Annotated in this window: 87 protein-coding genes and 2 pseudogenes (1 of these 89 only partly in view); 41 read left to right on the plus strand and 48 right to left on the minus strand. The window is 51.9% G+C overall.

Features of this window, described 5'->3' with window-relative positions:
• The 10 genes from LX98_RS06370 to LX98_RS06415 form a co-directional block, all read left to right on the plus strand.
• A protein-coding gene (locus LX98_RS06370) for a TIGR03862 family flavoprotein (RefSeq protein WP_496428104.1) crosses the window boundary here: on the plus strand, positions 1-1,149 show its 3' portion. 117 nt of this gene lie to the left of the window's left edge; the window shows 1,149 of its 1,266 coding nt (coding positions 118-1,266); its start codon lies beyond the left edge, outside the window; the stop codon is at positions 1,147-1,149.
• A 206-nt stretch (positions 1,150-1,355) separates the two neighbouring features.
• Positions 1,356-2,006 carry a tetratricopeptide repeat protein gene (locus LX98_RS06375; protein WP_496428105.1) on the plus strand — a complete coding sequence of 217 codons (651 nt, stop codon included), beginning with the start codon at positions 1,356-1,358 and terminating at the stop codon, positions 2,004-2,006.
• A 195-nt stretch (positions 2,007-2,201) separates the two neighbouring features.
• Positions 2,202-2,765 (plus strand): uracil-DNA glycosylase family protein, encoded by a 564-nt coding sequence (locus tag LX98_RS06380; protein WP_496428106.1) that lies wholly within the window; start codon positions 2,202-2,204, stop codon positions 2,763-2,765.
• Between the two features lie 154 nt (positions 2,766-2,919).
• Positions 2,920-3,984: a trypsin-like peptidase domain-containing protein gene (locus LX98_RS06385; protein WP_496428107.1), complete on the plus strand. Its 1,065-nt coding sequence runs from the start codon at positions 2,920-2,922 to the stop codon at positions 3,982-3,984.
• Between the two features lie 267 nt (positions 3,985-4,251).
• The gene (locus LX98_RS06390) at positions 4,252-4,590 is read left to right on the plus strand and encodes an anti-sigma factor antagonist (protein WP_496428108.1); all 339 of its coding nucleotides are present in this window, start codon (positions 4,252-4,254) and stop codon (positions 4,588-4,590) included.
• A 339-nt stretch (positions 4,591-4,929) separates the two neighbouring features.
• Positions 4,930-6,129: a geranylgeranyl reductase family protein gene (locus LX98_RS06395; RefSeq protein ID WP_496428109.1), complete on the plus strand. Its 1,200-nt coding sequence runs from the start codon at positions 4,930-4,932 to the stop codon at positions 6,127-6,129.
• Positions 6,130-6,446: 317 nt separating this feature from the next.
• Positions 6,447-8,255: an ATP-binding cassette domain-containing protein gene (locus tag LX98_RS06400; RefSeq protein ID WP_496428110.1), complete on the plus strand. Its 1,809-nt coding sequence runs from the start codon at positions 6,447-6,449 to the stop codon at positions 8,253-8,255.
• Between the two features lie 90 nt (positions 8,256-8,345).
• A complete protein-coding gene (locus LX98_RS06405) occupies positions 8,346-8,945 on the plus strand; it encodes a tetratricopeptide repeat protein (RefSeq protein ID WP_496428111.1) in 600 nt (199 codons plus the stop codon).
• Positions 8,946-9,318: 373 nt separating this feature from the next.
• Positions 9,319-9,588 carry a hypothetical protein gene (locus LX98_RS06410; RefSeq protein WP_496428112.1) on the plus strand — a complete coding sequence of 90 codons (270 nt, stop codon included), beginning with the start codon at positions 9,319-9,321 and terminating at the stop codon, positions 9,586-9,588.
• A 165-nt stretch (positions 9,589-9,753) separates the two neighbouring features.
• The gene (locus tag LX98_RS06415) at positions 9,754-9,942 is read left to right on the plus strand and encodes a hypothetical protein (RefSeq protein ID WP_312642316.1); all 189 of its coding nucleotides are present in this window, start codon (positions 9,754-9,756) and stop codon (positions 9,940-9,942) included.
• A 364-nt stretch (positions 9,943-10,306) separates the two neighbouring features.
• On the opposite strand, the gene LX98_RS06420 is transcribed toward LX98_RS06415, so the two are convergent.
• Entirely contained in the window at positions 10,307-11,098 is a 792-nt protein-coding gene (locus tag LX98_RS06420; protein WP_496428113.1) for a response regulator, read from the minus strand.
• Positions 11,061-11,276, minus strand: a complete 216-nt coding sequence (locus LX98_RS06425) for a hypothetical protein (protein ID WP_496428114.1) — start codon at positions 11,274-11,276, stop codon at positions 11,061-11,063. The genes LX98_RS06420 and LX98_RS06425 overlap by 38 nt, the downstream gene beginning before the upstream one ends.
• A gap of 160 nt (positions 11,277-11,436) precedes the next feature.
• On the opposite strand from LX98_RS06425, the gene LX98_RS06430 reads away from it, so the two are divergent.
• Positions 11,437-11,814 (plus strand): response regulator, encoded by a 378-nt coding sequence (locus tag LX98_RS06430; RefSeq protein ID WP_496428115.1) that lies wholly within the window; start codon positions 11,437-11,439, stop codon positions 11,812-11,814.
• Positions 11,815-12,491: 677 nt separating this feature from the next.
• On the opposite strand, the gene LX98_RS06435 is transcribed toward LX98_RS06430, so the two are convergent.
• Positions 12,492-12,692, minus strand: a complete 201-nt coding sequence (locus LX98_RS06435) for a hypothetical protein (RefSeq protein ID WP_496428116.1) — start codon at positions 12,690-12,692, stop codon at positions 12,492-12,494.
• Positions 12,693-12,853: 161 nt separating this feature from the next.
• On the opposite strand from LX98_RS06435, the gene LX98_RS06440 reads away from it, so the two are divergent.
• Together LX98_RS06440 and LX98_RS06445 are read left to right on the plus strand one after the other, a co-directional pair.
• Positions 12,854-13,414, plus strand: coding sequence for a Slp family lipoprotein (locus tag LX98_RS06440; RefSeq protein ID WP_496428117.1), 561 nt, complete (start codon positions 12,854-12,856; stop codon positions 13,412-13,414).
• A gap of 320 nt (positions 13,415-13,734) precedes the next feature.
• Positions 13,735-14,391 carry a pyridoxamine 5'-phosphate oxidase family protein gene (locus tag LX98_RS06445; protein ID WP_496428118.1) on the plus strand — a complete coding sequence of 219 codons (657 nt, stop codon included), beginning with the start codon at positions 13,735-13,737 and terminating at the stop codon, positions 14,389-14,391.
• A 226-nt stretch (positions 14,392-14,617) separates the two neighbouring features.
• On the opposite strand, the gene amt is transcribed toward LX98_RS06445, so the two are convergent.
• Entirely contained in the window at positions 14,618-18,571 is a 3,954-nt protein-coding gene (gene amt / locus LX98_RS06450) for an ammonium transporter (protein ID WP_496428119.1), read from the minus strand.
• A gap of 515 nt (positions 18,572-19,086) precedes the next feature.
• On the opposite strand from amt, the gene LX98_RS06455 reads away from it, so the two are divergent.
• The 3 genes from LX98_RS06455 to LX98_RS06465 all read left to right on the plus strand — a co-directional run bounded on the left by LX98_RS06455 (position 19,087) and on the right by LX98_RS06465 (position 24,412).
• Positions 19,087-19,872 (plus strand): plastocyanin/azurin family copper-binding protein, encoded by a 786-nt coding sequence (locus LX98_RS06455; protein WP_496428120.1) that lies wholly within the window; start codon positions 19,087-19,089, stop codon positions 19,870-19,872.
• Between the two features lie 542 nt (positions 19,873-20,414).
• Positions 20,415-23,951: an SNF2-related protein gene (locus LX98_RS06460; RefSeq protein WP_496428121.1), complete on the plus strand. Its 3,537-nt coding sequence runs from the start codon at positions 20,415-20,417 to the stop codon at positions 23,949-23,951.
• Between the two features lie 23 nt (positions 23,952-23,974).
• Complete coding sequence (locus tag LX98_RS06465) at positions 23,975-24,412, plus strand: ion channel (protein WP_496428122.1); 438 nt, start codon at positions 23,975-23,977, stop codon at positions 24,410-24,412.
• A gap of 78 nt (positions 24,413-24,490) precedes the next feature.
• Here the strand turns inward: LX98_RS06465 and LX98_RS06470 are convergent, their stop codons facing one another.
• Positions 24,491-26,983 (minus strand): heavy metal translocating P-type ATPase, encoded by a 2,493-nt coding sequence (locus tag LX98_RS06470; RefSeq protein ID WP_496428123.1) that lies wholly within the window; start codon positions 26,981-26,983, stop codon positions 24,491-24,493.
• A 643-nt stretch (positions 26,984-27,626) separates the two neighbouring features.
• Between LX98_RS06470 and LX98_RS06475 the strand changes: the two genes are divergently transcribed.
• Positions 27,627-36,233 carry a GH36-type glycosyl hydrolase domain-containing protein gene (locus LX98_RS06475; RefSeq protein ID WP_496428124.1) on the plus strand — a complete coding sequence of 2,869 codons (8,607 nt, stop codon included), beginning with the start codon at positions 27,627-27,629 and terminating at the stop codon, positions 36,231-36,233.
• 94 nt (positions 36,234-36,327) lie between these two features.
• On the opposite strand, the gene LX98_RS06480 is transcribed toward LX98_RS06475, so the two are convergent.
• The 15 genes and pseudogenes from LX98_RS06480 to LX98_RS06550 all read right to left on the minus strand — a co-directional run bounded on the left by LX98_RS06480 (position 36,328) and on the right by LX98_RS06550 (position 54,812).
• Positions 36,328-36,693, minus strand: coding sequence for a hypothetical protein (locus LX98_RS06480; protein WP_496428125.1), 366 nt, complete (start codon positions 36,691-36,693; stop codon positions 36,328-36,330).
• Positions 36,694-37,071: 378 nt separating this feature from the next.
• Entirely contained in the window at positions 37,072-38,508 is a 1,437-nt protein-coding gene (locus LX98_RS06485; protein WP_496428126.1) for a multicopper oxidase domain-containing protein, read from the minus strand.
• 45 nt (positions 38,509-38,553) lie between these two features.
• On the minus strand, positions 38,554-39,999 hold the full coding sequence (locus tag LX98_RS06490) for a TolC family protein (protein WP_496428127.1): 1,446 nt from the start codon (positions 39,997-39,999) through the stop codon (positions 38,554-38,556).
• Positions 40,000-40,286: 287 nt separating this feature from the next.
• Positions 40,287-40,631, minus strand: a complete 345-nt coding sequence (locus LX98_RS06495) for a four-helix bundle copper-binding protein (protein ID WP_496428128.1) — start codon at positions 40,629-40,631, stop codon at positions 40,287-40,289.
• Positions 40,632-40,851: 220 nt separating this feature from the next.
• A complete protein-coding gene (locus LX98_RS06500) occupies positions 40,852-41,760 on the minus strand; it encodes a copper resistance protein B (RefSeq protein WP_496428129.1) in 909 nt (302 codons plus the stop codon).
• Positions 41,757-43,604: pseudogene (locus LX98_RS06505) on the minus strand (copper resistance system multicopper oxidase). Before LX98_RS06505 ends, LX98_RS06500 begins: the two are co-directional and overlap by 4 nt.
• Before the next feature lie 81 nt (positions 43,605-43,685).
• The gene (locus LX98_RS06510) at positions 43,686-43,907 is read right to left on the minus strand and encodes a hypothetical protein (RefSeq protein ID WP_496428130.1); all 222 of its coding nucleotides are present in this window, start codon (positions 43,905-43,907) and stop codon (positions 43,686-43,688) included.
• 16 nt (positions 43,908-43,923) lie between these two features.
• On the minus strand, positions 43,924-47,046 hold the full coding sequence (locus LX98_RS06515; protein ID WP_496428131.1) for a CusA/CzcA family heavy metal efflux RND transporter: 3,123 nt from the start codon (positions 47,044-47,046) through the stop codon (positions 43,924-43,926).
• Between the two features lie 10 nt (positions 47,047-47,056).
• Positions 47,057-48,745, minus strand: a complete 1,689-nt coding sequence (locus LX98_RS06520) for a FixH family protein (RefSeq protein ID WP_496428132.1) — start codon at positions 48,743-48,745, stop codon at positions 47,057-47,059.
• Positions 48,746-48,759: 14 nt separating this feature from the next.
• The gene (locus LX98_RS06525; protein WP_496428133.1) at positions 48,760-50,034 is read right to left on the minus strand and encodes a TolC family protein; all 1,275 of its coding nucleotides are present in this window, start codon (positions 50,032-50,034) and stop codon (positions 48,760-48,762) included.
• A 172-nt stretch (positions 50,035-50,206) separates the two neighbouring features.
• Positions 50,207-50,569 carry a hypothetical protein gene (locus LX98_RS06530; protein ID WP_496428134.1) on the minus strand — a complete coding sequence of 121 codons (363 nt, stop codon included), beginning with the start codon at positions 50,567-50,569 and terminating at the stop codon, positions 50,207-50,209.
• A gap of 439 nt (positions 50,570-51,008) precedes the next feature.
• Positions 51,009-52,169: an IS30 family transposase gene (locus tag LX98_RS06535; RefSeq protein ID WP_496428135.1), complete on the minus strand. Its 1,161-nt coding sequence runs from the start codon at positions 52,167-52,169 to the stop codon at positions 51,009-51,011.
• 143 nt (positions 52,170-52,312) lie between these two features.
• A pseudogene (locus LX98_RS06540) lies at positions 52,313-52,808 on the minus strand (lactoylglutathione lyase family protein).
• Between the two features lie 759 nt (positions 52,809-53,567).
• Positions 53,568-54,302, minus strand: coding sequence for a hypothetical protein (locus LX98_RS06545; RefSeq protein ID WP_496428136.1), 735 nt, complete (start codon positions 54,300-54,302; stop codon positions 53,568-53,570).
• A gap of 294 nt (positions 54,303-54,596) precedes the next feature.
• Positions 54,597-54,812, minus strand: coding sequence for a transposase (locus LX98_RS06550; protein ID WP_496428137.1), 216 nt, complete (start codon positions 54,810-54,812; stop codon positions 54,597-54,599).
• A 168-nt stretch (positions 54,813-54,980) separates the two neighbouring features.
• Here LX98_RS06550 and LX98_RS06555 point away from each other — a divergent pair, with 168 nt between their 5' ends.
• The 3 genes from LX98_RS06555 to LX98_RS06565 all read left to right on the plus strand — a co-directional run bounded on the left by LX98_RS06555 (position 54,981) and on the right by LX98_RS06565 (position 56,567).
• Positions 54,981-55,400 carry a 2Fe-2S iron-sulfur cluster-binding protein gene (locus LX98_RS06555; RefSeq protein WP_496428138.1) on the plus strand — a complete coding sequence of 140 codons (420 nt, stop codon included), beginning with the start codon at positions 54,981-54,983 and terminating at the stop codon, positions 55,398-55,400.
• 200 nt (positions 55,401-55,600) lie between these two features.
• Positions 55,601-56,155, plus strand: a complete 555-nt coding sequence (locus tag LX98_RS06560; protein WP_496428139.1) for a hypothetical protein — start codon at positions 55,601-55,603, stop codon at positions 56,153-56,155.
• Between the two features lie 10 nt (positions 56,156-56,165).
• Positions 56,166-56,567 carry a hypothetical protein gene (locus tag LX98_RS06565; RefSeq protein WP_496428140.1) on the plus strand — a complete coding sequence of 134 codons (402 nt, stop codon included), beginning with the start codon at positions 56,166-56,168 and terminating at the stop codon, positions 56,565-56,567.
• Positions 56,568-56,748: 181 nt separating this feature from the next.
• Here the strand turns inward: LX98_RS06565 and LX98_RS06570 are convergent, their stop codons facing one another.
• Positions 56,749-58,809 (minus strand): FAD-dependent oxidoreductase, encoded by a 2,061-nt coding sequence (locus tag LX98_RS06570; RefSeq protein ID WP_496428141.1) that lies wholly within the window; start codon positions 58,807-58,809, stop codon positions 56,749-56,751.
• Between the two features lie 418 nt (positions 58,810-59,227).
• Here LX98_RS06570 and LX98_RS06575 point away from each other — a divergent pair, with 418 nt between their 5' ends.
• The 3 genes from LX98_RS06575 (at position 59,228) to LX98_RS06585 (ending at position 62,074) form a co-directional block, all read left to right on the plus strand.
• Positions 59,228-59,602 (plus strand): VOC family protein, encoded by a 375-nt coding sequence (locus tag LX98_RS06575; protein WP_496428142.1) that lies wholly within the window; start codon positions 59,228-59,230, stop codon positions 59,600-59,602.
• A gap of 435 nt (positions 59,603-60,037) precedes the next feature.
• Positions 60,038-61,426: a glucose-6-phosphate dehydrogenase gene (zwf, locus tag LX98_RS06580; protein ID WP_496428143.1), complete on the plus strand. Its 1,389-nt coding sequence runs from the start codon at positions 60,038-60,040 to the stop codon at positions 61,424-61,426.
• A 174-nt stretch (positions 61,427-61,600) separates the two neighbouring features.
• Entirely contained in the window at positions 61,601-62,074 is a 474-nt protein-coding gene (locus LX98_RS06585) for a hypothetical protein (RefSeq protein ID WP_496428144.1), read from the plus strand.
• A 197-nt stretch (positions 62,075-62,271) separates the two neighbouring features.
• Here LX98_RS06585 and LX98_RS06590 read toward each other — a convergent pair whose 3' ends face one another.
• Both LX98_RS06590 and LX98_RS06595 read right to left on the minus strand, forming a co-directional pair.
• Complete coding sequence (locus tag LX98_RS06590) at positions 62,272-62,814, minus strand: hypothetical protein (protein ID WP_496428145.1); 543 nt, start codon at positions 62,812-62,814, stop codon at positions 62,272-62,274.
• A 36-nt stretch (positions 62,815-62,850) separates the two neighbouring features.
• Positions 62,851-63,063, minus strand: coding sequence for a GDCCVxC domain-containing (seleno)protein (locus tag LX98_RS06595; protein ID WP_496428146.1), 213 nt, complete (start codon positions 63,061-63,063; stop codon positions 62,851-62,853).
• A gap of 165 nt (positions 63,064-63,228) precedes the next feature.
• Between LX98_RS06595 and LX98_RS06600 the strand changes: the two genes are divergently transcribed.
• On the plus strand, positions 63,229-63,645 hold the full coding sequence (locus LX98_RS06600) for a MerR family transcriptional regulator (RefSeq protein WP_496428147.1): 417 nt from the start codon (positions 63,229-63,231) through the stop codon (positions 63,643-63,645).
• A 69-nt stretch (positions 63,646-63,714) separates the two neighbouring features.
• Here LX98_RS06600 and LX98_RS06605 read toward each other — a convergent pair whose 3' ends face one another.
• From LX98_RS06605 to LX98_RS06620, 4 genes are all read right to left on the minus strand, one after another.
• Positions 63,715-63,945: a hypothetical protein gene (locus LX98_RS06605; protein ID WP_496428148.1), complete on the minus strand. Its 231-nt coding sequence runs from the start codon at positions 63,943-63,945 to the stop codon at positions 63,715-63,717.
• A gap of 139 nt (positions 63,946-64,084) precedes the next feature.
• Complete coding sequence (locus LX98_RS06610) at positions 64,085-64,840, minus strand: methyltransferase (protein ID WP_496428149.1); 756 nt, start codon at positions 64,838-64,840, stop codon at positions 64,085-64,087.
• 81 nt (positions 64,841-64,921) lie between these two features.
• Positions 64,922-66,022: an AI-2E family transporter gene (locus LX98_RS06615; RefSeq protein ID WP_496428150.1), complete on the minus strand. Its 1,101-nt coding sequence runs from the start codon at positions 66,020-66,022 to the stop codon at positions 64,922-64,924.
• A gap of 194 nt (positions 66,023-66,216) precedes the next feature.
• Positions 66,217-68,604, minus strand: a complete 2,388-nt coding sequence (locus tag LX98_RS06620) for a fatty acid cis/trans isomerase (protein WP_496428151.1) — start codon at positions 68,602-68,604, stop codon at positions 66,217-66,219.
• Positions 68,605-68,843: 239 nt separating this feature from the next.
• Between LX98_RS06620 and LX98_RS06625 the strand changes: the two genes are divergently transcribed.
• The 4 genes from LX98_RS06625 (at position 68,844) to LX98_RS06640 (ending at position 73,099) form a co-directional block, all read left to right on the plus strand.
• The gene (locus tag LX98_RS06625) at positions 68,844-69,512 is read left to right on the plus strand and encodes a YSC84-related protein (RefSeq protein ID WP_496428152.1); all 669 of its coding nucleotides are present in this window, start codon (positions 68,844-68,846) and stop codon (positions 69,510-69,512) included.
• Between the two features lie 154 nt (positions 69,513-69,666).
• Positions 69,667-70,416, plus strand: a complete 750-nt coding sequence (locus tag LX98_RS06630) for a DUF3313 family protein (RefSeq protein ID WP_496428153.1) — start codon at positions 69,667-69,669, stop codon at positions 70,414-70,416.
• Positions 70,417-70,764: 348 nt separating this feature from the next.
• The gene (locus LX98_RS06635) at positions 70,765-72,213 is read left to right on the plus strand and encodes a phospholipase D-like domain-containing protein (protein WP_496428154.1); all 1,449 of its coding nucleotides are present in this window, start codon (positions 70,765-70,767) and stop codon (positions 72,211-72,213) included.
• A 157-nt stretch (positions 72,214-72,370) separates the two neighbouring features.
• Positions 72,371-73,099 (plus strand): alpha/beta fold hydrolase, encoded by a 729-nt coding sequence (locus tag LX98_RS06640; protein WP_496428155.1) that lies wholly within the window; start codon positions 72,371-72,373, stop codon positions 73,097-73,099.
• A gap of 208 nt (positions 73,100-73,307) precedes the next feature.
• Here LX98_RS06640 and LX98_RS06645 read toward each other — a convergent pair whose 3' ends face one another.
• On the minus strand, positions 73,308-73,985 hold the full coding sequence (locus LX98_RS06645) for an ion channel (RefSeq protein ID WP_496428156.1): 678 nt from the start codon (positions 73,983-73,985) through the stop codon (positions 73,308-73,310).
• A 658-nt stretch (positions 73,986-74,643) separates the two neighbouring features.
• Between LX98_RS06645 and LX98_RS06650 the strand changes: the two genes are divergently transcribed.
• The 8 genes from LX98_RS06650 to LX98_RS06685 all read left to right on the plus strand — a co-directional run bounded on the left by LX98_RS06650 (position 74,644) and on the right by LX98_RS06685 (position 85,492).
• Positions 74,644-75,021 carry a hypothetical protein gene (locus tag LX98_RS06650; protein WP_496428157.1) on the plus strand — a complete coding sequence of 126 codons (378 nt, stop codon included), beginning with the start codon at positions 74,644-74,646 and terminating at the stop codon, positions 75,019-75,021.
• 448 nt (positions 75,022-75,469) lie between these two features.
• Positions 75,470-76,111, plus strand: coding sequence for a paraquat-inducible protein A (locus LX98_RS06655; RefSeq protein ID WP_496428158.1), 642 nt, complete (start codon positions 75,470-75,472; stop codon positions 76,109-76,111).
• Entirely contained in the window at positions 76,108-76,743 is a 636-nt protein-coding gene (locus tag LX98_RS06660) for a paraquat-inducible protein A (protein ID WP_496428159.1), read from the plus strand. Before LX98_RS06655 ends, LX98_RS06660 begins: the two co-directional genes overlap by 4 nt.
• Positions 76,740-78,401 (plus strand): MlaD family protein, encoded by a 1,662-nt coding sequence (locus LX98_RS06665; protein ID WP_496428160.1) that lies wholly within the window; start codon positions 76,740-76,742, stop codon positions 78,399-78,401. Before LX98_RS06660 ends, LX98_RS06665 begins: the two co-directional genes overlap by 4 nt.
• 11 nt (positions 78,402-78,412) lie before the next feature.
• Positions 78,413-79,048 (plus strand): ABC-type transport auxiliary lipoprotein family protein, encoded by a 636-nt coding sequence (locus LX98_RS06670; RefSeq protein WP_496428161.1) that lies wholly within the window; start codon positions 78,413-78,415, stop codon positions 79,046-79,048.
• 194 nt (positions 79,049-79,242) lie between these two features.
• Positions 79,243-79,740: a hypothetical protein gene (locus LX98_RS06675; RefSeq protein WP_496428162.1), complete on the plus strand. Its 498-nt coding sequence runs from the start codon at positions 79,243-79,245 to the stop codon at positions 79,738-79,740.
• 294 nt (positions 79,741-80,034) lie between these two features.
• Positions 80,035-84,072, plus strand: a complete 4,038-nt coding sequence (locus LX98_RS06680; RefSeq protein ID WP_496428163.1) for an AsmA family protein — start codon at positions 80,035-80,037, stop codon at positions 84,070-84,072.
• A gap of 406 nt (positions 84,073-84,478) precedes the next feature.
• Positions 84,479-85,492: a hypothetical protein gene (locus LX98_RS06685; protein WP_496428164.1), complete on the plus strand. Its 1,014-nt coding sequence runs from the start codon at positions 84,479-84,481 to the stop codon at positions 85,490-85,492.
• A 530-nt stretch (positions 85,493-86,022) separates the two neighbouring features.
• On the opposite strand, the gene LX98_RS06690 is transcribed toward LX98_RS06685, so the two are convergent.
• From LX98_RS06690 to LX98_RS06725, 8 genes are all read right to left on the minus strand, one after another.
• A complete protein-coding gene (locus LX98_RS06690) occupies positions 86,023-87,051 on the minus strand; it encodes a hypothetical protein (RefSeq protein ID WP_496428165.1) in 1,029 nt (342 codons plus the stop codon).
• Positions 87,052-87,112: 61 nt separating this feature from the next.
• Positions 87,113-87,736, minus strand: coding sequence for a hypothetical protein (locus LX98_RS06695; RefSeq protein ID WP_496428166.1), 624 nt, complete (start codon positions 87,734-87,736; stop codon positions 87,113-87,115).
• A gap of 51 nt (positions 87,737-87,787) precedes the next feature.
• Positions 87,788-90,055 carry an MlaA family lipoprotein gene (locus LX98_RS06700; protein WP_496428167.1) on the minus strand — a complete coding sequence of 756 codons (2,268 nt, stop codon included), beginning with the start codon at positions 90,053-90,055 and terminating at the stop codon, positions 87,788-87,790.
• 437 nt (positions 90,056-90,492) lie between these two features.
• Positions 90,493-91,941, minus strand: coding sequence for an efflux transporter outer membrane subunit (locus tag LX98_RS06705; RefSeq protein ID WP_496428168.1), 1,449 nt, complete (start codon positions 91,939-91,941; stop codon positions 90,493-90,495).
• Position 91,942: 1 nt separating this feature from the next.
• Positions 91,943-95,182, minus strand: coding sequence for a multidrug efflux RND transporter permease subunit (locus LX98_RS06710; RefSeq protein ID WP_496428169.1), 3,240 nt, complete (start codon positions 95,180-95,182; stop codon positions 91,943-91,945).
• Positions 95,183-95,205: 23 nt separating this feature from the next.
• Complete coding sequence (locus tag LX98_RS06715; RefSeq protein WP_496430574.1) at positions 95,206-96,387, minus strand: efflux RND transporter periplasmic adaptor subunit; 1,182 nt, start codon at positions 96,385-96,387, stop codon at positions 95,206-95,208.
• 342 nt (positions 96,388-96,729) lie between these two features.
• Complete coding sequence (locus LX98_RS06720; protein ID WP_496428170.1) at positions 96,730-98,274, minus strand: alginate export family protein; 1,545 nt, start codon at positions 98,272-98,274, stop codon at positions 96,730-96,732.
• A 378-nt stretch (positions 98,275-98,652) separates the two neighbouring features.
• Positions 98,653-99,660: a hypothetical protein gene (locus tag LX98_RS06725; protein ID WP_496428171.1), complete on the minus strand. Its 1,008-nt coding sequence runs from the start codon at positions 99,658-99,660 to the stop codon at positions 98,653-98,655.
• A 518-nt stretch (positions 99,661-100,178) separates the two neighbouring features.
• Between LX98_RS06725 and LX98_RS06730 the strand changes: the two genes are divergently transcribed.
• Together LX98_RS06730 and LX98_RS06735 are read left to right on the plus strand one after the other, a co-directional pair.
• Positions 100,179-100,715 carry a DUF4136 domain-containing protein gene (locus tag LX98_RS06730; RefSeq protein ID WP_496428172.1) on the plus strand — a complete coding sequence of 179 codons (537 nt, stop codon included), beginning with the start codon at positions 100,179-100,181 and terminating at the stop codon, positions 100,713-100,715.
• Positions 100,716-100,966: 251 nt separating this feature from the next.
• Entirely contained in the window at positions 100,967-101,215 is a 249-nt protein-coding gene (locus tag LX98_RS06735) for a DUF5132 domain-containing protein (protein WP_496428173.1), read from the plus strand.
• 628 nt (positions 101,216-101,843) lie between these two features.
• Here LX98_RS06735 and LX98_RS06740 read toward each other — a convergent pair.
• The 12 genes from LX98_RS06740 to cax all read right to left on the minus strand — a co-directional run bounded on the left by LX98_RS06740 (position 101,844) and on the right by cax (position 110,955).
• Positions 101,844-102,425, minus strand: coding sequence for a hypothetical protein (locus LX98_RS06740; RefSeq protein WP_496428174.1), 582 nt, complete (start codon positions 102,423-102,425; stop codon positions 101,844-101,846).
• 15 nt (positions 102,426-102,440) lie between these two features.
• Entirely contained in the window at positions 102,441-102,908 is a 468-nt protein-coding gene (locus LX98_RS06745) for a hypothetical protein (RefSeq protein WP_496428175.1), read from the minus strand.
• Between the two features lie 695 nt (positions 102,909-103,603).
• Complete coding sequence (locus LX98_RS06750) at positions 103,604-103,729, minus strand: hypothetical protein (RefSeq protein ID WP_496428176.1); 126 nt, start codon at positions 103,727-103,729, stop codon at positions 103,604-103,606.
• 415 nt (positions 103,730-104,144) lie between these two features.
• Positions 104,145-104,480: a hypothetical protein gene (locus LX98_RS06755; protein WP_496428177.1), complete on the minus strand. Its 336-nt coding sequence runs from the start codon at positions 104,478-104,480 to the stop codon at positions 104,145-104,147.
• A gap of 139 nt (positions 104,481-104,619) precedes the next feature.
• Positions 104,620-104,832, minus strand: a complete 213-nt coding sequence (locus LX98_RS06760; RefSeq protein WP_496428178.1) for a hypothetical protein — start codon at positions 104,830-104,832, stop codon at positions 104,620-104,622.
• A 64-nt stretch (positions 104,833-104,896) separates the two neighbouring features.
• Positions 104,897-105,136 (minus strand): DUF5132 domain-containing protein, encoded by a 240-nt coding sequence (locus LX98_RS06765; protein WP_496428179.1) that lies wholly within the window; start codon positions 105,134-105,136, stop codon positions 104,897-104,899.
• A gap of 81 nt (positions 105,137-105,217) precedes the next feature.
• Positions 105,218-107,821, minus strand: a complete 2,604-nt coding sequence (locus LX98_RS06770; RefSeq protein WP_496428180.1) for a heavy metal translocating P-type ATPase — start codon at positions 107,819-107,821, stop codon at positions 105,218-105,220.
• 137 nt (positions 107,822-107,958) lie between these two features.
• Positions 107,959-108,348, minus strand: coding sequence for an HMA2 domain-containing protein (locus tag LX98_RS06775; RefSeq protein ID WP_496428181.1), 390 nt, complete (start codon positions 108,346-108,348; stop codon positions 107,959-107,961).
• Between the two features lie 26 nt (positions 108,349-108,374).
• Positions 108,375-108,677, minus strand: coding sequence for a hypothetical protein (locus LX98_RS06780; RefSeq protein ID WP_496428182.1), 303 nt, complete (start codon positions 108,675-108,677; stop codon positions 108,375-108,377).
• A gap of 18 nt (positions 108,678-108,695) precedes the next feature.
• A complete protein-coding gene (locus LX98_RS06785) occupies positions 108,696-108,935 on the minus strand; it encodes a DUF5132 domain-containing protein (RefSeq protein ID WP_496428183.1) in 240 nt (79 codons plus the stop codon).
• A 220-nt stretch (positions 108,936-109,155) separates the two neighbouring features.
• On the minus strand, positions 109,156-109,875 hold the full coding sequence (locus LX98_RS06790) for an LCIB family protein (RefSeq protein ID WP_496428184.1): 720 nt from the start codon (positions 109,873-109,875) through the stop codon (positions 109,156-109,158).
• Between the two features lie 12 nt (positions 109,876-109,887).
• Positions 109,888-110,955, minus strand: a complete 1,068-nt coding sequence (gene cax, locus LX98_RS06795; RefSeq protein WP_496428185.1) for a calcium/proton exchanger — start codon at positions 110,953-110,955, stop codon at positions 109,888-109,890.
• 722 nt (positions 110,956-111,677) lie between these two features.
• Here cax and LX98_RS06800 point away from each other — a divergent pair.
• From LX98_RS06800 to LX98_RS06810, 3 genes are all read left to right on the plus strand, one after another.
• Positions 111,678-113,027: a TolC family protein gene (locus tag LX98_RS06800; RefSeq protein ID WP_496428186.1), complete on the plus strand. Its 1,350-nt coding sequence runs from the start codon at positions 111,678-111,680 to the stop codon at positions 113,025-113,027.
• 111 nt (positions 113,028-113,138) lie between these two features.
• Positions 113,139-114,407 (plus strand): TolC family protein, encoded by a 1,269-nt coding sequence (locus LX98_RS06805; RefSeq protein ID WP_496428187.1) that lies wholly within the window; start codon positions 113,139-113,141, stop codon positions 114,405-114,407.
• Between the two features lie 133 nt (positions 114,408-114,540).
• The gene (locus tag LX98_RS06810; protein ID WP_496428188.1) at positions 114,541-115,311 is read left to right on the plus strand and encodes an AAA family ATPase; all 771 of its coding nucleotides are present in this window, start codon (positions 114,541-114,543) and stop codon (positions 115,309-115,311) included.
• Positions 115,312-115,343 lie beyond the last annotated feature (32 nt).

Here is a 115,343-nt window from a genome sequence, read left to right on the forward strand (position 1 = left end):
GCCTCCGTCGGTCGAAAATTTTTGCTGGCGGGGAAGGGTGGGCTCAACTTGACGCATTCTGAACCATTGGAGAGATTTCTTGCACGATATGGGACCAGACAGGGACAATTCCAATCGTTGCTCGCCGGATTTGGCCCGGATGCATTACGCGAGTGGGCTCATGAACTGGGTGTTGAGACGTTTATCGGAACATCCGGCCGGGTGTTTCCCACAGACCTCAAGTCTGCACCTCTTTTGCGGGCGTGGCTGCGCCGGTTGCGCCAGCACGGTATGGTAATTCACGTTCGGCATCGCTGGGTTGGATGGACCGAGACCGGATCCCTACGGTTTGCCACGCCGCAAGGCGATCGTGACGTTTCTGCTGATGCGGTGGTGTTGGCGTTGGGTGGTGGCAGTTGGTCCAGGTTCGGCTCAGATGGGGCGTGGGTGCCGTTGCTCGCCGGGCGTGGTGTTCACATTGAACCACTAATGCCTGCGAATTGTGGGTTTGATGTTGCTTGGAGTCCGCACCTCCGCGGTCGCTACGCCGGCCATCCCGTGAAGCCGGTTGCCGTTGCGGGAACCACTCACGAGGGTGTTGAGTTCCGGCAACAGGGCGAATTCGTTCTGACGGAGACCGGTCTTGAGGGAGGAGTGATTTATGCGATTTCGGCATGGTTACGCGACGAGATCGTGAAAACAGGCACGGCGCTTCTTCGATTGGATCTGGCGCCCGACCGTGATGTGTCGCGGCTCATTGCAGAGTTATCACGGCCGCGTGGTTCACGCTCGATGGCTAGCCACCTACAGCGCCGGGTTGGTATTTCAGGGGTAAAAGCCGGCCTTCTGAGGGAATGTGTGTCAAAACAAGATTTTGCGGACCCCGTGCTGCTCGGGTCGGCCATCAAATCGCTGCCCGTGCTTCTCGTTGCGCCCCGTCCGTTAGAGGAAGCGATTAGCACGGCTGGCGGAGTGGCTTTCGAAGCCTTGAACCAGCGACTGATGATTCGTACCGTGCCGGGAGTATTTTGTGCGGGAGAGATGCTGGATTGGGAAGCCCCAACCGGTGGCTATCTTCTGACTGCCTGTTTTGCCAGTGGCCATGCTGCGGGTATTGGGGCGGTAAGATGGCTTCAATCGATGCGGAATTCCATTTCGGGAACGTCCTGACAACCGCTTCACTGCATGATCTCTGCTCATAAACTCCTTCTCGTTGCCCCAAACGTAAATGTTTCTCCTTTGTGTAACCGTAAGGTGAAAATCCTAATTCTAGGCGTTGGCATAAGCGATTGACTTGGTATAAAATATTTATTTGCTTTGTCTGACCCTTCATTGGTTGGAATTCACCGGAGCAACGCACAAAGGACTTGTACAAGATGACCGTTACTCATCGAATGCTTTATATTTTATTGGCCACTTTGCTGCTTTCCTGGTGGGTGATCCCTGGAGTCTGGGCTGAAGATTCTTCTCAGGTTCTGACAAAACAGGCGATGGATGAATGCCATGAAGGGAGGCGGGCGACGGAGGAAACGGTTCGGGTTGATCATTTTGAGCGGGGGCGGAAGTTGGCGGAAAAGGCTGTGGGACTGGACGAGCGTTCAGCCGATGCGCATTTTGCCCTGTTCTGTAATATCGGCGAGCGGATGCGCGCCAACGGAGAAGTTCTTTTCTCGGTGTTCGAATATGGACGGATGATGGAAGCACTGGACAAGACCCTGTTGCTCAATCCTAATCATATGGATGCCCTTTCTTCTAAAGGGACGATTCTCATCGAAGTCCCCGGGTTATTTGGAGGAGATTCCGAAAAAGGCGAAGCGATGCTGAGGCAGGTGATTCAGCAGGATCCTCAATCCATTAATGCTCGCATGGTCGTGGCGCGTTCGTGTGCCGAGCGGGGAGAGGATCAAGAGGCTTTTGATTTAGCGAAAAAGGCGCTCGAGCTTGCCAGGGCGGGGAATCGGGATGATCTTCTCCCTGAGGCTGAGAAGACATTTTCGGAGATTCAGACGAAACTGGCTTCCAAGTAAGTCACGATTCGGGTTTTACCCGGTGGCCGGTTGGGATGAAATTCTTCTCCAAGCATTTCCGTTTTATACTCCACAATCTCCTCGTATTCTCCGATCCATTGTCGCAGCCGTGCTAGAGGCCACACAGCACAATTCCGGGCTTTCTATATTCAAGATATGCAGACGCGTGTAGGTGTATCCAACGATCGAGGACGAATGACCACAAGTCATCCGCATTCAGGTCTTCCTGATTATTTGGTCCCCGGGTTATCCATTCTCTTTGTTGGAATTAACCCGGGTCTGCGCTCTGCTGAGGTCGGGCATCATTTTGCCGGGCCTTCCAACCGGTTTTGGAAATTACTGTTTGACGCCAAGCTGATTCCCGTTCCCATGACCTATCAGGATGATTGGCACTTGCCCGCATTCGGATATGGCCTTACCAATCTGATTGCTCGGCCGACCGCCGGTGTTCAGGATTTGGAAAAACGGGATTTTCTGGAGGGGCATCAGGCATTAGTGACAAAAATCACGAGATATCAACCTCGACTCGTGGCTTTGTTAGGAGTCAGTATGGCTCGCATGCTTCTCTCGTCCAGGAAGGCGACCAAGGCTGTCAAACGGTTGTCTGAACTCCCTATTCAGGTTGGTCTGCAATCTCTTACCCTTGGGGATACTCCTGTTTGTGTGTTGCCAAACCCGAGTGGAAGAAATGCCCATTATTCCTATCAGCATATGAAAGCTTTATTTAGTGGGTTAAAGGATTGGGGTCAACCTGCGTGATCCGCAGGTATGGCTGGCCAGTTGCCGGCAAATACCAGTCGTTCGCATTCAGCAGAGAGGAACACGTTGATCTCGCGAATGAGGTGTTCAGAGATAAGTCTTAGCTATCTGTGTTCTTGTGGAATATCATTAAGAGAGGGAGTCGGTTCGAAAGATGAGTATTGATGCGTGCTATGCGGGCCATCATGAAACGCTGGGGGTACGGATGAGTGCTGACAGGTCGGTTTTCCTTGGACTTGTTTTTTTTGTAGGGCTTGGCTACTTAGTGGGGTTGGGAGAGGCTTCGGCCATGCCGATTTCCCAGGCCATTGAACAGGCGAAGGTGGCGACAGTCGGGATACTGCAGGCTGATCAACTTGAGATTCCAGACAATGGCTATGGGCTACCGGTCAGTATTCGCGGATCGGGAATCCATATTGGCCGGGGAGTGATTGTGACGGCACGGCATGCGGTAGAGCGAACCGAGGGAGGGAAAGTCATAATCCCGGACACCATTCATGTGGTGACGGACGACATTTTTGAATTGGCGGCCGCTCGCAAGGGAGCCAATGCATACCTGGATGTGGCCGTGTATCAACTCCAGGGTTCCGAATCGGATTGGCCACAAGCGCATGTCACGTTTGCCGATGAAGATGTGACATATGGCGATCAGGTCTTTACCGTCGGGTATCCACTGGGTTGGGGGCCGGCTGTTAACTTTGGTATGACAGGAAATCCCAATACGTTTTTGCCGACGGTGAACAGTCGATTAATGCAGGTGGATATGTCCGTGTGTAGCGGCAATTCTGGCGGGGGGCTGTTGAATCAACATGGACAACTGGTAGGGCTTATGCATGCCATCATTCAAACGGAAACGCAGCATGACGATCGACGGTGTGCCCGATTGGCTTTTGTGCTCCCGGGCCGGTTGGTTCAACGGGTGGTGACCGCCGTTTTGGCTGACAGGGTGCCGGGGTTTTCGGTGCTGGGGATTCAGCTCCAGACATTGAGGATGGGAAGTCGTTGGGCGCTGGTCGTGGCCAAAGTCACCGGTCCCTCACGCCATGCGGGATTTCAAAAAGGCGATGTGTTGATGGCCATTAATGATGTCCTGATTACCACACCGGCACAATTGAAAAATTATTTGATTGAGCGAACGGAACCCGGCCAAGTTGTCGAGCTCAGGGTTCAGCGTGGAGATTCTCAGGAGCTGCTCTCGGTGACGTTGGGTCGTTCCTGAGTGGGCCTTCAGATTGAGAATAAATGGGTTCCGTTTGTTTGGCTTTCGGTCAGGTGTTTGCCTGTCTTTCCCTTTCACTGATTTTTGAGCGTCCATATCTCATCCTCGGAAAAGGCCCAAGATATACGTAACGCTGGTGAAAGGTCATGAATCAGCCATAACCCTCAAGATACCCTCTAAATGTTCCGATAGGTCCACCAAAGCCAAGAAACATGGGATAATCTACGTGCGAGCGGGTCATGGAAAGAGAAGGAACAATGCCCAGCCATGATTATTAAAGAACGAAACATGAATGGCTTGCCGGTCGTGAGTCTTTCTGGAAAGTTGGATATTTTTTCTAAAAACGCTTTTAAGGAGACTGCAGAAAAATATACAGACTCGAATTCACAAGGGCTTATCCTGGATTTTCAAGGAGTGACCTTTTTGGATAGTGTGGGGTTAGGGGCTTTGGTGGTCCTTGCCAAGAAGTTCCAGAAACTCAAAGGCCGCATGATTATCGTGAATCCTCAGGATCCGGTGAAGACCCTATTATCCGAAATGCATATGGAGAAAATCATCCCTATGTATACAACGGATTCGCAATTTTCGACATTTTCTGTGCTCTAGCTCTCCTATCTCTCTTTTCTTCTTCCTTTCCCCATTGTCTGTTTTGGTACGGGGTATTTGGGGATTCTCTGACGGCTCAGCCACCTACCCGGTCTCTTCCAGCGTTTGAGGGGCAATGTGATGAATCACTCTTTATTCCGGGGTTATCACGCTCCACTGTTGGCGCCTGGTTCTGTCATTGAGAGCGGTAAAGGGGTAGTCAACCTAGGGAGAATTCCAGTACAGTAGGAAAAGATTTTTAAAAGAGGACACAGTTTTCGTAACCGGATAGCTTCCTCCTCACTAACCTGTTCAGGTTTGTCTCGTAAACCCATTTTCACCACGGTTCATCTCTGACCTGTGACTCCTCCTCTTCATTCCTTTCAGTACGATGTGATTGTTGTGGGCATGGGGCCTTCAGGAGCTTCGACTGCATATGAGTTGAGCCGATTGGGAATGTCCGTGTTGGCGTTTGAAAAGCAGGTTCACCCCCGGTACAAAGTCTGTGGCGGAGGGCTCTCCGCCAGAATTGAACAAATTCTTCCGGCCGATTTCAAAACGATTATTGAAGGGACGGTGAATCGTGTGCAATTTATTTACGGGGGAACGGATTCCTTTATTGTCGAATCTCCGCGTCCCGTCGCCTACATGGTCATGCGTAAGACCTTCGATCACTGGTTGGTCGAGAAAGCCCGGCAGGTTGGAGTAGAAATCCGGGAAGAGGAGTCCGTCGTCGCCATTCAGGAATTAGAGGATGGGGTCGAAGTGACCACTGGGAAAGGACGGTATCGCGGCCGGATGGTCATCGGAGCCGATGGAGCGATGAGTGTGGTGGCTCAACAATGTTTCCCTGAGCGAGAGGTCGTAAATATTCCTGCTTTGGAAAGTGAATATCATGGAGACACACCTCATGCATTTCAGTGCTCACAAACGGTATTAATCAGTTTACGCGCAGCAAAAAAAGGATACGGCTGGGTCTTTCCGAAGGAAAAAGGCCTATCGCTGGGTGTGGGCGAATTTATTCGTGGCAGAAATCGTCCTAAACGCAGTTTTGAGGATTTTATCAGTCATGAATCTGCTTTGGCCGGGCTTTCCATTCCTTCCCCCCTAGGACACCCCCTCCCAATTGCCCATTATCCGGCGTATCGCCCTGGACATCGGTGGACTGGAAGGTTGGTGCGGCATCGAGCCGTATTGGTCGGCGATGCGGGTCATTTGGTTGATCCGTTACTGGGAGAAGGGATTTATTATGCTGTCCGATCCGGACAATTGGCGGCAGTCAGTGTGGCTTCCACTATCAGGGATCCAAGGCATCGGTTGGAGGAATATGAAAGGAATGCGGAAGCTGAATTCGGATTGGAATTTCGAGTGGCTTCTCGATTAGGAGCCATCATTTATGGATTACCTCGATCTTGCCATTGGTGGGCGGGCCGGACTTTTCCCGACGCCTATCAACGGGTGCTTGGGCGCTATTGTGAACTCTTACAGGGACGTGAAACGTATCAGACGCTTTGGGCCAAAATTCTCCAACGACTGAAACGTCCATTTGGCTGTATATAGCCAGGGAGGTGAAGTGTGAGAATGGTGGACAGGACAGAGAGTGAAAATCGTCTGTGGTCGGGATAATGATGTTTGAGATTGGCACCGACCAACGTCCTTTGCCATTCATAAAATTTGAATAGAAGAGTGCGTGAGGTCGTCCTTTAGCAAACAGATCCCCCAGCTTGGTTTCTGCCTCTGGAGACAGGTATGTTGGTTGAAAGGGGTCATTTCTTGCGTGAGTCCGGTCTGGCAGGAATAGGGGCGTTCCCCAGGTGGGAAGGAATAATATTGATGTCCGGTTTATGAAGGTCGGACTATTAAGGAGTGTGATACGTATGTCAGCGCTGATTTATGGACAGAAACTTACCAAAGCCTATGGGACCAAGCGTCTCTTCCAGGAACTTACCCTAGGCGTTTCAGAAAAAGACCGGATCGGGATTATCGGACCGAATGGATCGGGGAAAAGTACCCTCCTTCGAATTTTTGCCGGGCTTGAACAGCCGGATGAGGGAAGAGTCACTCGACGGCAGCATCTTCGCATTGCCTATATTCCCCAACAGGCCGATTTCGATTCGGAGTCGACGGTCGCCGAGGAAATTGAACGAGCAGCCTTGGCATCCGGCCTCCACGCGCATGATTGTGTGGCACGGGTGCAGGAGACGTTGGGACGCATGGGGTTTGCTCAAGGCGATCAGCTCGTGGGCCCTCTTTCAGGCGGATGGAAAAAACGGCTCGCCATTGCCTGTGGGTTTGTTCAGGCGCCGGATGTCATGCTGGTGGATGAGCCGACGAACCATCTCGATCTGGAAGGGATGCGATGGTTGGAGCAGGTGATGTCCCAGGCTCCATGGCCGTGGATCATGGTGAGCCATGATCGATGGTTTCTTGGGCATGCCACAAATAAGATTGCTGAAATCAATCGGAGATATCCTGATGGGATTTTTCTTGTTCCGGGAAGCTATGAGGAGTTTCTGGTCAAGCGGGAAGAATTTCTGAATAGCCAAACTCAACAGGCTCAGGCATTGGCGGGCAAGGTTCGTAGGGAAGAAGAGTGGCTTCGTCGAGGGCCCAAGGCTCGATCCACTAAAGCGAAGTCTCGCATAGATTCCGCCCATGCATTGCAGGCTGAATTAGCTGAGACTCAGGTGCGCTTGCGACAAGAGGAAACCTCCATCGATTTTGTCGGCTCGGGTCGTCGCACAAAACAGTTAATGGTTGTCCATCAGCTTCGAAAGACGTTCGGCCCGCGAACCATTATCCAAAAATTGGACTGGGTCATCTCACCGGGAACCGCCACAGGGGTCTTAGGTCATAATGGCTCGGGGAAGTCCACCCTGTTAAAATTACTTGCCAAGGAATTGGAGCCTGATCAGGGAAGCGTGACGTATGCGGATAAATTGCAAGTCGTATATTTTGATCAAAATCGTGATCAACTCGATCCAAAGATGACCCTGCGGCGGACGTTGTCGGATTCGGGGCATACCGTCATGTACCGGGGCCAGACCGTGCATCTGGCTGGATGGGCCAAACGGTTTCAGTTTCAGCCTGAACAATTGGATCTCCCTATTGAGTTGCTTTCCGGTGGCGAACAAGCCCGGGCGGTCATTGCCAGGTTAATGCTGCAGTCCGCCGACGTGTTGATTGTGGATGAGCCTACAAACGACTTGGATATTCCGACGAGAGAAGTGTTGGAAGAAAGTTTAAAGGAATTTCCCGGAGCCTTGATCCTGGTGACCCACGATCGTTACATGATGGAGGAAGTGTGTACGGATTTTGTAGGATTGGACGGGCAGGGAGGATATGGGCAATTTGCGGATTATGGACAATGGGAATCCTGGCTTCGCCGGCAACGGTCAGGCAAAGATCAAACCGGCACTCAATCCAAGAGTGTCCGTGCCACGGCTGACCGGCCAAAAGCAAAAAAACTGTCGTTTCGTGACCAGCAAGAATATGACACAATAGAAAAACGGGTCCTTGATGCCGAGGCGGTCCTCGAATTGTGTCGTATCGAAACAGAAAATCCCAAAATTGCTGCGAATCATCATAAGCTGCAGGAAGCCTATGAAAATCTCCAGTCCGCCGAACAGGAAGTGGAACGCCTGTATACCCGATGGGCGGAACTTGAAGCCAAGCAACAGGCATAGAGTACGATGGGTACATGAACGTCTGTCAGGGTCAGTCGTTACCCGATAGTAAGTTTGACCCTGATGTGGGGCAAAGGGAGTCATGACATTATGATCCTTTCGGCTATCACCCTGAGAATAAGCCTAATTCTCTTGCTCTGTTGGGTGGGAGTAGCGTGGGCCGGGTATGAGGAAGGAGAGGAGGCATATCTGCAGGAAAATTTTCCCGCCGCTCTGTCTGAATGGCGACCCTTAGCGGAAGAGGGACATACCGAGGCGCAGAATATGTTGGGCTATATGTACCGGTACGGGCAGGGAGTGCCACAGGATTTTGAGCAGGCTCGACTGTGGTACCGTCGGGCAGCCGATCTCGGGAATGCCAGGGCTCAGAACAATCTCGGGGCGATGTACCGCCAGGGTTTGGGGGTCCCGCAGGATTTTCAAGAAGCTTTTCGATGGTTTCTGCGGGCTGCCGAACAGGGCAATGGTGGTGCCCAAAATCATGTTGGCCTCATGTACTATAAAGGAGAAGGGGTCCGGCAGGACCTGGTGCAAGCCTATATGTGGGCATATCTGGCCGCGCAGCAGGGCATAGATCCGTCGATCCAAGCATTAGATCTACTCTCACAGGAGATGACCGCTGCTCAGATCACTGAGGCAACAGATCTTGCACGGAATTGGAAACCCAAAGGTGAAGAGGTTGCTCTTTAGATACCTGTCCGACGTCCCTGCATTAAGAGGAGAATTTTCCCCCTTGTCCCTGTGACGTGAGTGATTCCGGTCGTTGAGAGGCAAGGACTCTGGAAGACGCGAGGTGGTTGGAAGGTTAAGCCTAAACTCCGTGACTACAATCTCTCCCTATATTTGACTCCCTCCCAGTGGAGTGCTACCCTGAATCACGGCACAAGCGATGGTGGTTCTCCTGCCTTTCCTGCCTTTTCATTCCTAGGAGGATTGATCTCGACGATCATTTCGTGAGGGGAGTATGGCCTTCATTCCTCCTCGCTTTCCGTACCGTTTTAAAAGGACGGTGTGTGTTCTTTGTCATGATTCGCATGGTTCTTTAGACAGAAGGAGGCTTCTTATGAAGCTGACAATGAAGTGGGGTGGCAAGGTTAGAAATAGAAAAACATTCAAACCTGAGCCGAAAATCCGTTGGGATCTCCTTGGCCTCGCTGATCCTTCTAAAGAAAAAATTCCCATGCCGATTGATGAGGTTCGCCGACAAGTTCTGATGATGTCGAGTCCCGGGTTCGATCAGGATAGCGCGACTCGTCTTGATGTGGTGCCTCAAAAAGTTTCCCGTTCCTCGCCCTCAGGAAAGCCGCCCAAGGCACGCAGGGAGTCCACGTAACGCAGGTATGCTGCTTGGCCGGACGAGAGTCGGCACCTGGAGACCCGTGAGGACCGGTGCCTCACACTAGATAGTCCGGGGAAGAGGCATAGCCTAGGAAAGCTTTCCAGCTCATCAAATGATGGAGCCGGAGGCGTGATACCCTATTCGAAAGGAGGAAGATAAATGGGACGACCGACAAAAGTGACCCAGGCCAAACGAAACCGTGAGATGGTCAAAAGAATGAAGCAACAGGATAAGGAAGCCCGACGTGAGCAACGCAAGTCGGAAAGCGAAGAACCTCCTCGAGTGCTTGATGGAGAAGATCCCGATTTAGTTGGGATACGCCCAGGCCCGCAACCACCGCAATACTAGTGAGTGCTGCAATTTCTCACTAATCGTTTGGTACAAATACCGGTTTTCTTCTTGGAGTATTTTCCCAATCCAAGCCTGTTCTGACAAAAATGGCAGTATTACTTGAAATAGTTGCCTCCCTTTACGTTCCTGCCACCTCTGATCCTCTCTGTATGGCATAAAAAGCGGCATATCAGAACACCAGTCTTTTTTAAACCCATATTGTAGTTGCCGTCACATTCCTAAAAGGAAAGGGAAGAAGAGCCGGAATCCTTCCAGGCTGTCTTTATTGGATGGCCCCATTGTCCGTAGCTTCTGTTCCCGTCAATCTGAGGACAGCTTCAACTACCAGAAATTTATGTAGAGTGTTGGACCACTTTATGCTCTAATGCATATTGTACTCGAGCCAACTCTTGCTTGAGAGCAGATATTTTGTGCCTGGCCCTGCCAAATGATCATGGCGATCGTGTTGCTCCAATGCCAAAGCCAACTCGGCCAATTTTTGCACTCCCACGTTTCGGCAGATTCCCTTGAGCCCATGGGCCGCTAGCGTTAAATCTTCCCAATTTTCTGTCGTGACAGCCTCTTGAACCTGCGAGACGCATTCCAATGCTTCGCGAATGAAATTTTTCAAGATTTTGCATACAAATTCGTTCCCCTCCAGCGTACGCCATTCGGCCAATCGCTCAGCATCTAACAATTGAGTTGCGCCAGACACGGTTGTGAGAGGATCGGAATTCGTGAGGGGCTTTTGAAGGAGTACGCCGTCGTCAATATGATTGAGTGGAAGGGCCATTCGTTCCTCTCGTGGTAACCAGCGACGGAGCATGTCCCGGAGTTTATCCGGTTTAATGGGTTTGGGTAAGTAATCATCCATGCCCGCGGCAAGACATTTTTCTCGTTCCCCGGACATGGCGTTGGCCGTCACCGCAATTATCGGGGTATGGCGTTGTTCTTTTTCCCAGGCTCGAATCGCTTTGGTGGCCGCATATCCATCCATACCCGGCATCTGACAATCCATCAGGATGAGGGCAAAGGCCCTTTTCTGAATGGTTTCAATCGCTGCCTTACCATCGGGTACCTGAACGCGTATATCGATGTGGTTCGGGCTTGTCGAACGCGCCGAGGTGGCGGCAGCCTCAGACGGCTTTACGCTGGAAGGCGCAACCGTGGCCATCGAGGGTTTTGGGAATGCCGGGAAGCATGCCGCCCTCTGTCCCCGGAACGAGTCCTGAAAGTGATGACATTCCTGTCCAATGAATAACAATAGCCATCTCTGGTGGCACTCGTGACAACGGATGAGCGGGTGGGTCGAGCTGGTGGTAACTGACCGGATTGTCTCCGGTATTCCACATGATGTGGCGTGATTCTCATCAGCATCTGATTCTTGACGTAGCTGATATGATTAACATAGAAGCAAAGATCATGATCCCCAAGATTTGGCAGGGTTTCATGTGATACACAAAAACAACCATTACCCCGTCAAGACATGAGAGAGCAGGGACGAGGGAAGTGATGAAACGTATTCTCCTGGTCGATGACCATCAGATGGCCCGTGAAGCCTTAAAGCAAGTCCTTGAGGCTCAAGGGTATAGCATTGAAGAAGCGGAAAACGGGGCGGTCGGGTTGGCCCTGATTCAGCAAGGGAGGTCCTTCGATCTTGTGATTTCCGACAATCAGATGCCCGTGATGACGGGGCTGGAATTCGTCCAACGACTGGCACAGCAATCCTATATCTCCACCCATCCCTTGATCCTATACTCTGGCCAGCTGACTACGGAGCTAGAACAACAGGTCCGTGCCTTAGGGGTCTATGCGGTTCTCCAAAAACCCTACAATTTACAAGATCTGCTCGTTATTGTTCGTCAGGCCATTTCAGATTCTGACGCTTGAAGCCAAGAACGCGTTCTTACGTCAGTAGTCCGGCTAGGACCGGTCCTTTCTCCCCATTGTTGTTCATATTGGCTATTTTCACTTGTCAGCATTAGGGTCGTTTCGCTCCACACGGATGACCAAAAATAGTAGAGGAAATCTTCAGCAATGTGAAGTGGAAAATATCGTGTCAACCGGCCGGCAGCACCTCCCGTTGGGGTAGAGAGTCAGCTTCATCGATCAAAGAATGAACAAAAAGTCGGATTCAGATGAAGTGAAAGCCCGGGGAACGTTGGAGTATTGAAGGACGATTATTCCGGACTTTAGGCGAGAATGAATGCGGTGGTAGTGGCCGCGGTTATCAAAAGAGTTCGAAGGCCCGCCCAAAGCCGGAACGTGTGACTGATTCGTCCCAGGTACCCGCCAAGCAGAAAAATGATCTCAAGGTCAGGACGAGCGCCGATTCCAAAGGAAAAAGAAATTGTGGCATTAGCAGTGGAGCTGCCCACAAGGGCAGTAGAATCCCCAGTGAAATGGCCAAGGGAGCGATTCCATTTACCAGGCCATGACGACCGGAAGGAGTCGGGCGGCTCGTCCAGGGGCCGAATGTCTCAATTCGCTCACCATGGCTTTTTCAAGCTCCCTGAGTTGCCTGCACTTTTTCGCAGCCTCGCTAATATAGGCGCTACTGATGCCGCTCATCCCCAGGGCGATGGCCACCCGAGGCAGGCACTGATGACCACAAACAATTTGACTTCGTCGCTCACATAGAATCCCCCTAACAAACCCAGCATCGTGAGTGCGCCGTCAAATCCATTGACGGCAAAGTACCGGCGTGCGATGAGATGGGAACGTGTGAGTGTGAGAAGTCGGGGAGGCTTTGCAGTCAGGGACGCCATGGGTAAGCGGGTTCAGAATCGGCCGGTCCATTCTCCACATCAACTTCGTCGATACTGTGGATCGATTCAAGAGGGCTTTTGATCAGGTTCATCTGGAATGATGGGTGGCCGGTCAGGTCCCACACTCAAATTGGTCAATCGGCTTATGATAGAATATGCTGATGAAACTAAAAAATATCATATGTTGTTTGGTGCTCGCTCTAGGGAGTGCGGGGGGATGCGCCTCCTCGCCTGTGAAGATACCGGAAATTCTTCAGAATCAAATTGATCCCACGCTCACATTTTCGGATGTGATTCAACATCCTGGGAGCTATCTGGGAAAGATGCTCGTGCTTGGAGGGGAAGTTCTGTCGGCCAAGCGTCTTGCGGAAGGTACCCGGCTTGAGGTGTTGCAATTACCCTTGGATGAATACCAACGACCCGTGGCAACTCGCACCGACTCACAAGGCCGGTTTATTGCCATGGAGAAAGCCTTTCTTGACCCGGCCATGTTCCCGGCGAATACTCAGGTCACTCTCGTGGGGGAGGTGACAGGGACGGTTTCCGCCAAGCTTGATGAAATGGACTATCAGTTTCCCGCAGTGGTGATCAGGCACTTATATGTGTGGAAAGATTCGGCATTGATTCAGGAAAGCAAATCTGGTCCCTGGTACAGCATCTTTGGTGGTGGCAGCACCGGAGGCCGGGTCGGTGGCGGGGTAGGGGTGGGCATCGGTTTTTAGTGTCGATTTGCTCTCTCCGTCATACCTTTTGCTCCTCATCACGCATTCGGCTAGGCGTTTGGGGATAAATCCTCATAGTAGTACTCCGAGTTATTCAGGTTTTCTTTCTCACTTCTCCGCACAATCTTTAGCTTTCCCATACAAAAATTGAAGGTGTCTCACATCCTTCATATTCTGAGGTGTGACGGGGCATGTAGTTCTTTCCTTAGGCACGCCTGTGGCTCTAAGATAGCGAGTGAATCTCCCTCCGGAGGTTTGCAATAATTTTGGGCGGCAAGGCAGGACCTGGCTTGGCATTTGCCAATAAACAAAGGCGTGAGATGAACAACGAGCAGGAAGAATTGACACCGTATGTGAATTCTGAGGGGGAGGGTCGAGCTCAAGGCATGTTTGGAACAGCCAGACGGGCTAGGGCTTTTTATCGGAATCAGATGACGAAAGAATTAAACGACAACATGCAGTCGTTTATTGCCAGACAGGAGATGGTGTTTCTTTCGACCGCCAATGCCAACGGCGAATGTGATTGCTCGTATCGAGCAGGGACTGCCGGGTTCGTCAGAGTGCTCAATGCCAAAATGTTGGCCTATCCCGAATATCGCGGGAACGGGGTGATGGCGAGTGTCGGCAACATTCTTGAAAATCCCCGGATCGGCCTGCTGTTCATCGATTTTTTACAAAGTACGGTCGGTTTGCATGTGAATGGACAGGCACGTGTGATGACCAATGAAGAAGTGGTTGCCATACCAGAAATTCCACAGTCCCTGGTTAACGCTTCGCACATGAAAGGGGGCCAACATCCCGAATGTTGGGTAATGGTAGAAGTGGATGAAGCCTATATTCACTGTTCCAAGCATGTTCCTCTGATGAAAAAGGTTGAGAAGGAACTGCATTGGGGAACGGACGACGAATGGCATAAAGGCGGGGATTTTTTTCAGGTTCAATCCAACCAATCAAATCCCCTTTCATCTGAAGAATAGAAAAAGTCCGTTTGGATGGAGAGGGTATAAGGCTCACGTCAAGGATAGCCTATGGACGTGTTAAACCGTGAAAAGAAAGGCACGGACATCCGCTTGAAAAATAATCAGGCGAGACGGGTGTTGTTTGGTCATTGTAGATCTGGCTTGGGACCAATCCTTGTTCTTAAACCTCCGTTCAGATGGATAGCTCCTTTTGTCAGGACTCGGAGGACCTGCTTTTCTCATATTATGGAAGGGTCGCAGAGAACTTCTTTAATTCATCTTGCAGAGCGGCTTGCACCCGCTCGAATTCAGATTGCAACGATACGAAGATGGCTTGAGCTTTTTCAAGGTCGTGGGTCTGTCCTATTTGCTCAAGTTGGAAGGCTAATTCGGCGAGTGGTTTGGCGCCAATGGTTCGTGAGCAACCTTTGAACGCATGCGCCACCTTCCTGAGGGCATCACCCTTGTTTTCCTGAATTGCCAGATTGATTCCATCCATGTGTGTAACCGAATCCTGACAATATTGCTCGATAACGGAAATGACAAATGCGGGATCCTCATCTCCTCCCAATCGGTGGAGGTCTGCGAGAATCGCCGAATCCAAGGGTGGCGAAAGGTCCGGTGCGGATGTTCCGGATCGGAGTGAGGTTTCTCGATTGTCTGGTTGAGGAGATCCCTCTTCATCCTCATGGTTTCTCGTTGAAGAAGGTTGAATGAGCCATTTTCCCAAGACACGTTTCAAATCTTCTAATTTCACCGGTTTGGATAAAAAATCATTCATGCCGGCTTCCAAACATTTTTCCCGATCACCAGCTATGGCGGTGGCCGTCATGGCAATGATAGGCAGGTGTGGGGAGGTACGTTCTCGTTTTCGAATTTCCCTGGTAGCCTCAAATCCGTCCATCTCCGGCATTTGACAGTCCATGAGCACACCGGCATAGGCGGTTCGTGTGATGGCTTCAACCCCTTCACGTCCATTTGCTGCAACATCCACCTGATATCCGAGTGTGCTCAGCATGCGAACGCCGACTTGTTGGTTGACGAGGTTATCATCGACCAGGAGGAGTCGTTGCCCTGAGCCGTTGCGCATGTTCTTCGCGGGCAATTGAATCGTGGGGGGCGAATGGGCCACGTCAGCCCTTCTCATGACATTTAATAGACATTGATGCAATTGCTTGTAGCGAACCGGTTTGTTGACAAAGGCCGCAAAGTGCCTTTGAGTGAGGCTGTGGGAATTATCGACCCGGTTAACCAAAGGATTGAGCAAAATCAAACGCATGGACGTCAACTGCGGATCAGCTTTTATCGCTTTTGCCAGTTCGAGACCATCCATACCAGGCATGTTCATATCGATGAGAGCAAGGTGACAGGGTTCTCCATTCAAGGCGCATTCCCGGATTAAGGCCAGGGCCTTCTCGCCATTTTCCGCTTGAATACTTTGCATGCCCCAATAGCTTGTATATTGTTGAAGTAGCATTCGATTGGTGTCGTTATCATCGATGAGAACAATACGCACACCCTCTAGGTCGCGAGGCAGAACCTTATCGAGTTTCCGGTGAGACTTTTGGCTGCCTAATCGGATGGTGAACCAGAAGCAGCTCCCTTGACCTAATTCGCTGTGGACTCCGATCCTTCCTCCCATGAGTTCAGCCAGCATTTTGCTTATGGAGAGGCCTAATCCTGTTCCTCCGAATTTTCGAGTTGTGGAGCTGTCTTCCTGGCTGAAGGCCTGGAACAGTCGATTCTGGCCTTCAGGGGATATCCCAATACCCGTGTCGGTAATCATGAATCGTAAGCGGCCGGTTCCAGAGGTGTCTTCTTCGGGTACAACCTGAACCACAATTTCACCCTGAGCGGTGAACTTAATCGCATTGCCAATAAGGTTCATCAAGATCTGGCGAAGGCGTACGGGATCACCTTGGACGGTGGTGGGAATTTCCGGATTGATCAAGCTGATCAATTCTATCTGCTTTTCCTGCGCCTTAAGGCCTAACAGATCAACCACGGCATCCACCGTCTCTCGAAAGTCAAAGTCTATCGTCTCAAGAGTCAGCTTGCCCGCTTCAATTTTTGAGAAATCGAGAATGTCATTGATAATCGTGAGGAGCGCATCACCCGAATCCTTGATCGTGAGCAGACAGGCTTGCTGGTCCTCGCTGAGATGTGTGCCGAGCAAAATATCCGATATGCCGATGATGCCGTTCAACGGTGTTCGGATTTCATGACTCATCATGGCCAGGAAATCGGCTTTCGTTTTCGTCGCGGCCTCGGCTTCAGCTTTGGCATGAATCAAGATGGCTTCTCCTCGTTTGCGTTCCACCACACGGCCAAGTTGTGCTCCAACATACCCCATGACCTCCAATAATTTGGCGTCCGGCTCCATCGTTTCCGGCGAAAAAAACTCCAACACGCCTACCACCTGTTTCCCGATGACAATTGGAAATCCAAATCCAGCCCTCACGCCAATATCTTTTGCTACTTGAGCTCTGGGGAAATTGGGATCTTGTGTCACATCCCGAATCCACCCTGGTTTTCCACTGGCCAACACCCGACCGGGAAGACCCACGCCGGTTTCAAAAACGGTTTGTTCGGTAATGGAACGAAAGGTCTCAAAGCAGTCCGGATGTTCCAAATGCCAGATGGCAGTGGGAATGAGAGTGTGGCTGGTCTCTTCAGATAGAAGGTATAAGTGTCCGACAGGCCATCCGGTATTCTGACAAATCAACTCCAGAGTGAGTTGCATCGCGTCCTCAATTGTCGAGGATTCGTTTGTGGCCTTTGCGATCTCCTGAAAGAGGGTATCAAGTCTGGCCCCATAGGCCAGGGCGGCATCCATTTCCTGGCGTCGTCCTTGCTCCGTATTGATCGTGTCTAATACCCGGTTATATTCTTCCGCGATCTGGCCAACCTCCGTATGAGGCTCTGAGAGGACATGACGGGTAAAGTCATGACTGTTTCGTTGCTCTTCCATTTGGACAAGGAGATCCAGAATAGCCGTGCCGGCGCCATGTTCTGCCATGTTGAGCCCGATGCGTTCTTCCTCGGTCGTGACACGCAGGGGAACCCATTGATTGATCAGCCAGAGGATGGCGAAGCCTATACCAAATGCCCAAAAGAAACAGACGGTGCTGCCGAGGATTTGTATGCCCGCTTGTTCCCAGACGGTGAGCCCTGTGCCCCAGGAGTCCGGAGTACTCAAGAAAGGAAAAACAACGGTGCCCCACACCCCTACGCAGGCATGAACGGGTACGACGCCAATTGCGTCGTCAATGTGCAAACGTTCAAGAATGATGGTCGCGCCGACACAGATAATTCCGGCCCCGATGCCGATGAGAATCGTGCCTTCAGGCGACATGATATTGGCGGAAGCGGAAATGCTGACCAGACCAGCCAGAACACCGTTAAGGGCATGACTGACATCCGGCCGTTTCAGGTGATACCAGCTTAATCCAAGAGCCGCTAGCGCACCGCTGGCTCCGGCAAGGGTTGTATTCACCAGAATCTGTGAGGCTTTTTGGGTAAACTCGAGACTACTCCCCCCATTAAAACCGTACCATCCGAACCACAGCAGCAAGACTCCAAGTGTGGCTAATGGCAGATTCTGTCCGTGGATAGGCACAACCTTGTCGGAAAAGCGACCATGGCGGGCTCCGATAACCACAACGGCTGCCAACGCCACCCAACCTCCCGTGGAATGGACGACGGTTGAACCCGCGAAGTCGATAAATCCCAGTTGGTTCAACCAACCGGTATTCTGCCCTGTGGCTAATCCTCCCCACATCCAATGGCCAACAATGGGATAAATGAGTAGAGAAACAATGAGGCTGGTGACCAAATACCCCGTAAATCGCATCCGCTCGGCAACGGCACCTGAGACAAGGGTTGTGGCGGTCCCACAAAATACCATCTGAAAGAAAAAAAACGCCCACAACCATCCTTGCTCGTGGGCATCAAAAAGAAATCCCTCCGTGCCGATGAGGCCGGCTGTCGTTGGTCCGTGCATCAAGGCAAATCCTGCGACCCAAAAGGCGAGAGAAGAGGTACAAAAGTCAACCAGGTTTTTGATCGCGACGTTGATGCTATTTTTGGCTCGAACACGACCTGTTTCCAGGCAGGTAAATCCCCCTTGCATGAGCATGACGAGGGCCGCACAGATCAGCAGCCATAAAACATCAATGTTTGAAGCATTGCCAGACATACGATTGGCTAACCCATCATGGGAACAATCCGGTGGCGATGGTGAGAAAAGATGTGCTGGGGGGACGGTATGGTTTCAAATAAACCGTGCAGGATATCCCCTCTCAAGTTACTGAGCGAAGGAATGCGTACATGTGAGATATCCCATTAAAAGATGCTCCCCGGTGTGCTGAAGGAGTTTTACTGATAAAAAAGGCATGCCTGTGCGTTGCGAAAAATTTCCTTTCATTTTTTTCGGCATGTAATTGGTTGAAATGAAGGAGTTTCCCCAGAATCCCGGTTCAATTGCGTAAAAATTATGCATTTACTCGCTGCGGGTGAGACTCCTATACTTTGGCGTGCGAGAAAAATCTTGAGGAGTCAGGAGAGTCGATCGGTCAGAGCATTCCTCCAAAATGTGTCGGGCGAAGGGAAGATGACGGCAATGACCCCCAAGGATTGGTGATGGGATAGAGGGTTTGGAGTGGTTCAAAAGACGACATCAGCCAGAGCATATTCAACCCGGGCGGAAGTGCCATGATGAACAAATTCGGGATGTATGGCTTGCTAGGGGTGGTGCTGAATGGACTGTGGCTGTTGGGCTTTCCGCCGTCTGCATTTCCCACGGTCGGCTGGGAAACGGGGGATATGGTGCTGGATTTCGGGCTGAATCTGGAATCCGGAGACCGTACGGTCTTGATAGATAAAGTTGAAGTCGGAGAACCCTTTTTTGTTGAACTGACCTGGAAACTTAACCCCCAAAATTGTCGTTTGCATGTACAAATCTCTGTGGGGGATGGCACGCCTTCCACCACCCTCGTCGTGGATGACGGCCTATTCAACGGCGTTGTTTCCCATGCAACCTTTCAACAGGTAGATGAAGTGGTGGTCACCGCTCAGGAAGGCCATCGGTGTGAAATTCTCCCGTCCCACGATGAGTTTTTGGTTATAGCCAGGGCTCCCCGGGCTCCTGTCCCTTCCGAGAATGGTTGGGCCAACGCTCCGATTGGCGCAGTGGTGGTGCTGTTCCGGGCCCCGACATTTTATTTGCCTCACGACGTGACGATTATGCCGGGTTACAAGGTCATGTGGATTTATGCCGATGGCGCGCAAGAACCCCACAGTGTCACAAGTGGTGATTGTCGGATAAACGATTGCTCTGGTGGTGGAAAGCAGTTCAACAGTGGATTAAACCTTAATAAACCCGGACAGCGGTTCGAGCATGTGTTTAAGCATCCCGGTACATTTCCCTACCATTGCGACCTTCATTTGGGATCGATGCAGGGCACCGTAATTGTTAAAGACCCTCTCCCGATCCCTTAATCAACCCTCCTGCCTACATGCCTGCACGAGAAAAAGCCGGCCCTTGATCCGGTACGGTGGAAAATTTTATTTCTACGGGCTGATGATGTCACAGATGAATCCCGGCACGGCTGTGTAAGATTACTTCAGACGTCAGCGTTGATTTTCCAGCATTTTGCGCTGAGCGATGGCCTTTTTTCATCGTATTGAGGTTCCGGGCTAACAGAGGCGTGGATCTTCAAAATGAGAGCGTCATGGACTTCCCATCAAGCGTTTTGAGCCGGTCTGGCGATAGTTGGTATTTGCTCTGTTCAGACGGCATACATCAGAAGATGAGTGGTGTATAATTGAAGCTTTGCCGATCGGCATCTGGAATGGAAAAACCCGTAAAGTTGTTCAACCCGGGAAATCCGTTCGATAGGTATGAACACCCATATGTCTCATCAGAACCGCTACCAATTGCATCGAGTGATGCGTTGTCCATCACGACCGGGAATGCCGTGGTGCCGGAGGTCGTGCCTGTTTGTTGATCGCTCAGGGTCCTGTGCGATGATAGGGGAACGATGCCCGTAGAACCCTTTGGTGTTTTGGAACACCTGAAAGTCCTCTCTCCGAACCATGTCTACTTCCTGGCTTCCAAGGCCTTTGTTCTTCGCGGATATGAGTATTATGCCCAAGGAAGGCTCGAGTCGTATAGCTGGGACCGGACGCAGTCTATCTTGTCGGCTACGGTGCGGGGGGCGACCCAATATCTGGTTCGGTTCATCGTGCACAACGGGCAGCTGACCTTTTCCTGCACCTGTCCGGTGTGGACGCCGGAGTCGCATTGTAAGCATGTCATTTGTGCTCTCCTGACTACCGTCAATCTCCTGCTTCCCGATACCTTCCGGATGCCCTCATCCAATTCCACTCAACGGGCCCTACTCTTGCGGCAACTGATGGAACGCGCCGGGAGCCCTTTGGCCTCAAAACCATCCACTCCGGCCCCTCCTCCACGGTTTGAGATTACTCTCTGCAACCACCATGGCGTGTCATCCATTCGCATTACCAACCATGGGAACATTTGCCAATCCTTTGCCGGGATGCCAACCGAGTTAGCCGTGCTGCTTCGGGCCACGCAGGATCCCGCATGGTCCGTTCAGGAAGGGTTACGAGATTTCCTGAAGCACCACGGCCAGCACCATGCCTTGTTTTACGAGAATGCGGACGGACGATTTCCTTTGGAATGGGCACCGGATGCGCTGTATACCACCAAGACCGAACTGGACATTCTCGGTTCGCATGTTTCAATTGCCGCCTGTTGTTTACGCTACGGAGAGGTGCAACCAAACTCGTACGCCTGTCTGGGGTTTGCGGCTGATTTGAATGCCAAAAAGCTCGGGCCCCTCGAACATGAAGGTGGATGGGCCGTATACGATCTGCTATATGAGAACAGTCAGCGGGAACAGGTTATTGAACCCGCGGACCCGCTGAGCCGACCGTTGGCCCTGCCCGCGACATCCCAACATCGCGAAGGCTGGCTTTCATCGGAACGACCCACTGGAATGGCAAGACCCACGTTTTCCATTCCGGTCGAACAATTTATCACCTTACAACTGGATATTCCCCTTCATGAACAAGACCGAATCCTGCGGTCGGTGTTGCTCAAGTGTGCCGGGCAGGAGGTGTCACTCTCTGATCACCACCATTCCGGAAAGGCACCGACCTACCACTATCGCCTCACGTTCATCCCTGAGGCCATTCCGTTGGATGTCTCGGTGTTGGATTTGAGGACAGGAATCCTCCGCGCGGAATGTTGGCTCGGGGAAAGTCAGGGGCGCCCCAGTGTGCCTATTTTCAGGATATTTCCATTTCTTGAGCGAGCCAAAACCGTCTCGAGCGGATTGAAGGCGAAGAAACGCCGTGCACTCCTCTATGACACCTTTTTCCAATTGATCGGTCATCAGAAGCCAACGGATGTCAGAAAACTGGTAAAGGCCTGCATTGCCCAGGATGAATTTCGTCCATTCAAACTGAAGGCGGAGGCCGAACAGATCCTTCAGCGGTTTTCCTCGCCCGCACTAGAGCCCAGTGTGCGGCTGGTGGTTCACGATGGGCACTGGTGTATGGTGATGAACGATTGGGCGAAAGAAGCCTTGCTCTATGCCATTCCATATACGCTGTGGGGACCTTCGCTTTTTGAGGGAATGGTGGAGCATGATGAAATGAGTCTGCCGCTCACCAACCTCTATCCCCTGCTTCCCGAGCTTCATGCAAAATTACAGGAAGTCGGCATCGGGCTGTTCTATCAAGACCAGCCCATTTCCACCTCGCAGTGGGATTGCTCGATCGATGCGCGACGGGCATCAAGCATTGATTGGTTTGAACTTCGACCGGAACTGTTGTGTGACGGGGTGCGGATCGAAGCGAAAGATATCGAAAAAATTCTTGAACGTGGTGGAATGATGGAGGCGGACGGCATCATCCGGATTGTGGACCAGAATACCCAGGCCATTTTGCGCGCGTTTGCCTTTCTCTCCAATAAGCCCAGTATGGAACACCGGGAACAAAAGGCTGTCGTTCGTGTCCCGAAACTGCAAATCCTGGATTGGGTGGCCTTGAGAAAAAGGGGGGTGACCGTCATTCTCCCTCCGGCGGATGAAGCCTTGATCAACCGGTTGTTGCATTTTGAGCAGATTGAGGCTATTCCCCTTCCTCAAGTCGTGGATGCGACGGTTCGCCCGTATCAACAAGAGGGGTATCGATGGCTGGGGTTTCTCTATCAACATCGCCTGGGTGCGTGCCTGGCGGATGACATGGGATTGGGGAAGACGCTGCAAGCCATTTGTTTGTTCGCCGGGATTAAAGAAGGCCTCATCACCGCACCGGAACCGATTCAAGGTCCACACCTCGTCGTGCTTCCTCCCAGCCTCTTATTTAATTGGGAGCATGAAATTTCCAGATTTTATCCCTCACTGACTATACAGTCGTATACCGGGAAGGAACGCACGTCTTCATTTGCGGGAGCCGATGTGGTCCTCACGACCTACGGCCTCATCCGACGGGACATTGCGATCCTCGAACAGATCCCATTCAATGTCATTCTGTTCGATGAAGCCCAGGCGGTCAAAAACATTGTAGCCAGAACCACCGGTGCCGCAAGACGTCTCAAAGGATATTTTAAATGCGTGATGACCGGAACACCTTTGGAAAATCATGTGGGAGAATATTACGCCCTGATGGATTTGTGCGTGCCGGGTCTTCTGGGAGACTATGAAGAGATCAGGGGGAAAATGAAAGCGCCTTCCCCGGCGTTGTTAGAGACCATCATGCAGCGGAGCAGGCCGTTTGTGTTGCGCCGGACCAAAAATCAAATCCTCAAAGAACTGCCACCAAAAATTGAGACCGATCTGTATCTGGAATTAACAGATCGCCAAAAGAGTTTATATCAACAGACGGTCACCAAAATTCGTTCGACCATTGCTGCCGCTTATCGAAGTCAAACGCCCGCGCAGGCCCGGATCATCGCGCTGACGGCGATTCTCAAGCTCCGACAGATCTGCTTGTCACCGCAATTGCTCAGTCCCGCGCATACCGAACTTTCCCCGAAGCTTGAATGTCTCCTTGATCGGCTCAAGGAGCTTCTTGATGAAGGGCATAGCGCGCTCGTCTTCTCCCAATTCACGTCGTTTCTGGATATCGTCGAACAGGCCTTCGATGCGCATGAGATTCCTCATGTCCGATTGGATGGCTCCACACCGACCCCCACACGGAAAAAACTGGTTCAGAAATTCCAGGAGGGAGCGAACCCGTCTATCTTTTTATTGAGTCTTAAAGCCGGCGGGCAAGGGCTGAATCTCACCAAAGCGTCCTATGTATTTCACCTCGACCCCTGGTGGAATCCCGCTGTGGAAAACCAAGCGTCTGACCGCGCGCATCGCATCGGGCAAACGCAGAACGTGTCTATCATGCGGTTACTCATGCGACATACTATAGAAGAGAAAATGATGGAATTGAAGCAGAAGAAATTGGATCTCTATCACGCGGTCCTGGAAGGGGCCACCCCTCAGGGCGGCGCAGCGTCTCTCTCTCAAAAGGATTTTGATTTTCTTTTGGAATGAACGGTCTTTGACCACGGGTCTACATGTTTCTGACCTTATTTGTCACCACGCTGCTCGTCGCCTTGTCCGTCATGGTTCATTATGAAGTCGTCTACCGTATTTTCATCTTCATGCCCTCTCGATCAAAACGACCAAGGTTGGGTGTCATTTGGGGGATCTTATCGGCGCTTATCGCGCATATCGTAGAAATTTTGATTTTTGCGGCGGGGTACTATGGGTTAATTCTCGCCAAAGAATATGGGACGTTCGTGGGGGCGTTGGCCCCTGGATTTGAAGATTGTGTCTATTATTCTTTTGTCACCTATACGACTTTAGGGTTTGGCGATCTTATTCCAACCGGCCCGCTTCGCTTCCTTACTGGAATAGAATCACTGACCGGGTTGGTACTGATTACCTGGACGGCGTCCTGTATCTACCTCCAAATGGAAACCCTTCACCGGAAGAATTCTCAGTCAGAGTAAGAGAGTCGACGTCCCGCCATTGGGAAGGGCAATCTTTGGGGCCTGTATTTTCTACCTATTGTTCAGGTTTTGGGAAATTTACAATGTCGTGGTTCGCAATCGGAGGGCATTGGTAATGACCGAAACCGAGCTAAATGTCATCGCCGCGGCGGCAATCATCGGACTTAAGAGTATGCCGAAGGCCGGATACAGAATGCCGGCGGCGATGGGCACCCCGATGGCATTGTAGAAAAAAGCAAAGAACAAATTTTGCCGGATGTTGCGCATGGTCGCCTGACTAAGTTTGCGCGCCCTGGCAATACCCCGCAGGTCACCCTTGACCAACGTGATCCCCGCACTTTCCATGGCCACATCCGTGCCGGTTCCCATGGCGATGCCGACATGAGCCTGGGCGAGGGCCGGCGCGTCATTGATGCCGTCTCCGGCCATGGCCACGATTTTTCCTTCTGCCTGTAGTTGCTTCACGATTTGGCTCTTTTGCTCGGGCAACACTTCCGCTTTCACTTCATCAATCCCGAGCTTCTTCGCAACCGCCTGTGCGGTCTGTTGATGGTCACCGGAGACCATGACTACCTGTATCCCTTCTTCATGTAACAGGCGAATGGCTTCCGACGTTGATGGTTTAATCGGGTCGGCGACGCCGATGAGGCCGGCGATCTGATTCTCGATGGCCACGAACATGACGGTTTGGCCGTCACGGCGCAGATCCTCGGCCTTGTCTGCCAACGGCCCGAAGGTCTCGGGCCTTACCTGAAACTCTTCTTCCAAAAACTTCCGTGTTCCGAGTGCCATGCTTTGGTCCTGGACGGTACCGGTCACGCCTTTGCCGGTTTTCGACTGAAAGTCCTGAGTCTTCCATAACTCCAGCCCTTTGTCTTTCGCCCCGTTCACAATGGCGGAGGCCAGAGGATGTTCGCTGTTGCGTTCCAGGCTGGCGACCAATCGGAGCAGGTCCTCTTCCTGCATATCGGTGTGAGAAACGACTGACATCAGTTTAGGCTTGCCTTCTGTGAGGGTTCCCGTTTTATCGACGACAAGGGTATCCACTTTCTCCAATTGCTCCAGGGCTTCGGCATTCTTCATTAGGACGCCGGCTGTGGCTCCTCGTCCGGTTCCCACCATGATGGACATGGGGGTGGCGAGGCCCAACGCGCATGGACAGGCAATAATGAGAACGGCGACGGCATTGACCAGGGCATGCGCCATGCGAGGTTCCGGACCGAAAAACGCCCAGATCAAGAACGTTAGCGCCGCTATCCCTACAACAATAGGCACAAAATAGCCGGCTACCAGGTCGGCCATCCGTTGAATGGGCGCCCGACTGCGTTGGGCTTCGCTCACCATGCGAACAATTTGCGCCAGGACGGTATCCCGGCCCACTCGTTCAACTTGCATCACCAACGTCCCTGTGCCATTGACGGTTCCTCCGGTAACCTGAGCTTTTGCCTCTTTTTCCACCGGTATCGATTCTCCGGTAATCATGGATTCATCGACAGCACTTTGACCCTCAAGAATAACTCCGTCTATCGGAATTTTTTCTCCCGGGCGGATCCGAAGCTTGTCTCCTGGATGTACCGCTTCGACGAGGACGTCTTCCTCCTCGCCATTCTCGAGAATTCGCCTTGCGGTTTTTGGTGCCAGGCCAAGCAGGGCTTTAATGGCGCTGCCTGTCTGGCTGCGAGCCCGTAATTCCAGGACCTGGCCCAATAACACGAGGACGGTGATCACGGCCGCGGCTTCAAAATACACGGCGACCTCACCACCCTCTCCTCTGAATGAGGTGGGAAATAATTGAGGCGCAAGCGTCGCCACGGTGCTATAGACATAGGCCGTGCCGGTTCCCAATGCAATCAGCGTAAACATGTTCAGACTGCGATTCACGAGCGAAGCCCATGCGCGTTGAAAGAACGGCCATCCACACCATAAGACCACGGGCGTGGCTAATGCCCACTGTACCCATGACATGACCGAAGGTGGCAGGATATCCTGAAGGGGTTGGCCGGGAATCATTTCGGACATGGCCAGGATAAATACCGGGAACGCCAACACGAGACCGATCCAGAACCGTCGCGTCATGTCTTTGAGTTCGGGATTCTCTTCTTCTTCAAGTGTGATTTCCCGTGGTTCGAGGGCCATGCCACATTTCGGACAGGAGCCGGGCTGGTCCTGTACCACTTCAGGATGCATGGGACAGACATATTCTGTTTTAGTGGCCGGTGCGGCTGCGACATCCGGCTCCAGCGCCATGCCACATTTTGGACAAGCCGCCGGTTTGGCAGATTCCACACCGGGACACATCGGGCAAATATATTTGGTGCCCGGCTTCGCATTTTCGGTATCCATCGACTGCTGGTGTTTTCCGGTGAGATAGCCATCCGGATCATGGCTGAACTTGTCCTGGCAACGCGGATTGCAGAAGTAATACATGGTTCCCGCATGCTCGAATTTTCCGGGAGCGGTAAGCGAATCCACCATCATGCCGCAGACAGGGTCTTTCACCTGCGCGACCTTGGCCATGCTTAATTCCCGTCGCCGGGGCTTATCCGTGGGAGTATGAGATTCTTGTGCCATTGTTATTGTCCTTGTAATTAACAAAAGAGAGTATGAAGGTGAACTGGCCTGAGAGAGACATCCCCAGTGGCATAAGATATTGCCCTTCGGTTCGGTCGGCACTAAAAGATGAACCCATTGATTCAGTATAGTGAAATACCGTTGTCATGGGAAAGCCAACTCGAAGTTCGAGTCACAGAATTTGGCCACAGTGTCTTCACCCGCTACCGTGCCATAGCGTTCCCTATATCCAAAGATGGATATAGTGTTAACATGGCTTAAGCTGACAGGAGCGTGAGTCTAAAGCCATAGCATCCGCAGTCGAACGGCTTGAGGCCTGTGCGGGGCTTAATCAACTTCGAGCAAGCTTCAAACCGTTGGTCTTGAGTTCCAGCAAAAAGCTGTACTCACGCACTGTCCGTTTTAACCCTGTTAATCTCAATCCCAGCCAAGACAATGTAAAAATTAGCCATCGACAGGTCACTGGCTGACGTGCTGAAAGCACGTAGCATGACATTTTGCTAAACCCAGGTCTAAGGCCGGTACTGCGCGGACGATCCAAAGTTCGAGCGAGGAGAATGTCATCGTCACTAACATTTTCAGAAAAAATTTCGGACATTTATTACCTGCACGGAATGTGTTGCGTGACGCAGGGGATACAGAGTTGCTGCGCTCGGAGCTGTTCAGCATCGAGCAATTGAAACGTCATGCGGTCACGCTTGCTGGACAGCATACTATCGATCCGCACCCTGGGCCGGACAGGTTATTACCACGGCTGGCGGACAATGAGCGCGTGCTGCTGGCGGCGTATGATCTTGTGACAGCCGCCGTGATGCCCGGACAACGGATCGTCCCGGCAGAGGCATGGTTGCTTGATAATTTTTATCTTATTGAGCAGCAGATCGTTCTGGCACGTCGGCATCTGCCGCGAGGGTACAGCCGGCAGTTGCCACGACTGGCTGATGGCCCGTCAGCCGGTTTTCCCAGAATCTATGATTTGGCGTTGGAGTTGATCTCTCATATGGACGGTCGTGTCGACAGCGACAATGCCACCCATTTCGTCGCCGCTTACCAGACCGTTGAACCCTTAAAACTGGGCGAATTGTGGGCATTCCCGATTATGCTGCAGTTGGCGCTATTGGAAAACCTTCGTCGCGTGGGGTTGCGTATTGCCCGTCGGCGCGAGGAGCGAGACGCGGCGATCAGTTGGGCAGACCGCATGCACGCGACGGCCGAAGAAAAACCCAAACAGCTTGTTCAGTTGCTCGCCGAGTTCGCCAATGCCGATGTGCCGTTGACCGCACCCTTTGTAGAGGAATTTTACGCAAGACTCCAGGCTCAGGGGCCGGCAATGGCGTTCATTCAAACCTGGGTCGAACACAAACTACTTGAACAAGGGGTGACGGCCACGCAGTTGTCGGAGGCGGCCGGTCGAACGGCCGCGACCAATCAGATCTCCATTGCCAACAGTATCGGGAGTCTGCGATTCATCGGTGCAACCGATTGGAAGAAGTACGTCGAGTCGCTCAGTGTCGTCGAACAGATCTTGTGTGAAGATCCGACAGGAATGTACACCAACCAGGATTTCGCCAGCCGCGACCGGTATCGGCATGTCATCGAAGATGTGGCGAGAGGCAGTTCGTGCAGTGAATGGGCTGTAGCACGCCACGCCATTGTGCTTGCGCAGACGGCTGCAGCGCAGATGGGTTCTAACGACCGTGCTTCCCATATCGGATACTATCTGGTCGATCACGGACGCGGCCTACTGGAGCGTGGGGTGAACTGCCGTGTGTCGTGGAAATTGCGGTTCAGCCGGGCCAGTCGGCCTTTCCGCCTGATCCTGTACCTCGGACCCATCCTGCTGCTTACGGACCTTGCGACATCGGCGGTGCTGTTCTCTTTCGAGGGGTTCGGGCCGGATGATTGGCGGTTTTGGTTTTTGGGCATAACCGGGATGATGAGTGTCTCGGCGCTGGCCGTCTCGGTGGTGAATCTGGTCGTCACGCTGACCTTGGCGCCTCGGGCGTTACCACGCTTGGATTTCTCAAGGGGTATTCCACACGCTCACCGCACGATGGTCGTGGTTCCCACCTTGCTGAGCAGGTCGCAAGAGATTGATGATCTTCTCGAAGCCCTGGAAATCCGGTATCTGGGGAATCGCGATCCTCATCTGTTCTTTGCCTTGCTGACGGATTTTCGAGACGCGCCTGAGTGTATGCTGCCGGATGATGACGCATTGCTCGTCCGGGCTTCCGCAGGTGTCCAGGCGCTCAATGAGACCTACCGTGAGGACCGCCCCTGCATCTTTTATCTGTTTCACCGACCTCGGATGTGGAATTCATACGAACAGGTGTGGATGGGATATGAGCGCAAACGCGGCAAGCTGGAGCAGTTCAATGCCGTGCTGCGGGGAGAGGCGCAAACGGCATTCTCGGCTATCGTCGGTGATCCATCCCTCCTCAGTTCAATTAAGTACGTCATCACGTTGGATACCGATACGCAACTACCCCGTGACACGGCACGCACCTTGATCGGCAACATGGCTCATCCTCTCAATCGGCCGGTATACGATCCGGACAAGGGGCGTATCGTCGAAGGTTACGCCATTCTTCAACCACGTACGTCGATCAGCCTGATCAGTGCCGGGCAGTCACGGTTTACGAAACTGTTCGCCGGTGAATCAGGCGTCGATCCCTATACGCGCGAGGTCTCGGATGTGTATCAGGATATTTTCGGGGAGGGGTCGTTTATCGGCAAAGGCATTTACGATGTAGATGCGTTTCGTCAGGCTGTCGATGGACGCTTTCCTGAGAACCTCATTCTCAGCCACGACTTGCTGGAAAGCGGGTATGCACGTTCAGCATTGGTCACCGATGTCGATATCATTGAAGAGCATCCGGCCAGTTATGCCATAGAGGCGAGCCGGCGACATCGGTGGATACGCGGGGACTGGCAGCTTGCCGGCTGGCTGCTCCCGCATGTGCCCGGACCGCCAGGATCAAATGGATCGAAGGCGCAGCGGCCACCGAACCCGCTGACAGCCTTGTCGGTGTGGAAAATATTTGACAACCTTCGACGTAGCCTCGTGTCCCCGTCACTGCTGGCCTTGCTGATAGGTGGATGGCTGTTTGGTCCGGGATCGGCATGGGTCTGGACCCTGCTGGTCGGGGGGGTGGTGTTTTTGCCCATCGTGCTCGGAGCCGTGATCGATCTCATCCGGAAACCTGGAGAACGGGATTGGTTGGTGCACCTCATTTTAAAAAGCAAGTCTACAGGCCACCCGTTTATGCTCGCGGTGCTCACGGTGGTCTTGTTGCCCTACGAAACGCTGATTAGCCTGAATGCGATTCTGCGCTCGGGTGTCCGGATGCTATTCACGAGACGCGGATTGTTACTCTGGCATATGCGATCCTATGTCAGTCGCAATGCACGCCGGACACTGTTCGATTTTTTTATGGAGATGTGGATCGGGCCTGCCCTGGCGGTCATACTGATCTTTGCTTTAGGGGTCAGCCGGCCGGAGGAGTGGCTTTTTTGTGTTCCAGTGTTGTTGCTGTGGCTGGGGTCGCCAATCGTCGGCTGGTGGATCAGTCTGCCCCTTGTGGATCCCGTACCGGACTTGACCGTTGAGCAACGGGCCTTTCTTCGAGGCTCGGCTCGGCGAACGTGGCGTTTCTTCGCGAAGTTCGTCAGTCCAGAGGACAATTGGCTGCCACCCGATAATTTCCAGGAACATCCTGCTTCGGGCATCGCCTCCCGCACCTCGCCCACAAACATCGGCATGTCGCTCCTGGCGAACTTGTCGGCGTACGACTTCGGATACCTGTCCGCCGGAGAATTGTTGCGGCGTACGGATCACACCTTGGCGACGATGGAAAGGCTGGAACGCTACCGCGGCCATTTTTATAACTGGTACGACACACGCACGCTGAAACCGCTTCGTCCCCTCTACGTCTCGTCGGTGGACAGCGGAAACCTGGCGGGCAGCTTGCTCACTCTGCAAGCGGGATTGGCCGAGTTGAAAGATCAGCCGGTGCTGTCCTCGTGCCCGTTTCGGGGGCTGCAGGACACCCTGCAGGTCCTTGCCGAACATGTACCTTCGATACCAGCCCCGGACCTTGCGAAACAAATCAAGGTTCTTCAGGACAAACTGGACAGAATCACTCTGAACGGGGAGCCACAGACATTAGCGGCTGCCGATCGACTGCTGGAAGACATCCACCGCACGGCGGAGGAACTGGTGGCCTGGCTCCCGGCGGATAGCGATATCGATGGCGAACTGTATCAGTGGGCGCAGGCATTCGATCAGCAATCCTGCGCACTGCGGGACGACCTGAGATGGTTGGTGCCCGATCCACGGCATTTCACCAACACCCCGACATTGGCGGTCTTGGCCAGAGAGAGAGTCGTGGGCACGGAAGGGCTGTCGCCAGCCGGTGTGGGCGTATCCCCGCATACGGGTGCGGTAGAGCGGATCAGAATTATCGACGATTTGGTGAATCGTTGTCGCGAATTGGCGGTGATGGATTTTGAATTTCTCTATGATGCATCCTGTGGTTTGCTGAACATCGGTTACGATGTGGGGGAACGGCGCCGTGATCCGTCCTGTTACGATCTGCTGGCATCCGAAGCACGCCTGGCAAGTTTTCTCCTTATCGCGCAGGGACAGCTCCCGCAAAAGCATTGGTTCTCACTCGGTCGTCAGTTGACCAGTTATGGCGGCGCCGTGAGTTTGATTTCGTGGAGCGGCTCGATGTTCGAGTATCTCATGCCGCAACTGATCATGCCGAGTTACCAGAATACCTTGTTGGAGCAGACCTGCAAGGCCGTCGTGTTGCGCCAGATTGAATACGGTCGACAACGTGCGGTGCCCTGGGGTATTTCCGAGTCCTGCTATAACGCCACCGATATGCACCACGTCTATCAATACCGGGCGTTTGGCGTCCCCGGGCTGGGCTTTAAGCGCGGGCTGGGAGATGACCTGGTCATCGCGCCTTACGCCAGCGCGCTGGCGCTCACCGTGATGCCGCGAGAAGCCTGTCATAACTTACAGACCATGTCTACCAGTGGATTCTGTGGGGTCTACGGATTCTACGAGGCGGTGGATTATACGCCCTCACGCGTGCCTCGAGGAAAGAATCACGCCATCGTGCGCACATTCATGGCGCATCATCAAGGCATGAGCCTGTTGGCCTTTGCGCATGTCCTGCTTAATCGCCCGATGCAACGCCGCTTCATGTCTGCCCCCCACATACGGGCGACGGAACTGTTGCTGCAGGAGCGTGTGCCGAAGAAGGGAGCGACGTTGCATCCGCACGCGGCTGAAGTGAGCGCCGCCGCGCGGCCGGCCGCTGCGGAAGGCGGTGCCATCATGCGCGTGTTTATCGACCCGAACACGCCCATACCTGAAGTGCATCTGATGTCCAATGGCAGGTACCACCTCATGGCGACTCATGCCGGTGGCGGGTACAGTCGCTGGCGTGACCTGGCCGTGACCCGTTGGCGCGAGGACGTTACCTCCGATTGTTGGGGGACCTTCATCTACTTGCGTGACCGCGACTCTGGACGGTACTGGTCAACGGCGCATCAACCGACATTGCGCAAGGCCGATCACTATGAAGCAATTTTTGTGCAGGGGCGCGCCGAATATCGGCGGCGCGACCAGGGAATTGAATCCCACACTGAAATCAGCGTGTCACCTGAAGACGATGTTGAAATCCGACGCGTCACGCTCACCAACCTGTCGAGTCGTACCCGTCACATCGAGGTGACGAGTTACGCGGAGGTTGTATTGGCGCCATTGAATGCCGACCTGGCCCATCGATCATTCAGCAATTTGTTTGTGCAAACTGAAATCCTTCCGGACCGTCAGGCGATCCTCTGCCGGAGGCGTGCCCGCACACCGGGTGAAGCGATGCCGTGGATGTTTCACCTGTTGGCCGCCCCCGGGGCTGTAGCCGATGAGCCCTCATACGAGACGGATCGCTCCAAATTCATCGGGCGGGGCCGAACGGCGGCCAACCCTGTGGTGTTTGACCGCGATGATCGTTCGTCGACGTTGTCGAATACGGATGGTTCGGTGCTCGATCCTATCGTGGCCATTCGCCGCACCATCGCTGTGTCGTCCGATGAATCGTCGATCGTGCAGATTATCTCCGGTGTCGCCGACACCCGGGAGGCTGCATTGGGGTTGCTTGAGAAATATTGTGATCGGCACTTCGTTGAGCGTGCCTTTGAAATGGCCTGGTTCCAAAGTCAGGAGGTGCTGCGTCATCTCAACGCCACCGAGCCGGAGGCTCAGGTCTATGGTCGTCTGGCCACCTCAGTCATTTTCGCCAATGGCTTGCACCGTGCTGCACCGAGCGTCATTGCCCGCAACCAGCTTGGTCAGTCCGGGCTTTGGCGCTTTGTCGTCTCGGGTGATCTGCCGATCGTTCTGCTCCGCATTGGCGACCGGAGCCGGATTGATCTGGTCAAACAGGTGCTGCAAGCCCATGCCTATTGGCGCATGAAGGGTTTGACTGCGGATTTGGTCATCGTCAACGAGGATTTCTCGGGCTATCGGGCGGTTCTGCAAGACCAGATCATGGGGCTGATCAATGCGGGTCCCGAAGCGCAAATTCTCGACAGACCGGGTGGGGTCTTCGTGCGACGTGCCGAAGAACTGTCGGAGGAGGATCGGGTCTTGTTCCAGACGGTCGCCCGGGTCGTGCTGACCGATACCGCCGAAACCTTACTCGAGCAGGTGGAGCGCCTCGTCCCGGTCGTGCGTGTGCCGGACCGTTTGGAGCCATTGCGGCAACCGGCAGTCATACCGGCCCAGCCCTTGGCGGCCCGTGATCGAATTTTCTGTAACGGTCTGGGTGGCTTTACGCCCGATGGGCGCGAATATGTCGTCACTCTCGAACCTGGCCAACACACGCCGGCGCCCTGGGCGAATGTCATTGCCAGCCCGCACATTGGCACGGTCGTCAGTGAGAGCGGGAGCGCGTATACCTGGGTGGAAAACGCGCACGAGTTCCGTCTGACCACCTGGCATAATGACCCGCTGAGCGACAGTAGCGGCGAGGCGCTCTATGTTCGGGATGAGGAAACCGGTGCGTTCTGGTCGCCGACGCCATTGCCCGCATCCGGTCGGTCCGGCTATGTGTGTCGGCACGGGTTCGGGTACAGCGTGTTCGAGCATAACGAAGCCGGTATTGCCTCGGAACTGTTCACCTATGTGGCCATGGACGCTCCGGTGAAGTTTGTGGTGATCAAGCTGCGCAACCAGTCGAAGGGGCCGCGCCGATTGTCGCTGACCGGGTATTGGGAGCTGGTGCTTGGTGAGTGGCGTCACACCAATATGATGCACATTGTGACCGAAACAGATCCACACAGCGGGGCCCTGTTTGCGCGCAATCCGTATGGCCGCGAATGTGCCAATCGAATGGTTTTTGTTCAGGTTAGCGAGCGCGAGCGCACGGTGACCGGAAACCGTACAGAGTTCATTGGCCGAAATGGCTCCCTGGCCAGCCCGGCCGCGATGCGCCTTAAACGTTTATCCGGCAAAACCGGTGCGGGTCTGGATCCATGCGCGGCCATACAGACCTCGATTGAACTGGCCGAGGGGCAGGAGCGTGAGATCGTGTTCGTCTTTGGCGCGGCCCGCAATACCGATGAGGCGCACTATTTTATCGAACGATTCGGTGGGCCGGCTGGGGCGCGTTGGGCTTTGGAAGCAGTATGGAACCACTGGAACCGGACGTTGGGAGCGGTGCATGTAGAGACGCCGGATCGAGCGTTGGACGTGTTGGCCAACGGTTGGTTGGTCTACCAGACGTTGTCCTGCAGGCTCTGGGGCCGTAGCGGGTATTATCAGTCCGGTGGGGCCTACGGGTTCCGCGATCAATTGCAAGATACCATGGCGCTCATTCATGCGACGCCCTGGCTCGCCCGAGAGCAGTTACTTCGTTGTGCCGAGCGTCAGTTCCGCAAGGGTGACGTACAACATTGGTGGCATCCGCCCAATGGACAAGGCGTACGCACGCATTTTTCCGATGATTATCTGTGGCTTCCGTATGCCGCCTGTCGGTATGTTCTGGCCACTGGGGATACGGGAGTGCTCGACGAGTCCGTCCATTTTCTCGAGGGCCGTGAGTTGAATCCGGAAGAGGAGGCATACTACGACCAGCCGCAACGTTCGACGGAAGTGGCCAGTCTCTATGAACATTGCGTGCGGTCAATCACACACGGATTACGTTTCGGCGAACATCAATTGCCCCTCATGGGGTGCGGCGATTGGAACGACGGGATGAATCTCGTCGGTCGCGATGGCAAGGGTGAAAGTGTGTGGCTGGCGTGGTTCCTCTATGAAAACCTTCAGCTGTTTGCAGCCCTGGCCCGTCGTCGAGGCGACGAGCCGTTTGCCGACATGTGCACCGGGCGGGCTTCGCGGCTGCGCGACAGCATTGAGGCCAATGCCTGGGACGGCGAATGGTATCGGCGGGCGTATTTCGATGATGGCACTCCCCTGGGCTCCTCCGAGAATGCCGAATGTCAGATTGATTCGATCAGCCAGAGTTGGGCGGTCATTTCGGGCGGCGGCGATCCCAAACGAGCCCGTCAGGCGATGGCGGCGGTGGACACGCGCCTGGTGCGACGCGAGGCTCAGCTCATTCAACTGCTCACTCCGCCATTCGACACCTCCGACCTTGAGCCCGGTTATATTAAAGGCTATGTGCCCGGCGTTCGCGAAAATGGTGGCCAATACACTCACGCCGCCATTTGGACGACGATGGCGTTTGCCATGTTGGGTGACAGGGAGCGGGCGTGGGAATTGTTCAACATGCTCAATCCCATCAATCACGGGAGTCTACCGGATGATAGTGAACGCTATAAGGTTGAGCCCTATGTCATGTGCGCGGATATTTACGGTGCGCCGCCACACACCAGCCGGGGAGGGTGGACGTGGTACACCGGAGCGGCAGGCTGGATGTACCGGCTAACCGTGGAAACACTCCTGGGCTTGCAGCTGGAAGTCGACTATCTGCTTGTTGCCCCCTGTGTCCCGGCCCATTGGGAGTGGTTCAACATCCACTATCGCTTTCGAGAGACTGTTTATCACATCACCTTCAAGCGCGTGGGGGAAAAGCCGGAACATGTGAGCCGTCTATCGATGGACGGTGTCGAGATTGATGGAGTAGGCATAGACGCAACCGGGCGACCTCAGGGCAGGATCCACATGGTGGACGACCGCAGGGATCATTTCGTTGAGGTGGATTTGAGCTAAAGGGGAGGGATCTCGGCCCTCTTACTCTTTTTAAAAAACTCACTCCCGGACACCGAGGGCTGTAAGGTCTGTTGCGCCGGGCCTGGGGCGCGGTCTATTTAGTCGCTTGGCGGCTGCTATGGATTTGTGCAAGTTTTTCAGCCGTATCGGCTGCGTCCGAATAATCATCTGCTAACTCTTTGCCATGCATCATTATCGTTAACTTGTCTTCATAAAATCCTTTTGAATCGTAATCACCAACCTCCCCAACCATCGCACGCAATTCCTCCGTGCGCTGTCGAAGAGCGGCGGCTTCCTGTTCGTACCATTTTGCCAAGGCAGCATGATCATGCTGTTTAATTAATTGGGCTGGTGGACCATATTTTTCGACCAATTGGGCAGGAGGCCCGGACCCACACCCGGTCATCATAATGGCCGTAGTAATTGTGATAAAAACCAGGGATGTTAATGCGTGTGCCATGTTTCGTCTCTTTATGTACGCAGTGCTGCAATTTAATTCTAGAAGGGTTCCGATTCACCAAATATGTGCCAACGCCATCTTGTGCTTGTGGTCATTTCAATTCTCCTATCTGCCCGAAGGTATGATTTAATCATGGCATAATTGAATTTTGAACGGCCAGTACACGCCCTTAATGATGGATACGCTTTGTTCTCAGTTTAGAACTTTTATGAATGCACGTGGAAAATGTGGCACCTACCATTCGGCCACAGAACAGGCAGGATAATTCTTGTCGGGAGAAAAATCCAGTTGAGGCGAGTTATGAATGAGCTGACGATTGGTATATGGATAAAGGTAAAAGGCTGTGCAGATCCATCCTATTGTCCCCTAGTGGAAATCTTATTGGCCATGAGTCCGGTATTGGCCTTTTGCGATGGCTTCGAAAATTGCTCCCGGAAGAATTTTTTCCTCGCTATGCATGACGAGATCATAGAATTCATCCGGCAAGACCCGCATAACCGTCATTAAGCCTTTAATACCTTCATGCCAATTTTTTCGCATTCCACAAGTTTCGCGCCTCTCGTTGATTTTTTGCATAGCCTCCTGATTCATCTCCTGACCATGCATTTTTTGTGGATAGCCAGGTACGCCAAACGCCGGATTTTCCAGCGCGGATTCTGCCGGAGGACGGTTAGGAAGAGAATTCAGATATTTCGAGACCTCTTCTTCACCGCGTATGCGCGGGCCCACTTGGCGCACCATGTGATTCATCATGTGGTGCACCATATGGCAATGAAACGTCCAGTCGCCTGGATTGAAGGCGATAAATTCAAAATCCTGTGCCATCGCCACGCCCACCAGTGTGGTGTTTCTGGGAATCCAGGCACTGGGAGGAATGCGTCCGCCTTCGGTGCCTGTCAACCAAAATGTGTGGCCATGGATATGAATCGGGTGATGTTGCATTGGGCTGAAATCGATCAATCGGATGCGGACCCGTTCACCATGCTTACAAACGAGGGGAGTGGTATAGGGGCCGCTGCGGCCATTGATGGTATGCCAGTTCCAGTCCATGCGCATGGAATCCGCCGTTGTCGAATTCGGTGGAATAAAAAAGTTCTGAAAAATAAGGCCGAAATCACGATCGACGGGAGGATCGTAGGCCACGCGGGGATGAATGATGAAAAACCCCACCATCCCGAAAGCTTCCTGCATGGCCACATGACTATGATAAAAAAATGTGCCGGTTTGGTGCAGATCGTATTCGTAGACATACGTCCCGCCAGGTGGAATCAGATGTTGAGTGACACCGGGGACCCCGTCAAATTCCACCGGGAGTTCCAATCCATGCCAATGCACTGAAGTCGGCTCCGGCAGTTCGTTATGAACGATGATGCGAACCCGGTCCCCTTGAAAGGCCTCCATGGTGGGGCCCGGCATGCTGTTGTTAAAGCCCCAGACATGCATGAATTTCCCGGGAAGAAATTCGCGGATCACCGGTGTGCATTGCAGCTCGAATTCCTTGACGCCATTCACCATCTTCCAGGAAAGTTTTTCCAGGTCTGGAGTCTCAAGTGAGACGGGTTCCATCCCGGATTTTCGCAATCCCGGAACAAGTTTTCCCAGATATTCATCGGAGTCATGAGGTCCTCCGAAACTGGGGCGATAGCGTGAATAACGGGAAAACTTTTCAGTGGAATTTTTGGCTGTCTGGGTTTGGTCTGTGCGGGACCGGGAGGGATCGAGTGGCTCACCTTGACCCAATTGAGCCGACAAGGTTCCTGCGGCCAGTGCAGCTCCGGTTGCCAAAACCTGTCGTCGTGTCACGCCATCGCTCATTGTACAATCTCCATAGAGAAAAAAGCGTCTTGGGGAAACTGACGCTTATCTGGGTTTGGGATTCGCATCAAGGTGCCCAGGCGGCGTCACACCCTGTGGGGCTTGAAGGCCGTCAATGAGCAGGAGTCCCTCAATTGCCACCCTGGACGTTCGCCAGGCAATTAACTGATTGATATATTCCATCCGAAGCGTGAAGAAATCGCGTTGAGCTTGCAGAACCTCCGGCCAGGCTTCACGGGCGGATTGATAACTCTGCAATTGAATGCGATACCGTGCCTCTGATTCGGGCAACAGAAGGTCCCGATAACTTGTGATATGTTGAAGGGCGGTGAGATACTGTTGAAACTGTTCGGCTAAACTTCGGCGCAATCGAAGCTCAGTAAGTGTGACTTGGGCCTCTTGTCGGCGGAGATCGGCCCGGGCCTGTTGAATCGTTCCCTGGTTCCAATCAAAAATCGGAATTTTGATAAACGCTTGAATGCCATAGACCGTTTGTGTTTCGACATAATTCCGGCCGGCCGAACCTCGAAGGGTTATGTTGGGGATAGGTTCCGCCTGTTCCCGCTGAACCATAATTTGATCTGATCGCACATTGGCATGCGCCAGGGCCAGTTCAGGGCTTTCCTGCAGTAACCTCTTGAGGGCCTCCTCAAATCGGATGGGAGGCAGATCTTCTGCAAGCATTCCTGAAACCGGTTGACTGGGAAGGGACGTCCCCACGAGAGCCATTAAGCGCTCTCTTTCCATTTGGACTTCATTCTCCGCCATGAGCACGGACAATTGTTGCTGTTGAAGTTGCACTCGCGCCTGGCGCAGATCAGCCTCATTAGCTTGGCCGACATTAAACATTTCCTTGACGGTTAAGAGCTGATCCTGCCAACTTTTGAGAAGCTCCCGTTGGATGTCTACCCGATCCTGAAATCCCAGAAGGCGATAATATTGGATGACGATCCCATTCATCACACGATATTCCTGCGCAAGGGCTTGATATTCAGCAGCGGAAGCTCGTGCTAAATATTTCTCACGACTCAATTCGAGTTTTCCTGCCGTGACAAATTCTTGTTGGATAAACCCTCCCTGAAATTCTCCAATGGTGTTCTTGACGTTGATTTGATCTCCTGAATAACCCCCGACCGGATTGGGGTAAAGGCCCGCCTGAAGAGCCTTGGCCCGTTCTCCCTCGACCAGAACCCAGGCCTGGATGAGAGTAGGATTATTTTTCCGTGCGAGTTTCTTGAGCCGCTGAAGTGAAAGGGTTTTCCCGTCGTTATGCTCGTCATCCACCTGCGTCTGACCTTCTGCCGGTAAGGTGCCCTTGTTATTCTCATTTTGGAGATCTGGAAATGGAGCCGGGATTCCCTCCTGTGGATACATGTTCGGTCTAGGCAGTTCATCCATCTGATTATCATGGAAAGGGATAGCACATCCGGAAAATCCCAATCCGAAAACCAGAATTGGCCACCCTAACCCGGCCATGGAGATCTTGATCATTTGTAAATCCTATAAAACCCGTTGTGTCTTTTTTTAAAGAGTCTAGGATATTTTCTCCATGGTCTAACTGGATAACTTCGAAAATATGCCTGATTAAATATTCAATCGAATTTTCGATAGAATCAGGCAGATCATCCTTACCGGTTTTGGCCCATTCCAAGATACAGATAAAAAATCAAATTCGGGAAATGGTCCAGTTTTTAAGAACTAGATTTAATGGAGAGAAGGGAGATCGACCTCATCGGGCATGCCTTTAGAGGCTTTGCCCGATGAGTAATCAACGAAGGCTATCGCCCGGCGCCCACAGGTTGTTTTTTGGCTTCTGCACCCATTTTGCGGCATTCCTCCGCGCATCGGCGACAGGCTTCGGCACATCGTCGGCAATGCTCGTTGTCATGTTTCTCGCACTCCTTGGCACAGGCGTCACATATTGTCGCGCAAATATCGCAGACTTCCGCACTGAATTGAGAATCTCGACTCATAAATGCCGTACAGGTCCAACAGAGATCTGCGCAGTCTATGCAAAGCCTGGCACAGTCGGGCATGTCACCCAAGCATTGATTTGCACATGATTCGCATTCCTGAGCACAACGCACGCAGGCTTCCACACAAGGTTGGTGTTGATGAGCCATTTGAAAATCCTCCTTTCCCGAGGCTGCCGGTCACATCCTCATTGTAAAAATAGAATAATGCCGATTCCTGTCCACCACGATAACTGGGTGACTTCCCGAAGAAAACTGTCGATAACCCTTGAATGATGTGATGGCGAGGCTGTAGATGTTGTGTACTTTTGGAGAAGAAAAGCTCCAGCTACACAATCATTTGCGGGCGGATATCGCGGGATAGATTTTCTTAAAACCAGAGCCTTACGCCCACCACGAAGCGAATCTGACTTGGATTTCCTCCTTCTTGCCGCACAAGCGAGGCGGTATCTCCAAAACTTTTGTCCAAGGATATTCCCACGTAGGGGGCAAATTCCCGTCGGATTTCATAACGCAGCCGAAACCCCAATTCAAGGTTATTCAGTCCTGAACCCGTTGTGAATTTTCGAACACGTTGAATCGCGGCATTCGTCTCAAAGCGAGGCTGGAGGATCAGCCGTTGCGTGAGGGAGAGATCTTTGGTCGCGGTCAATCGTGCGGACAGGTCCCCATGTTGACTAATGAAGAAGGCGGGCTGAATTTCATAGTTATACGGGACGAGACCTTGTAGTCCGATCACCGCCAGTCCTCGCGTGACATTCCGTCCCCGATAGGATTGTGTTTCGACGCGCCCCCCTACTTGTAAATCGTAATACTGCTGAATGAAGCGACCGAAGAGGAGTTGTGAATCGATGTCGTAGTCGGCCTTAAAGGCCGTGTCCCGCTGGCCCTCACTTTTGAACCAGATTCGATTGTAGTCACCGCCGTACCAGCCCTCGATGTCCCACCGGTAGTCGTCGTTACTTCCGTCCCCGCCAATGTTCGGCCGGTATTCAAGAACGTCGGCGAGGAAAAAAGCGTGGCGCTGCTCATCCATGACAGGACTGGGCCAGTCCGCTTCTTTGGATACAGGTGATCCCGTGTCGGACATTTCTCGGAATACCCCGGATCGGGTGTCAATCTGGACTTCCGGCTGTATCGTTTGGGGGTGGTGAGTGTGTTCATGCGCGGAGGTTGATTCGTCGGGGATGGGTTGGGCAAAGATACCTGACGAATGGAAATCCCAAATAAGGAGACTGATGACCGTGAGTGAAAGGAGGCATCGAACAGATGTCCTCATGAACCCACCGAAGGTTCCTCGCCGGAAACCTCAACGACGCGGAACATGCCCGCTTCCATATGCATGAGGAGGTGGCAGTGAAACGCCCAACGTCCCGGGGCGTCAGCCGTGATCGCGACGGAGACTCGCTCGGCCGGTTTCACGATGACGGTGTGTTTGCGCGGCAGAAAGGCACCCGCTCCGTTCTCCAGGTGCATCCACATCCCGTGCAAATGCAGGGGATGCTCCATCATCGTATCGTTGACGAAGGTGAAGCGGAGACGTTCGCCGTGACGAAAGAAAATGGGTTCTTTGGCTTCTGAATATTTTTTGCCGTCGAATGACCACATGTAACGTTCCATGTGGCCCGTAAGGTGGAGCTCAATTTCGCGCCCAGGCCCCCGCTGGTCGGGATAGGGCGAAAGGCTTTTCAAATCGGTGTAGACCAGCACCCGTGTACCGGTATTCTCCAGCCCAATGCCAGGCTCATCGAGCTGTTGACGCGAGTATTCGGCGACGGATTGATTGCCGGAACCATGATGACCGGGAGCGTGTTTGACAGGCGTGCTGCCGGGAATCATCGAATGGCGCGATTCATCCGGGGGAAGGTCTGAGATGTCGTGCTTGTTATGCATATGTTCCGTGGTGTGTTTTTTGGACTTGTCCATTCCCGCAGGCGCCTTGTGTGTCCCGACGTGCTGATCATGTTCGCTCATGTCGGCCATGTCCATGCCGTCCATTTGCATGCCCATGCCCATGGCAGCCATGGTCCGGAGAGGCCGCGGACGACGATCGGGGAGGGGGGCGACCATTCCTGGGCGCGGAGCCAGTGTGCCGCGCGCGTAGCCGCTTCGATCAAGCGTTTCGGCAAAAATGGTGTAGGGTCGCTCCTCAGTGGGTTGGACGATCACATCGTAGGTTTCTGCTGGGCCGATACGTAATTCATCCACCGCCACAGGCTGCACATTTTGTCCGTCCGCCTGAACGACAGTCACGGTGAGTCCCGGCAGGCGCACGTCATAAAAGGTCATGGCGGTGGCGGCGATGAAGCGCAATCGCACCCGTTCACCGGGCCGAAACAATCCGGTCCAATTTTGGTCAGGTGCCATTCCATTCATTAAATAGGTATAGGTATACCCGGTGACGTCCGCGAAGTCCGTGGGGTCCATCCGCATCCGGTCCCACATCAGAAAGTTCTGCAATGCCGGCCCCAATCCCATTCGTGACACATCGGAAAAGAACTCGGGGGCGTCGCGCTTCTGGAAATTATAGTAGTCACTTTGCTTTTTGAGATTGGCAAAAACCGATTCCGGCGACTCGAAGGTCCAATCCGAGAGCACCACAACATAATCCCGATCGTAGTGAAACGGCTCCGGCTCGATCGGATCGATGATGAGCGGTCCGTAAACACCCGATTGTTCCTGGAAGCCGGAATGACTGTGGTACCAATAGGTTCCGCTTTGCCGGATGGGGTACCGGTAGCTGAAGGTCGAGGCCGGCTTGATGCCGCCGAAACTGACGCCCGGCACCCCGTCCATGTCCGGGGGAAGAAGCAATCCATGCCAGTGGATGGAGGTATCTTCCATTAACCGGTTCGTGACATTGAGTGTCACCTAGTCACCTTCCTTCAAACGAATTAAAGGACCGGGTAACGTGCCGTTGATGGTCTTGGCCATTCCGGTCAACTCTCCGATTTGAAACGGAGATTCGGCAATGCGTAAATCGATGGTCTTTCCGCGCAGTTCTGAAGGATATCCCGCTTCTGCCTTGGTTGTGCCGGCCAGAACATAGGAAGGAAGGAGGCGACCCAAAGCCGCCATGATTCCCAGCGCACCGACCCCTTTCAATAACGAGCGCCGCGTCATTCGAGTGTCATGACTATCCTTGTTGATGCTCATGCGTGATCTTTCATGATATCCGGGCATACCAAAGATGTTTGGCGCGGATCAATGCTGATGTTCAAAATGACCATCTGATGCCGATGTTGGTGTGCTTGACTCAACCGTGCCATATTTTCTGAACGGTGGAGCATTCCAAATGACGGGATGCCCTGGAGCCAAATCGGCCGCTTCGATAAAATGGGGATGTACGGCCGAAACAGGACCTTTATTGTAGAGGGCCATCCCCAGGTTGTAATGGGCCTCTGCCAACGTTGGCTGAATCTTCACTTCCTCCTCGTACTTTTCATTGATTTAATTGTAATTGCCGTTGACGCCAGATGAAATAGATGACGGGGATGACCAATAAGGTGAGCACCGTCGCCGTGACCATTCCGCCGATCATCGGCGCCGCGATGCGTTTCATGACATCCGCACCCGTTCCTTGTGACCACATAATGGGGAGCAAACCCAGAATGATGGCCGAGGCGGTCATGATTTTTGGGCGGACTCGTAAGACGGCACCTTCGATGATAGCGTCACGAAGGTCTGCCAAGGAGTGCAGTCGATTCTCCCATTGGCGGCGGGCACAAGCCTCGTCCAAAAACATCACCATGATCACGCCGGTTTCTGCGGCCACTCCTGCCAAGGCGATCAGTCCGACCCATACGGCAATGCTGAGAGGATAGTTCAGAAAATCCACATACCAGATGGCCCCGACCAACGAGAACGGGACCGATAGCAATACCAGCAGACATCGGGGGACGGACTGAAAGTTGAGATACAGGAGGAGGAATATAAGCAACAGCGTGAGGGGAATCACAATCTTGAGTTTTTCCTGTGCCCGCTCCAGATACTGGTATTGACCGGCCCATTGTAACGTATACCCGGGTGGAAGGGTGACGTGCTTCTGAACCAGGGCTTTGGCTTTGTGGACATAGGTGCCGAGATCCTCGCCTGCAATATCGACAAACACCATACTCGCTAACGATCCATTCTCATCTCGCACAGAAGGCGGCCCGGTGGTGGTGGAGATGTGAGAAAGTTGCGCGAGAGGGATCTGTTCGCCGTGTGGCGTGCTGACAAGGACGCGCTTGAGCGCTTCCACATCCTGTCGCAGATCCCGTGGGTATCGAACATTTATCGGATAGCGTTCCCGCCCTTCCACGGTCCATGCAATATTCTTCCCGCCAATAGCGGATTCAATGACATCCTGCACGTCTCCAACGGTGAGGCCATAACGGGCAGCGGCGGTGCGGTTCACGTCGATATCGACATAGTACCCCCCCGTGACCCGTTCGGCGTAGGCACTCCGGGTTCCCTGGAGTGTGTGAAGCAGACTTTCAATGTGTAGCCCGATGCGTTCCAGTTCTTCTAATTTGGGCCCCAGAATTCGAACCCCTAAACTGCTGCGAATGCCGGTGGCGAGCATTTCGGTTCGTGTTTGAATCGGCATCCACCAAATATTCGGCATGCCCGGAAAGTTCACCTTTTGGTCCATTTCGGCAATAAGCTTGTCCCAGGTCATACCCGGCCGCCAGTCTTCTTGAGGCTTCAGGGTCACGATGGTCTCGCCCATATGTAAGGGTGCCGGATCGGTTGCGGTGCGCGCCCGCCCCATTTTACCCATCACTTGATCCACTTCCGGGAATTCTTTTAACAACCGGTCTTGCGTTTGAAGGATGGTGGAGGCTTGTTGGATGGACATGCCCGGTATGCTGGTGGGCATATACAAAATCGTGCCTTCGTTCAGGGGCGGCATAAATTCAGAGCCCAGCTGTTGGTAGACGGGAATGACGACGATCATTCCGATTATTGCCAAGCCGACGACCAGCCAGCGGACCTTCAGAACACCTATCAGAAGAGGGGTATAGATCCATACCAGAAAGCGGTTCAACGGGTTTCGTCGTTCAGCCATTATCCGGCCGCGAATAAACCATTTCATCAAGAGGGGAGCCAGCCCGATGGACAGCAGCGCCGCAAAGAACATGGCGAATGTTTTGGTGTACGCCAGCGGCTTGAACAGACGGCCTTCCTGCGCTTCTAAGGTAAATATGGGCAGAAACGAGACGGTGATGATGAGCAATGAAAAGAAGAGGGGTTTGCCGACTTCCCGGGCGGCTTGAATGATGACGTCATCCCGTGAGCCTGGACGTCCTCGGGAATCCCACTCCTCCAACCGACGATGAGCATTTTCCACCATGACAATGACCGCATCGACCATGGTCCCGATGGCGATGGCAATCCCGGAGAGTGACATGACGTTCGAGGAAACGCCCAGATAATACATCGCAATAAACGACAAGAGAATCGCGACGGGCAGTAAGAGGACGGGAACCAGCGCGGAGCGGAAGTGAAATAAGAAGAGGAGGCTAATTACGCTGACGACGATGGTGATTTCAATGACTTTTTCTTTGAGCGTGGCGATGGCCCGAAGAATTAATTCCGAGCGATCATACACCGGAACAATACGGATGCCTTCGGGAATGGAGGGCGTGATGGTGGCTATTTGTTCTTTGACCCGTTGAATGACGTCAAGCGCATTTTCGCCGTAGCGCATGACGACGATGCCACCGACGGTTTCTCCCTGTCCATTCAATTCAGCAATGCCACGTCTGAGATCCGGACCGAACGCCACGGTCGCGACATCGTGGACGGTAATGGGCGTCCCCTTTCCGTCCGTTCCGATAGGTATGGTTCGAAGATCGTCAAGCGATTGGATGTATCCGCGGCCTCGTACCATATATTCCCGTTCACTGGCCTCAATGACCCGTCCTCCTACTTCATTGTTACTGCGTCGGACAGCCTGAATGACCTGGGGAAGGCCGATACCATATCCCTGTAATTTCACGGGATCGACTTGGATTTGATACTGTTTCACGAACCCGCCGATGGTCGCCACTTCCGCCACGCCGGGCATACTTTGCAGCCAATAGCGCAAATACCAATCTTGAAACGAGCGAAGATCGGCCATGCTATGGGTACCGCTTTCGTCAACCAGGGCATATTGAAAGACCCACCCGACCCCTGTCGCATCCGGACCTAACGTTGGAGAGATCCCTTCCGGTAGTTTTCCCACCAGCCCCTGCATGTATTCCACCACACGGCTTCGGGCCCAATACATGTCGGTTCCGTCTTGAAACACAATGTAGACAAAGGACAAACCCAAAAACGATTGTCCTCGAACATATTTGATGCGTGGAGCGCTTAACATCGAGGTGACAATAGGATAGGTGATTTGATCCTCAATCAAATCCGGGCTTCGGCCAGGCCACTCCGTAAAGACGATCACTTGCACATCGGATAGATCGGGCAGGGCATCCAGGGGCGTGTGATAGACCGCCCAGATTCCCCAACCCATCAGGAAAAGGGTAGGGATTCCGACCAAAAAGCCGTTACGCGCACTCCAGCCAATGATTCGTTCAATCATGTTGGATCACTCACATTCCGGACATTCCCGGCATCCCGGACATTCCTCCGCCTCCGGGAATCACCGAAAACGTTTCCTGAATATCGGGCTGCCCTGCACGTTGAATCAGGATCGTCAGATCCCATTGGCCTGCCATCCCAAGATTGACGTTGGCTTCATACGTGCCTTCCGCTCTTGCTGTCATCGGAACCGTCGCTGGGAGCATGCCCGGCATCGGCATGGTGAAGGTAAGTTGAACCTGCGCAGTGGAGACCGGTTTGCCCTGTTGATTGGAGACGGTCACCTGAATACGGTTTTCCCCTATGCGGACGGGTGAAGGATTGGTTGAAAAGTCCAGCGTGAGATCACCGGCGCTCTTCTTACTCGTTCCTGCACGTGACTTGTTCGCCGGCGCCATTCCTGATCCTGTCATGGCCTTGTCCACACCCATGTCCATATCCATCTTGCCCATGTGCGCCTGCTCCATTTTGATACCTCCCATCCCGAGCGTGCCCATCATGTTCGAACTCGCCATGAGCTTGCTTTCCGAATCCAGGAGAAACGTGCCGGAGGTGGCGATCCGCTCGTCCAGAGCCAGGCCCTCGACGATTTCATAGTCACCTCCAACTTTCGGGCCAAGGGTGACTTGCCGTGGTTCAAACATCCCCTCTCCCCTGAGCACATAGACGACCTGTCGGGTACCGGAATCGAGCACCGCTTCTTCAGGAACCACAAGCTTGCTTCCGCGATTCACCTGAATTTGAACGGTCCCATACATGTCCGGTTTCAGTCGCAACTTCGGATTCTTGAACACCAGCCGAACGGTATTGGTGCGGGTCTTCTGGTTGAGGTAGGGATAGATAAAGGTAATCTCTCCTTGAAAGGTTTCTCCGGGATGGGCGGCCAGGGTCAGGATTCCCTCTTGCCCCACTTGGACGAAGGGCATTTCATACTCAAACACTTCCGCTTGCACCCACACGGTAGAAAGGTCGGCAATCGCATAGAGGGTCATCTCGGGTTTCACCAACGTGCCTTTAAACACCTTCTTGTCAATTACGTACCCGTCGACAGGGGAATAGATTTTGACATAGGTCTGCGGCTTGCCCCGGCGCGCTAACTCATCGATCTGCGCATCCGTCAACGTCCAATGTCGGAGACGGTCGCGCGCGGACTGGACCATTTGCGCCGTCTGATGCCGGGTTTCGAGAAGAGGGCTATTTTGAATCTGCGCGTTGGCCTTCATCGCAAGCAGATATTCTTCCTGCGCCGACACGAGTTCCTGGCTGTAGAGCGTGAACAAGGGCTGACCTTTTTGAACAAGTTGGCCTGTGGTATCCACAAAGAGATCCTCCACCCAACCTGAAATGCGAAGATTGATATGGGTGAGACGTTGTTCGTCATAGTCCACCTTCCCCACGGCACGGATCATCGTCTGGAGTGGCCGCATGCTGACCAGGGCTGTGGTCACGCCAATTAGTTGTTGCCGTGCCGGAGTCACCATGGCATAGGCCTGGCGGGGTTCCATCTCCATGGAGAAATGGTCGCTCATGGCTTTCATGTCCGGCATGGGTGGTTCGGTATGCCTCCCCTCGTTCGTAATCATTCCCGCTGAGTGGAAGAGGGGCCACCAGGATTCTTTAAAAAAGAACAGGCCTGCCACAAGCATACAGAGCAATAATCCGAGGATGATCCTGCGTGGTCGTGATGTGTGCGTGAGCATCGTGCGTCTCCTTCTTACAAGTCCGCGCCGAGCACGCGTTCAAGTTGTGCGACTTGCTGTTCCCGGTCCACGAGCGCCCGGATATATTCAAGCCGAAAGGTGATGAGCGCGCGTTCCGCATCGATCAGATCCAAAAAATCCGTGCGATCTGTCCGATAGCCCGCATGAGCGGCTTGGAGAACCTGCTGTGCCTGCGGAAGAACGGTGGTGCGATAGAGTTCCAGAACTTCTTGCGTGGCCTGAATTTGCACCACCAGATCCTTGACCTGAAAGCGGGTGAGTGTGACAAGAGTCTGTTGCTTGGCTTGCGCGGATCTAACCTGCGCCGCGGCCTCCCGTACACCGGCGTCATATTTCGGTTTGGTCCAGAACGCGAAGGGAATGTTCACCATCACATTCCCTCCGAATCCGTCGTCAGTTTGGTAATTTTGCCAGCGCTGGAGTTCCACCCGAAGGTGAGGGTAGTACTGCAATTTGGCCAGTTGCGTGGCCGACTGAAATCGCGTCACCGCCAGATCAGCTTCTTGAAGTTCCGGGCGGAGCCGAAGCGCGCGCTCCTGGAGTTCTTCAAGCGAGCGTGTCAGCGGTTGAGGATGTGGGGCTCGTGGAATTCCAAGAGGAGCATGGGGATCACGATTCAGAATGGTATTGAGATGAGCTTGAGCGGTTTCCCGTTGTTGATTGAGGACGGGTAATTGTTGGAAAATTTTGGAAAGCTCTACTTGAGCTCGCAGGACATCTACCTGTGTTCGGGTTCCCACTCCGTATTTGGCATTGGCAATATCAAAGAACTGCCTGAGTAATTTTTGCTGTTCATGATGGACCTCAATGGCTTTGTGGGCGAACAACAGCTCAAAAAATGCCGTCTTGACCGCAGCGGTAATCTCGCGAACTTTGGCGGCCACGCGTTGTTCCGCCTGGTCGGCTTCCCGTGTCGCCACCTCGGCTTTCTTCGAAAGCAACCCCGGGAAGGGGAATTGTTGCGCCACCCCGTAGATAACCGTTTGCGTTTTGGTGACATTCAGCGAGTCAGGCGTATTCCACAACTGAACCTTTAATTCGGGGTCGGCCAGGGCTCCCACCTGAGGGGCGCGCTCCTTCATGGCCAGGACCTGCTCGTGTGTCGCCGCGATCTCAGGATTCTGTTGAATCCCTTCCTGGATCAGTGGCACGAGTTCCAAGGCCGGTTCAGTCGTGCCGGTTGGTTGAGCCGGGAGTGGACCTGCCGGACCAAGCCATACCATACCGAATGCCACTATCACCACGTATCTTGAAATAATCTGTTGCATGGTTGACTCCGCTTGTATGTAACGACCATGGACTTCTCCCCGGTTCTGCCTCGTACCCAACGAAGCAAGGGAGGAGAAAAGGTCCTGTCGATCAGGCCTGAAAAGGTCAGACCGGGATCAGTGAGGTCGTGAATTCATGAAATTGGTGATGAACGGAGAAACGGGGAGGGGATCAAATACGGAAAACCGAGATGAGCACGAGAAGATCTTTGGGCACGGCCACATGGCCGGTACCGGGCGGAAAGATGAATGTTCTGGAGGGGACAAGGTCAGGAAGAAGCAGGGCCATTTCGCCAATGAAGGGGGGGGCATGAGCCTGGCTGTTAGAAGGAGTATCGAGACTCGATTGAACCGCGAGGGTTTTAAATCCGTCACAGAACTGAGCAACAGGCTCTTCTCCCGGCATGGTGCAATCACTCACTTGAGCCACCGGCATTTTGGCAAAGACCGGCACCACGCAGGCATAGGCGTTAAAGCTGAACGCGAGGAACAGACCAATCAGGAAGAGGGCTAACAATTTCGGGAAGGATCTCATGAGGATTATCCTACTCCTAAAATTCTTCTCAGTAAATAGCGATTCTAGCCAGCAGCCGTTGGGTATGCTGGTCGGTCCACTATGAACCAATGGGGGCGAAAGGTCGTAACCCCATTTCTGATGCCTTCTTTCTAGAAGACGATGGCTGAAGTTTTCATCGAATAACCTTGAGAAGCAAATAAGCGGGTAATTACTGACCGAACTTGGATTCAGGATCAGGGAAACGGAAGGCTCTTCTGGATGAAGACGTGACAGAGCAGCTGAGTGGGTCTCTGGTAAAGAAAGACAATATTTCTAGGGCCTTGTAACTGGAACCTTTCCCCAACCACATTACTGTTTCGGATTGGATGGAAGAGATTAACTGAATAGTCGCCATCCGATGATCCTAAAGTCAGTTTCAGATCGGGTCGCGTTTTAATGTCCGCTTTCGGCGGTGAGTTCAACTGGTCGCTGCAACACAGGCCTGAAATTTCTCCGCTGGGGTTTCGTATTCTAATGTTTTTCTCGGGCGTTCGTTCAACTGCTGAGCCACTTTATTCAGCTGAGCTTGCGTATACAGGGATAAATCAGTTCCTTTGGGAAAGTACTGCCTGAGCAGGCGGTTCGTATTCTCATTGGATCCACGCTGCCATGGGCTCTTTGGGTCACAAAAGTACACCGCAATATCGGTCGCGAGAGTGAATTGGCGATGATTCGCCATCTCGGTGCCTCGGTCCCACGTCAAGGATTGATACAGCTCGGTGGGGAGGCGCTGGGCATGCTTAATAAGAGCCGCCGCCACAGTTTCCGCATTCTTCTTTTCTATTTTGGCCAACATAACATATCGTGACTGGCGTTCGACCAACGTCGCAATATAGCTGTTGTGGGTTCCGCCAATGAGATCGCCTTCCCAATGCCCGGGGACTGCACGATCTTCGACAGAGGCGGGCCGTTCACGAATCGAGATGGCATGCGTGATTTTCCCCAGGCCTTGTCGCTTCAGACTTGAAGCCCCCGATCGGCGAATGGCTCGTTTGGTTCGGAGACAGGCCTGCAGCTCCTTTTTCAAGACGCCTCTCGCCTGAATAAACAGGCTGCGATAGATGGTTTCGTGGGACACGCGTTCGTGTTCTCTCGCAGGGTATTGTCTCTTCAACCACCCGGCGATTTGCTGGGGCGACCACTGCTGGTTGAGCTTGGCCGCGACGACCTTAGCTAAGGAGCGATGCTGAGCAAGCTTGCACTGTTTGGGCCGGTGCGCTCGATCCCAGGTGGCTTGGTCTGCCGCCGACGCTCGATAGCCATCATACCCCCCATTGCGATGGATTTCACGACTGATCGTTGAGGGAGGGCGTTCCAATCGAAGAGCAATAGAGCGAATCGACTGATGGCTGGCTAACCCACGGGAAATCTCTTCGCGTTCCGATAGGCTCAGGGCGAATCGTGATCGTGTTCTCTTGGGAGGACGAATACCACCGCTGGGCTCAAGAATAGAATAAATTGAGGAGGACTGCCGCTCAAAGAGGCGGCCAATCGACCTCATGGATTCGCCACGCTGCCATCGATTCCAAATGTCCGCCCGTTGTTCCGCGCTATAATAGATTCGGGTTCGTTGTTTCATCGCCACACTCCATCTCTAGAAGGTAAGATAAAGTGTTGCGTTGATCAATTGAACTCACAGCCATAAGCGGACATTTTGATGGAGAACAACTGTAGATCAGTAACGCAGTCGTAATTATTTCCATTAAATCGCTTTGTTAACTTTTAATATGCTCCCTGCGAATAAGTAAGCTCATAGCTATGTGAGTAGATTTCAAATATGAGACCGAATGGGTCTTCTACATAAACCATTCCTGTATGGCTTTTCACCAGGATAATACTCTCGAATTGGCATTCTCTGCTTACCACCATTAGCAACTATTTTTTCTACAAGTCCCTCTACGTCAGGATCCTGGACACAAAAATGAATTGTACTGGTCTTCCAGTATTCGAAATCTTTAGGCTTTTCGTTGTTTTTAAACTCGAACATTTCTATCCCAATTTTATCACCTGTAGACATATGAGCGATTTTGAATGAGCCCCATCCAGTTCCAAATACATCAACACACATTTGTCCTATTGGTGTATCCGACTCCTCGTTGATAACGGTTGGTTTCATGATTAGGTACCAATCCATAACCTTGCTATAAAACTCAACGGCCTTCTCTATATCGGGAACGGAAATTCCAATATGCGAAAATGTTCTTGGATAGTTCCTCATAGCATTTCTCCTTAATGAATCTTAAATTTTTATATAAGAGTATTTGTGTATAGGTTTACCCTATACATGCAAGAAATGCAGACTCAAACATTTTTTACATTCAAGTATCATTGCAATTTGAATAACTAAACAATTTTGAATTGATATAATATTTATCAGAGACCCCTCGCAGGCGTTCCCACGGACCTGGTTGTCCTAACCCTTCAGCCACAAACATTTGATACCGGCGTTGGGCGGTGGTGGGCCGAAAACCAAACTGCTCCTACGTTCAGGCTATGTCTAGGAAAGATGGCAAGTCTCAACCCTGCCGTCGCGCGGTAGTTGCTCCACACTCAGGCGTCGGGTTGATCCACCAACGGCGCGCGGCTGGATTCAAGACCACATAGCCGTCGATTGAACCCATGGGTGTACGGGCCATTCAGTTGACGCATGCCTTGAGACAAATTCGGTGAAGGTGTCTCGACCAGCAAATGGTAGTGGTTGTTCATCAGGCAGTAGGCATGACAGCGCCACCAAACCGATCCACCCCTTGGGCGAGGCCATTGAGAAAGGCCTGGCGGTCGGCCCTGTTTTGAAAATGGCTTGTTGGGCATTGCCCCGACTGGTCACGTGATACAGGGCATGAGCATATTGGAGTCGAAGAGGCCAGGCCCTTGGAAGAGTCTGGATGGCGATCCTATCGAATTGCACGACCTGACCTCAAATCCAAATCAGGATCTTTTTTCCCTTGAGAGAGAATCAGGGAAAATGAGAGTTTAGCTATTTTTGGAATCCCAATCCGTTCGTTTCGGGTATGAGCTGTTGGCGTGACCGGATATAAATATACAGTAAGCCGAGGCTAAAAGTGGCAGGAGCGATCCATGATAAGGCGAGGTGAATAGAGGGATCAAGACGTATGAAGGTGTGGAAGGCTTTATTAAAAGTTACGATATTTTGCAGGGGAAGTGCATCGAATAGAAGCAAGAGCATGACAAAGGGCTCTTTGACTGCTGGAAGATTCAGAAAGATCGCCAACCCTGTAGAAACCCATGCAAGTAACCAAGCCACTCGCACGTCGTTCCCTTCCACATTGCCTGACTCCTGTCCGTGATAGAACGACAAAAAAACGGTGAAAGCCGTCAGTAAGAGAAGAAGAACAGGGGGACGAATTGCCAACAGCCCCATTCCAAAGTTTGCGCCCCAATGGTTTTGGGCTCCCAACAAAAAACTGGAACTCCCAATCATCCATAGGAGTGCCATTATCATCCAGACTCGGGAGAGCCGCGCATGTCGACATCGTTGAGAAATGGCCTTTCCCACACCAATCACAAAGACTCCCAATGCGAGCGGGCGGAGAATCATACCACCCATGAATGCTATTGCCCCACAGGCATCGCCACCTCCACACGAGGTGAGCTTCACCAGGCCATAGAGGATAAAGGGAAACCCCAAAATGATGATCAACATGAAGGAACTAAGCTTTATTACTTTAGAGCGAAAGGTCCTAACATCCATCCTCAGGTCTCCTGAAAAAAGGCATAAGCCCATAAATAGATTTCTTTCCTCTCGGAGGTATTCTGCTCAAACTTGACCGGCGTTCCCATGGACTAGAAACCTTCCGCCCTCTTATGCCCTGAGTCCTTATTTTTGTATCTTCCAAAGCCGCAAATCGTATGAAAGATTGAGATTATGGGTGCAGCAGGAAGGAAGCTTCAAAACGCTAATGAATAAGCAAGGGAAAGGGATAAAGTAGCTGAACCACAGTCAAGGGGCCAGCGGGCCTTACGGATTTTGGGTCAGATCTTGTAATCATGCACACTCTTCTTCCGCCTGTCGTATCCATCGACTCACCGTGGAATAATGGAGGCCCAAGTGGTCCGCCATTTTCCGCATCTGATATCCATGGGGGCGATGGGCCTCCGCGAGGCTCTGCTTCGGCATGTGTTTCTGAGACAAGAGCGCAGAGAGCCGTGGTCGGACCGCTTGCGTGTGCTGGCGAGGGTTTTCCTCAGTTGTCCGTTCCATAAGATCTCCTTACAGTCGGTTCGACTCTAAGTGTGATATATGCAACGATAGGATTCCATTTTGTCGATCAGGATTCCCAGCACTACGCCGACAGAAGCTGAGTTCCGTGGCGGAAGTGGTTTTGAGATACCTACATTTTTGGGAGGCATCCATGCGGAGTGACGAGTTGTGAGTCCGGTCAAAGTCATCATGGAGAGGCCTGAAGCTGCAGCGCCTCTGTCTCCCTTTAAGGTGACCTTCTTACAGGAAGGTAATCTCATCACTGTTCAGATTGATCCGGCGGAGATTCCCTACGGATCAACGGGGCTACCTGGCAGCATTCTGGATATCGCGCTTGGGGCCGATATTGAGATGGAACATGCCTGCGGCGGGGTTGCGGCATGTTCCACCTGTCATGTGAAGATCACCGAAGGGCTTGAGACGTGCAATGAACCTTCGGATGATGAACTTGACCAACTCGATGAGGCACCTGACCTCTCGTTGAAGTCCCGCTTGGGATGCCAAGCCGCTCCGAATGGCACCAAGGATCTTATTGTTGAAATTCCTTCCTGGAACAAGAATCTTGTCAAGGAAAAGCAGGGCTCCTAATGGGGAATATGGATAGTAAACAAGCAAGAAGTGGTTTTCGTGACAGGCAGTGTAAATCTTTTTTACAGGTGAACATATAATCGATTGAAACTCCATTTACTCGGCTAATAGGATCTTTTACATAAGAGTTCACGAAATCTTGAAACCTTTTTTGTCGGGTGACTGATGCCAACGATTTTCCGGGTTCGGGGATGATATCAATGAAAATCTTCAGATTACTTATTGTCTTTGTGGCCCTTGGGGCGTCCGTCTTTGGCCAGGACGTCATGGCAGAAGAGCTGCCATCCTTCACGACCGGTTTGGCGCAAACGGTCAATCCCGGCCTTTATGCGTGCAGTGATCCCAATGCGCGCATCAGTGCAGTCGGAAGGATCAAGGCCAAAGACGGCACAGAGTGGATCGTGCCGGCCAAGACGCATTTCGAAAGCGCGGCAAAGGCAACGGATCTTTACAATGAATGTAACGGGATCCGGTTGCACCGGTTGGCAGATCTCGATCTCAAGTCGGTTCCCGTGATCGATGCCGGTGGCAGCGATATTTTCACGGCATACCTTTTTGCTGACAACTATTTTGAGTTGTACGTCAACGGCACACTCCTCGCGGTCGATGCGGTTCCCTTCACGCCCTTTAACAGTAGCGTCATTCGCTTTAAAGCGACCCGGCCGTTCTCTCTCGCTGTGATGGGCGTTGACTGGGAAGAAAAAGCTGGGTCTCGGCTCGGAGCAGAACAGGGGATATGCCTATCATCCAGGTGACGCCGGGTTGGTGGCCGTGATTAAAGACGGGAGCGGCCAGACCGTTGCCGTCACCGACAATACGTGGCGCGCTCAAACATTTTACACTGCACCACTCCATGACCGCTCTTGCCTCAAAGTTCGTGATCAGGTTCGAGACAGCTCTGCCTGCTCGATGGAAAGTGTTCGAGACGGGAGTTCATTCTCCGCGGCGCATTGGCAAATTCCTGCTAGCTGGTTCGCAGCGGGTTTCGATGATAGCGACTGGCCGTATGCAACCGTCTTCACCAACGACACCGTTGGCGTCAATAACAAACCGGCCTACATGAATTTTCGCAATGTGTTCGATGACCCGAATGCCGACGCCGACTTCATCTGGTCATCGAATCTGATCCTCGACAACCTGGTGCTCATGCGAAAGGTCTTCGAATAACGATGCCACTGCGAAGTGTGTTGGTTTTTGAGGAAACTGCAAGGACCCGCATGGGTCAAATAGCACCTCTCAATGGCAGAGAGCCATCAGTCCTTCCACCAGAGAGAGAGGTGCCAACAATTTTTTCACCAAGGAGCCTAGATAGGCTTCATTTTGCCAATTGTTAAATGAAGAACCCTAATTATTCAGGTGTGTCTACAGAGGAAGCGTGCTGAGTTCCTGCGGCCCGGTGGTCGAGGCGAATTCTTGCCTCGGCAAGATCCAGGTGACTGAGAATTCCTACCGGCCTGAATTGGTCATCCAGCACCGGCGCCTGTTTCACATCTTTCATGTACAACACCCGTAAGGCTTCCCGTACAGTCTGCCCCTCACGGAGTGTGGCGACTTCATGTTTGGCGATCGTCTCGACGGACTCACCAAAATCCTGGCCGAGGGTCATGGCCCGATAGACATCCGTCTTTGTCAGAATGCCGGTCATTTTTCCTTCCGCATCCACGATGGGCAACAAGGTTTGCGAACAATTTCCAAAGGCCAGGATGGCCTCATTGATGGTGGCGGTTTCGGATAGACACGGGGCGGACTTTTTCATCACGGCTTCGACGGGAGAGGAGAGCAGTTCCGTCGTCCACCGTGTGTCGCCCAGGACGTCTTCTTGTGATGGTCGTTGGGCCGTGTGACGAAGGATCTGACTGAGCGTTTGGAAACTCTCGACGAAGGATTTGAATTCTTTTGAATTAAACACCATGAGGGTCGCTCCGGTCTTGGCTGTGACGGTGACGCGCCGCACCATACCATATAAAAACGATCCCTCGCCAAAGTGATCCCCAGGAAGTACTTCGTCACGCCACAGCACTTTCCCGTCGCCATCGTATCGGGTGGCTTCCAGTGTGCCGTCTTCCACAATATAGAAAGCGGAGCCTCGTTCCCCCTGGCGGAATATCACATCCCCGGGTTCCACATGTATGCGCGCAATTTTTTGTGTTTTTTTCAAATCCAGGTAATTGAGATCCGGCGGAAAAAAAAGTTCAAAAGTCCAATCGACCATGACCCGCAGTTTGCGGTCGAGTCCGGGCAATTTCAGCAAATGAACTGTGCGTGTGACCCACCAGGCAAAAAACCCGCTAAACTGGAAACCAAAGATCGAACAGACGCCTTTATGATGTCCGATCGTGGCCATCTGACCCAGCGTTTTGTATCGGAATGAACGAAGAGGTTTGCCGGAGGAAGATAAGGCGATGTTCTCGGCCGCATGCCGGCCGAGTTGTATGGCAAATTGGGCCGTCGGTGGACATTGATTCCCATACCCGTCGGGATTGGCTGCTCCATCCCCAATGCCCCAGACATGGGTATGTCCCCTGAGGCGTAGGAACTCGTTCGTCACCAGCCATCCGTTGGCATACTCTGCGGCCAAATCTTTGAGCACCGGATTCGGCGCATTACCAATGGTACAAATCGGGTTCTGGGATTCAAGGCGTGTCCCATCGTTCAACCGGATATATCCTGCGCTCACCGAAGATGCCCGTTGGTTGAGCAACACCGTCATTCCCCGAGATTCAAGAAACCGTTGTGCAAAACGCCCGAGGTCTTCGCCCAGTTCAGGGAGTAAATGTGCGCCCGAGTGCACCAGGGTGACCCGCAGCTCAGACGGGTCAAACGACGGATAAAACCGTCTGGCGTCATGTAACAAATCAAGAATTTCACCAGCCGTTTCGACCCCGCTGTATCCACCACCGACGACCACGAAATGGAGGAGAGATCGCCGGATATCGGGGTGGGGTTCAAGATCCGCCTCCTCCAGCCGTTTAATAATATGTTCCCGTATTCCCAGCGCATCAGCCAGTGTCTTGAGAAATAACCCGTGCTCCATCATGCCCGGTATCGCGCGGAGATTGGTGCTACTTCCCAACGCGATGACCAGGTGTTCGGCCTCGACGGGTTCCAGGCTTATTCCCTCATCCGCATTGAATTCGACTCGTCGTTTTTCCAAATCAATGTTCGTGACCTCGGCGCGTTGCACCGTACAGCGGCGCAAGGCCAATCGAATGGGGTTCATGACATGGCGCGGCTCTATACCCGCCCCAATCACTTCCGAAAGAAAGGGTTGATAGACGAAATAGTTCTCAGCGCTGACCAGCAGCACGCGTTTGGCCGTGTCTTTCCCCCAAAGTTTTTCGAGTCGACGGGCGCACGCCAGGCCGGAAAATCCACCACCAAGAATGACGACCTCCCATTTTTTTTGCATACGGCTTATCGAATTTTCTTTCTGTGATCAGGTGTCGCGATCACGTCAGTCTTGTGCAGGAACCATTCTCATCGCCAATTTTTTGCGTTCGCCCAGGATACTGCCGAGTGTAACATGGTTGTACTCCTTATCGCCCTTCAGGAAAACTGGGAATTTCCCTGGTTGGGCAGATGAAAGACTCTTGCTGAATCTCTCATCCTGACCTGTCGGCAGGGAAGATCCTGTTTCAGCTTGCCGGGCCTTCGCCAAAACAGCTAGATTTTCCCATTGATGACCATGTTCATGAAACACGGCCACATGAACGCTCGGTCAAAGTGTGAGAGGACAGACAAAACTTTCACCGCGGCTCCTCGCCTGCCGGTCCTGCCGCCGCGAGGCCGGGTGATGCACGACTATCGCGACGTGAAGGAGATAGGCCATGGCAATTGAACTCAATCACACCATCGTCCCGGCGCACGACAAAGTGGCTTCGGCAAAATTCTATGCAAACATTTTCGGACTCGTGTTCGATGAAGGAAAGGTCGGATATTTCGCGCCGCTACGGATCAATGAGACGCTCACGTTTGATTTCGATGATGATGATGTCGACAAATTCGACAGCCATCACTATGCATTCAAAGTCGGTGAAGAGGACTTCGACCGGATCTTCGGTCGCATTCAGGCTGAAGGCATTCCCTATGGAAGCGGGCCGACTTCGCGGGAGGATATGACCATCAACCACCGGGGTGGCGGGCGCGGGGTGTACTTTTGCGATCAAAATGGACACATCCTTGAACTCCTTACTGTAGGGTAGAGCACTCCAGAGGGTTATATGTTAAACACCAAGATGTATTATGCCCCATTAAAATTATTTGGCCGGATAAGTGAGAACGGTCATTTTACATAACTTGTCTTCTTTGGTTCATGCCCATTGGATTATACTGGTCCTTCAGACATTCGTATGATTAAATTGTAAAGTTCATCGTCCTTGAGTCCCCCTCCTTTGTAAGGCTTTGTTTTGAGGAGGAATAAAGACGGAGGGGCGGAGGGGAGGTAGCCTCTGCACAGCACTGAATGGCTGATCCCATCGTGGCTTCTCGAGGGTACCAGGACTCTACCTCACCTTGCCTCTCCTTACAAAGGAGAGGAATTCTAAGTAGAGTGAATTCCAAAAAGGATCAGGAGACTGGCGGGTTATCCTGGAAAACCCGGATGCCTTGATATACTTTGTGGATTGGTCGAGGAGGGAATGATGGGGAATGCTCGTTCAGATGCGCTTGTGATTTTCGGGGCCACAGGCGACCTCGCACAGAAGAAAATTTATCCCGCGCTTCAGGCCCTGATTCAACATGGAAAGGTCGATGTTCCGATTATCGGTGTCGTCAGAGGCGGCAAGGACGTGGCGCATCTCCGACAGCGAGCGCGGGCCAGTCTGGAGAAATTCGGCGGTGGGGTCGATGAGGCGGCCTTTGCAAAGCTTTCCGATTTGCTCAGATGCGTTGATGGGGATTATCAGGAGGAAAACACGTTTGCCCGTTTACGTCAAACTTTAGACACTGCGCAACGCCCCCTCTTCTATTTGGCCATCCCTCCGAATCTGTTTACAGCGGTGGTGGAAAGCTTAGGAAAATCAGGCTGTGCCTCCGGAGCACGAGTCGTCGTGGAAAAACCCTTCGGGCGCGACCTGGCATCCGCCCAAGCCCTGAATGGTACCCTGCGCAGCGCCTTTGATGAATCGGCAATTTTCCGTATCGATCATTACCTGGGAAAGGAGTCCATTCAAAATCTGCTGTTTTTTCGTTTTGCCAATTCGTTTCTTGAGCCGATCTGGAACCGAAACTACGTCGAAAGTGTACAGGTCACGATGGCGGAGCAGTTCGGGGTAGACGGGCGGGGCAAGTTTTATGAGGAAACCGGTGCGATCCGGGACGTCGTGCAGAATCATTTGTTGCAAGTGGTGGCCAACCTGGCCATGGAGCCACCTGTCAGTTCCAGTGGGGAAGTTCTGCGCGATGAACGGGTCAAAACGTTCAAAGGCATTCGGCCGCTCACGGGGAAATCTTTGGTGCGCGGACAGTTCCGGGGCTATCGTGACGAGGCCGGGGTGAGGCCGGATTCGCAGGTGGAAACCTTTGCCTCGATGCAGCTTCACATCGATTCGTGGCGGTGGGAAGGCGTCCCCTTTTTCATTCGAACAGGGAAATGCCTTCCAGTGACGGCCACGGAAGTGTTGGTCAAACTTAAACATCCGCCTCATCAGCTCTTTGACCACACTCGGTCAGATACATCGAACCATATTCGTTTCCGTTTGGGTCCGGACCGGGTTGCGATTGCGATGGGCGCCCGGGCAAAGAGACCCGGCGAACGGATGAGTGGAGAAGACATTGAGCTTTATGTATGTCGCCAAAAAGGCGATGAGCAGGGGGCCTATGAGCGTCTCATCGGTGATGCAATGGAAGGGGACGCCTCTTTGTTTGCCAGGCAGGACGGAGTCGAAGAGGCCTGGCGCATTGTGGATCCGGTTTTAAAGATGCCCACTCCTATCTTTGAATATGCGGCAGGGACGTGGGGTCCCAATGAGGCACAGGCCGTCGTGGCGGAGGTTGGTGGATGGCATAATCCAACGGAGGAAGGTTGAGGAGATCAACTTGCTTTGGATACGCCTTCAGTCTTAGGTCTTCCTGCGGTTTACCAATAAAACAGCCGGTGCTACCCTCAAGGTTCCCATTAACCCTCTCACTCGGACGTGAGCGCTTATCATTTCTACCTCTGGCATTCTTTATCTACCTTTGCAGGCAGGGGATGTGACCTTATGAAAACCTTCATCATGGTTGCGGTCGCTGCAGTCATCATGGGCGTGACTCCAGCCTTCGCGGAGAACGCGAAACTTACTAATATGAAAAATCTGATCGATCAGGTGAAGGCAGATAAGACGTTGCTCATCGCCCACAATATGGATTTGACCGAAGAGGAATCCACGGAGTTTTGGCCGCTCTACGAGAATTATCAAAAAGATTTGGAGCCGTTAAACCGGCATCGAGGCGGCCTGATTGCCGAATATGCTGCAGCGTACACTGCCGGGGCCGTGCCCGAAGACCTGGCCAAAGAACTGGTCAACGAGACACTCAAAACGGAAGAGGCGGAAGTGAAGATGCGGCGGAACTATTCAGAAAAACCGGCCAGAGTCCTTCCACCGACTAAGATGGCTCGCTACCTGCAAATGGAGAACAAAATCCAGGCTGCGATAAAGTTTGACCTGGCGGCCAGCATCCCCCTGAAGGAGTGATGGGACATTCATGAATTCGTGTTCTTGTTTTTTCTACTCTCCCATGTTTTGAGACTTTCGGTTTGCCCTACTCAAATTGACTCAGTCAGGTGCAACCACATGGTGGGATTGGCCTGAACCAGCCTAACTCCTTGGCAGCCGTAGTTCGATACACCTCTGCCGAATGCGATTTCCTGTGCATGTGTCAACCTCTTTGGTTAGTACACGATGATACGGTCCGCAGACTGAAAAAGTTCAACCTTCCGATTCAAGACGATCGGGGTGACTTCAGATGCGACGTCATCAAGGTCGATATTATAAAGGAGCATCATGGTTTGATTGCCATAGATAGTCACGCCCATTTTTTTCATGAACCCCAAGTATTCTCCATACTGATGAGGAATCTCTCCCAATGACGCGCCCATCTGGTCAGCCAGGCTGACTCGCTCGCGTTCAGGTAGCTTGGCCCGATCGAGGGCAGTTGTGTCTGAATGCATCAGCCGCCCGAACCATCCAAACCCCTTTGTGACAGAGGTAACGGCACTGGCATCTACAAGAATGGTAACCTGGTGCCCGGCTTTCATCAGAGCCCAGGCCACGTTGGGAACGGCGCAAATCTGCGCATCATCTTCGGCCAAAGAAGTCTTCATATGGATCAGGATGTGTTGAGGCTGAATTTGGTCAGCTTCAACGGCCCAATTTCCCGTGAGAAGGGTCAAGAAGACGACGCACAGACCTAATCTGAATTTCATGTTTTTCATACACCATCTCCTTCGTGATTGTTCCAACTATTGGATTTACGTGTCCAAATGCTTTGTCTGCTGAGGCAGACAAGACACCGTCCCATAGGAACAAAAGACACAACAATTTCCTGCCTTGGGTTTGAGAATCGTTCCGCACTTCCGGCACTCATACCTCACTTGGCAGGAATCAAGTGACATTGTTTCGGCCTTTTGATGGCCGCATTGCGGACAACGTATGACGGATTGTCGTTGTGTGCTTACTCCCATTGGCCATTCTCCAATTTTTTCTGCATGACGGTTCGTACCATCCCATTCTTCATTCCACAGAGTTAGTCGAACTCATGAAAATTTTTCTACTTTATTAGACCAGTTTCCCCCTTCCTGATTCTCATGGTACAACCTGTAGCAACTACAGATACAAGAAGGTGTCTCATGGAGCGAGGGAGCATGGATACCATTGGGGTTTTGTCCAAAAAAACCGGGTGCCACATCGAGACCATCCGCTACTACGAGCGTATTGGTTTGCTGGCGAAACCACCGAGAACCAAAGGCGGACACCGTCTCTATGGCAAGGAACCACTCAAACGGTTGGTCTTTATCCGTCGCAGCCGGGAACTGGGATTTTCGCTTGAGGAGATTCGTACGCTGTTCAGGCTGGTTGACGAGGAGCGGTACACGTGTCAGGAAGTGAAGGGGGTGACGGAGCAACATCTCAGGGATGTCAGTAAGAAAATTTCAGATCTGAGAAGGCTTCAAAAGATACTTCGTTCGATTTCATCCCAATGCGAAGAAGGTTTGGTTCCTGACTGTCCTATTATTGAATCGCTGTTTGAAGAAAAACGCCTATGAAAAAAGAGAAGGGCGTATTACATAGCCCAAAGGGTTTGGGTGGGGTGTATGGTTCGGGCCCTGCCGGGCCTATTCTCGGAGAACATTGTAGAGTTGCGGAGTATCTGGCAGGGGGGGGCGAGGGCAGTAGGGGTTGGGGGTCTCCTCAGCGAACATCATAAACACCTTCACGTCCATACAGGCATGGAGCATGATCATGCCCACCACCACATCGATCTCCATCGTCAACACCAACACGAAAAGGAAGTTGTGGGGACCCACGCCCATCGGCATCCGCCATTGCAACATGATTATGGACATGTGGCCGACCTGCATCATCGATACGAGCCCTAGCAAAATGCCGGCAAAGCTAACCCTCGATATCGTTGACTGGTCCCTTTTGTGGTCTTATGATCCCCCTGAAATAGTCATTTCAACATTCTCCTCTCCCCCTGAGATGTCAGGGATGGCGTCTGGTAAAGCGGCAATAGATAAACGGTTGCGGGTTGCCCTCTGGCGTCATGTGAAGCTCTTCGAAGGACTCAATACAGACAAAGTTACTTCCGATGGCTAAGGTCAAAAATTCAGGGGAATACCGAACGACCGGTAATCGGCTGCATGTTGGTGGAGCCTCATAACCAAACGTTGCAATAATCACGTGGCCCTTCGCACTCACTGCCCTGTTCATGGTCTCGCAGTATTTTTCTCGATCTTCCGCCTCCGTCAGGAAATGAAACACCGCTCGATCGTGCCACACATCATACGTTCTGGTTGAGTGAAAATCGGTGATATCGGCTTCGATCCAAGTCACGAGATCCGCGCGATCGCCTAATCTAGCTTTGGCCCGCTCTAATGCAACTTCGGAAATATCGAGTACGGTGATGTGATTGAAATCTTGGTCGAGGAGATGGTCTACCAGTGTCGAATCGCCTCCCCCCACATCGATGAGGCTTCCGGTTTTTTGAATGCCTGTGGCCTGAATCAGATTCAATGATAGGGTGGGGTGGGCCTGATACCAGCCTAACTCTTCTGCGGCCGTGTCCCAATACACGTCTTCCCAATGTGCCTTTCTCTCTTGTTTCATGGCTAATTCTCTCTCGTGCGCGATCAAGATTTGCTCGACTTTACCCTCCACATATCTCAACCGGCTTGAGAGGACAGAGGGTTGTGCAGGCAAACCTACAAGCACAGCTTTGTGGCTTTGATCGATCTTCATCCATAGAAGACATTCCGTATCCTATCATCTCATTTTCACAAATTTGATCAAACTCCGGTATGTGGGTGGAATGATACCTTTCTATAATCCGTCCACCTTGTTCTCGTGGGCAGGCTGGTCTACTTCCAGCCATGCGAGGAACAATTTATACCCCAAAGTTAAAACCACGGCTCCAATAAATAGGCCAATGATACCTGACAAGAGCAATCCCCCGATGGCACCCATGAAAATCACCACCATCGGGACATCCAGTCCGCGTCCTAAAAATATCGGTTTGAGGATATTATCAAGCAGACTGACAAAAATTGACCATATCAGAAATAGGACAGATGTCAGGGTATCCTGTGTTGAAAACACGTAAATGACCACCGGAATCATGATGGGCCCGACGCCGATTTGGACGATGCCTAGGATGAGACACAAAAATGCCCAGAATCCTGCTGCAGGGATTCCCGCGATGAAAAATCCCAACCCTGCAAATAGCGACTGAATCAGAGCCACCCCCAATACGCCTCGCGCCACGCTTCGCACGGTCGCTTCTGCAAGGGTCGCAAGCTCGGTTCCCCGGTCTCCAGCCAGGCGTCTGCCAATACTATGCGCGAGTTGATGGCCGGACGCGGAGTAAGCCAGGAGCACTCCGGCGATCAACACCGCCACAAAAAATTGCAAGATTGCCAGACCTGTGCCTGTGACCATAGATAGGAGCCAGCTTGCCAGCATCCTGATCTGGGGTTCAAGTTGGACGAAGGCTCCCTCAATATTCACGGAAGCCAGGTTCCAGATATTGGCTAACGGTTTTCCAATCAACGGCCAAGTCTCAAGGCCCTGCGGTGGTGGGGGGATTGAGAGTGTCCCATCCCTCAAATGATTCACAACCATTTCCCCATTTTCAACCAGAAGTCCTCCTAGCAGGACTGCAGGCCAAACCAGGATCACCAACATACCGGCCGTTACCAATATTGCTGACACACGAGGAGAATCATGTAACAGATTTCGTAGAGACCCATACACCGGATAGATGGCCACGGCGATGATGAGACCCCAGACAATGGGGATGACAAAGGGGCGCAGGATGAGAAAACACCATCCAACCCAAAGGACGACCAGGCCGATCCGAATCGCAGCCTCCACTGCGTTTTTTGTAAATTCCTCATTTCGGGGGGGAGTCGAGTGAATCGCCATAATTGCCTAATCCTTCTCCTGATACTTTAATTAGTATGAGGTGGTGATCCCTAAAGGAAGCGCAAGTGATTGGTGAACACCAAGCTCGCCGCAGACGGGATTCAGTTGGTGGCTCAATCCGGCATGAGCTTTTGACCACCGGCTTACCTTTCCTTCATCAAGGGGGCAGCTAGGTTTTTGTGCCTCGCGCCTTCTTACCAGTTTTCCAGACGATTATAGTCCAACAATCCTGCCTCAATTGGAGACTCCTTTTGATAGGCAATCCGTAAGGCATCACTATGTTTCCAGAAATGGGGATCGCTTCGGCTGACACCAAAATGACCCACCAGGGCTTGATAATCCTCCTCACTGCTGAGGGTTTCCACGGCGCTGACAAAATCTTGTAATTGCGATGCCTCGACATGGTGGAGGGCGTTGGGATAGGCACCCAAAAATCCCGGCACCACGGTTAAGGTATCTTCTGCGGGAATCCGTCTTTCTTGTTCAAAGAACAGGTGAGACACATTGCTTAAGCCATTGTTATGGATGAGGGTCACCACCTGATGACTCGAAACACCGGGATCTGTTGATCCGCTGTCACTGATTGAGACGATGATATTTTGGGGTAACCAGGAAAGGGCGACACCTTGGATGCCCGAGAGTCTTTTCAATTGTTGACGGACGTGCGAATTGTTAATTTTCTCGATGGCATAAGAGGGGGATAACACCGGCTTGAGATGTTGGCGTAACATCTCGACCAATTCGGATTTGGGGTGGGCGGTGGTAAAGTGAATGCCTGTTTGGCGATTTACTCGTTGGTTGTACACCTCACCAAAATTTTCTATTTCAGAACTGGCGTCTCGATACCAGAATTTCCATTCGTCTGACCGCGTGCGCTCGGGGAGGAAGGTGAGAAAACCTAGCTCACCCTCCATCCGCAAAAAATCCATATAAAGCCGGGAGTTTAACTGGTGACCGATATTGCCATAAATGTCATATCCCGCGACCAGCAGGTAGTGAATGCGCTCAAGCAAGGCATAATCGAGGAGCACCAGGGTTTTGGGTTCATCGCCGACAAAGCCCTTGACGACCGTCGCATTATCTAAATGCCGAAACACCGTGAGGGCTGCATTGGCATTCCTGCCGTCCCCGTCCCAAACGAGATCGAGAGAAATTTCTTCCGGTGTGGAGAGATGTTGCCGCAGATACTCAACTTTTCCTGCGAAATATTTTTTTTCTAATTTAGAATACTCCAACCAGTTTTTCAGGGCTCCAGCATTACTCTGCTGTTCTGTCGGCATCCGAAGATTCCGCTGTTCCTTCTCAAGAAATCTGGAATTTTGGGCTAGAGCCGGATTATCAGGATTGCCGAACACAATCCAGAAGTGCTCGTTTATCACGTTAAGAGCGATTTGTCCTCGACAGACGGGCCCTTTAATGAAATTCATAAGGGTAAACTCGGCTTCATCAAGCAGGAACTGATACCGGGATTTGACCGGGAGGCGTTCAAACGTTTCGAAGGGATTGGCAGAAGTCTCCGGGTCATAAGACGGGAGAGTGGGAACGTCGTATTCCGGTGCTAAAAAGAGCGTGTAATACCGCTCCATGCGCTGCGTATTAAGCAAATAGGGCATATGGGTTTTGGCCAAAATGGTTGTCCGAACCGGCTCAAAACGATAATAGATGCGCGCAACCTTCGGGTCATCGTAGGGACGACGCGTGGCAATGATGTCGATCGGGCTCCCTGGAGGGGTGGTTGATCGAACCAGGCGAAAAAATAATCCGGTGGGGTCATTTTCAAAATATAGATGGGCCAGGAATAAATGCTCGTACAGGTAACGACTCATTAACCGATCTTTACGACTATTCCCATTGAAAAACGTTTCCCACTTCGAGATGTTTGCCAGAGGGCTTGCTCCCAAAGGAGGTGAAGCCTCATAGCCTGCACCTTCTTCCAACCAGGTCCTCAAGGTCCCGTATTCCCGGTCTGACAAACCCGGTAAGCCATAGGGCATACCCCATAAGGGATTGGTCTTGGCGAAGTCATTAAACTCTTCGAGCGTTGGACAATATTGGGCACGCTCAAGGGAAAAATCAAAACCGGCTGGGAGGGGACTGACCGTGGGAAGGGGGTGCTGCCGCTTCAGCTTTAACATTTTGGCCATCAAGCTCCCTTTGAGGTTGGCTTCTTTTGTCTGCACACGCTCGTTTAATACCGGATAAAATTGTTTCTCCCGCCATACAGCGGGGGAATGAGCATCGACAAAAAGCCGCGTCGGTTCCATGGCCAATAATCTTCCGGCATGATACACCAGGTCCTTATTGGCGCCGCGTTCGATTCCTTCAGTCGCACTGAGGTCGAGTTGGCAAGGAGCATCGTAACAGCCATGACACACGATACACCGGTTCTCAAGAATGGGCTTCACATCCTCCACATATTTGACTGTTCGCACCTCGACCCCGGGTGTGGTGTTCAACCGGTTTTGGGGCGAGGACTTCCCGAATTGTTGATCGAGATGTAGCCCGACCAGGAGGGTACACCCGCCGCCGATGATCGTGAGAAGCAGGGTGAAAACCATTTGTGCGTATGGTCGAGTGTTCATCGTATCTCCATAAAGGTGATCTTGTATTGCTAAAAACCATTTTTCATTGTTTGATCGATTCCCACTATATCGAGGATAGGGTGAAAATTGCTAACCTCGATATATGACTATCATTGCAAACCTTTTCTCGGTACATTTCTGGAAATCCTTCTAGCATTGGAGAGGCGTCTATTATGTTTACCCACGTACGATCCATGAGGCATTCTTCGCGGCTGTTCCGGATAATTCTTGGATGGGGCATGTTATGTCTGGCATTAGTCATTCCGACTTCGGGTTGGGCACAGAATGCTTCCGAAGAAGAGTTCCTGGTGGATAAAGCTCGTTTTACTCTGGAGAATTTTCTTGCGGATCCCGACATGCAGTGGTTCCAGGATTATATGAAAGACGCGCGGGGCATTTTAATTGTTCCCCAATTTATGAAAGGGGCCTTTTTTATCGGCGGGTCAGGGGGAAGCGGTGTGTTGATCGCTCGTGATGAGAAAACCAACGAATGGAGCTACCCTGCCTTTTTTACCATGGGTGGTGCCAGCTTCGGATTCCAATTCGGCGGACAAGCTTCGGAAGTCGTGTTGTTAGTCATGACGCAAAAGGGCATCGATTCCCTGATGAGTACGACCTTGAAATTGGGTGCCGATGCTTCCGTCGCGGTTGGTCCAATCGGGAGAGGGGTTGAGGGATCGACGGCGCCGAATTTGAGTGCGGATCTCTTATCCTTTTCCAAGGCAAAGGGATTGTTTGCGGGCATTTCTCTTGAAGGAGCCGTTGTCGCCGCACGGGATGCGTTAAATACCAGTTATTATCAAACACCAACCAAAACGATCGATATTTTGGTGCGGCGTAGTGTGAATAATCCCCAGGCCAATCCTTTGCTTGAAGTGGTCAAGAAGGCTACCAATGGAAACAATTGAGGTTTTTTTAGGAAAAGCTGAGTTTGCAAGAAATACAAGTATTGGCCAGGCTAGTGCCTGAAGGCGTGATCGAAATGCTTCGCCGATTTCATTCTGCATCCCTGATCCATTTTTCCTTAAGACATCCAGACAGAGGAATGAAAGGAATTCATGAATGGTTGACATAACATCCTCCAATTGCCGCAGCGGAAAGGCGGGATTGAGGCAGGTTGTCCGGCTTAAACGACTCACATTCCCAAGCCTACTCACGATCGTACTCGTTGTTGCAGGCTGCGCGAAGACCGAACAGGCTGGAAACGTGCAGACTTCAGGATTCCTAAGAGATTATTCCCTTCTCCAAGAGGGAGGAGAGGGGGAATCGCTTCTCGTGTATAAGAATCCTCAGGCTGATTTTTCCACTTATCGCACGTTATACGTGGACCCGGTTACCGTCTTATTGTCAAAGCAATCGTCGGTTCCCCAAGAACAATTACACAAACTGGGTGAAGATCTCCGTTCAAAGATGATCTGGACACTCAAAGAAGATTTTCTCGTCGTTCCTAAATTAGTACCCGGAGCATTACGATTAGAGCTGGCCTTGACCGAAGCCGTGCCAGCCGATGTAGGCATGGATATTATTACCACTCTTGTCCCACCGGCTGGTGTGATATCGGCCGCCACGGGACTTGCCACAGGCACGCAGGCGTTTGTGGGACGGGCCACAGTTGAAGGAAAATTAACCGATGGAGACACCGGCACTCTGCTGGCGGCAGCCGTCGATCGTCGAATGGGAGGTCGAACGTTGGATGGCTCAATGGACTCATGGGATGATGTTCAGCAGGCTTTTGAGTACTGGGCAACCAGGTTGTCCCAACGGCTTCGTAATTGGCGGGCAACGAAAGAGGTCTATCCTCGGTCACCTTGAGTGAAGGCACGGTTGAGTCCTTTTCGTAATGGGATGGATCTGATTATCCTCCTCACACTTTCCCATGGTGACCTGTCTTTGGCCGATCCCTTATGGATACCCTTCCGTGCCTGATAGGCAGCTAATGAGGACCTGATTCAACTGAAAAATTTAAAGCACTGATTTTTCTGGATTTTTTGGACACGTCTTTAAATATGGATATATGTCGGCCCAGTTGATGCGCTGCCGGCGACAGAGCTTTGCTTCCGGTGAATGGTTCAACGGAACCACAAAGGAATATCGGGAACAAGCTTCCACGTATAGTGCGAACTCCGCCGTCAATGGCGATGACGTGAAGGGACAATGACCATGGGCGCCGCCGTACAACTCCCCAACCATGAGCGCGCCGCGATTTTACCCATTCGCTCACTTGCAAACCAGGCTTTCTCGCGCGCCGCCGGCGCACCCCTGATTGAAGGCAACACCATCCGACTGCTCCAAGACGCGTGCGAGAATTATCCGGCGTGGCTCGAGGCAATCCGCGGGGCGAAACGGTACATTCACTTCGAAAACTACATCATTCGCGAAGATGATGCGGGTCGAATGTTTGCCGATGCGCTTGTCGGTAAAGCGCAGGAAGGCGTGCGCGTGCGTCTTATTTACGACTGGATGGGCGGATTCGGTAGAGCGTCGCGCGCTTTTTGGAATCGTTTGCGCGCGGGCGGCGTGGAAGTGCGTGGCTATAACCCGCCACGCTGGGACTCACCTTTTGGCTGGCTCAGTCGTGACCATCGCAAGACGATCTCGGTGGATGGCGAAGTGGGGTTTGTCACCGGCTTGTGCGTTGGGCAGATGTGGGTCGGTGTGCCTGAAAAGAAGATTGAACCGTGGCGCGATACCGGCGTGGAAGTGCGCGGACCGTCGGTGGCTGTCATTGAGCAGGCGTTCGCAGAGGTCTGGGCGATGATGGGAGAGCCGATCCCTGAGCCCGACCTGGTCAAACCGGACGTGCACGCGCAGAAAGGCGAAACGGCCCTTCGCGTGGTGGCGAGCGTGCCGGCGACGGCGGGGATGTTTCGCGTCGATCTCCTGATGGCGGCCCTTGTGAAGAAACGGCTCTGGTTGGTCGATGCGTATTACGCCGGGACGACATCCTATGTGCAAGCCTTGCGTGCGGCAGCGAGCGACGGGGTTGACGTGCGCCTGCTTGTGCCGGACGCAACCGACATTCCGCTGCTTAGGCTCTTGTCCAGAGCGGGTTATCGTCCTTTGCTGGAAGCGGGTGTGCGAATCTTCGAGTGGAACGGGACGATGCTGCACGCGAAGACGGCCGTCGCTGACGGACATTGGGCGCGGGTCGGTTCGACGAATCTCAACCTCGCCAGTTGGCTAGGCAATTGCGAGATGGACGTCGTCGTTGAAGACGAACCTTTCGCGCGCCTCATGGAGGAGACGTATTTGCAGGACTTGGAGAATGCGACTGAGGTGATCTTAGATGCTCAGCGGAAAGTGCGCGCGCCGAATCAGCAGCGACATCCTCATCCAAGACTCTCCAGCGGCGGAGGAAGTGGCGGGCGTGCCGCTGCAGGCGCTCTCCGCCTCGCCAACACCGTGGGCGCGGCGTTCACGAACCGGCGTGTGCTCGAACCCCGCGAAGCGCGTATCACGGTGACGGCGGGGGTGATGCTACTGACGTTAGGGATTCTCTTCGCGTTCTTCCCGCGCTTGTTAGCCTATCCACTTGTCCTGGTCTTCACCTGGATCGCCGGCGCGCTTCTCTACAGAGGCTTCAAGCTGTACCGCAGCAAAGCTCAGTGAGAGAGTGGAAGGCGCCAACAAAGTGGATCGTCGTCGATCTGCTCAGAAGAGACCTCCAAGCGGGCGCGCCGAAAAGAAGCGTGATTCGGCTAGCAGGTAGGGCTCGATCTAAGGCCGGTGACGATCATCAAAATATTTACGGATTACAGGAGGAATCATGTTCGGAACCATTCGCAACATCGAAGGTGAACAGATCGACACCACCTTCCATCCGGGCGATACAAGTCGGAAGGTCATCGTTGTTCTCGGGCATGGGGTCACGGGCAATAAGGATCGCCCGTGTGTCGTCGCGCTGGCAGAAGGTCTGTCATACGACGAAATTCCGTCGCTCCGGCTGTCGTTCTCCGGCAACGGTAATTCGGAAGGTCGCTTCGAGGACTCCACGATCTCCAAGGAAGTGGCGGACCTGCGTAGCGTGCTCGACGCGCTCGACGGATGGAAGGTCCTGTATGTCGGCCACAGCATGGGCGGAGCCGTCGGCGTTCTGCTGGCCGGCCAAGACACACGCCTGGTCGGACTCGTTTCACTCGCCGGTATGGTCCATACGGAAGCATTCGCGCAGCGCGAGTTCGGCGACGTCACCCCGGGTGTGGGCTTCATGTGGGGCGACCCGGCGTGCCCGCTGTCCCAGACTTTCATCGACGATACCGCGGCCATCGGAACCGTCGTCACCTGTGCTCCGTCGATACGGGTCCCCTGGCTGCTTGTCCACGGAACTGAGGATGACCTTGTTCCCCTCCAGGACTCGCTCGACATTTTTGAAAGAGCCAATCAACCTAAGCAAATCGTCCAAATTGAAGGTGCAGACCATGTGTTCTCCGAGCACACCCCGGACATGATCAAGGTCGTACATGAATGGGTTCGAAAGCAGATCGGACGCGCGTAAACCGGTCGTATTTTGGATAAAGGAGTGGTAATAGCATGAGACCAGTGACCGTATCTACGGCGTCCCCCGCATTACCTGCGATCTGTATGAGGAGGGCGAACTGGAAGTTTGGATGATTCTCGTTTGTGGGGCTGGCCCGGGATGGAAGCCCCGACAAAGTACTCAGGCGAAGATACGGCGAACAGGCAATTCCAGGTCGAAAAATGCCCTAGGGCTTTCTGCCGTTATTGTTCTTATCGGAAAGATACATGCCGACCAGCCATGCCACCAAGACAGCAACATAAAATTGTCCGACGATCGCCTCGAGATAGGAGAGGGTGCGGGCGATCGGCTTAATGGGCGTCACGTCGCCGTAGCCTAAGGTGGTAATGGTGACATAGCTGTAATACAGCAATTCTGAAAACTGGATTCCTACCGCTGTGGATGTCAGGCCGCGGAACGAGCCTGGGTTGGCGATGTTGATGATAAGATAAAACACCGACCAGTTGAGTCCGATCAGGAGATAAATACAGATGGCGCCAATAATTTTATTCAGGGTGATTGGGCCTGAAAGGAGCAAATGTCGGGAAGCAATCCACGTGCTGACCAGGGAGAACACAAATAGGATGACCATGTTGACAAACTGAAGCTCAGGAATGTCTAAGAAATAGTCGATGGTGGCAGTCGCGATCCCACCTACGGTAAGAATTCCTCCTCCGACCATCAACCATTTTTTTTCACTCACATGGCTCCATATCCCCATCAGGAGCATGAGGCAAAGAGCGGGTTCAAGGAACAAACGCCGGGTCTCACTCGTGATCCCTGCTTCTCGTGCGATGGCAACCGAGAGCAACAGGAACAACAGACCTCCTAGCAAATACCCAAAGTTCATCCTTTTGATAGGCATCGGTGTCTTCTCCGAATGGTGAAAGAGGGAGGCTTCATTTGTATTGCCATATCTGTGTCTTCTGGCGCTCCAATGGTCGGTAAGATAAGCATAACGCACCTTCAGTTCTGATTTTTTGATAAGGAGGTTGGCCCCGCAATGGAACCTTTCCACTGTGGCAGCCATGGCCAAAAAATGACGCCATTGGTCCTAGGGCAACAGTCCGGAATTTCAAGGGAGGTGGCGGTCTCAAGATTCCTTCATCCGATTCACAAAGATTTGCGGGATTGGCATTTGTGAAAAAGGCTTTCTCCCCCAATTGCTGCGCGGGGTAAATGAATGCGGACGGTGCGCAAAACTTCTTCTTCCGGTCCCAGGTATTTTGCAGAGTCTATCATAGGAAAAAGGATAGGGTCCCCCGATTTAGGATGCAAAACTCAGGGGGATGCTCCATAATACGCCCGCCAGAATAATGGAGAGAAAATTCAGGAGCGTCTTCAAAGAGGTTGGCGTTTAGATGGACATTTCTTCCTGTGCTCTATAACAGAATGAATACGGTTGTGTTGGTAGGTCGAATTTTTTGATAAAGGTTGAACGCCAAGTTAAATTCTGCTGAGAGGGCCGCATTGCCTTGGCAGGAAAGGATTGATGAAATTTTTATATTTGTGGGAGGAATTTCATGACGCTACGAAAAAAATCTGATTTTAAGAACAGGCAAGGGTATGGGCTACAAAAAATATGGTTGTTCCTTCTCACGATTCTCCTTGCCGCATGTGCGCAAAACCCTGCCTATCTCTATGAGATGGGTGAGAGACCGATACCCATAGGAATCGAAAAAGAAATCATTCCGCAGACCACCACTCAGGATGAGGTGTTAACCCTACTTGGAGAGCCCGTCGCCCGCCTCAAAACCCAGACGCATGAGGGACATATTCATATCTGGACCTATTCGTATATGGATCTTCATAGCACCTCACACGACAAGGGGGAATCGCTGACCATCACCTTTGATGATAAAACCTTTGTGGTCCAAAGTGTCACCAGAGGCCCGCTTTAACGCAGGATTGGACAATCAGGAAGAACTTATTTATGGCTGTTTTGATAGGTTAATGGGCTGCATGTTAGGAAATGGATCCTATTGTTCATGACACGGCAGTTTAAATGTATCTCCAACCGTATGTTTCAATCATTAAAATTTAAGAAAATTGATCCGTTAATCTGGCGGATTTCTGTCCCACCCCTTAAACCTCAAAGGCCATCCTTGTAGGGGATGGCAACCTCCCGGAGCGATCTCACGGTTGGGTCATACATCATGGCGTTCCCACCCCGCAGGGCACATACCCGGATCCACCCATACAATTCAGATCGCCCATCCTTTACGGGTCCAAGCTCTGCCTGGTGTCGCATGTTTGTTGGCTCGTTGTTGGTGAAAAGTTTTCTCGAATGTGTTAAAAGCATCAGCGACACGGTAGAACATTCCATCGAGGTCACACCGTGGAGATGATGTGTTTCCAGCCAAATCGAACGGGAATGACATGGCCGCCCCCCATACCTTAATCGCCTGCCATGAATGCGATCTCCTTCATCGTATTCACCCGCTCCAGTATGGTGAGCGGGCCAAGTGTTCGCGATGTGGAGCATCGTTGTATGCGAAAAAACGGGATAGTTTCGAACATACCATCGTACTGGCCCTGGCCAGCCTCATTTTCTTTACCCTGGCGAATGTTTTCCCGTTTATGACATTCGAGCTCAATGGCCGTATCCAGGAGAGTCTTCTGTCCACAGGGGTGAGGGAATTCTTTGAACGGGAAATGTGGGCATTAGGAGTTCTGGTGTTGTGTGCGAGTATCATTTTCCCCGCCCTGAAAATTCTTGGCATGTTGTACGTTCTTGGGCCGCTGGAATTCAACAAGCGACCGTGGCACGCCGCTCTGGTCTTTCGGATGGTTGAGCACTTCCGGACCTGGGCCATGATGGACGTGTATTTGCTGGGAGTGATTGTTGCGGTGGTGAAGTTGTCCGATTTGGCCAATCTGGTTCCCGGTGTGGCGATTTATTCATTCGTCGCCTTAATCCTGACCTTGGCTGCCGCCGACTCTGCGCTTGACACCCATACGGTTTGGGAAAAAATGGAGGAGATTTCATGAGCGCCTCTTACCCGACTGCAGCCCGGTCGGGCCTCATGAGTTGTCATGCCTGTCATCAACTCACTCGAATATCCCCTCTGTTGAGTGAGGGAGAGGCCATCTGCCCTCGCTGCGAGGCCCATCTCCATCTGCGAAAACCCAGTAGTATTTCACGCACCTGGGCACTCCTGATTGCGGCCTATATTCTGTATATACCGGCCAACCTGCTTCCCGTGATGACGGTAATTTCGTTTGGAAAGGGCGAGGCCGATACGATTCTGAGCGGGGTCAAGGAACTCATTCATGCCGGAATGATGCCGATTGCTTTGCTGGTATTTTTCGCCAGCATCACCGTGCCGGTTTTAAAGCTCCTGGCGCTGACGTATCTGTTGCTTTCTGTCCAATATAAATCTCAATGGCGTCCAAGGGAACGGACCAAGTTATACCGGATGACCGAGGTAGTTGGCCGATGGTCCATGATTGATATTTTTATGATTTCAATTTTAATTGCCCTGGTAAAACTTGATGCCGTGGCGACAATTGAACCCGGTCCGGGTGCGATCTCATTTGCCGCAGTTGTGATTCTGACCATGTTTGCCGCCATGAGCTTCGATCCCCGATTGATCTGGGACAACATAAAGGAGAAATCATGAAGGATCAGGAATCCCATCCCGGCGATTTCGAGGATTTGCCGGAAGCCACAGTACAAAAAAAGCGCGGGATTTCCATCGTGTGGATTATTCCCCTGGTGGCGGCTCTAATCGGAGGGTGGCTCACTTACAAAACCATCTCCGAAAAGGGGCCAACGGTCACCATCACCTTTAAAGATGGGGCCGGGTTAGAAGCCGGAAAAACCAAAATTAAATACAAGTCTATTGAGGTCGGAACCGTCAAAACTGTGCATATCAGTCATGACCTCTCTCACGTGGTTGTGACCGCAGAACTCAGCAAACAGGCTGAGCCTCACCTCACGGAAAATGCCCAGTTCTGGGTGGTCCGTCCCCGGCTGGGATTAGGCGGCATTTCGGGGCTTGAGACATTAGTGTCCGGAGCCTATATTGCCATGGATCCCAGACCAGGACCTTCGGCTCGAACATTCACGGGACTCGAGAAACCACCTGGAGTGACACGGGAAGACCAAGGGGCTCTATTCCAATTGCAGGCGGAAAATCTGGGATCGAGTGCCCCCGGTGCTCCGGTCTTTTTTCACGATATTCAGGTTGGACGTGTTCTTGACTATGCCTTGGACAAGGAAGGCGAGGGTGTGTTGATTGATATTTTCATTCAAGCCCCGCATCATCAGCGGGTACGGGATACCAGCCGATTCTGGCAGTTAAGCGGGTTTGAAGTTTCGCTTGGGGCAGAAGGCCTTGATGTGAAGATGGAATCGCTCTCCTCCCTCCTCACAGGAGGAATTGCATTCGACACTCCGGCAACCGCAGGAGGGTCGGGTGAACCCAGCCAACCGGGCACGGCCTTTAAACTTTTTGAGAATTTTACCAGTATTCAAGACGAGAAATATGTCATGACGCGTCCGTTTGTCATTAATTTCGATGGATCAGTGAGGGGCTTAAGCGTCGGGGCCCCTGTGGAATTCCGGGGAATTAAAATCGGGATCGTCTCCGATATCGCGGTCAAGCTTGACCCTAAAACGCTTGAAATTAAAATTCCCGTGCTTATCGAGATCCAGCCGGAACGAATCACCACCATACAGCTTGTGCAATCACACGTATTAGAGGATCAATACGCGATCATAAAGCATATGGTGAAACGCGGGTTGAGAGCTCAACTGTTGACCGGGAGCCTACTGACCGGACAGTTGTTCGTCGGGCTCGATTTCCACCAGAATCTTCCAGAGAAAGAGCTGATTATGTCCGGAAAATACCCGGAGATTCCGGCAGTACCCGCAGCGATGGATGAATTGCGACGAACGGTTACTGATGTGATGGCAGAAGTTCGACGGTTGCCTCTTGATAAAATTGCCAAGGAAATACTGGAAACCGTCGAAGGCGGCAACCGTTTGGTCAATTCTCCCGACACGCAAAAAGCCGTCCACAATCTTAATGCAGCATTAGGAAATGTGGAAAAGTTCACTGAGGGTCTTGACCGGCAGGTTGATACCCTGATGGCGAATTTGGATAACACCCTGGTGATGGTCCAGAAAGGAATACAGCAGATTGATCCCAATTCACCTGCTGCGGTGAATATGAACAGCGCCCTGAAGGAGCTGTCTGCTGCCGCCCGCTCTATTCGGGTTTTGGCCGATTATCTCGAACAACATCCTGAAGCATTAGTCAAAGGGAAACATTGAATGAGGTGGACATGAACAGTATCATACATGGTTTCCGTATCATCCTGGCCTGCGTAACCCTTCTGACTATCTTCGGGTGCGGGACGAGTCAACCTTCGCATTTTTATTTGTTGCGAGCCCTGTCGCCATCCTCCGTCTCAGGCCTATCAGACACAAAAGCCTCAAGCCTGTCCTTTGGGTTGGGGCCGGTCACCCTTCCGAAATATTTGGACCGGCCGCAAATTGTGACTCAATCCGGTGGGCATGAGGTCGCGTTGGCTGAATTTCATAAATGGGCTGAACCCTTGAGCGAAAATGTGTCTCACGTCCTGGCGGAAAATCTCTCAGTCATGCTTTCGACGGATCGAATCGAACAGTATCCGTGGAGGAGAACCACCCCCGTGGATTTCCAAATTGTCGTGGATGTCTTGCAGTTCGATGGTACCAGGGGAGGGGAGGCCGTTTTGTCAGTACGGTGGAGCCTTTTGGGTGGGGATGAACCAACAATCTTCACCACAAAGAAAACGCATGTGACCCATCATCCGACAAGCCAGGAATATGAAGCGCTGGTTGAGGCCATGAGTCAGAACCTTGAGGATCTCAGTCGCGAGATTGCCGAGGCCATTAAGTTGCTTCTTCCCACAATCCTACCTGGCTCAATTTCATAAGCTGCCATTGGCAGGGATGTTTTTCGCTGTGTGCAGAGACACACTTAAAAATGGCCGTGGTCGTCATGGACCGCCATGAACGCACAATCCGACGGGACTTTTCATCCGGATGTTTTCTGATGGTCAGCATCGATGGTGGGGGTCCTTCGGTTTAACCGGCTGGACAAGACGCACGCTTACACGGAGAATAATTCATGGGAATGCTTTCAACGGTCAAACATGAACTTAAAGAAGTCGGTTTAGTGACCCTGTATTTTTTCTTCTGTTTCGGCGTCATCCTGACCCTCAAAAAACTGATGTTGGAAGGTTATCATATCGAGTTTTATGCCTTCTCAACGGCACTGGTCGGCGCACTCATCGTTGCAAAGGTTGTGGTTTTGTTGGGAAAAACCCGGGCCGGCACCAGGTTTGATGCTCATCATTCACTTGGTGCGGCTGCTCTGTATCGGACCATGGTGTATAGTGGATGCACCTTCCTGATTTTATTTGCTGAAAAACTGTTTCATGCGTTTCGAGAGAGTGGTCTGTTGGGTGCGGCTTTCATGGACGTGTGGGAACAGAAGGAGCTTCCTCTCATTTTCGCTAAGGTGATATGCATCGGGCTGGCCTTTATGGGATTTTTTCTATATCAAGGTATTGATCGGCGGTTAGGAGAGGGGACCTTGAGGCGAATCGTATTCAGTGCTCCCTGATTGTCTTCCCAAAAAGTTGTTGTCACCTCATTCTCGCGGGCTGCGTGTATCACGTTATTTCTCTGACAACCCAACTTCCTTGGCTGTGTTCGCTTTCGCACTTGTTGGTCTCTTTGACTGTGCCCGGTTTAGAATTCTGGAAGATGTGTGACGTGATGGGGGCTAAGTGAGCCAAAAAAACTTTTGTCAAAAAATTTTACCGTTTAAAAGGCTGAGATTCATGCTCTGCAAGTTGCAAGCTGTTGTGTATGGAAAAATGATCCCACGTCAAACCGGCAATCATTAAAGGAATCCATGCGTCGTCGCTTTCTGTGGTTTGGGCTTGGGAGTGTTTTGGTGATTGGGGTGTTCATTGCCCTCGCCTATATCCTCTTTCCCTTCTATGAAGAAGACGTCTATCGGGGGTCTTTGGAAGCGGGTTTTTCTGCAGCCATGGGGCGACCCGTTAAGATTGAAGGCCCGATCTCACTCACCTTCTCCCTGCAACCCATCTTAATTCTAGAAGATGTTCATGTCGCTAACCCTCCCTGGGCTTCTCAACCGCATCTGTTTCGAGCCGATCGACTTGAAATTGGTTTGTCTTTGGGACCCCTTCTCCGGCGCCATTTGGAGGTTGAAAATATTGCGTTGGAAGGAGCGGAACTTCTTTTGGAGGAAGGGTCCGAAGATCGAGATAACTGGACCTTCCGGAAGGATACCCAACCGGGCATGTTATCACGGGCCGTTCCATCGGACTTCATGACTTTTGCGGAAAGAGGGGAAATCATCATCGAACGCTCCCGAATCATGCACCGGCCCTACCCTGGTGAGGAAACGACTGACGTGTGGATTCATCGCGGGTTGATCATTGCTCCCGACGATCAGCATAGAACATTTTCCTTTGAAGGAGCCTACCACGACAGCCCCGTCAAAATTGAGCTTATTGGCGGCCCTATCATGGATTTGTTTACCTGGACCGACGCCTGGCCGGTTGATGGCGTGCTGTCTACCATCGGAGCATCTGCATCTCTAAAAGGAAGTGTCGGAGGGGCGAACTCCGACCAGGCCTTTGACCTCCAGGTCCAGATTAACGGGGACCGTTTAAGTGTGCTGAATGATCTTCTTCAGATCGACCTTCCCGATTCTCCCCCGGTCATGCTCGCAGGTCACGTTGTGAAGACTTCCGACGTCATCAACTTGAATGATATTCGTGGAACGTTGGGGGCCTCGGATCTTGCCGGACAATTACGGATAGAGAATGGAGATGAAGGTCAGAAAGTGCGCGGTCGATTGACCTCTCATGCCTTACAGATACATGACTTGACCTCTCTTACACCTCAACACTCATCCAGACAGGCACCGTCCCTGGAAGAACCGGTGTCCGTTCCTCCCGCGTCTCCGTCTGTGGATGTCGATCTGGATGTCACTGTCGCAAGGCTGTTACTCGGCGAGACGGATCTTGGTTCCCTGTCTCTCACTGCTGGTATACGGGAAGGCCAGATTCTGCTTGATCCCATTCAAATGAAAAGTTTCGGAGGGATGGGGGAAGCCCGGTTAACGGTCGACCTCAAGCCTGCTCAGGCTCAAGCCACGCTTCAAGCGAAGGTGAGATCCTTGAACTATGGTTCTGCTCTTCGGGCTCTTGGGGGAGCGATGAATATCGAGGGCTCTACAGACTTTGATCTCACCGCGAACGGGAGTGGTGTCCTGTTGCCGGATCTTTTTAAGTCGCTGACGGTGAACCTGCAAAACCGTCGCACCACCTTCGGGTTTTCCGATCCAATGCCTGAAGCCAGAACCCCTGTGGTCTTGCGAGAAGGATCCTTGCGTGTGACGAAAGGCGGCCCAGTCACAATGGTTGCTCAAGGTGCATATCGGGAAAGGGCTGTGAATGTGAACCTGGCTACCACTTCCTTGATTGATCTGGCCACCCCGGGAACGGCCTGGCCCCTGTCGATATCCGCTCAAGTCGGCGGGGCTTTTCTGGAAGCCAAAGGTTTACTACAGACCGGCGCGCCTGATCGGACCGGGGCCTTGGCTGTCTCCCTCAAAGGACGTCGGCTCAGTGAGCTTGATCCCGATCTTCCTCCTGTTGGTCCGTATTCTCTCAGGGCTCAGGTGACGAAGAAGGGTGACCGGTACGAAGTGAGTGATTTCCGCAGTCGGTTTGGAAACAGCGATTTATCGGGAACTATGGAAATGAATTTCCAGAAGGCCAGACCTTCTTTCACAGGGATTTTCACATCGAAGCAAATTGATTGGACTGAACTTTCCCGGCCGGAAGATGAGAGTGAGACTGCCATTCCATCTGAGGGAATGCGCGCGATTGATGTTGATCTGAACATGGTGATCAGCCAAGTCCGAAATGGAAGACTGAATGTGGCCGATCTAACTTTTACGGCCGGGCTTCAGTCGGGTCGGCTGAAGGTGGAATCCGTTCAAGGAACAATCCTGGATCAGCAATCCGCATACGGAAACTTTCATGGCGGGTTTCAATTGGATACCACCCGGACGATTCCGACGCTTTCCGGCAACGTGTCCCTTGACCATGTTCGGTACGAACATCTCTTCCCCGAGGTGGGATTCGTAGACCTCACCGAGAATGTCATGAACTTGGATGCGGAATTTTCCAGTGTGGGCCACACGATTTCCGACATGCTGAACCAATCTACTGTTCGAGTCGATGGGGAAAAACTCTCGGTCAAGTTTCATCGGGAGGCCGATCATCCCGCCCCGGTGCAGGTGATTTCAAACTTGAAAGTTGAAACTGTGGATGGTGGGCCGTTACGCCTCTATGCCGAGGGGGTATACGACAGCACATCATTTCGACTTCGATCGTCAACCGGTTCGATGATGGACCTTCTGAAAGACAGGGGATTGTGGCCCATGAAGGTCCGGCTGGATGTCCCAGAGGCGTTACTTGAATTGAGCGGACACCTTACTCTTCCTCATCCAGCCGAAGAATTTACGCTGCAGATTCTCATGAAGGGAAATAATCTCAGGAATTTGAATTTTCTGACGGCAGCCAGTTTACCCGATATCGGCCCCTTGGACCTCACCGGTCTGGTCACGAGGTCTATTGTGGGATACCACGTCACCGATTTGGAAGGATCTCTAGCCGGAAGCGATGTGAGTGGCCATGTGACACTCTTGACGAATGGGATTCGCCCGCGTGTCAGAGGGAAACTCACCGCAGAGAATGTTGTCCTGGATGCGGTATTAACACCTTCGGTTGATTCCTCGGTGGAAAAAAAGAGATCGACGCTCAAAACCATTGGGGACTCGGTAAAAGGCATCGGATCATCGGCCGTTGATGTCCTGCGCGATACCATAGGCATAAGGAAAAAACCAAAGGCTTCCACGCTCAAGTCAATTCCGGAATTGGTTTTTCCGGTTGAGGATCTCAGGGCCATTGATCTCGGACTTGATGCCGAAATCAAACACATTAGAAAGGGCAAAGAGGATCTGGGCCATGCCTCATTTCAGATATCCCTTGAAGAGGGCTTGCTTGCCCTGCAACCGGTAACTGGAAATCTTTGGGGAGGGGAAGTTGAAGGGAAACTGGTCCTCGACGGAACCCAATACGTTCCGACTCTTGAGGTAAATTTGCAGGTCCATGGCCTGGATTATGAGCGCGTCACCAGATCGTTCGAGGTTGCCGATCTGGTGAAGGGGAAATCCCAATCCATCATGCTGGCCCTAGAGGGTCGAGGAGATACGTTACATGAAGTATTGGAACAAGCCAGTGGACGATTTGAGCTGGTCGATGGCCCACTTGAACTGGCCACAAAATACATTGATTTGTGGGCGGCTGATTTAATCACGACGGCCTTAACTACCGCCTGGGAAAGTGAATCAGTCACCAAATTGAATTGTACTGTCGGGTATTTTGATATTGAAGAGGGAGTGGTGAAAAGTAATGATATTCTCATCGACTCCCATCGCCTGACAATCGCGGGCATTGGAAAATTGAATCTGGGGGACGAAACCCTGGACGTGCTCCTGACTCCACGGCCCAAAGACCCCAGTTTATTCAGTCTGGCTCACACGGTGCGCATCACCGGTCCGCTTTCAGATCCGGATGTGTCAAGTGATAAATTCCGCATAGCCGAAAGCGGCGGGTGGGGACTGTTGGGGTTGGTCACTCCGGTAGGATGGGTGATTGCGATTCCGCAAATTGCCGGAACCACCATGGGGACGATGAAACAAAATCCCTGCGTGGGGGCCTTGAAGGGGCGACAGGAAACCGCTCAGGCTCTCGAAGATATCAAAGGCGGTTGGTGGGGAAAAATTAAGAGGGCCTTTACTAATCTTGGTGGATCTTCTAAATCTTCTTCAGACAATCCACGGTAAAGAAACGCAGCCGTATGGCCAAAATTATGCGGACTGAACTAGGGAGGTCACCTCTTTGGTGACAACAAAGTGAATCCCAACGAATAAAAATGATGTGGAGAGAATCGTGTTTTTTGTATCGTCATATGAAGGAAAAGTGCTAAAAAAACACATCATCGAAATTGTAACAGGGGGGGGGCCGGTGTTGTTGGTGGATTGGGCTGCCAACGGCCATTATAGACCTGACTCACTCGGGGTGATCTTTAGATGTGGCTTGAAGCTGGAAGGGAGTGCCGCCAATGTCGGGGTGAACGTGTTCAAAGAAGCATGATCGATTAAGCCAAGCAACATGGACCATTGGCGCCTACCGAATCCCTTGGGCACACTCAATGGAAGAGGTCGGGGCTTTCACAAAAGGCGACAACTTATGCATTTCACAATTCAGCCATTATCCATTCTCAAAGTTGGAGTGATGATAGCGGCTTTAAACAGTTTTCCACTGATTAGTCTTGGAATGACCAAAGACCTCACCACTCCTCCTCCCGTGAGTGGTCATGAACTTTCTATTGAATCAATCACCCCGGCTGATGTCTTCGCACGGGTGCAGTTGGTACGGAAAGAACTGGACGACATTCGTTTTGAAATGGGCAAGCCCAAGAGTCGCGAAATAGGACTCCTGGTTGAAAATGCGACTCCGCACGAGGTGTTCTTTCAAGCCAAAACCCTTAATCAAAAAGTGGCCAGGTTGGTCACAGAACTCACCGAGAAATCGGAGGTCGAGGGAACAGAAGAGGATCCGGGCGATATACGTCCCTATCATGTCTGGAAAATGATCGATACCTCTTTGCGCCGAATCCTGTCTCTTAAACAACAATTAGGGCTTTCCCTGACGAACAGTGAAGCCTTGGCCAATGGTGAAACTACCCCCAATCAAGTCTTTTTTGTTATTGGATTGGCGAATACCCAACTCAACCTTTTACTGATGCATCAGTTTTCTCCGAAAGATGCGGCAGAATTGGTCGGCCTGGGCATCGAATACACCACTCAACTTTTGCGCCAATTTCCTTCCACTCCCGCCCCGGCTCCTCTCCCTTCGCTTGAGCGAGGGCGTAAGTCATGGAATAGCTATGACCATCTCATTGATTGCTATATGGTGTTAGGGAACATCGCTCAGGTCTCCAATATTCAAATGTTAACGTTGGCCCCTCAGAACCTGGATCGCCCCGATATTCAGTCGAATGATGTCTACGATTTAGCAACTCTGGTCATATCTGAACTTGCATATCTCCATGCCCACCTTCCTCATATTCCTCCACCACCCCCGGTCAAACTTCATGGTCCTATCTTGCCTTCCCATGTGTATCAACAGGTAGGTGGACTCCTGGCTCAATTGAAGGTATTACACACGCAGGTTCAATCTCATCCCGAATGGCTCAAATAGACTGTTTACTTGAATGAGGACCGAACCAACAGATCACCTATTACGACATGATCACTCATTGGTCCTAACGTCGTGAATGTCGAAATTTGGTTGGAATTCTTTTTTCGTTTTGAGATTGATAAGAGGCGATGACTTTTTTGTGGTTCCCTGCGCAAGGTTTTATGCTTGTTCCAGCGCTTCCCTGATTAGGTGCGTGACTCTGCCAAGGCTACAGTCCGGTTTCCATCAACGTGGTGGTCAACCGAGGCTGCCGGGGCTGTGGGCAAAGGGGCAAGCCACATTTTCTGCTGAAAGTGAACATCCGGGGTCAGGGACATAATAGCGTGTCTATGATACCGACCATCGGAAGGGCACGACCATGTTACTCACATCCTCATTGTAAGAGCGATCCTTGAGGACTGCGGCCTGATTCAATGCCGAGCCTGTCGCCGTCTGTCGGGCAGCGGCCTTTGGCAAGGAGTTCCGGAGTTTGGTGTGCCTTGGTACCAAGCGGGTGATGGAAGGAATGAATGAGAAAAAAGTACAATTGTCTATCGGGAGAGCCATTTCGGATCGGTTGCGACTAATTGTTCCAGTGTCTTCAACTGATGCAGAAGCACGGTAGCTTGTTGATAGACATGTGACGGGAACATGCGTCCAGGATATGGAATAGACTTTGGAGCATCCTTTTGTTTTAGTTGCGCGTGGAGATAGGCCAGGTCCGAAACCAGAAGGGTGGCCATATCATAGACGTCGCTTGGTTCCAATTGCCGGGAATGACCGACATTTTTCGCAGCCGGTAGATCAAGATGAAGAACAGGTATGCTGGACTGATGCGCAATTGTTTCCAGAGTGGCATAGCATTCAACCAGGCGGAGGAACACATCGACCGGTTGCTTGCCCTTTTCGAACGGGGGAGTCTCCGAAGCCTCCTTTGGTTGGGGAAACCGGGCCAGCAACCGTTTAGCATACTGACCGGCCAGAAGCACTTGTTGCGACACATCACTGGGTGAGAAGTGTCGCTCCTGCAGTAAGTTGATTTGGCGGTTGGCTTGTACAATGGCCCGTCCGGTTTCTGTCAGACTGGTCGAGGGATCTTCGGGGCGTTCTGAAATAATTTCCTTCAGGCCTAATTCCTCCTTGATGGCCAGAATGCGAAGGTAGCTCGCGTTCACCAATTTCCAGATATGCAAGGGTGCAAGAGTGGAGAGCGAGATGGGTTCCGGGGAAATTCCTGTACTCCCGGTGAGTTCCAGCGCGAGACGATCGGCCTTATGAAAGAGGGTAAGGGCCTGGAAATACGCTTCATGGGAGTGAACATTGGTGACGATGGCTTCGGATTGGATTGCCAACGGTTTTCCCATTTCAAACCGGATCACTTCCAGGGTATCACGAAGCAACTGAACCCGGGCCAAGACATCGGCAGGGGTGATTTCTTTGAGTGAAATGGAATGTCCGCTTACGGGGTTGGGTTCATTCAGGCTTCCTCCAATTGAGGCCGGCACAGTTCCGATGCTGACCATGAAGAAGAGCGCCACACCGAATAAGCTGATTCCCAAAGCTTGAATTTGTTTGTCCACTATTCTCATCCCTTCGTGAGTCCTGCGGATTTTCAACGGGCACTGACTTTACACGTTGCGTCTATTGCGATTGGTCTATCGACTTTTTGGCTTCCTCCGGGGTCACGACACCTTCCTGGATCAAATTCTGCAGCGCACCTTGATACGCATGAGAGGCGGTCTTTCGGATTCCCCGGACTCGTAAAACCGGAGGATATAAGCGAAGAAGGTCAGGATTCTTAATTTCGATGGGGAACAATTCACTTTCACCGTATGGGGGGAGTTCTGTCTGGCCACCAACCGGAACCCGAAAATACGGTTTCCCATCTTCAGTATTTCCATCGGTCCCTTGAATATCGAGGCTGGTGGTTACATCACGAAGCCGTGCCATTTCTTGAATTTTGTCTACGACGAGAATCAGGGAATCGGCCTCAATGGGGTCGCCGGTTTGATTTTTCAATCGGACCAGATACCGGACATCGCCACGAGAGGAAAGCCTTCCTCCCGAAAACAATTCGCCTCCGCCAGAAAAACTTCCTCCGGGATCAAAGGAGAGCAAGGGAATGACTCCTCCCGTAAGATCGACGAGGTCATCGTTCGAAGAATCACCATAGGCTCGTTCACTTCCCCCTCCATAACCCAAAAGAAACAGCAGCAGGCATGCTCGACCAAGATTCATGAGGGGCTGCAGCGATTGAGTCATCATGACGTCATCTTACAAAGAATGTGATAAACCTGCAAAGGTACCCATCCCGGGCTACTTGGCGACTTCCAACTCCCGATATTTGGTATAGAGGAACCGAATCAGGTCATATTCGAACGGAGAGCCCGTTTGGTAATAGCGAAAACCCAACTGATGCCTCATATCCACCCCCCATGTCAGACTGAAGGGAACACTACGTTCAAAATGATGATTTAAATGCAAGGGAGTGTACAAATAGAAGATGCTGGCCGCGGAATCTGTTAGGAGACCGGTCGTATCTCTTATGGATGAAGGTCCAAAAATGGGAAGCACGACATAGGCGCCTGGGTTCAGTCCGTAATGCCCGAGCGTTTGGCCAAAATCCTCCGTTTGTTGAAGCAGTCCTAACGGAGTGGCATGGTCGAAAAATCCTCCTAACCCGAAAGTGCAATTGATGAGGAAGCGTCCCAAGGTATTCAGTGTTGCTTCCCCCTTGAGCTGTAGCATCGCGTTCATCAGATTACGGATATCCGCAATATTCGAGAAAAAATTTGAGATTCGATCCTCGAAAAAATCCGGCATGACGGCTTCATACCCTTCCACCACAGGCAGAAAGATATATTCATCAAACTGTGCATTAAACTTATACGTCCCCCGGTTAAACGCTTCAATGGGATCATAGATATCCACGAGATATCTGGCGTCAGGATGCACGACGTCCTCTATTGGCCGTTTCGCCGGTTCAATCCTTCCACCTTCAGCGTCCCGCGCCCTGCGGGTAACCATTTGCTCAGCATCAGGAATGTTTTCTGGGGCAGTCGCCCGCGCTTGTGCGGCCTGAAGATAGGCATGAGATTCTTGAAGCTTGGTCTCTAAGTCTCGGATTTGTCGATCGAGTTGAGATTGGAAGTCGGGAGACGATGGGTACGAAATTCTCTGTGGGGTGAGAGGGGCAGAAAGATCGTTCAGTCCCGTTGCCCGATGGGTCGGGTAGCCATCAGCCATCGGTCTAGGCGGTGGGAACATGGTTTCAGGGTGCTGGACCATGTTTAGGGGGAGAGGGTTTCGAAAGAAATCCACGATATAATTCAGGGTGGCCCTGTGGTCCAGATTGCCGCAATGTCCTCCGCGGGGATAAATTTTAGCCCGTGGCCCGAATAATGTCTTGAGATAATCCAATTCGCCGGGCGCGAGGATGATGTCATCCGCATTATGCAGAAGTCCGATTTTCGGGGTGTGTCGTAGGTATTCCTCCAGTGTGGCCAAACTCAGGTTAGCGATAAGTTCCTGTTCCGTCATCCCCGGATATCTGGCTTGAAAAAACGGATAAAACATTTCACGAAAATAATCCAAAAATGTCACATGATTAGACACTTTAAAATAGTCCGTCACCGAATCGGTCGGCGACAACACCAGATTTTTCGGTTTAATATATCCCGAATTGGTCAAGACGTCAGATGTGAAAATCATATTGGCGGATGAGAGGCGAAACGAGGTGCCAATGAGTGCAGCCAGGAGCCCATCAGGAAAATGCCGGTGTTGATAGGCTGAATATAAAAAGTCACCGCTAAGACTCAAGAATTCCCCATGTTGGTATTCTTTCGAAAAGGTATGAAACACGTTGTCGAAAAAATCCGGAAATTTATCCATTCCGCCGGGAATATTGTTAGCCAACAGGTCATCAAGGATGGAGGTCGAGGTGTATAAGCTCACCGGCGGGTTAATCAACAGCACTTTTGTGAAATGGAAATCGTCCTGTTCGCCGTCAAGCTGGGACACAAAGGCGGCCTGGGCAGCCCCCAAACTGTATCCCGTGAGATAAAACTCTGTGACCTCGATTTCGTGTTCAATGTCCAGCCAGGCCAATCGCATGACTCGATACAAGTCTTGTGAATCTTCCAGAAGATGACCGGGGATTCCGGTTCGGGAGGCCGAGACGATAAAGTCGGGATGAGTAGGGGAGGATAAGGAGAGAACATGGAAGCCGGCCTGGAAAAAGGCTCGCTGCAGAACCTGCATCTTTTCAGAATTATACCCTGCGCCGGTCCCGGCGATGACAAATATCAACGGTGAGGGTTTGTCTTGGGTCACCAATGAATACCGCATATTCTCCCCATACCAGAGAATGTCGGGGAGAGCGCGATCTGGAAAGACGGTCAATTCACGGTCTTCAATGGGGATATGCTGGGGAAGTTCGGCTTTTAGCGCCACCGGAGTTCCAATCACTGTCGCGGCATACGGGCTCACATCAGGATAATCGTAGCCGGCCTCCTGAGCCTGACTGAGAGAGGAAAACCAGCCCACCATCGACAGCATGAAAAACAAGAAGACCCGTTTGACCATTCACCTCCCTTTCACTGAGTTATGTGCCAGACCAGGAATGTACAGTCATACAAAATGAAAAAAGTCAGTCCGCAATGTGTTCCAGAAATGGTTTAAATTTCCCCCAAGAAAAAGCCATTTCCGATGCGTGGTCTGTGGCCGTCACGCCGCACCTGGCCATACCAGTATGTGAGTGATGCTGAGAATCCAAAATTTCGTTGAAGGAACGGGATGAACAGCCTGTCACCTCTCCCACGTATTCAGGCAATGAAGAAGGTACATTCTGTTCTTGCAGGTGGAGAATCTCAATAACCCTTATATGAGGCTTCCTATTTGTGAGAACAGAAGAATGATCCTTCCAACAAACTGCGTGTTCTAATAATTTATCCTTTCCTTCCAATTGACCCTCTCCGACCATGTTCCGATTCCTGGAGCAGTCCAACGTTGAGGGAGAGCTCTCATCCTTGTTGTTCTCCTTCGGAAGGGGTCCAACCGCCACCCAGGGCTTTGTAGAGCCGGACGATGGAACTTAGATGTTGCTGCCTGGTTGAGACCAGGCTCAGTTCGGCCTGAAAGAGGTCCCGTTGTGCTGATAAGACATCCAGGTAGGAGGCAAACCCTCCCCGGTAACGTTTGTCTGCGAAATTCAACGCGGACTTAAGGGATGCAACCTGGGATTCCTGTGCCTCACGTTGTTCGCGGGTTTTTGTAATCGTGATCAATGAGTCCTCAACTTCTCTAAACGCATTGAGAATGGCCAACTCATACCGGGCAAGGGCCTGTTGTTCTTGTGCGGTTGCAATTCCCACCCCGTAGCCAAGTGCCGTCGCGTTGAAAAGTGGACCGGTCAAGGTGCCTGCGACTCCAACCGTTGCGAACGGTCCGGTTCCCATGGAATTTATTTGAAAACCAGCTACCCCACCACCGCCGTTGATACTGAATTGAGGAAAGCGTAGAGCCTGGGCCACACCGATATTTGCATTGGACGCGATGAGTTTCTGTTCCGCCTCCAGAATATCGGGGCGCTGACTCAGAAGACTAGAAGGTAAACCGACCGGTATTTCCGGTGGCAGAGGTTGTTCCGTGAGCCCAAACCCACGCGGGATGGCCATCGGCCGGTGTCCTAATAGGACGCTAATCCGGTTCTCTGCTTGAACTCCCTGTTGCTCCAGATTCGCCAACTGTGCTCTCGTGCCAGCCTGTTCGGCCTCGAATCGATCCAGATCCAACTTCGAAGCATACCCGTGTTCATATTGCGACCGACTGAGTCTCACGGCTTCGTCCCAGACTTTGAGGGTGCGTTTGGCAATTTGCACCTGAAGATCAAGAGCACGGAGGGTGAAGTAGGATTGGGCCACGTCACTGACCAGCGCGATGACGACCCCGCGCTGGTTTTCCACTCGTGCCAGTAATTCCGCTCTGGTGGCTTCGACGTTCCGGCGAATCCTTCCCCAAAGATCGACTTCCCATTTGATGCCCCCCATGAAGGATTCCCTCGAATAGTCAAGGTTCCCGCGTCCGCTTCTTCCAGCAGCCTGCCCAGGAAGAATCGATCCGCCTCCAGTGGAGAGTCCATTATTCGTGTTGTGATAGAACAAGCCATCGCCGGAATAATCCAGGGAAGGGGCGAGGTCGAATTGAGCGATGACCAGTTGGTTGTTAAACTCCTCAACCGCCGCGGCCGCAACTCGCAGGTCAAGATTCTCCTCTAAAGCGGTATGGATGAGTTTCTGAAGTTCTTTATCCTTGAACAACTCCCACCAGGGTATATTGGCGATAGATTCAGATGTGTCCGGTGCGAGCCGCCAGGAATCGGACGTCGGAATATCGGGCCGCTTGTAATCCGGCCCCATGGTGCAGCCGAAGGCGATCAGAAGGCTCAGGAGCATAGCTCTGAATTTTTGCATATCAGTGCTCTCCCTGAAGATGAATTGAAGCCTGTCCGGTTTTGTGTTGTGAGGATATTTTAAGTGAACCTTTATCCTCCAGGAACTCAAAATCGTCGGATGCCGGTCCCTCAGGGCCAGGCGGGAGTTCCTCGTCATGACGGTGCATGAGCCGTTCCACGGCATAAAACGCGACGGGGATAAGAAAAATGGCAATAAAGCTGGCGGCGATCATACCCCCGATCACGGCCACCCCGAGAAGAATTCTCCCGTGTGCGCCTGCCCCCGATGAGAGAACCAGAGGAACCACTCCCAGGATAAAGGCCAGCGAGGTCATCAGGATCGGCCGTAGGCGTAACCGGGCTCCCGTAAGTGCTGCTTCCACCAAAGAACGACCTTTTTCATATTCCATTTTTGCGAATTCCACGATCAGGATCGCGTTTTTTGCAGACAGGCCGATGAGCATGATGAGGCCGATTTGAGTGAACACGTTGTTTTCCATTCCAAGTGCCCACAGAGCTCCAAACGCTCCGAACACGGCGATCGGCGTGCAGAGAAGCACACTGAAGGGGAGACCCCAACTCTCATACTGGGCTGCCAGAATCAGAAAGACAAAGAGGAGGGAGAAGCCGAAAATCACACTGGCGGGTACTCCCTCAGCCGCGGCCTTTTCCTGGAATGACATGCCCATGTAATCGAAGCCCATTTCATGTGGCATGGTTTCGGTAAAGACCTCCTCCAAGGCTTCCATGACCTGACCGGATGTATACCCCGGTTTTCCGGAAGCGAAAATTTGTGCGGACCGGTAGCCGTTGAAGCGCATGGTGAATTCGGGCCCGGAAACTTTTTCCATGGTGACAAGGGTCGAGAGCGGGACCATTTCACCGGACGTATTTCGTACGAAAAATTGACCGACGTTTTCAGCATTGGTCCGAAAGTCTCCTTCCGCCTGCACATACACCTGCCAGACACGGCCAAATCGATTGAAATAGTTCACCATCACACCCCCCATGAATGCCTGGAGCGTTTTATAGACATCCTCCAGTTGCACGCCTTGTTTAAGCGCTTTGTCCCGATCTACTTTGGCAAACACTTGAGGTACTGCGGGGATAAAGGTGGTATTCACGGAAGCGACTTCCGGTCGTTGACGGGCAGCCTCTATAAAACGTTCGAGGTTTTGGGCAAGAAAGGTCACATCCTGTCCGGAACGATCCTCCAGGACGAAGGAAACGCCTCCCGAGGTCCCCACCCCAGGTATGGCCGGCGGAGGGAAAAGAAAGGCCATCGCTTCAGGCAATGCCGCGAGTTTCCGGTTCACATCCTTGAAAATAGCTAAAAGTTTTTCCTCCGGTTTGGTGCGTTCCTCCCATGGGGCGAGTGTGACAAAAAAGAATCCGTTATAGGTCGTTGAAACACTGCTCAACAAACTGTACCCCACGACGGTGGTGACGTGTTGAATGCCGGGAGTCTCGAGCAGAAGAGCTTCGACCTTCTTGGCGACTTCATTCGTTCGTTGCAGGGAGGACGCTAACGGCAGTTGGAGGTTCAGGAAAACATATCCCTGATCCTCCGTCGGAAGGAAGCCGGTGGGAAGACGTGTTCCCAGAAACCCTGCGGCAATAATGAACACAAGCAGTACGACCATGGACCGTCGGGCCTTGCGAATGAGGTGGTGGCAATAACCAACATACCCGGTTGTGGCCCGTTCAAACCGGTAATTGAACCACTTGAAAAAGGCTCCCAATGGTCCTCTTGCAGGGGTTTTGGGACGCAGGAGCATGGCAGAGAGAGCAGGGCTGAGTGTTAACGCATTAAAGGCGGAAAGAATGACTGAGAGAGCAATCGTGAGTGCGAACTGCTGATAGAAGCTTCCGGTAATCCCCGGGATGAAGGCTGTCGGGATGAAAACCGCCGAGAGGATTAGGGCGATCGCAACCACCGGTCCGGAGACCTCATCCATGGCTTTCCGGGTGGCATCTTTCGGGGACAGTCCCTTCTCAATATGGTGTTCGACTGCCTCGACCACGACGATAGCATCGTCAACTACAAGTCCGATGGCCAAGACCAGCCCCAACAACGACAGCGTGTTGATCGAGAAGTCCAATAGAGGGAATACCGTGAATGTCCCGATAAGGGAAACAGGAACCGCAATGAGTGGAATAAGGGTGGCCCGCCATCCCTGAAGGAAAAGGAAGACCACAATGATCACGAGGATCACCGCTTCGAAGAGGGTATGCACGATTTCCTTGATGCCCTCTCGCACCGCCAGGGTTGTGTCGAGCGCGATCTTGTACTCCAGATCGTCAGGAAACCGCAGCTTCATCTCTGCCATCAGTTTCTTGGCTTGATCCATGGTGGTGATGGCGTTTGAGCCGGGAAGTTGATAAATGGCAATGGCTGCACTGGGTTTTCCGTCCAGACGGCCGATCTGGCTGTAGGTTTGCGCACCCAGTTCGATACGCGCCACATCCTTTAACCGGATGATGGAGCCGTCCGGGTTGGCACGCACGATGATCTGCCCGAACTCCTCCTCGTTGGCCAGACGACCCTGGGCGAGGACGGTATAGGTGAATTCCTGTCCCTGGGGAACGGGCTGCCCACCGATCCGACCGGCGGGGTTAACCGTGTTCTGTTTCTTGATGGCATCCAGAATCTCGGCTACCGTGATTTCCAGTTTAGCCAGATGGTCGGGGTCTACCCAGAAGCGCATGGCATATTGACCCGCCCCGAAGATCAAGACCTGCGCCACACCGGGAACCCTTGCAAGGGAATCGTTGATGTTGACGTATGCGTAATTGGCCAGAAAGATTTCGTCATACGTGCCAGCAGGGGAATAGAGGCTGAATATCGCCAGAGGGCTGGTGGTGGCCTTTTTAATCGTAACCCCGTAGTTTTTCACGTCGGCAGGCAATTGCGATTCGGCCTGCATGTAACGCATCTGCGTCAGGATCTGGGCATCGTTGGGTATCGTGTCGACGTCAAAATCCACGCGTAACGTCATCTGGCCATTGTTGGCGTTCATGGAATACATATAGATGGAATTGTCTACTCCAGCCATCTGCTGTTCGATTGGGGTGGCCACGGACTGCTCCAGGGTGACGGCATCCGCGCCGACATACGTGGCCTGTAACATGATTTCAGGAGGGGCAATGTTGGGAAACAGCGCGATGGGGAGTTGCACCATGGAGACGAGGCCAAGGACCACCATGATGATGGAAATGACGATGGCGACAATCGGGCGGTCGATAAAGAATTTGGCCATAAGACTTATTGGGTCGTGCCCTGTTATTCGGGGGAACTCTCAGAGCCGGGTTGTGATTCGGCCTGGGTCAATTTGGGTGTGACCTCCATTCCATCACGAACCTTGAGAAGTCCTTCAACGATGACCATTTCGCCGGGCTTCAGGCCTTCGTCAATTAGCCAGAGTGACCCGATCCTGTGACTGGGAATCACGTTTCGAAAAGCCACCTTGTTCTCGGCTCCCATTACTCCAACCTGGTACGTCCCCTGAAGTTCCTTGACGGCCCGTTGTTGAACTAAGAGTCCTCCTACCCGGGTTTCGATAGAGGCACGCACTTTGGCAAAAAGGCCGGGGCGTAGGAGATGGGTAGGGTTTGGGAAATAACTGACGATGGTGATCGTTCCGGTTTTGCCATCAACCTGGCGATCAGCGAGTACGGCTCTCCCCTTGTGCGGGTAGACGCTTCCGTCGGCAAGGACCAGCTCGAGATTGTGTTTATTGGATCGTTGTGCTTCGGCCTTACTCCCGGCTTTCGCGATCCGGTCCGCAAATTGTAAATATTCCCTCTCACTAATGGGGAAATTGACCTTAATCGGGTCTACTTGAGAGACCGTCGTCATCACCGTATTCTCGACGATGAGATCACCGATTTGCGCGGTAGCGATTCCGGCTATCCCGCTGATCGGAGACGTCACACTGGTCCAATCAAGGTTGAGTTGCGCATTGTCCAGTTTGGCGCGCGCAGAAGCGACCGAGGCCCGGTTTGCCGTGCCGGCTTGTATGGCATCATCCAGTTCCTTCTGGCTGATGGCCCCTTCCGCCGCAAGTGGGGTGTTCCGCTTGATGTCAAGCAGGCTCTTTTTATAGGCCGCGTCCGCCCTGATGAGTTCGGCCTTCAACTGATCCAGGGTTGCCTTGTAGGGTCGTGGATCGATTTTAAACAAGAGATCGTTGGCTTTGACAACGGATCCTTCCGTGTAATGTCGGGACAGGAGATATCCCTGAATTCTAGCGCGAATCTGCGCATCCACATAGCCAACTGTCGTTCCAACCCACTCTCCATAAATCGGGACGTCCTGTTGTATCACCTCCGCAACCAACACCTCTGGGGGCATTGCGGTGGATTCCGCCTCCGGACGATCGCACCCAGAGGGCATCGCCAACATCAGGCATAGCAGCAGCCCTGACCCTCTCCTGAAATGGGTATGTAGAATTTGTACTCGCATTTTCACGATGAAGGTTCCTGGGTTTTATACGAAGAAATTACAAAAAAATCCATCAATTTATGATCTATCGATTTTCCGGGTTGTGACCCGGATTGGAGCATTTGAGAGGAACGTTATTTTCCATTGTTCAGGCTCAGAACTCAAGGGAAATGGCCAATTATTTGTGCATACTCTGACGGCCCCCTGACCAGTGAATGCTGTTGTGAGATGAGGGAGAGGAATAAGAATGAAAGGCACGGATTGGTGACAGACGATGAAAAAATTTTTCCGGATTAAAACCAGGAATGGAAAAAATTCGAGTCCCTCCAAATGGCTTTTTCGCCGATTGTCCTTGCCAGGACCTTAAAATCTAACTTCTGTTTGAATATAGAAGTAGTTGGTATCATTGGCTGGAGGATTTCCTGGCACATCAGTCTGATTTTTAATATAAGAGCCCTTAAAGAAGTGTTCATAGCCGGCATCAATGGTTAAGCTTGGCCAAGGACGCCATACAAGTCTGACTTGCACATCCTGTCCTAAAAAATTTCCTGCGGCTCCCGTTGGATCTTGCATGCCTGAGTTGACCCACTCATCTCGTGATTGGGCCAAATACCAGGCCCGGTATTTTAGATTGATATCCAAGGTTGGGAGCGGGTGAGTGATTAGCCGGATGCCCGGCGAGCTGATGTTGGAACGAAAGAAAGGTCCAAAGAGACTGGTTGAGGTATATTCAAAATTGCGCGCACCAAAGAGGCTATCGAAAGTATGGCTTTTATTCCCATTAGGATTTTTTGTGCCACTGGCATAATCGTACATGGCCAAAATCCTGGGTGACCATGGAAAGGCAAAGGTATAACCAAGGGAGATATGTTGGAAATTGGCAAAATGATCCATGTTGTCCAATGTGCCGAATTGCCAGGCAGATTCCGCTTCGTAATCATACGCTCCAATTTCCGGTCGTTGATAGACCCGGACTCCCAATGTTGAATGCTTTCGTTCGGTTCCTCCGTCCTTCTCCTCTTCATCTCTGCCAAAATAGTAGAGTTGGGTCCTGGCCCAGGAAAAGTGCGAGTTTTCATACGAAAGCCCCCAGATATAATTACCTCCATTCGTAAACAAGCCAAAGCGATTTTTGTTGTTGTTGTTATCGGGAACAACTTCCGAAAAAAAGGCGCGAAAAAACCACTGATTGGTCTCAGCTACTCTCCAATGAATACCATCAAAGGGTTGGGCGGTATTTGGAAAACGAGAACGAGCGACGAGGCGTCTTGACCCGACATCCATATTGATGCGACCGACGTGAAGATCCGTTCGAAGGCCGGTCTCCAGGAAATTTGGGAGAGTCATAGACACAAACAATTGTTGGATACTGGCCGCATTAAACGTGGAAGAACCAACGACGTCCGTATTGGACTGTTCACCGGAATTCGCTCCTTGAAACTCTAGCTCAGCCCGGAAAACCTTCCATTTGGTCGTGGCCCGAAAGCGGGTTCGCTGATTCCAAGTCCAGGTATTGCCTTTCTGGTCGGCTTTAAAAGGGTAATCAAATCCTTCTCGACGAACTCGATTGGTAAAGCCCAGATCCAACCACTCGGGGGTATTTAGGGCAGCGGACAAATACCGGGGCCATTTGATAACGTTTTCTTCCTGAATAAGCACTTGATCAGGATATTCATTCCAGGTCCACTTCTGACCGTTTCGAATCCGCTCCCAAACATTTTGAGGAATTTCTCTGGTTCTTTTCCTGACTGCATCCAATCGCCATAACAGGTAGGGATCTTCTGTTGAAGGAGTAGGTTTGTTGTGGGGTTCCTCTCCCAGGGACAGGGATGCCGTCAGCAGGAACCAACATAAGGAAAGAGGTATGATCTTTCCGGCATTCCTGAATTGGGTGAACCATATCCGCATGGAAGCTCAACGATGTATGAAGCCAGAATTTAGGCTACCCTAAAGTTTTGGTTTTCCCGTCAATAACATGGATAAACGTCCTAGCTGATCGTTCTTCAGTCCCCCTCCTTTGTCTGGAGAGGTGGTGGTCTCTTCGTCTGGAATCGGCAAGTAGAAATATCAATGCTCAGGGACTCGCCCACATCTTTTATGCTTCTTTAGCATGAAAATTTCTTCGGAATGACACCCCTGACAAAGTGGAGGCGTCACAAGATAGCACCCTCTTGCAAAAAACTCATTAAGACAGGGTGCACTCATGGAACACTAAAATGAATCAAAGTTTTGGATGTGCCCATCCTTTGAGTTTCAGAGAGGATCATTCTTTCCGGCGTTGAAAAATTAAAATGCCAATTTGGCGCCTACCCACGTGTTCAGGTTTTTTAACCCTTTTTCAAAACTCTCTTTTCGATGGGATCCCTGAAACCCGGCCGTTAACTGAAGAACTTCGTTCACCCGATACCGAGAGGCAATGTCGCCCTGGATCACATTTTCATGTTGTCCCTTGCGTTCATCCCCCTGGATACCGGTGGTCCAACCGTTAAATTCATAATGCAATCCCATCTCTAAGCTAAGACGTTCTGTAAACTCATATTCGAATTCTCCGGTCACGAAATGATTGAAGTAAGAGGTATCATCTTGTAGCTCCGGCTGCTTTCGCCCATCAGCCAATCCTCGTTCATAATGGTAGCCCAGAGCCAATCCGATCTTCTGAGTGGGGGCCCATTCCATGTGCGTCCCGATCGTCCAAAACCTGGTATCCCGTTGGCGAAAGGGTTTATCGTAGTCTCGCAATCCATAGCGGCCATAGAGAATAAGGCGCAGATCGTCGACACCGGGGATTTGTTGAGCAAGCCCTCCGGCCCAATAATTGGTGGTGACCTCCTCATTTTTTATTTGTGGGGGATTTCCGTCGGACTCTTCAAGCGGCCGTACCTCATTCTTTCCTAAAAATAAATCGGGTCCGAAAAAATAGCGCATCAAGAGCGCTGTGGTGGAGGTCAGATTATGGGAGGCCTCCACGCTCAATGATCCGTGATTGAATTGGGTATTGTCGGTAAACACAAACCCCTGCCCACGGACACCCAATTCGGTAGGTCGACCCATTAACGAGAAAGATTTCATTATGTGGGCCATGGGTTCAAACACCACATCATCTCCCTGGTTTGCGAGAAGGCTATCAATAACCGGTTGGGTGGGGTCCTGGTTTCGACTCAGCCGCCGTGTCGAGGAGAACAGGGCCGCATCGTCGGTATAATAAACATTACTCTCGCCGGTGACCCTCCAGTCGGCAAACGAAGGAGAGGCGAGAAAGAGAACTCCAATGAGAAGAGATACAACAAACGGCATGTGAGTAGAATCTCCTGTGCCGATACACCTCAAGAACATCAGTCGTCAGGTTCGCAATTGTCGGCGGACATCCATTCTCCTTGCGTCACTCCTGCGTGTCTGGTGTTGGTATTTTTTTGAAAACACACACAGTTATATTCCTGTTTGAAAACGTCGGAAAAGACGCCAGGGTTTTTAACGTATCTATTCATGCCGAAGCAATGACCATCCCACCGCTCATCCAAGAAATTCCCTTGAGGAGGAACATCGGATCCGGGAGTCGGGAGTCGAAACGGGTGAGAAGTGTCTGCTATAGTTTCACGCTAAGAAATCGGAGCAGGCAAAAAGTAGTTTGGGCGACTATCAATTTACCTTCATGATTGTGGGGAAGAACCGGCCGTGCTCCTGGTCTCTTTGAACTAGGCAATCTTCAGGGAGTCATGTACAGGGAGATGCCCTCTGTGAAGAAAAGACGAAATCCGAAATTCGGGAATGCGATGTGTATGGTAAAAGAAAGGGTATGACAAATGCGATGTTTCATGAGACTTTTTGTTTTGTTGGCGTTACCCGGTTTTTGGGGGTGCTCCACCATTTCTGTCAGTTCTGATTATAGAGAGTCGACGGACTTTAGTGAGCTGAAGACTTTTTCCTGGATGCTGAAAACGCCGGAAGGAGACATTGATCTGGGTGGGGCCAATCAAGTGGCCCGTCAAAGGATTCAGGACGCGGTCGCAGCCGAACTGGCCAACAAAGGATACATCGAAATTATTGCTGGAAGTTCAGATTTCCATGTGACCTATTATGTTGGTCGGGAAGAGCGAATTCAGGTCGAAACTATGCGAGGTCCGCTCATGAGGCCATACTGGGGGATGGGTATGGGTTATACAGAAGTTTACCAATACGAGGAAGGGACGCTCATTATCGATCTGCTTGATGCGAAGCCGCCTCAGCATATTATCTGGCGTGGGGTTGCTAAAGGCGTGGTGGATTGGAAGGGAACTACAGGAGGGCAAACCGGGTTGATCAATGAGGCAGTCCAGAAAGTTTTGGCACAATTCCCTCCAAAACGTTCCTGATGAGTCGCATTCAGCTTGTGTGGAGTTTGATGGCCCGAGGGAACTCTGGTGACTCTCTTTCAGCATAAGGAGCATTGTCTTAAACAACCGGATGGCCATTTTTTGTGCAATAGGATGAAGACAGCGCGGCATGAAGGAGACGCGTTCGTTTTTGGTGTAAATGGGGCCCCACAAGCTTCACTAAAACTTTCCGGTTATGTTAATATTTTAACGGTTTTCCAAGAAGTATTTTATTTACAAAGGAGGAGCCCATGGAAGCTGTCATTGGTGGTGTGGTCGTCGGAGCTGTTGCCGCAGTGGCTGTACCCTCGATAGCCTCAGGAATAGGGTCGGTTATTCGCCCCCTTGCCAAAGAAATTATCAAAGGCGGTCTTGTGGCCTACGCCGCTGTGTCAGAAATGGTTTCTGAAACCGGAGAACATTTCAATGACATAGTTGCTGAAGCCAAAGCAGAGATCGAGCATCACGATAAAAAAACGCCGCGGGCTAAAGCGCAGTAGAAATGATCGAAGACCTAGCCTAAGCTTTTCAGGCAATAGCTCCTCAGCTTACAAAATGTTATTCCGGTAGCAGACGGAGCTGTTCCCAGAATAAACAATAGAACGTGAGCCAATTACGAAGTGACCGCCTGGTAGGCACTTTCGATTTATAAGGTCTGGCCCCAGAGGCAAAATGCGGAGGAAAATAATTTACTGTCCCGGTTGGTACCCTTATTGACAGCTTGAAAAATGGGATAAGATTTAACCATTGGCAGATCCCATCACCAACTATTGCAGTGAATCTCCCATCCGGATGAGGAAATCTATGATCCTTTTAGCTTGAAAATTGACCTGGGCTTCATCCTACCCGTTCTTCTTTCACAACTGAACCCTTTCATCCGACTCCTCACGGCTGGCTATGTCTGCAGGCGTGTCACGAATAGAGGAGGGGGTAGGCTGGCGGAGGAGTATGACTCCGCTGGTCGCTATTTCTGAGCGAAAGACCAGTTCCCCGAAAATTTTGTCGAATGGTAAAAGGGGCCGATCATCTTTTTTCTACGGAACAATCACACCTCCATAGGAAAGCGCGTCCCTCATGAAAGGTTTTCCTATAAGATCTTAGGGTCGACGACAATCCGTTCTTCTCAATTTATGATTGGAGAGGGAAGGATGTAGGGATCTGTCTGGATTCCGGCTTACCTGGTACGCAACGGGGGCCATCCTGGTAACGGATGGCAATTCCCGAGAGCGATCTCACGGTTGTGTCATACATCATGGGCGTTCCCATGCCGTAAGGAGAATACCCGAATCCACCTATCGTGTATCCAGTCGTACCGTACCCTCCGTAACCAACCATACCGTAAGAAGCATAACCCCATCCGGGATAGCCGTAGTTGTAGGCATAGCCTCCGTAGGCGGGAGTCGCGACTGTCCGTTTGGTCCCTCGATGGAGCACTACGGCGTCGGCTCCCAATTCAGCGGCTTTTTTCAGTATGGCGCCTTCCTCGTCCTCATAACTCACGGCTGAATCCTGGACACTCAATTGGGCGATGGCGATATGGGGACATTTTGGTTCCAGGGCCATCACTTCCACATCTAGAACGGATTTTTTTGGTGGAAAGGTTTGGTTGGTAAATCGAATAGTGTCGACTGAGGTACATCCGCTCATGATGATCCAGATCCCCGTCAAGCATAAGGCAAAAAATGCGGTCGGTCGTTTTACGCAATCCATTAGAATCTCCTTGCCTTATCGCAAATATTGTTCGATCAACTTGCCTTCTGTTTCTATGCGTAACACTTCGATCCCGGTCCGCTGTTGTCGATAATCGTTCATGGTCTTTTTAAATTCTTCAAGTCGGCCGAGCCAGGTTTGTAAGGCTTCGGATTTTTCTTCGGGATGGTCCTGGATTTTTCGCAGGAGCCCCTCCGTGAATCGCAATCCATCGAGTTGCACCTTCCATTGTTCCTGATGCAGTTCCCATCCTCTCAGGTCAAGATTCCGGACTTCCTGAATGAGTGGATCCTTGGAATCCGGAATCTCGCGTAAAAACTTCATTCGGTCCGAAACCTTCTCAATGTTGATGGTCAATTCGGCAATGTGGCGTTCGATATCCATGATGATGAAGGGCAAGGGGTGCTTTTCCTCGTTTTCGGCCAATGAGCTTCCTATGATTCCCATGGTTAAGGCCAGCACCACTCCGAAAATGTTCGTCATGCGTGACATGCTCATAGCATCTGCCTTTCTTTGTCACCCAGGTGGGTTGGGAAAATAATGAAATTCTGGAAGCTGGTTTGTTTTTCTGACAAAGGATTTGGAAGAGAGGATTCTATCAACTGAGGGTTAAGTGGGTATCTTCTCTTTCATTTCACGAACGCAACGTTCCACGCTAGGGGTCATTTCACCATAAATTCTTTTGTTCTCGCAATGAAGAATTTTCACAGCCGGTATTTTTTGGGGGGGGTCTCGGTCTAGGTGATATCTGCGAAATCTCCTGACGGAGAGAATCCCATGACCAATGGGTGGATCCGACCTTATGTTGGCTTTGCCTGGAGGAGGAACCGGTTTGATTGAAAGTAGGTTGGGTTAGCTGTGGCAAGATAGTAGGATGAGGCTTTCCCTCTCGTTCCTTTTCTGCCGATATATCGAGTCAGACAAGGTATTCCCGTGGATCAGCGCGTCCGCACAGAGGGCAGCCGGCAATCTTCGGATAAAGGGAGGGTCATGTTTTCCTGGAATCTCCAGTGTGTACCCAAAGGACTAAACGGCCAAGAGACATCAGACTAAAAAGTCGCCCGCACTTTCAAGAATGACGCGAGAATTTCAGACAGCAATGACATGGCATTACCCCTTTAACCAGGTATGGTCAAATTGTCCACAGCCTTTCAGGGCAACAGTATGACTTCTTCCACTTAGATGGAAAAAAAGTATTTGGAAAGAAGAAGGATCGGAGTTCCAGGCAATCCTGGAATGATAAACAAGACCGCACCCACGACTAACGAAACCCAACCCATAAAATTATAAAATGACTTACTCATGTTGACTCCTCCTTTTTGGGGGTGATTGTCGATCCGGCACGTAATCTTTCACATAAAAAGGAAGCTGAGGCCATTTTCCTTTCTTGCGACTGCATACTTCCCCATTCATTGGTGAACCCACACCGTGTGCTTTTGTGATTGTTTCTGAAGACCTCATTCCGAATGGCCGTGGAGCACCGCCAACTTATTTCCAATGATCTGAGGGAAAAGTTGAAATATGAAAAAGGGTATGGATCTGTCACGTATCTTTACCCAAGCATATTATTTTGTGAAAGGGACAGAGGTTATTTGGAAATGTGGTCTGATGATCGAAGGTAGGGCACTTAGATTTGAACAATCCGGAAAAGACTACTGTGAAGGAATGAAGTCCGACTGTCATAGCCAACAGTCCTTGGTATCCAAACCGAATGGATGATTAGAGCTCCTCTTTTGAGAGCTTGCCTTCTCTGAACTCGATGGTCTTTTCAATGGCCTCGGTAAACGTCTCCCCATAAGCAAAAATTCTGTACCCGAGATAGCCTGCGGCGACCCCTGCCACAATCTCAGCGACACCAATGGTCATGGCTGCAGCCATGCCCAAACCTCCAGTTAAGACGCCACCCACATTGGGATGCTCGTGAAAGACTTCCCAAATCCCACCGGTGAGCGTGGTAATGCCACCCTCCAGGCTTCCTAGTGCCTCTTTGCCACTTCCCGCAATTGAGTCACTCAGTGTTTCTGTCTCTACTGTCCTGGTTGCGCGTTTTGGCATATCGATTTCCTTTTAGATAAAAAAGCTTTTACCCTCAATCCACCACAGAATTCTAGCGAAAAGATGTTAGGTTGTAAAATTCTGAGAAGAATCCAATCTCCGGATATCGCAGAGCCCGACCTCTCGTCATGCAAGAGAATTATGATGATGAATGTGTCAATTCCGCCTGGGCCTCACTTACCAGCTCTGAAAAGGTCGCCTCAATTATCAGGCCTCCCTTAACGACTCCTTTGACGACAGGGCGAACACTTTGTTGAAGACCGGAAATGATGTAGGGCGAAAAATACCCTACCGCGGCCGTAGCCGCGAATCCGATCGCGCCCCACACCAAACCCGCCACACCTGTTTCCATGACATCCTCCTCTTCTTTAAATCTCTCATGAAACTTTTCTCTTATCTCCGGTTGAAAAAAAGATTTAGCTTTCAACGCGTGTTTTTTTTGTCTGTTTGACTTCGGATTTTGCCTCAGCGACAAGATCTTGAATGTGTTCCCCAGACTCAGCAACGAGTTCTGATGTCGCGGTATAGGCCGCCATTCCGCCCTTAATGACTCCCTTGGTGAGCGCACGTGCTCCTGAAACCACTCCCGAAACGAGCGATGGAGCAGCTAATGCTGCAATCGCTCCGACGACCACACCACCAATGATTGGCAACATAGAGACTAACTCCCTTCTTGAACAGGTTTGGGTGAATACTCTCGAAGTATGCGTTCGGTAAAGCTTCTCAATCCTATGGGGTTACGCCGGGATGTCGAGGAGTTCCCCTTCTAGCACGGCAAAGCGTTGTTCTTGCCACCCGTTTTCAGAAATATTATGCTTCACCACGTGTGGTTCCATTACCAGCATAGGCCGTGGTGGTGTGGCTGGTTTTCCCATAATGGGACGAAGGCCATTCAAGGTGGCAATGATGGCTGACCCATTACTGAGTAGGGTCGCGCCGATGGGACCGAGGATTCCAATGCAGGCCAGCCCCAACGCAATGGTATTCGGGATAGAAATGATTTTCCAATTTTGATGGATCAAGCTGATCGCTTCACGACTAATGTCAATAGCCGCGGGGATTTTCCATAGGCCTCCATGGAGTAAGGTCACATGGGCCGTATCCTGAGCGACCTGAGTTCCACCCTCCACGGCAATTCCGACATCGGCAAAGGCAAGGGCCGGGGAGTCATTGATTCCATCTCCCACCACGGCCACCTTATATCCTTGTCGCTGCAAGTCTTTCACCACATCCGCTTTATGGCCGGGGAAGACTTCGGCGATGTATCGGTCAATTCCCAAATCCATAGCAACGCGTTTGGCGACTTTTTCATGATCTCCTGTGAGCATTACGATTTCTTTAACCCCACGTTCCTTGAGAGCTTGAATCACTTCAATGGCCTCCGGCCTGATAGGATCGGTATAGGACAACAGGCCTGCGAGTTTCCCATCCACGGCCACGCAGAGGGGAGAGACGGCACGATCTTCCATGTCGCTGATTTGCTTTTTGATCTTTTTTGAAAGCGTGATGCGTTGTTCCGCCATATACCGGTGATTCCCTACCAGCACAATCTTATCGTCCACTATGGATTCAACGCCAAGCCCCAGCGTGTAGTCGGAGGTGGTTCGCTCCGGGATAATCAGTCCTCGTTCCTGGGCAGCACGGACGATCGCTTGAGCCACGGGGTGAGTCAGGCGATTCTCCGCAGCTGCGGCCAGGGTCAAGACTTCATCTGCGGTGAAGGAGCCAAGTGGGCAAATGTCCACCACGTCAGGGTGTCCCATGGTTAAGGTACCTGTTTTATCAAACACCACAGCATCCACTTCAGCCAGGGTTTCCATGTGCCGCCCGCCTTTAATCAAAATGCCATGGCGGATCGCTTTGGTCATGGAGCAGAGAACGGTCGTGGGAGCCGCGATTCGGATTCCCGTTCCGTAGTCCACAATTAACACCGCCGCCGCGCCGGGAATGCCGCCGCCAATGACGGCTCCCACCGCGCCAAGTCCAAAACTATAGGGAACCAGGTCATTGGCCCATTTCACGGCATAGTTTTGAATTTTGGTCTCTCTGGCCGGGGCGCCTTCAACTAAACGCACAATTCGGGCGGCCTCGGTTTCATCTCCAATTTGTTCAGCCTGAATGTAGAGTTCCCCTTCACGCAGGACTGTAGCGGCATAGACCGGATCGCCGGGATTTTTTTCGACCGGCATGGATTCACCGGTTAGGGTGGCCTGATCCACCAGGGCTATTCCCGATTGGACGGTCCCATCTATGGATATCCGTTCCCCCGGGTAGACAACTACGGTTTCTCCTCGTTGAATCTCACTGACTGGAACCTGAATGGTTTGCCCGTCGCGAATGACCCACGCCCGAGTCTTCTGATAGGCCAGGACTTCTTCGATAGCCTTCTTGGACTGCAATACGGTCAGGTCACGAATATAGTCCGCCACATTGATTAAAAAAACCATACCGGTTGCCATGGGAAAGGCACCCTGTATCGACATCAAAGCGGTCGCGGAGGCATCAAGCACATCCACATTCAGTTTCCCGTCTACCGCGACAGAATGGTAGGCCCGTTTGAGCATAGGCAGTGCAGCCGCCAGGAGGAAGGCGGGGACCGCGATCGGCGCCAGTGGTTCGATGAACAGGGCGATGGCAATTCCGGTGCTTGAGTACCACAATTCCGGGCCCGATTCCTCATCGACCGCATTCTCTGCCTGTTCTTGTATGACTTGTTTGGGTTGGTAGGCCTCAATGTCCTCATGGCGAAGGTCTCGCAGGAATTGGCAGAGTCTTTCTCCGTCCCAGAGGGTTGAGTCAAATATCACCGTGACGCTCGAGCAGCTGGAATTGACACTGACCTCTTGAATACCTTCCTGGTCTTCTAAAAAGATAGGGAGGGTTTCAGCAAGCCGGGGACGAATCTGCAAGGCAGGGACACGAAGACGCACTCGTTCTGGAAGTGAATGGACTACCTTTGAGGAGGCCATGATATTGGGAATGGTGGCGGGTAGATTGAGGGATTGTTTTCTCGAAGAGGCCTTCGCTCCATTTCCATTGTTCTGGTCATGCACGGTTTGCCCGAACGATGTTTCGAGGTGGTCGATGGCAAAATCGTTTGGTGAGACTCCAAGGGTCTCAGCTACGGAACGGAAGAAATTTGGATTTGTCCCCTGACATTCATCATAGTGAAGAATGAGGTGACCGGTGGTTAAATTCCTTGTGACCTCATCTACCCCGTCCAACTCAGAAAGCTTGAGATCCATGGCTTCCGCGGAGTCAAAATTTTGCTCGTCATCAGACAGTTTTACACGAAGACGCCCTGGAACAGCATGAACAATGGAGGCCGAATGAACGCCCATGGGAATAATTCCTTTGAATGAAGTGAAGGTTGGGGGAATACATCTGTGCGAATTAAAAAATCTTATTTATAAGAATACAGTCGGGTATAATCCTGTGGTTTCAATCACCTTTCTTGCCCTGGCTGCTAGCGTCAAAATTAAGATTTGCCTCTGGCTTTCTTGGAAAATTTAGTAGATTTGGTTTTTTTCTCGATTTTGGTGCTGGCCTTGCGAACAGTTTTTATGGGTTTAACACGACCTTTGGCAGGAGGGGCAGCTTTGTTTAATGGCTTGACCTCAGGAGAGAATGGGCCCAGAAAGGATGAAATGGACGGATGAAGGGCCAGTATTTCTAAGACAGTAGGATCGTAGTGAATGAGAAGGCTTCCTGTCTTGGGGTTGGTCTCCAGATGTGTAATCCCCTGAAGGCTATGAAGCCGGCGTTGAATTTCCTCCGCATAGGCCATATTGTTTTTCAGCCGGTGAAGCTTAAGACGCACTCGATCAGGCAAAGCATGCACAACCTGTATATCTTTTTCGATTTTCATTGGTCTTACGCCTCTCCAGGCTTTCCTCAGGCATTTCTGTGTGGATTCTTCGCCTTTCCAGACTTTTTCGCTTTGCCTTTTGTCTCGGTTTCTTCGGGGTCACTGTCAGGGGAGGGCGTTTTCATCGTTTCCGAGCGTGCCTCTTCTACGAGATCATTCAATTGCTTCCCGAAGCCCGATGCTTTCTCTGAAACCGTTTCATATGCGATGAGCCCGGCTTTCACAAGCTCTTTCACTAATGGGCGGAACGCTCCAGAGATTCCCCCGGGACCGCTCCCGGCTTGGGAATTGTCCGTTGATTCAGGATCTTCTTTATCAGGCTGTGGCATGTTCCGACCCAATCTGCTCTAGTTTGAGGATTTGGCTTTCGCGGGATGGGCAATTTCTGCTTTGGCCTCGGCGACAATGTCATTGAATTGTTCCCCGGTCACGGCAACCATTTCTGACACAGCGGTATAGGCTACAATTCCCCCTTTGAGGACTTCTTTCGCCAAGGGACGAAGCATCTCTCCAATTCCCGAAATGAGTGATGGGGCTGCCACGACCGCCACTGCTCCAACAACGGCACCACCAATTACAGCTTCCATTTGTCAAGCCCTCCTTCAAGAAATAATTGTTCACACCTTTTCCACTGACGGCTTATTTATAAATATCTATAAATTGATTTGCAAGGCATTTATCATTGAATAGGTAAATTTTTATAGAATACTCATCACGCTATATGGATCAACGCCTCAAAGGTAATTTTTTCCTTTAAATGGTCCGGAGGAGAAATCGCCCCTCTAGCGTTATCTGAACAATACCAACCTACAAGGCAAAACCCTGTCGCTTTCCCTCCCGGACCCAGTAGGTCTCTCCAGGCCAGATGTATTCCATGCCTTGGGGACCGTGAATTTGGATGCCTGTCAGGACGGTATAGTCATTAAGAAGGGGGTCAACGGTTAATTGGATCATTCTTTCCAGTTCTTCCAGAATGACGGCATACGCAATTTTCGTGAGGTTCAACAGGTTCGGGATATCACCGTAAGTGAGTTTGCGAAACAGGTGTTGTTTCAGCAGGCTTTGCTCGATGTCATCAGGATCGATTCCAAAAGAGACGCACCGTTTGGCCAGTTCCATCTGAAATCCGTGCAACGCCCCGCAGGCATGGGACGGTTGAAAGCGCCCTGGACGATCATGGCGACCAATCTCGCCTTGTGCATCCACGCCGATGTGCGGTAGGGCAAAATAGACATATCGTTCACGTCCATCCTCATTCGGCGCATGGTGCTGCGCCGCTAAAAATCCGGTCTTTCCGAGGAAAAGCATGCCGCCCAGACTGGAAAAAATAAAGGCTTCTCCCCAGGTTTTTTTCACTTCCTCGACCAGAGGCAACGTCAGTTCATCCCGGCATACGCTGACGAAGGCAATCGTGTTCTCGGCGCGGAATCCTTCAGCCTGCAAGAGGGCATATGAGCGTTGGACAAAGTCCTCTTGTCGTATCGCCTTGGGAAAGTGTGCAGAGAGGACTGTTTCAAAGCTTGCCATGGGTTTGCCTGGCTACATCGGGAGAAAGAAAAATCCAATGCCTAAAATCAAATAGACTCCCAGCAGCATCACCCCCTCCATCCAGTGGGACTCGCCATCCTTCGTGAGATTGCCGTTGACGAGAATCGCGATGACAATGGCCGCAATTTCAAATGGCACAAAAAGCAGATCCAGAGGTTTGGGACCGAGAAGGTAACTGACGAATACCAGCATTGGTGCCACAAACATGATCACCTGGGTACTCGCCCCGACGGCGATTCCCATAACCAGATCCATTTGATTATTCCTGGCGAATCGCACTGAATTCATGAGCTCTGCCGCATTCCCGAATACGGCGAGAAAAATCACACCGGCAAAGATAGGCGTGAGGCCGATGCCTGCGGCTGCGGGTTCAATCGCTCCCGTTAAAATTTCGCTCATGAAGGCAATGCCGACTGTCACGGCTGCTAACATGCCAATGGCTTTGTTTTTACTCCATGCGGGCTCTTCCTCTTCCCCTTTTTGGGGGGGTGTGCATTCAACCGGTTCTGCGGGTTCCGTGCGAAATAAATGCTGGTGAGTTTTCAGGGTAAACACCAGGCTTAGGATGTAAGCGACGAAGAGCACAATGGCGATTTCGGTACTGAGTTCCTCTTCCTGTTTAGAAGTGAAATGAAACAGAGCGGGGACGATAAGGCCGACACCTGCAAGTGTCAACAGTCCCGAACCCATTCCTGCCGCCGTCGCGTTAAATTTTTGCCGTTCATGGCGAAGGCCACCGAGGAATATCGCAAGCCCCATTCCGAGCAGCAGGTTTCCCACGATGGATCCGGTGATGGAGGCTTTGACCACATCGTAAAGCCCGGCTTTCAAGGCAAAAATCGAAATAATCAATTCCGGAGCGTTTCCCATCGTGGCGGCGAGTAATCCTCCCAGGGTGGCGCCGATGTAGTGCGACAGACTTTCCGTTGATCGCCCCATCAAACCCGCTAACGGCACAATGGCGAGGCCCGAGGCGATGAAGACCAGAATGGGGTTGGCGTCGTACCAGTCAAGTCCTATTGCAATGGGAATGAAGACCAGGAGTAGATTAAGACCCATCGGTTCCCTTTTGCTGAAGTGGTTAAGAGGACCCAGATTTTCGGCAGTGTACTAAATACCTACCATACTATTCATTACCTGTCTTCGATATAAGAAAGTATTTTTCCGCGCCTTGCTTGATTGAAACCTCTTTGAAGAAGGGATGAACTCAATGCCGGCCAAGGGGAAAGATTTAACAATACCGTTACGGCTACAACCCTGAGACAGAAACTTGTAGGCAGCGTCTTAATGAAGGTGAATATGTTGAGTGCTGAGAATGGAAGACCTTCCCTTATTCCCGACAATAGCTAGCGAGAGTTCATCGCGCGCTCCGTCATCCCTGACAATTGGTCCTGGAATTTTTTTTCTTCGACGTCGTTTTTGACTCATGATACCGGGGCAGGTTGTCCCTGTCGGCCGGGCATACGTCTCTATCTAAAGACAAATATTTTAATCCGGGAGTACCTCACAAAAATGACAGTGGCAGACATAAAATTTCGGAAGTAGAAACTGAATCTTGAGGCTATGGCATATGGCTACAGACTGAATATTTGAGCTATGCTGGCGCCATGTATCCATGGGTGTATGTGGTAAGAAACGGAAAGGCAGCCCTAATTAGCCTGCGCTGAAGATTGCCCTCGCATGGATGTGTTGTCGCCCTTCAACGGGCAAGGCGAAGGCGGGGAGCAGGCATCCGGTAAGGTATCTTTTTGCTTGGTGAGTTGTCAGGAGGGAGGAAACGCATGACCAGATGGGCGACCCAATACACCAATCCCATGAAAGCCAATTGCGGAGGGACATGGTGCGTGGGGACTTGGCTTTTGGCGATCGTGATGATGATCCCGGGACTCTTGAGTCTGAGTTCAGCGGTGGCGGCAACCGGGGAAGGGAGCTTGGAGAAGCAGAAACCCACGATCCTGCGTCTGAGTCTTGATGATGCCCTTGCCATGTTTCTGCGTCAAAATCTGGATCTTCTTAAAACCAAATATGGCATTGATGCCGCAAAGGCCCAACAGATCACCGCCGGACTGTTCCCAAACCCCGAACTCTCCATCAATACCCTCACCGCCTACACACAGGATTGTAATCTGAGTAAGTGCGGAGGGATTATGCCGGTTATTAGTCAACTTTTCCTGGTGGCCGGTAAACGCGGGTTCCGTGTTGAAAGTGCGGAGTTCGGGACACAGTCAGCCGAAGCCGGGTTTGAAGACACGCTTCGACAACTCGGTTTTGCCGTGAAGGATGCCTACTATCGGGTGCAGGTGGGGCATCGCCTTTTGGCGGATGATGAACAGCGATCGAGCCGGATCAATGGTGCTATCGAAAAACTCATGGGTGCACCCACAAAGATGCAAGATCCGGAGGATTTAATCCGTCTTCAAATTCGTGCGGTGAAAACACAGGGGGATATCATCCGGGATATTCAACAGCTTGATTCGGACCGATCCGATCTTCTTCTGCTCTTGACCCTCCCTCCGGAAACTGAATTAGCGCTGACGACGGATCTGACGTTTCAGCCGATCGCCCCCGACATTGTGGCTTTGAAGAAGCGCGTGGAGGATGTCAGGCCGGATCTTCGCGCCAAGCGTCTGCTGTTGGCCAAACGCCGCTCGGAATCGAAGCTCGCGATAGCGAACCAGTATCCGGACGTGACAGTGGACCTCGGGTACAATGTCCAGGGACCTCAAGGGCCTGACAACCAGCAACAATGGACCATCAATTTGGGCATGCCTATCCCGGTGTTCGATAGAAATCAGGGAGGCATCAAGGAAGCCGCCACCAAAGTACATATGGCAGAAGCCGATCTGCAAAAGACCCTCAATGAAGTGCATCACCAAATTAATACGGTCTACCGGCATTTGGGCCAAAGTCGTCTGCTAGTCGAAACCTACCGCGCGGGTGCCTTCGAAGCCACCCAGGCGCTGTTGGATAGGGTGGAGAATGACTTCCATTCGGGAGAGACCACGATCCTACACCTGCTTGATGCCTTTCAGACAAAAATAAATATAGATAAGGCCTACATCAACGCCCTCTACGAATATCAACGCGATATCCTCCTTCTCGAAAGTGCCGTCGGGCAGCCAATCAGCTAAAGATCCCGGCCTATGATTTGTTCCCATTATTTCCTTTGCTTTTTTTCAGGCTTACGCGACCACGCAAGGTCAATGCCGGAGATTCGATTATTTGCGAAGGTATGTATCATCATGGGCCTTCTTAGCGTGCTAGGATTGGGAACCATCGGAAACGCTACGGCGGGAGAACAGGAAAACAGACCTGCAAGCAGGAAGTCCGTGGTCCAGCGTCTGAGCCTGGATGACGCCATTGCCTTGTTTCTCCGTCAAAATTTGGATCTCCTTACAACCCAATATGGTATCGATACCGCTAAGGCCAAGAGAATTACCGCCGGGCTCTTCCCGAACCCCCAATTCTCCATCAATACCCTGAGTTCCTACACACAAAATTGTCAACTCTCTGACTGTGGAGCGATTAGCTCCGTCCTGAGCCAACTTTTTGTCGTGGCCGGCAAACGCGGGTTTCGTATTGAAAGTGCGGAATTCGGTATGCAATCAGCCGAAGCCGGGTTTGAAGACTCGCTTCGACAACTCAGTTTCGCCGTGAAGGATGCGTATTACCGCGTTCAGGTCGCGCGTCGTCATCTGGCTTTCGATAAAGAGACTCGCGAGCACCTTTCGGGTGTGGTGAAAAAAATGATGGATGAGTCACAACGGATCGGCTATGGCAAAGATCTGATCCGGCTCAAAATACAACTGGTGGATGCACAATATGGGTTGATCCGTGATTTGCAGCAAATCGATTCCGATACTGCCGACCTTCTTTTGCTTTTATCTCTCCCCCCGGAAACTGAACTAGACCTGACGACGGATCTGACATTCCTGCCCATCGCCCCCGATATACACGCATTGAAATCTCAGATTGAAAATACGCGCCCGGACGTTCGGGCCAAACGTCTATTGTATGCGAAGCGTCGCGCTGAATTGAAACTTGCGCTCGCTATTCAGTACCCGGATGTGACCGTGGATCTCGGATTCATGGTCCAGGGAGCCAAAGGACCTGACAATCAACAGCAATGGACCTTTAACGTGGGCATGCCCCTTCCCGTGTTCGACCGAAATCAGGGCGGCATACAGGAAGCCGCCACCGTCGTTCAAATAGCCGAGGCCGACCTGCGCCAGACTCTCAATGAGGCGCATGCTCAAGTCGATTTGGCCTATCGTCATCTGGTCCAAAGTCGTCGATTAGTGGAAGCCTATCGAGCCAAGGCGCTGCATGCTGCGCAGTCCCTGTTCGATACTGTGAAGAAGTCCTACGAATCCGGGGACACCGCGATTCTGTCCTTCCTTGATGCCCATCTGACAAGAAACGATATTCAGGAGGCCTACCTGGATGCTCTCTACCACTATCAACGTGATATCCTTCTCCTCGAAAGTGCGGCCGGACAAACAATTAGCTGAGACATATGGTGTGATCAACGATTAATTCTTCTTGACTTTTTAATGGGCTTTGCTGAAACTCCTCCATGTGTTTTTTGAGGTTCAACCGCCCGTCCCCTGAGCCTTTACCCAGGAGGATTCCCTGTCTTAAGCGATGACTCGCATAATTGCCATCACCAATCAAAAAGGCGGGAGTGGGAAAACGACAACCGCCGTGAATCTTGCCGCGACACTGGGCGAACTCAAGCGTCGAGTGTTGCTGATTGACCTTGATCCGCAGGCCTCAGCCTCCAACTGGTTTGGGATTACCGAAGAGGGGAAAGGCCTCTTCGAGGCTTTTACGGAATCCAAAAATCTCAAGGATCTCATACATCAGACATGTGTGCCCTTAGTGGACATGATCCCTTCTTCCGCCTGGCTGGTTGGAGTGGACAAGGCGTTGGCCGGGGAAGTCGGGGCTGAGATGATCCTCCACCGTCATTTCGCTGACCTGTCTGATCAATGGGATTATATTCTTCTTGATTGTTCTCCCACGCTTGGCATTGTCACCATCAATGCCTTGGTCGCAGCCAAAGAAATTCTCATTCCCGTAGAGGCCCATGTAATGGCCTTGCGCGGATTGGCTCATTTGCTTCAAACGGTGGAGACCATCCGTGTCAGATTGAACTCGGATTTGGCGATTTCGGGGATTCTGGCCTGTCGGGTCGATGCTCGAACGCGGCATGCATTGGAAGTGGTTGCCCAACTTCGGGAGCGGTTTGGCAAACAGGTGTTTCAGGTCGTGGTGAGGGAAAGTATTCGGTTGGCGGAATGTCCATCATTCGGAAAACCCGTGACCCTTTATGATCCACAGGGTAATGGCGCCAAAGACTATCGGGATTTGGCAAAAGAAGTGACAAGACAGGAGAGCCGATCTGGAACATAGAGAGAAGCATTTTCGCTATTTTGCAAAGGAGA

The organism is Nitrospira marina (assembly GCF_059568365.1).

Excerpts from the sequence above, each read along its gene's own strand:
- LX98_RS06740 (WP_496428174.1), bottom strand. The coding sequence starts at position 102,425 with ATGGATTGCGTAAAACGACCGACCGCATTTTTTGCCTTATGCTTGACG.
- LX98_RS06415 (WP_312642316.1), top strand. The coding sequence starts at position 9,754 with ATGGGACGACCGACAAAAGTGACCCAGGCCAAACGAAACCGTGAGATG.
- LX98_RS06520 (WP_496428132.1), bottom strand. The coding sequence starts at position 48,745 with ATGCTCACGCACACATCACGACCACGCAGGATCATCCTCGGATTATTG.
- LX98_RS06645 (WP_496428156.1), bottom strand. The coding sequence starts at position 73,985 with ATGCCTATCAAAAGGATGAACTTTGGGTATTTGCTAGGAGGTCTGTTG.
- LX98_RS06775 (WP_496428181.1), bottom strand. The coding sequence starts at position 108,348 with ATGAAAATCGAAAAAGATATACAGGTTGTGCATGCTTTGCCTGATCGA.
- LX98_RS06620 (WP_496428151.1), bottom strand. The coding sequence starts at position 68,604 with ATGAACACTCGACCATACGCACAAATGGTTTTCACCCTGCTTCTCACG.
- LX98_RS06765 (WP_496428179.1), bottom strand. The coding sequence starts at position 105,136 with ATGTTGCCAATCATTGGTGGTGTGGTCGTCGGAGCGATTGCAGCATTA.
- LX98_RS06615 (WP_496428150.1), bottom strand. The coding sequence starts at position 66,022 with ATGGCGATTCACTCGACTCCCCCCCGAAATGAGGAATTTACAAAAAAC.
- LX98_RS06790 (WP_496428184.1), bottom strand. The coding sequence starts at position 109,875 with ATGGCAAGCTTTGAAACAGTCCTCTCTGCACACTTTCCCAAGGCGATA.
- LX98_RS06675 (WP_496428162.1), top strand. The coding sequence starts at position 79,243 with ATGGGAATGCTTTCAACGGTCAAACATGAACTTAAAGAAGTCGGTTTA.
- cax (WP_496428185.1), bottom strand. The coding sequence starts at position 110,955 with ATGGGTCTTAATCTACTCCTGGTCTTCATTCCCATTGCAATAGGACTT.
- LX98_RS06405 (WP_496428111.1), top strand. The coding sequence starts at position 8,346 with ATGATCCTTTCGGCTATCACCCTGAGAATAAGCCTAATTCTCTTGCTC.
- LX98_RS06665 (WP_496428160.1), top strand. The coding sequence starts at position 76,740 with ATGAAGGATCAGGAATCCCATCCCGGCGATTTCGAGGATTTGCCGGAA.
- LX98_RS06605 (WP_496428148.1), bottom strand. The coding sequence starts at position 63,945 with ATGTCCATAATCATGTTGCAATGGCGGATGCCGATGGGCGTGGGTCCC.
- LX98_RS06570 (WP_496428141.1), bottom strand. The coding sequence starts at position 58,809 with ATGCAAAAAAAATGGGAGGTCGTCATTCTTGGTGGTGGATTTTCCGGC.
- LX98_RS06465 (WP_496428122.1), top strand. The coding sequence starts at position 23,975 with ATGTTTCTGACCTTATTTGTCACCACGCTGCTCGTCGCCTTGTCCGTC.
- LX98_RS06780 (WP_496428182.1), bottom strand. The coding sequence starts at position 108,677 with ATGCCACAGCCTGATAAAGAAGATCCTGAATCAACGGACAATTCCCAA.
- LX98_RS06375 (WP_496428105.1), top strand. The coding sequence starts at position 1,356 with ATGACCGTTACTCATCGAATGCTTTATATTTTATTGGCCACTTTGCTG.
- LX98_RS06485 (WP_496428126.1), bottom strand. The coding sequence starts at position 38,508 with ATGAGCGATGGCGTGACACGACGACAGGTTTTGGCAACCGGAGCTGCA.
- LX98_RS06770 (WP_496428180.1), bottom strand. The coding sequence starts at position 107,821 with ATGGGCGTTCATTCGGCCTCCATTGTTCATGCTGTTCCAGGGCGTCTT.
- LX98_RS06700 (WP_496428167.1), bottom strand. The coding sequence starts at position 90,055 with ATGGTCAAACGGGTCTTCTTGTTTTTCATGCTGTCGATGGTGGGCTGG.
- LX98_RS06725 (WP_496428171.1), bottom strand. The coding sequence starts at position 99,660 with ATGCCGTTTGTTGTATCTCTTCTCATTGGAGTTCTCTTTCTCGCCTCT.
- LX98_RS06735 (WP_496428173.1), top strand. The coding sequence starts at position 100,967 with ATGGAAGCTGTCATTGGTGGTGTGGTCGTCGGAGCTGTTGCCGCAGTG.
- LX98_RS06610 (WP_496428149.1), bottom strand. The coding sequence starts at position 64,840 with ATGAAGATCGATCAAAGCCACAAAGCTGTGCTTGTAGGTTTGCCTGCA.
- LX98_RS06695 (WP_496428166.1), bottom strand. The coding sequence starts at position 87,736 with ATGATGACTCAATCGCTGCAGCCCCTCATGAATCTTGGTCGAGCATGC.
- LX98_RS06625 (WP_496428152.1), top strand. The coding sequence starts at position 68,844 with ATGTTATGTCTGGCATTAGTCATTCCGACTTCGGGTTGGGCACAGAAT.
- LX98_RS06420 (WP_496428113.1), bottom strand. The coding sequence starts at position 11,098 with ATGGCCACGGTTGCGCCTTCCAGCGTAAAGCCGTCTGAGGCTGCCGCC.
- LX98_RS06440 (WP_496428117.1), top strand. The coding sequence starts at position 12,854 with ATGAAACTAAAAAATATCATATGTTGTTTGGTGCTCGCTCTAGGGAGT.
- LX98_RS06660 (WP_496428159.1), top strand. The coding sequence starts at position 76,108 with ATGAGCGCCTCTTACCCGACTGCAGCCCGGTCGGGCCTCATGAGTTGT.
- LX98_RS06550 (WP_496428137.1), bottom strand. The coding sequence starts at position 54,812 with ATGGAACGGACAACTGAGGAAAACCCTCGCCAGCACACGCAAGCGGTC.
- LX98_RS06585 (WP_496428144.1), top strand. The coding sequence starts at position 61,601 with ATGAAAACCTTCATCATGGTTGCGGTCGCTGCAGTCATCATGGGCGTG.
- LX98_RS06410 (WP_496428112.1), top strand. The coding sequence starts at position 9,319 with ATGAAGCTGACAATGAAGTGGGGTGGCAAGGTTAGAAATAGAAAAACA.
- LX98_RS06460 (WP_496428121.1), top strand. The coding sequence starts at position 20,415 with ATGCCCGTAGAACCCTTTGGTGTTTTGGAACACCTGAAAGTCCTCTCT.
- LX98_RS06515 (WP_496428131.1), bottom strand. The coding sequence starts at position 47,046 with ATGATTGAACGAATCATTGGCTGGAGTGCGCGTAACGGCTTTTTGGTC.
- LX98_RS06595 (WP_496428146.1), bottom strand. The coding sequence starts at position 63,063 with ATGGGAGTAAGCACACAACGACAATCCGTCATACGTTGTCCGCAATGC.
- LX98_RS06635 (WP_496428154.1), top strand. The coding sequence starts at position 70,765 with ATGGGCGCCGCCGTACAACTCCCCAACCATGAGCGCGCCGCGATTTTA.
- LX98_RS06435 (WP_496428116.1), bottom strand. The coding sequence starts at position 12,692 with ATGGCGTCCCTGACTGCAAAGCCTCCCCGACTTCTCACACTCACACGT.
- amt (WP_496428119.1), bottom strand. The coding sequence starts at position 18,571 with ATGTCTGGCAATGCTTCAAACATTGATGTTTTATGGCTGCTGATCTGT.
- LX98_RS06730 (WP_496428172.1), top strand. The coding sequence starts at position 100,179 with ATGAGACTTTTTGTTTTGTTGGCGTTACCCGGTTTTTGGGGGTGCTCC.
- zwf (WP_496428143.1), top strand. The coding sequence starts at position 60,038 with ATGATGGGGAATGCTCGTTCAGATGCGCTTGTGATTTTCGGGGCCACA.
- LX98_RS06715 (WP_496430574.1), bottom strand. The coding sequence starts at position 96,387 with ATGCGAGTACAAATTCTACATACCCATTTCAGGAGAGGGTCAGGGCTG.
- LX98_RS06590 (WP_496428145.1), bottom strand. The coding sequence starts at position 62,814 with ATGAAAAACATGAAATTCAGATTAGGTCTGTGCGTCGTCTTCTTGACC.
- LX98_RS06560 (WP_496428139.1), top strand. The coding sequence starts at position 55,601 with ATGAAAATCTTCAGATTACTTATTGTCTTTGTGGCCCTTGGGGCGTCC.
- LX98_RS06385 (WP_496428107.1), top strand. The coding sequence starts at position 2,920 with ATGAGTATTGATGCGTGCTATGCGGGCCATCATGAAACGCTGGGGGTA.
- LX98_RS06445 (WP_496428118.1), top strand. The coding sequence starts at position 13,735 with ATGAACAACGAGCAGGAAGAATTGACACCGTATGTGAATTCTGAGGGG.
- LX98_RS06720 (WP_496428170.1), bottom strand. The coding sequence starts at position 98,274 with ATGCGGATATGGTTCACCCAATTCAGGAATGCCGGAAAGATCATACCT.
- LX98_RS06810 (WP_496428188.1), top strand. The coding sequence starts at position 114,541 with ATGACTCGCATAATTGCCATCACCAATCAAAAAGGCGGGAGTGGGAAA.
- LX98_RS06650 (WP_496428157.1), top strand. The coding sequence starts at position 74,644 with ATGACGCTACGAAAAAAATCTGATTTTAAGAACAGGCAAGGGTATGGG.
- LX98_RS06490 (WP_496428127.1), bottom strand. The coding sequence starts at position 39,999 with ATGATCAAGATCTCCATGGCCGGGTTAGGGTGGCCAATTCTGGTTTTC.
- LX98_RS06455 (WP_496428120.1), top strand. The coding sequence starts at position 19,087 with ATGATGAACAAATTCGGGATGTATGGCTTGCTAGGGGTGGTGCTGAAT.
- LX98_RS06800 (WP_496428186.1), top strand. The coding sequence starts at position 111,678 with ATGACCAGATGGGCGACCCAATACACCAATCCCATGAAAGCCAATTGC.
- LX98_RS06750 (WP_496428176.1), bottom strand. The coding sequence starts at position 103,729 with ATGAGTAAGTCATTTTATAATTTTATGGGTTGGGTTTCGTTAGTCGTG.
- LX98_RS06530 (WP_496428134.1), bottom strand. The coding sequence starts at position 50,569 with ATGAGATCCTTCCCGAAATTGTTAGCCCTCTTCCTGATTGGTCTGTTC.
- LX98_RS06745 (WP_496428175.1), bottom strand. The coding sequence starts at position 102,908 with ATGACGAACATTTTCGGAGTGGTGCTGGCCTTAACCATGGGAATCATA.
- LX98_RS06600 (WP_496428147.1), top strand. The coding sequence starts at position 63,229 with ATGGAGCGAGGGAGCATGGATACCATTGGGGTTTTGTCCAAAAAAACC.
- LX98_RS06535 (WP_496428135.1), bottom strand. The coding sequence starts at position 52,169 with ATGAAACAACGAACCCGAATCTATTATAGCGCGGAACAACGGGCGGAC.
- LX98_RS06500 (WP_496428129.1), bottom strand. The coding sequence starts at position 41,760 with ATGAGGACATCTGTTCGATGCCTCCTTTCACTCACGGTCATCAGTCTC.
- LX98_RS06430 (WP_496428115.1), top strand. The coding sequence starts at position 11,437 with ATGAAACGTATTCTCCTGGTCGATGACCATCAGATGGCCCGTGAAGCC.
- LX98_RS06495 (WP_496428128.1), bottom strand. The coding sequence starts at position 40,631 with ATGGCTCATCAACACCAACCTTGTGTGGAAGCCTGCGTGCGTTGTGCT.
- LX98_RS06755 (WP_496428177.1), bottom strand. The coding sequence starts at position 104,480 with ATGCCAAAACGCGCAACCAGGACAGTAGAGACAGAAACACTGAGTGAC.
- LX98_RS06390 (WP_496428108.1), top strand. The coding sequence starts at position 4,252 with ATGATTATTAAAGAACGAAACATGAATGGCTTGCCGGTCGTGAGTCTT.
- LX98_RS06380 (WP_496428106.1), top strand. The coding sequence starts at position 2,202 with ATGACCACAAGTCATCCGCATTCAGGTCTTCCTGATTATTTGGTCCCC.
- LX98_RS06705 (WP_496428168.1), bottom strand. The coding sequence starts at position 91,941 with ATGCAAAAATTCAGAGCTATGCTCCTGAGCCTTCTGATCGCCTTCGGC.
- LX98_RS06680 (WP_496428163.1), top strand. The coding sequence starts at position 80,035 with ATGCGTCGTCGCTTTCTGTGGTTTGGGCTTGGGAGTGTTTTGGTGATT.
- LX98_RS06575 (WP_496428142.1), top strand. The coding sequence starts at position 59,228 with ATGGCAATTGAACTCAATCACACCATCGTCCCGGCGCACGACAAAGTG.
- LX98_RS06670 (WP_496428161.1), top strand. The coding sequence starts at position 78,413 with ATGAACAGTATCATACATGGTTTCCGTATCATCCTGGCCTGCGTAACC.
- LX98_RS06805 (WP_496428187.1), top strand. The coding sequence starts at position 113,139 with ATGGGCCTTCTTAGCGTGCTAGGATTGGGAACCATCGGAAACGCTACG.
- LX98_RS06480 (WP_496428125.1), bottom strand. The coding sequence starts at position 36,693 with ATGGCACACGCATTAACATCCCTGGTTTTTATCACAATTACTACGGCC.
- LX98_RS06685 (WP_496428164.1), top strand. The coding sequence starts at position 84,479 with ATGCATTTCACAATTCAGCCATTATCCATTCTCAAAGTTGGAGTGATG.
- LX98_RS06425 (WP_496428114.1), bottom strand. The coding sequence starts at position 11,276 with ATGTGGAATACCGGAGACAATCCGGTCAGTTACCACCAGCTCGACCCA.
- LX98_RS06630 (WP_496428153.1), top strand. The coding sequence starts at position 69,667 with ATGGTTGACATAACATCCTCCAATTGCCGCAGCGGAAAGGCGGGATTG.
- LX98_RS06400 (WP_496428110.1), top strand. The coding sequence starts at position 6,447 with ATGTCAGCGCTGATTTATGGACAGAAACTTACCAAAGCCTATGGGACC.
- LX98_RS06785 (WP_496428183.1), bottom strand. The coding sequence starts at position 108,935 with ATGGAAGCTGTAATTGGTGGTGCCGTTGTTGGAGCAGTGGCGGTCGTG.
- LX98_RS06470 (WP_496428123.1), bottom strand. The coding sequence starts at position 26,983 with ATGGCACAAGAATCTCATACTCCCACGGATAAGCCCCGGCGACGGGAA.
- LX98_RS06710 (WP_496428169.1), bottom strand. The coding sequence starts at position 95,182 with ATGGCCAAATTCTTTATCGACCGCCCGATTGTCGCCATCGTCATTTCC.
- LX98_RS06760 (WP_496428178.1), bottom strand. The coding sequence starts at position 104,832 with ATGGAAACAGGTGTGGCGGGTTTGGTGTGGGGCGCGATCGGATTCGCG.
- LX98_RS06640 (WP_496428155.1), top strand. The coding sequence starts at position 72,371 with ATGTTCGGAACCATTCGCAACATCGAAGGTGAACAGATCGACACCACC.
- LX98_RS06525 (WP_496428133.1), bottom strand. The coding sequence starts at position 50,034 with ATGCAACAGATTATTTCAAGATACGTGGTGATAGTGGCATTCGGTATG.
- LX98_RS06545 (WP_496428136.1), bottom strand. The coding sequence starts at position 54,302 with ATGGATGTTAGGACCTTTCGCTCTAAAGTAATAAAGCTTAGTTCCTTC.